General features: G+C 64.6%; 106 protein-coding genes and 1 pseudogene (2 of these 107 only partly in view). 56 read left to right on the top strand and 51 right to left on the bottom strand.

Annotated elements, in window-relative coordinates; genetic code table 11:
• Both LB572_RS14785 and LB572_RS14780 read left to right on the top strand, forming a co-directional pair.
• Window positions 1–2,649, top strand: the 3' portion of a protein-coding gene (locus LB572_RS14785; protein WP_224668218.1) for a sensor histidine kinase. 75 nt of this gene lie to the left of the window's left edge; the window shows 2,649 of its 2,724 coding nt (coding positions 76–2,724); its start codon lies beyond the left edge, outside the window; its stop codon occupies window positions 2,647–2,649.
• Window positions 2,646–3,338: a response regulator transcription factor gene (locus LB572_RS14780; RefSeq protein WP_140802946.1), complete on the top strand. Its 693-nt coding sequence runs from the start codon at window positions 2,646–2,648 to the stop codon at window positions 3,336–3,338. Before LB572_RS14785 ends, LB572_RS14780 begins: the two co-directional genes overlap by 4 nt.
• 295 nt (window positions 3,339–3,633) lie before the next feature.
• Here the strand turns inward: LB572_RS14780 and LB572_RS14775 are convergent, their stop codons facing one another.
• Complete coding sequence (locus LB572_RS14775) at window positions 3,634–4,233, bottom strand: invasion associated locus B family protein (protein WP_224668217.1); 600 nt, start codon at window positions 4,231–4,233, stop codon at window positions 3,634–3,636.
• Window positions 4,234–4,265: 32 nt separating this feature from the next.
• The gene (locus LB572_RS14770) at window positions 4,266–12,281 is read right to left on the bottom strand and encodes an autotransporter outer membrane beta-barrel domain-containing protein (RefSeq protein ID WP_224668216.1); all 8,016 of its coding nucleotides are present in this window, start codon (window positions 12,279–12,281) and stop codon (window positions 4,266–4,268) included.
• A 493-nt stretch (window positions 12,282–12,774) separates the two neighbouring features.
• On the opposite strand from LB572_RS14770, the gene LB572_RS14765 reads away from it, so the two are divergent.
• Complete coding sequence (locus LB572_RS14765) at window positions 12,775–13,107, top strand: hypothetical protein (RefSeq protein WP_224668215.1); 333 nt, start codon at window positions 12,775–12,777, stop codon at window positions 13,105–13,107.
• Between the two features lie 247 nt (window positions 13,108–13,354).
• Window positions 13,355–13,822, top strand: a complete 468-nt coding sequence (locus LB572_RS14760) for an NUDIX hydrolase (protein WP_224668240.1) — start codon at window positions 13,355–13,357, stop codon at window positions 13,820–13,822.
• A gap of 81 nt (window positions 13,823–13,903) precedes the next feature.
• On the opposite strand, the gene LB572_RS14755 is transcribed toward LB572_RS14760, so the two are convergent.
• Window positions 13,904–14,785: an NmrA family NAD(P)-binding protein gene (locus LB572_RS14755; protein ID WP_224668214.1), complete on the bottom strand. Its 882-nt coding sequence runs from the start codon at window positions 14,783–14,785 to the stop codon at window positions 13,904–13,906.
• Between the two features lie 81 nt (window positions 14,786–14,866).
• Between LB572_RS14755 and LB572_RS14750 the strand changes: the two genes are divergently transcribed.
• The 7 genes from LB572_RS14750 to LB572_RS14720 all read left to right on the top strand — a co-directional run bounded on the left by LB572_RS14750 (window position 14,867) and on the right by LB572_RS14720 (window position 20,035).
• On the top strand, window positions 14,867–15,190 hold the full coding sequence (locus tag LB572_RS14750) for an ArsR/SmtB family transcription factor (protein ID WP_040990288.1): 324 nt from the start codon (window positions 14,867–14,869) through the stop codon (window positions 15,188–15,190).
• A complete protein-coding gene (locus LB572_RS14745; RefSeq protein WP_140802949.1) occupies window positions 15,187–15,591 on the top strand; it encodes an SRPBCC family protein in 405 nt (134 codons plus the stop codon). Before LB572_RS14750 ends, LB572_RS14745 begins: the two co-directional genes overlap by 4 nt.
• A gap of 78 nt (window positions 15,592–15,669) precedes the next feature.
• Entirely contained in the window at window positions 15,670–16,068 is a 399-nt protein-coding gene (locus LB572_RS14740) for a VOC family protein (RefSeq protein WP_224668213.1), read from the top strand.
• Window positions 16,069–16,098: 30 nt separating this feature from the next.
• Entirely contained in the window at window positions 16,099–16,332 is a 234-nt protein-coding gene (locus LB572_RS14735; RefSeq protein WP_140802951.1) for a hypothetical protein, read from the top strand.
• Window positions 16,332–16,781 carry a DUF1801 domain-containing protein gene (locus LB572_RS14730; protein ID WP_224668212.1) on the top strand — a complete coding sequence of 150 codons (450 nt, stop codon included), beginning with the start codon at window positions 16,332–16,334 and terminating at the stop codon, window positions 16,779–16,781. Before LB572_RS14735 ends, LB572_RS14730 begins: the two co-directional genes overlap by 1 nt.
• Window positions 16,782–16,852: 71 nt before the next feature.
• The gene (locus LB572_RS14725) at window positions 16,853–17,257 is read left to right on the top strand and encodes a DUF1801 domain-containing protein (RefSeq protein ID WP_412033562.1); all 405 of its coding nucleotides are present in this window, start codon (window positions 16,853–16,855) and stop codon (window positions 17,255–17,257) included.
• Between the two features lie 300 nt (window positions 17,258–17,557).
• Window positions 17,558–20,035, top strand: coding sequence for an EAL domain-containing protein (locus tag LB572_RS14720; RefSeq protein ID WP_224668211.1), 2,478 nt, complete (start codon window positions 17,558–17,560; stop codon window positions 20,033–20,035).
• Here LB572_RS14720 and LB572_RS14715 read toward each other — a convergent pair.
• A complete protein-coding gene (locus LB572_RS14715; protein ID WP_224668210.1) occupies window positions 20,032–20,592 on the bottom strand; it encodes a GNAT family N-acetyltransferase in 561 nt (186 codons plus the stop codon). The two genes, LB572_RS14720 and LB572_RS14715, sit on opposite strands and share 4 nt — an antisense overlap.
• Window positions 20,593–20,878: 286 nt before the next feature.
• Here LB572_RS14715 and LB572_RS14710 point away from each other — a divergent pair, with 286 nt between their 5' ends.
• Window positions 20,879–21,334: a DUF2214 family protein gene (locus LB572_RS14710; RefSeq protein ID WP_224668209.1), complete on the top strand. Its 456-nt coding sequence runs from the start codon at window positions 20,879–20,881 to the stop codon at window positions 21,332–21,334.
• Between the two features lie 11 nt (window positions 21,335–21,345).
• On the opposite strand, the gene nth is transcribed toward LB572_RS14710, so the two are convergent.
• Entirely contained in the window at window positions 21,346–22,152 is an 807-nt protein-coding gene (gene nth, locus LB572_RS14705; protein WP_224668208.1) for an endonuclease III, read from the bottom strand.
• Between the two features lie 23 nt (window positions 22,153–22,175).
• Here nth and LB572_RS14700 point away from each other — a divergent pair, with 23 nt between their 5' ends.
• Window positions 22,176–22,670 carry a DUF2244 domain-containing protein gene (locus LB572_RS14700; protein ID WP_140546266.1) on the top strand — a complete coding sequence of 165 codons (495 nt, stop codon included), beginning with the start codon at window positions 22,176–22,178 and terminating at the stop codon, window positions 22,668–22,670.
• An 85-nt stretch (window positions 22,671–22,755) separates the two neighbouring features.
• On the opposite strand, the gene LB572_RS14695 is transcribed toward LB572_RS14700, so the two are convergent.
• On the bottom strand, window positions 22,756–23,571 hold the full coding sequence (locus tag LB572_RS14695) for a class I SAM-dependent methyltransferase (RefSeq protein WP_224668207.1): 816 nt from the start codon (window positions 23,569–23,571) through the stop codon (window positions 22,756–22,758).
• A gap of 115 nt (window positions 23,572–23,686) precedes the next feature.
• Here LB572_RS14695 and LB572_RS14690 point away from each other — a divergent pair, with 115 nt between their 5' ends.
• The 5 genes from LB572_RS14690 (at window position 23,687) to LB572_RS14665 (ending at window position 29,260) form a co-directional block, all read left to right on the top strand.
• Window positions 23,687–24,589, top strand: a complete 903-nt coding sequence (locus tag LB572_RS14690) for a methylated-DNA--[protein]-cysteine S-methyltransferase (RefSeq protein ID WP_181179289.1) — start codon at window positions 23,687–23,689, stop codon at window positions 24,587–24,589.
• Between the two features lie 954 nt (window positions 24,590–25,543).
• Complete coding sequence (locus tag LB572_RS14680) at window positions 25,544–25,990, top strand: hypothetical protein (protein WP_181179293.1); 447 nt, start codon at window positions 25,544–25,546, stop codon at window positions 25,988–25,990.
• A gap of 188 nt (window positions 25,991–26,178) precedes the next feature.
• A complete protein-coding gene (locus tag LB572_RS14675; protein WP_140802959.1) occupies window positions 26,179–27,084 on the top strand; it encodes a ribokinase in 906 nt (301 codons plus the stop codon).
• Window positions 27,085–27,089: 5 nt separating this feature from the next.
• Window positions 27,090–28,541, top strand: a complete 1,452-nt coding sequence (locus LB572_RS14670) for an amidase (RefSeq protein WP_224668206.1) — start codon at window positions 27,090–27,092, stop codon at window positions 28,539–28,541.
• A gap of 104 nt (window positions 28,542–28,645) precedes the next feature.
• Entirely contained in the window at window positions 28,646–29,260 is a 615-nt protein-coding gene (locus LB572_RS14665; protein ID WP_140802961.1) for a LysE family translocator, read from the top strand.
• A 166-nt stretch (window positions 29,261–29,426) separates the two neighbouring features.
• Here LB572_RS14665 and LB572_RS14660 read toward each other — a convergent pair whose 3' ends face one another.
• Window positions 29,427–30,368: a nucleoside hydrolase gene (locus tag LB572_RS14660; protein ID WP_224668205.1), complete on the bottom strand. Its 942-nt coding sequence runs from the start codon at window positions 30,366–30,368 to the stop codon at window positions 29,427–29,429.
• Window positions 30,369–30,630: 262 nt separating this feature from the next.
• Here LB572_RS14660 and LB572_RS14655 point away from each other — a divergent pair, with 262 nt between their 5' ends.
• Together LB572_RS14655 and LB572_RS14650 are read left to right on the top strand one after the other, a co-directional pair.
• Window positions 30,631–31,056, top strand: a complete 426-nt coding sequence (locus tag LB572_RS14655; protein ID WP_224668204.1) for an Hsp20 family protein — start codon at window positions 30,631–30,633, stop codon at window positions 31,054–31,056.
• Window positions 31,057–31,119: 63 nt separating this feature from the next.
• Complete coding sequence (locus LB572_RS14650) at window positions 31,120–31,377, top strand: DUF1150 family protein (protein WP_140809791.1); 258 nt, start codon at window positions 31,120–31,122, stop codon at window positions 31,375–31,377.
• Between the two features lie 83 nt (window positions 31,378–31,460).
• On the opposite strand, the gene ptsN is transcribed toward LB572_RS14650, so the two are convergent.
• Window positions 31,461–31,925 (bottom strand): PTS IIA-like nitrogen regulatory protein PtsN, encoded by a 465-nt coding sequence (ptsN, locus tag LB572_RS14645; protein WP_042641064.1) that lies wholly within the window; start codon window positions 31,923–31,925, stop codon window positions 31,461–31,463.
• Window positions 31,926–31,986: 61 nt separating this feature from the next.
• Window positions 31,987–32,574: a ribosome hibernation-promoting factor, HPF/YfiA family gene (hpf, locus tag LB572_RS14640; protein WP_040997480.1), complete on the bottom strand. Its 588-nt coding sequence runs from the start codon at window positions 32,572–32,574 to the stop codon at window positions 31,987–31,989.
• 633 nt (window positions 32,575–33,207) lie between these two features.
• Between hpf and LB572_RS14635 the strand changes: the two genes are divergently transcribed.
• Both LB572_RS14635 and LB572_RS14630 read left to right on the top strand, forming a co-directional pair.
• Window positions 33,208–34,560: a glycosyltransferase family 39 protein gene (locus tag LB572_RS14635; RefSeq protein WP_224668203.1), complete on the top strand. Its 1,353-nt coding sequence runs from the start codon at window positions 33,208–33,210 to the stop codon at window positions 34,558–34,560.
• Window positions 34,561–34,688: 128 nt separating this feature from the next.
• On the top strand, window positions 34,689–35,864 hold the full coding sequence (locus LB572_RS14630) for a glycosyltransferase (protein ID WP_224668202.1): 1,176 nt from the start codon (window positions 34,689–34,691) through the stop codon (window positions 35,862–35,864).
• Between the two features lie 59 nt (window positions 35,865–35,923).
• Here LB572_RS14630 and rpoN read toward each other — a convergent pair whose 3' ends face one another.
• The 4 genes from rpoN to lptC form a co-directional block, all read right to left on the bottom strand.
• Window positions 35,924–37,453, bottom strand: a complete 1,530-nt coding sequence (gene rpoN / locus LB572_RS14625) for an RNA polymerase factor sigma-54 (RefSeq protein ID WP_224668201.1) — start codon at window positions 37,451–37,453, stop codon at window positions 35,924–35,926.
• A gap of 178 nt (window positions 37,454–37,631) precedes the next feature.
• Window positions 37,632–38,450: an LPS export ABC transporter ATP-binding protein gene (gene lptB / locus LB572_RS14620; protein WP_140644562.1), complete on the bottom strand. Its 819-nt coding sequence runs from the start codon at window positions 38,448–38,450 to the stop codon at window positions 37,632–37,634.
• Window positions 38,450–39,037: an LptA/OstA family protein gene (locus tag LB572_RS14615; protein WP_140809799.1), complete on the bottom strand. Its 588-nt coding sequence runs from the start codon at window positions 39,035–39,037 to the stop codon at window positions 38,450–38,452. The genes lptB and LB572_RS14615 overlap by 1 nt, the downstream gene beginning before the upstream one ends.
• The gene (gene lptC, locus LB572_RS14610) at window positions 39,024–39,737 is read right to left on the bottom strand and encodes an LPS export ABC transporter periplasmic protein LptC (RefSeq protein WP_140809801.1); all 714 of its coding nucleotides are present in this window, start codon (window positions 39,735–39,737) and stop codon (window positions 39,024–39,026) included. Before lptC ends, LB572_RS14615 begins: the two co-directional genes overlap by 14 nt.
• 293 nt (window positions 39,738–40,030) lie before the next feature.
• Here lptC and sppA point away from each other — a divergent pair, with 293 nt between their 5' ends.
• From sppA to LB572_RS14590, 4 genes are all read left to right on the top strand, one after another.
• Window positions 40,031–40,987, top strand: a complete 957-nt coding sequence (gene sppA, locus LB572_RS14605) for a signal peptide peptidase SppA (protein WP_140809803.1) — start codon at window positions 40,031–40,033, stop codon at window positions 40,985–40,987.
• Between the two features lie 77 nt (window positions 40,988–41,064).
• Complete coding sequence (locus LB572_RS14600) at window positions 41,065–41,349, top strand: integration host factor subunit beta (RefSeq protein ID WP_027165368.1); 285 nt, start codon at window positions 41,065–41,067, stop codon at window positions 41,347–41,349.
• Window positions 41,350–41,569: 220 nt separating this feature from the next.
• On the top strand, window positions 41,570–41,899 hold the full coding sequence (locus LB572_RS14595; RefSeq protein ID WP_224668200.1) for a DUF1049 domain-containing protein: 330 nt from the start codon (window positions 41,570–41,572) through the stop codon (window positions 41,897–41,899).
• Window positions 41,900–41,921: 22 nt separating this feature from the next.
• Window positions 41,922–42,884 (top strand): ornithine cyclodeaminase family protein, encoded by a 963-nt coding sequence (locus LB572_RS14590; RefSeq protein WP_224668199.1) that lies wholly within the window; start codon window positions 41,922–41,924, stop codon window positions 42,882–42,884.
• A 3-nt stretch (window positions 42,885–42,887) separates the two neighbouring features.
• On the opposite strand, the gene LB572_RS14585 is transcribed toward LB572_RS14590, so the two are convergent.
• The 3 genes from LB572_RS14585 to LB572_RS14575 all read right to left on the bottom strand — a co-directional run bounded on the left by LB572_RS14585 (window position 42,888) and on the right by LB572_RS14575 (window position 44,471).
• Complete coding sequence (locus LB572_RS14585; protein ID WP_224668198.1) at window positions 42,888–43,313, bottom strand: EVE domain-containing protein; 426 nt, start codon at window positions 43,311–43,313, stop codon at window positions 42,888–42,890.
• Window positions 43,310–43,690, bottom strand: coding sequence for a VOC family protein (locus tag LB572_RS14580; RefSeq protein ID WP_224668197.1), 381 nt, complete (start codon window positions 43,688–43,690; stop codon window positions 43,310–43,312). Before LB572_RS14580 ends, LB572_RS14585 begins: the two co-directional genes overlap by 4 nt.
• A gap of 70 nt (window positions 43,691–43,760) precedes the next feature.
• A complete protein-coding gene (locus LB572_RS14575) occupies window positions 43,761–44,471 on the bottom strand; it encodes a helix-turn-helix transcriptional regulator (protein ID WP_224668196.1) in 711 nt (236 codons plus the stop codon).
• A gap of 107 nt (window positions 44,472–44,578) precedes the next feature.
• Here LB572_RS14575 and LB572_RS14570 point away from each other — a divergent pair, with 107 nt between their 5' ends.
• The 6 genes from LB572_RS14570 (at window position 44,579) to LB572_RS14545 (ending at window position 51,578) form a co-directional block, all read left to right on the top strand.
• A complete protein-coding gene (locus LB572_RS14570) occupies window positions 44,579–45,622 on the top strand; it encodes a class I SAM-dependent rRNA methyltransferase (protein ID WP_224668195.1) in 1,044 nt (347 codons plus the stop codon).
• Window positions 45,623–46,483 (top strand): TrmH family RNA methyltransferase, encoded by an 861-nt coding sequence (locus tag LB572_RS14565; protein WP_224668194.1) that lies wholly within the window; start codon window positions 45,623–45,625, stop codon window positions 46,481–46,483.
• Window positions 46,484–46,506: 23 nt separating this feature from the next.
• Complete coding sequence (lspA, locus tag LB572_RS14560) at window positions 46,507–46,989, top strand: signal peptidase II (protein ID WP_224668193.1); 483 nt, start codon at window positions 46,507–46,509, stop codon at window positions 46,987–46,989.
• Between the two features lie 54 nt (window positions 46,990–47,043).
• On the top strand, window positions 47,044–48,033 hold the full coding sequence (locus LB572_RS14555; protein WP_224668192.1) for an MDR family oxidoreductase: 990 nt from the start codon (window positions 47,044–47,046) through the stop codon (window positions 48,031–48,033).
• Between the two features lie 193 nt (window positions 48,034–48,226).
• Window positions 48,227–50,506: a PAS domain-containing sensor histidine kinase gene (locus tag LB572_RS14550; protein WP_140803318.1), complete on the top strand. Its 2,280-nt coding sequence runs from the start codon at window positions 48,227–48,229 to the stop codon at window positions 50,504–50,506.
• A gap of 184 nt (window positions 50,507–50,690) precedes the next feature.
• Window positions 50,691–51,578, top strand: coding sequence for a GNAT family N-acetyltransferase (locus LB572_RS14545; RefSeq protein WP_140803319.1), 888 nt, complete (start codon window positions 50,691–50,693; stop codon window positions 51,576–51,578).
• 85 nt (window positions 51,579–51,663) lie between these two features.
• Here the strand turns inward: LB572_RS14545 and LB572_RS14540 are convergent, their stop codons facing one another.
• Entirely contained in the window at window positions 51,664–52,296 is a 633-nt protein-coding gene (locus LB572_RS14540) for a trimeric intracellular cation channel family protein (RefSeq protein WP_140803320.1), read from the bottom strand.
• A gap of 103 nt (window positions 52,297–52,399) precedes the next feature.
• A complete protein-coding gene (gene grpE / locus LB572_RS14535; RefSeq protein WP_140803321.1) occupies window positions 52,400–53,032 on the bottom strand; it encodes a nucleotide exchange factor GrpE in 633 nt (210 codons plus the stop codon).
• Between the two features lie 217 nt (window positions 53,033–53,249).
• Between grpE and LB572_RS14530 the strand changes: the two genes are divergently transcribed.
• Window positions 53,250–53,450, top strand: coding sequence for a hypothetical protein (locus LB572_RS14530; RefSeq protein ID WP_140803322.1), 201 nt, complete (start codon window positions 53,250–53,252; stop codon window positions 53,448–53,450).
• A gap of 100 nt (window positions 53,451–53,550) precedes the next feature.
• Here LB572_RS14530 and LB572_RS14525 read toward each other — a convergent pair whose 3' ends face one another.
• From LB572_RS14525 to cysG, 7 genes and pseudogenes are all read right to left on the bottom strand, one after another.
• Complete coding sequence (locus LB572_RS14525) at window positions 53,551–54,171, bottom strand: DJ-1/PfpI family protein (RefSeq protein ID WP_224668191.1); 621 nt, start codon at window positions 54,169–54,171, stop codon at window positions 53,551–53,553.
• 195 nt (window positions 54,172–54,366) lie between these two features.
• Window positions 54,367–55,962 (bottom strand): annotated as a pseudogene (locus LB572_RS34400) (GMC family oxidoreductase).
• A 78-nt stretch (window positions 55,963–56,040) separates the two neighbouring features.
• Complete coding sequence (locus LB572_RS14505; protein WP_224668190.1) at window positions 56,041–56,574, bottom strand: DUF934 domain-containing protein; 534 nt, start codon at window positions 56,572–56,574, stop codon at window positions 56,041–56,043.
• 100 nt (window positions 56,575–56,674) lie between these two features.
• Complete coding sequence (locus LB572_RS14500; RefSeq protein WP_224668189.1) at window positions 56,675–57,439, bottom strand: phosphoadenylyl-sulfate reductase; 765 nt, start codon at window positions 57,437–57,439, stop codon at window positions 56,675–56,677.
• On the bottom strand, window positions 57,414–59,084 hold the full coding sequence (locus LB572_RS14495) for a nitrite/sulfite reductase (RefSeq protein WP_224668188.1): 1,671 nt from the start codon (window positions 59,082–59,084) through the stop codon (window positions 57,414–57,416). Before LB572_RS14495 ends, LB572_RS14500 begins: the two co-directional genes overlap by 26 nt.
• Window positions 59,085–59,127: 43 nt before the next feature.
• A complete protein-coding gene (locus LB572_RS14490; RefSeq protein ID WP_224668187.1) occupies window positions 59,128–59,421 on the bottom strand; it encodes a DUF2849 domain-containing protein in 294 nt (97 codons plus the stop codon).
• Complete coding sequence (cysG, locus tag LB572_RS14485) at window positions 59,418–60,881, bottom strand: siroheme synthase CysG (protein ID WP_224668186.1); 1,464 nt, start codon at window positions 60,879–60,881, stop codon at window positions 59,418–59,420. Before cysG ends, LB572_RS14490 begins: the two co-directional genes overlap by 4 nt.
• 417 nt (window positions 60,882–61,298) lie before the next feature.
• On the opposite strand from cysG, the gene LB572_RS14480 reads away from it, so the two are divergent.
• Both LB572_RS14480 and LB572_RS14475 read left to right on the top strand, forming a co-directional pair.
• Window positions 61,299–61,739 carry a host attachment protein gene (locus tag LB572_RS14480; protein WP_224668185.1) on the top strand — a complete coding sequence of 147 codons (441 nt, stop codon included), beginning with the start codon at window positions 61,299–61,301 and terminating at the stop codon, window positions 61,737–61,739.
• A 217-nt stretch (window positions 61,740–61,956) separates the two neighbouring features.
• Window positions 61,957–63,756, top strand: coding sequence for a cation:proton antiporter (locus LB572_RS14475; protein ID WP_224668184.1), 1,800 nt, complete (start codon window positions 61,957–61,959; stop codon window positions 63,754–63,756).
• 6 nt (window positions 63,757–63,762) lie between these two features.
• Here the strand turns inward: LB572_RS14475 and LB572_RS14470 are convergent, their stop codons facing one another.
• A complete protein-coding gene (locus LB572_RS14470; RefSeq protein WP_224668183.1) occupies window positions 63,763–64,569 on the bottom strand; it encodes an AraC family transcriptional regulator in 807 nt (268 codons plus the stop codon).
• A 123-nt stretch (window positions 64,570–64,692) separates the two neighbouring features.
• Between LB572_RS14470 and LB572_RS14465 the strand changes: the two genes are divergently transcribed.
• Window positions 64,693–65,610, top strand: coding sequence for a zinc-binding dehydrogenase (locus LB572_RS14465; protein ID WP_224668182.1), 918 nt, complete (start codon window positions 64,693–64,695; stop codon window positions 65,608–65,610).
• 2 nt (window positions 65,611–65,612) lie between these two features.
• Here LB572_RS14465 and LB572_RS14460 read toward each other — a convergent pair whose 3' ends face one another.
• The 7 genes from LB572_RS14460 to LB572_RS14430 all read right to left on the bottom strand — a co-directional run bounded on the left by LB572_RS14460 (window position 65,613) and on the right by LB572_RS14430 (window position 73,507).
• Complete coding sequence (locus LB572_RS14460) at window positions 65,613–66,365, bottom strand: SDR family NAD(P)-dependent oxidoreductase (protein WP_140803332.1); 753 nt, start codon at window positions 66,363–66,365, stop codon at window positions 65,613–65,615.
• Between the two features lie 66 nt (window positions 66,366–66,431).
• A complete protein-coding gene (locus LB572_RS14455; protein WP_224668181.1) occupies window positions 66,432–68,696 on the bottom strand; it encodes a transglycosylase domain-containing protein in 2,265 nt (754 codons plus the stop codon).
• A gap of 191 nt (window positions 68,697–68,887) precedes the next feature.
• Complete coding sequence (locus LB572_RS14450; RefSeq protein ID WP_224668180.1) at window positions 68,888–70,855, bottom strand: acyltransferase family protein; 1,968 nt, start codon at window positions 70,853–70,855, stop codon at window positions 68,888–68,890.
• Window positions 70,856–70,905: 50 nt separating this feature from the next.
• Window positions 70,906–71,052, bottom strand: coding sequence for a hypothetical protein (locus LB572_RS14445; protein WP_224668179.1), 147 nt, complete (start codon window positions 71,050–71,052; stop codon window positions 70,906–70,908).
• A 54-nt stretch (window positions 71,053–71,106) separates the two neighbouring features.
• A complete protein-coding gene (locus LB572_RS14440; protein ID WP_140803336.1) occupies window positions 71,107–71,307 on the bottom strand; it encodes a hypothetical protein in 201 nt (66 codons plus the stop codon).
• A gap of 66 nt (window positions 71,308–71,373) precedes the next feature.
• Entirely contained in the window at window positions 71,374–71,997 is a 624-nt protein-coding gene (locus tag LB572_RS14435) for a ribonuclease D (RefSeq protein WP_140803337.1), read from the bottom strand.
• Between the two features lie 124 nt (window positions 71,998–72,121).
• Window positions 72,122–73,507: a M20/M25/M40 family metallo-hydrolase gene (locus LB572_RS14430; RefSeq protein ID WP_224668178.1), complete on the bottom strand. Its 1,386-nt coding sequence runs from the start codon at window positions 73,505–73,507 to the stop codon at window positions 72,122–72,124.
• Window positions 73,508–74,035: 528 nt separating this feature from the next.
• Between LB572_RS14430 and polA the strand changes: the two genes are divergently transcribed.
• A complete protein-coding gene (gene polA / locus LB572_RS14425) occupies window positions 74,036–76,990 on the top strand; it encodes a DNA polymerase I (protein ID WP_181179342.1) in 2,955 nt (984 codons plus the stop codon).
• Window positions 76,991–77,000: 10 nt separating this feature from the next.
• Window positions 77,001–77,621 (top strand): LysE family translocator, encoded by a 621-nt coding sequence (locus tag LB572_RS14420; RefSeq protein WP_224668236.1) that lies wholly within the window; start codon window positions 77,001–77,003, stop codon window positions 77,619–77,621.
• A 97-nt stretch (window positions 77,622–77,718) separates the two neighbouring features.
• Here the strand turns inward: LB572_RS14420 and LB572_RS14415 are convergent, their stop codons facing one another.
• The 8 genes from LB572_RS14415 to LB572_RS14380 form a co-directional block, all read right to left on the bottom strand.
• On the bottom strand, window positions 77,719–78,123 hold the full coding sequence (locus LB572_RS14415) for a Fur family transcriptional regulator (protein ID WP_041003614.1): 405 nt from the start codon (window positions 78,121–78,123) through the stop codon (window positions 77,719–77,721).
• Window positions 78,124–78,271: 148 nt separating this feature from the next.
• On the bottom strand, window positions 78,272–79,318 hold the full coding sequence (mgrA, locus tag LB572_RS14410; RefSeq protein WP_224668177.1) for an L-glyceraldehyde 3-phosphate reductase: 1,047 nt from the start codon (window positions 79,316–79,318) through the stop codon (window positions 78,272–78,274).
• Between the two features lie 112 nt (window positions 79,319–79,430).
• Complete coding sequence (locus LB572_RS14405) at window positions 79,431–80,573, bottom strand: Gfo/Idh/MocA family protein (RefSeq protein WP_224668176.1); 1,143 nt, start codon at window positions 80,571–80,573, stop codon at window positions 79,431–79,433.
• Between the two features lie 5 nt (window positions 80,574–80,578).
• Window positions 80,579–81,331: a sugar phosphate isomerase/epimerase family protein gene (locus LB572_RS14400; RefSeq protein WP_140803342.1), complete on the bottom strand. Its 753-nt coding sequence runs from the start codon at window positions 81,329–81,331 to the stop codon at window positions 80,579–80,581.
• Between the two features lie 31 nt (window positions 81,332–81,362).
• Window positions 81,363–82,463: an ABC transporter ATP-binding protein gene (locus LB572_RS14395; RefSeq protein ID WP_224668235.1), complete on the bottom strand. Its 1,101-nt coding sequence runs from the start codon at window positions 82,461–82,463 to the stop codon at window positions 81,363–81,365.
• 2 nt (window positions 82,464–82,465) lie between these two features.
• Window positions 82,466–83,398, bottom strand: a complete 933-nt coding sequence (locus LB572_RS14390) for a carbohydrate ABC transporter permease (RefSeq protein WP_140803343.1) — start codon at window positions 83,396–83,398, stop codon at window positions 82,466–82,468.
• Window positions 83,391–84,284, bottom strand: coding sequence for a carbohydrate ABC transporter permease (locus LB572_RS14385; RefSeq protein WP_224668175.1), 894 nt, complete (start codon window positions 84,282–84,284; stop codon window positions 83,391–83,393). Before LB572_RS14385 ends, LB572_RS14390 begins: the two co-directional genes overlap by 8 nt.
• A gap of 85 nt (window positions 84,285–84,369) precedes the next feature.
• Complete coding sequence (locus LB572_RS14380) at window positions 84,370–85,608, bottom strand: ABC transporter substrate-binding protein (RefSeq protein WP_140803345.1); 1,239 nt, start codon at window positions 85,606–85,608, stop codon at window positions 84,370–84,372.
• Window positions 85,609–85,994: 386 nt separating this feature from the next.
• Between LB572_RS14380 and LB572_RS14375 the strand changes: the two genes are divergently transcribed.
• Window positions 85,995–87,041, top strand: a complete 1,047-nt coding sequence (locus LB572_RS14375; protein ID WP_224668174.1) for a LacI family transcriptional regulator — start codon at window positions 85,995–85,997, stop codon at window positions 87,039–87,041.
• A gap of 240 nt (window positions 87,042–87,281) precedes the next feature.
• On the opposite strand, the gene gndA is transcribed toward LB572_RS14375, so the two are convergent.
• The 6 genes from gndA to LB572_RS14345 form a co-directional block, all read right to left on the bottom strand.
• Window positions 87,282–88,706 (bottom strand): NADP-dependent phosphogluconate dehydrogenase, encoded by a 1,425-nt coding sequence (gene gndA, locus LB572_RS14370; protein WP_224668173.1) that lies wholly within the window; start codon window positions 88,704–88,706, stop codon window positions 87,282–87,284.
• Between the two features lie 152 nt (window positions 88,707–88,858).
• On the bottom strand, window positions 88,859–90,487 hold the full coding sequence (locus LB572_RS14365) for a copper resistance CopC/CopD family protein (RefSeq protein ID WP_224668172.1): 1,629 nt from the start codon (window positions 90,485–90,487) through the stop codon (window positions 88,859–88,861).
• Window positions 90,488–90,539: 52 nt separating this feature from the next.
• A complete protein-coding gene (locus LB572_RS14360) occupies window positions 90,540–91,058 on the bottom strand; it encodes a YcnI family protein (protein WP_224668171.1) in 519 nt (172 codons plus the stop codon).
• A gap of 30 nt (window positions 91,059–91,088) precedes the next feature.
• Window positions 91,089–91,640 (bottom strand): copper chaperone PCu(A)C, encoded by a 552-nt coding sequence (locus LB572_RS14355; RefSeq protein ID WP_224668170.1) that lies wholly within the window; start codon window positions 91,638–91,640, stop codon window positions 91,089–91,091.
• Between the two features lie 89 nt (window positions 91,641–91,729).
• Complete coding sequence (locus LB572_RS14350; protein WP_140803351.1) at window positions 91,730–92,077, bottom strand: hypothetical protein; 348 nt, start codon at window positions 92,075–92,077, stop codon at window positions 91,730–91,732.
• Between the two features lie 144 nt (window positions 92,078–92,221).
• Window positions 92,222–93,124, bottom strand: coding sequence for a GntR family transcriptional regulator (locus LB572_RS14345; protein WP_140803352.1), 903 nt, complete (start codon window positions 93,122–93,124; stop codon window positions 92,222–92,224).
• 255 nt (window positions 93,125–93,379) lie between these two features.
• On the opposite strand from LB572_RS14345, the gene LB572_RS14340 reads away from it, so the two are divergent.
• The 5 genes from LB572_RS14340 to LB572_RS14320 all read left to right on the top strand — a co-directional run bounded on the left by LB572_RS14340 (window position 93,380) and on the right by LB572_RS14320 (window position 99,982).
• Window positions 93,380–94,885, top strand: a complete 1,506-nt coding sequence (locus LB572_RS14340; RefSeq protein ID WP_224668169.1) for a UxaA family hydrolase — start codon at window positions 93,380–93,382, stop codon at window positions 94,883–94,885.
• Between the two features lie 342 nt (window positions 94,886–95,227).
• Window positions 95,228–96,223, top strand: a complete 996-nt coding sequence (locus tag LB572_RS14335; protein ID WP_224668168.1) for an ABC transporter substrate-binding protein — start codon at window positions 95,228–95,230, stop codon at window positions 96,221–96,223.
• A 156-nt stretch (window positions 96,224–96,379) separates the two neighbouring features.
• A complete protein-coding gene (locus LB572_RS14330) occupies window positions 96,380–97,933 on the top strand; it encodes a sugar ABC transporter ATP-binding protein (protein WP_224668167.1) in 1,554 nt (517 codons plus the stop codon).
• Window positions 97,930–98,895 carry an ABC transporter permease gene (locus tag LB572_RS14325; protein ID WP_140803356.1) on the top strand — a complete coding sequence of 322 codons (966 nt, stop codon included), beginning with the start codon at window positions 97,930–97,932 and terminating at the stop codon, window positions 98,893–98,895. Before LB572_RS14330 ends, LB572_RS14325 begins: the two co-directional genes overlap by 4 nt.
• Before the next feature lie 70 nt (window positions 98,896–98,965).
• Window positions 98,966–99,982 (top strand): zinc-binding alcohol dehydrogenase family protein, encoded by a 1,017-nt coding sequence (locus tag LB572_RS14320; protein ID WP_224668166.1) that lies wholly within the window; start codon window positions 98,966–98,968, stop codon window positions 99,980–99,982.
• A gap of 185 nt (window positions 99,983–100,167) precedes the next feature.
• Here the strand turns inward: LB572_RS14320 and phnF are convergent, their stop codons facing one another.
• Window positions 100,168–100,914, bottom strand: coding sequence for a phosphonate metabolism transcriptional regulator PhnF (gene phnF / locus LB572_RS14315; protein ID WP_224668165.1), 747 nt, complete (start codon window positions 100,912–100,914; stop codon window positions 100,168–100,170).
• Window positions 100,915–101,054: 140 nt separating this feature from the next.
• On the opposite strand from phnF, the gene phnG reads away from it, so the two are divergent.
• The 3 genes from phnG to LB572_RS14300 are packed head-to-tail and all read left to right on the top strand — an operon-like array spanning window position 101,055 to window position 103,244.
• Window positions 101,055–101,516, top strand: a complete 462-nt coding sequence (gene phnG, locus LB572_RS14310) for a phosphonate C-P lyase system protein PhnG (RefSeq protein WP_140803359.1) — start codon at window positions 101,055–101,057, stop codon at window positions 101,514–101,516.
• On the top strand, window positions 101,516–102,127 hold the full coding sequence (phnH, locus tag LB572_RS14305; RefSeq protein WP_224668164.1) for a phosphonate C-P lyase system protein PhnH: 612 nt from the start codon (window positions 101,516–101,518) through the stop codon (window positions 102,125–102,127). Before phnG ends, phnH begins: the two co-directional genes overlap by 1 nt.
• Window position 102,128: 1 nt before the next feature.
• Window positions 102,129–103,244, top strand: a complete 1,116-nt coding sequence (locus LB572_RS14300; protein WP_224668163.1) for a carbon-phosphorus lyase complex subunit PhnI — start codon at window positions 102,129–102,131, stop codon at window positions 103,242–103,244.
• Between the two features lie 2 nt (window positions 103,245–103,246).
• Here the strand turns inward: LB572_RS14300 and LB572_RS14295 are convergent, their stop codons facing one another.
• A complete protein-coding gene (locus LB572_RS14295) occupies window positions 103,247–103,444 on the bottom strand; it encodes a hypothetical protein (RefSeq protein ID WP_140803362.1) in 198 nt (65 codons plus the stop codon).
• Between the two features lie 59 nt (window positions 103,445–103,503).
• On the opposite strand from LB572_RS14295, the gene LB572_RS14290 reads away from it, so the two are divergent.
• The 9 genes from LB572_RS14290 to phnE (LB572_RS14250) all read left to right on the top strand — a co-directional run bounded on the left by LB572_RS14290 (window position 103,504) and on the right by phnE (LB572_RS14250) (window position 111,834).
• The gene (locus tag LB572_RS14290) at window positions 103,504–104,403 is read left to right on the top strand and encodes an alpha-D-ribose 1-methylphosphonate 5-phosphate C-P-lyase PhnJ (RefSeq protein ID WP_224668162.1); all 900 of its coding nucleotides are present in this window, start codon (window positions 103,504–103,506) and stop codon (window positions 104,401–104,403) included.
• On the top strand, window positions 104,400–105,176 hold the full coding sequence (gene phnK, locus LB572_RS14285; RefSeq protein ID WP_224668161.1) for a phosphonate C-P lyase system protein PhnK: 777 nt from the start codon (window positions 104,400–104,402) through the stop codon (window positions 105,174–105,176). Before LB572_RS14290 ends, phnK begins: the two co-directional genes overlap by 4 nt.
• A gap of 2 nt (window positions 105,177–105,178) precedes the next feature.
• Window positions 105,179–105,886 (top strand): phosphonate C-P lyase system protein PhnL, encoded by a 708-nt coding sequence (gene phnL, locus LB572_RS14280; RefSeq protein ID WP_224668160.1) that lies wholly within the window; start codon window positions 105,179–105,181, stop codon window positions 105,884–105,886.
• The gene (locus tag LB572_RS14275) at window positions 105,883–106,494 is read left to right on the top strand and encodes a DapH/DapD/GlmU-related protein (protein WP_224668159.1); all 612 of its coding nucleotides are present in this window, start codon (window positions 105,883–105,885) and stop codon (window positions 106,492–106,494) included. Before phnL ends, LB572_RS14275 begins: the two co-directional genes overlap by 4 nt.
• Before the next feature lie 65 nt (window positions 106,495–106,559).
• Window positions 106,560–107,270, top strand: coding sequence for a DUF1868 domain-containing protein (locus LB572_RS14270; RefSeq protein WP_224668158.1), 711 nt, complete (start codon window positions 106,560–106,562; stop codon window positions 107,268–107,270).
• 174 nt (window positions 107,271–107,444) lie between these two features.
• Window positions 107,445–108,302 (top strand): phosphonate ABC transporter ATP-binding protein, encoded by an 858-nt coding sequence (gene phnC / locus LB572_RS14265; RefSeq protein ID WP_140803367.1) that lies wholly within the window; start codon window positions 107,445–107,447, stop codon window positions 108,300–108,302.
• A 140-nt stretch (window positions 108,303–108,442) separates the two neighbouring features.
• Window positions 108,443–109,351: a phosphonate ABC transporter substrate-binding protein gene (phnD, locus tag LB572_RS14260; RefSeq protein WP_140803368.1), complete on the top strand. Its 909-nt coding sequence runs from the start codon at window positions 108,443–108,445 to the stop codon at window positions 109,349–109,351.
• Between the two features lie 160 nt (window positions 109,352–109,511).
• On the top strand, window positions 109,512–110,465 hold the full coding sequence (gene phnE / locus LB572_RS14255) for a phosphonate ABC transporter, permease protein PhnE (RefSeq protein ID WP_140803369.1): 954 nt from the start codon (window positions 109,512–109,514) through the stop codon (window positions 110,463–110,465).
• Window position 110,466: 1 nt separating this feature from the next.
• Window positions 110,467–111,834, top strand: coding sequence for a phosphonate ABC transporter, permease protein PhnE (gene phnE / locus LB572_RS14250; RefSeq protein ID WP_224668157.1), 1,368 nt, complete (start codon window positions 110,467–110,469; stop codon window positions 111,832–111,834).
• Between the two features lie 103 nt (window positions 111,835–111,937).
• On the opposite strand, the gene LB572_RS14245 is transcribed toward phnE (LB572_RS14250), so the two are convergent.
• Window positions 111,938–112,789, bottom strand: coding sequence for a sugar phosphate isomerase/epimerase family protein (locus LB572_RS14245; protein WP_140803371.1), 852 nt, complete (start codon window positions 112,787–112,789; stop codon window positions 111,938–111,940).
• A 220-nt stretch (window positions 112,790–113,009) separates the two neighbouring features.
• Window positions 113,010–113,842 carry the 3' portion of a Gfo/Idh/MocA family protein gene (locus tag LB572_RS14240; RefSeq protein ID WP_224668156.1) on the bottom strand. The gene runs 355 nt beyond the window's last position, so only the last 833 of its 1,188 coding nucleotides appear in the window; the start codon falls outside the window, past its right edge; the stop codon is at window positions 113,010–113,012.

Here is a 113,842-nt window from a genome sequence, read left to right as displayed (position 1 = left end):
CGCGGCCGGCTGCGCATATTTCTTGGCGCCGCGCCCGGCGTCGGCAAGACCTACGAGATGCTGATGGCGGGCCGTGCCCGCCGCGCCGACGGCATCGATGTGGTGATCGGCATCGTCGAGACGCACGGCCGCAAGGAGACCCAGGCCCTGGTCGACGGCTATGAGCTGATCCCGCGCCGCCTGGTCGACTATCGCGGCCAGACTCTCGAAGAGATGGACATCGACGCCATCCTCAAGCGGCGCCCCGCCCTCGTCCTGGTCGACGAGCTCGCCCACACCAACGCGCCCGGCAGCCGGCATCCCAAACGCTATCTCGACGTGCAGGAGATCCTGGCGCAAGGCATCGACGTCTACACCACGCTCAACATCCAGCATGTCGAAAGCCTGAACGACGTCGTCGCCCAGATCACGCGCGTCAGGGTGCGCGAGACGGTTCCCGATTCTATCATCGACGAGGCCGACGACATCGAGGTCATCGACCTCACCCCCAACGACCTGATCAAACGCCTGCAGGACGGCAAGGTCTATTTCCCCAACACCGCGCAGCGCGCCATCGAGAACTATTTTTCGCCGGGCAATCTGACGGCGCTGCGCGAGCTGGCGCTGCGCCGCACCGCGCAGCGCGTCGACGAGCAGCTGCTCAACCACATGCAGTCGCACGCCATTCCCGGGCCGTGGGCGGCGGGCGAGCGGGTTCTCGTCTGCGTCGACTCGCAACCTGGCGGAGCGGCCCGCATCCGCTATGCGCGCCGGCTGGCCGACCGGTTGCGCGCGCGCTGGACGGCGCTGCATGTCGACACGCCGCGCCTCGCCGGCCTGTCCGAGGAGGATAAGGACCGCCTGGCCAGGAACCTGCGTCTCGCCGAGCAGCTCGGCGCCGAGATCGCCACCATTCCCGGCCAGAATGTCGCCCAGGACATCGTGCGCCACGCGACGGCGAACAACTTCACCCATATCGTCATCGGCAGGCCGACCCGTTCGCGCTGGCGCGAGCTGATCGAGGGCTCGCTCACCTATGATCTGATCCGCAACGCGGGCGACATCAGCGTCCATGTCATTTCGGGCGCCGAGCGCGATGGCGACGCGCCGTCGGCGCGGGTGAAAGCCGCGCCCGAGCAGAAACCTTTCCAGATCTGGCCCTATCTGTTCTCGACGGCCTATGTCGCCGGCGCGCTGGCCGTAAGCTCGATCCTCGACCAGTTCCTCGACGTGCGCAACCTCGCCAGCGTCCTGCTTCTGGCGGTGCTGACCGCGGCCGTGACCTTCGGGCTCTGGCCGGCGCTCTATGCCTGTTTCCTCAGCGCCCTTGCCTTCAACTTCTTCTTCCTCGAGCCGCGCTACACGCTGACGATCAGGGATCCGGAAAGCATCGTGGCCTTCACCGTCTTCCTCGTCGTCGCCGTGATCGCCAGCAATCTGACGGCGCGCGTGCAGCGCCAGGCGGTCGCGGCGCGCTCGCGGGCGCGCGCCACCGAGGACATCTATTCCTTCTCCAAGAAGCTCGCCGGCGCCGGCACGCTCGACGACGTGCTGTGGGCCACCGCCTTCCAGATCGCTTCGATGCTGAAAGTCCGCGTCGTGCTGCTTTTGCCGGAAAACGGCACCATCACCGTCAAGGCCGGCTATCCGCCGGACGACACCCTGGCCGAGGCCGATATCGCGGCCGCCCGCTGGGCCTGGGAGCATAACCGCGCCGCCGGCCGCGGCGCCGACACCTTGCCTGGCGCAAAACGTCTCTATCTGCCCTTGCGAACGGGGCGGACCGCGATCGGCGTGGTCGGCCTCGACAACGACAAGCAAGGGCCGCTGCTGACGCCCGAGCAGCAGCGCCTGCTCGACGCTTTGGCCGACCAGGCTGCGGTCGCCATAGAACGCGTCCAGCTCGTCGCCGATGTCGACCGCGCCAGGCTCGCCGCCGAAGCCGACCGGCTGCGCTCGGCGCTGCTCACCTCCATCTCGCATGACCTCAAGACGCCGCTTGCCGCGATCATGGGCGCGGCCGGCACGCTGAAGGAATTCGCGCCGGCGCTGCCGGAGAAGGATCGCGCCGAGCTCCTGTCGACAGTTGTGAGCGAGTCCGAGCGGCTGAACCGCTTCATCGCCAACCTGCTCGACATGACCAGGATCGAGTCGGGCGCGATGGAGCCGAATTACGCGCTGCATTATGTCGGCGACGTCGTCGGCTCGGCGCTGAACCGGGCGCAGAAGATCACCGCCGAGCACAAGATAGAGACCGACATTCCGGCCGACCTGCCGATGCTGCGGCTCGACCCTGTTTTGTTCGAGCAGGCGCTGTTCAACCTCCTCGACAACGCCGCCAAATACGCCTCGCCCGGCTCGGCCATCCGGCTGCAGGCCTGGGTCGACAACAGCGCCGTCATCCTGCAGGTGATGGATGAGGGACCGGGCATCCCGCCCGACGACCTGGAGCGGATATTCGACACCTTCTACCGCGTGCGCAAGCGCGACCAGGTGCGCGCCGGCACCGGTCTCGGCCTGTCGATCAGCCGCGGCTTCATCGAGGCGATGGGCGGCACGATCGCGGCGGCCAACCGCACCGACCGTCCGGGCGCGATCTTCACCATCCGCATGCCGGTGCCGGCCGACTTGCCGGCGCTCGGCGCACCCCTTACGGACGACGCGGCATGACAAACCAGACCGTCTCCATATTGGTCGTCGACGACGAGCCGCCGATCCGCAAATTGCTGCGCGTCGGCCTCGGCAGCCAGGGCTATGCGGTCTCCGAGGCGCCGAACGCCAAGGCGGCGCTCGAACTCATGCAGACCGAGCGGCCAGATCTCATCCTGCTCGATCTCGGCCTGCCCGGCATCACCGGCCTCGAGCTGCTCGGCAAATGGCGCGGCGACGGCCTCGACATTCCCGTCGTCATCCTGTCCAGCCGCACCGACGAGGCCGGCATCGTTTCGGCACTCGAGCTCGGCGCCGACGACTACGTGACCAAGCCCTTCGGCATGAACGAGCTGGTCGCGCGCATCCGCGTGGCGCTGCGTCACAAATTCCAGCAGCAGGGCGAGAAGCCGGTATTCCATACCGGCGACCTCTCCGTCGATCTGGTGAAGCGCATCGTCAAGGTCGAGGGCAAGGAAGTGAAATTGTCGCCCAAGGAATACGACATCCTGCGCATGCTGGTGCAGTATGCCGGCAAGGTGCTGACGCATCAGTTCCTGATGAAGCAGATCTGGAACGACTCGACGGACGTCCAGTATCTGAGAGTCTACGTGCGCCAGCTGCGGCAGAAGATCGAAAAGACGCCGGACCAGCCGCGCTACATCATCACCGAGACGGGAGTGGGGTACCGTTTGCGCGAGGTTGAGTAGCTGACGCAAACCGCTGTGGTTGGCCGAAGCATCTCAAGGTCGTCATCCCCAGGCGAAGCAGGAGCGAAGCTCCGTCGCGGAGACCCTGGGATCCATTCCGTGACTTTTGCCGTGGAGTGCAGCGGAACAGAATTCTGCACCGTCGCGGCGCATCGAGGTCACGGAATGGATCCTCGGGTCTGCGCCGCGTCGCTTCGCTCCTTGCTTCGCCCGTGGATGACGAAGCGTTCAGCGTTTCGGCAAATCGGCAGGGGTAGAGCCGCCAAGAGACATCAGCCGGCTGGTCTCCAGCGAACTAATCCGCCGACAAATCCGCCGTCCGCGCCAGCGCGCTTCCAAAACCGTTGAGCGAGATGGTGAAGGAGATCGGCTGCGTCGTGTCCGCCGCGATGGCGTTGATCTTCAACGTGGTGCCGTTCTGCAGGAGCGGCGTGGTGTCGGCATCGAATGTCACCGGCACAAGGCAACCGACCGCCTGGCAGGTGTTGAACTGCAGCGTGCCGTCCAGCTTCTTGTCGTCGATCTCGAGCGAAATGCCGTTGGCGAGCGCAAGCCCGAAGGGCAGCGCCAGCGTGCCGGCGGCGTCCTGGCCGGTCTTGGTCGTCAATTCGATCGCCAGCAGCCGCTGGCCGCTCTGCTTGTTGAACTGCTGATGCGACAGGCTGCAGACCTTGTTGGTGCCGGTGACCTGGCAGTTGACCGTCCAGTCGCCATGCGTTTCCGACAGCGCCGAGGCGCCACCCGGCAGTTGCGGCTTGGCCGCCGCGTCGGCGGGCTGAGCGGCCGCGGGCGCCACCTTGTCGCCCTTGTTCTGCGCGGCAAATCCCGCCGCCGGCACACCGGCAATGCAGGCGGCTGCCAGCATCGCCGCGAGATACGCGTACTTCGTCTTCATGACATCCCTTCTTGGCCGCCGCCCCGCGTCAGCTAGAAGCTGACTTTCAGAGACGCGCTGACCGCGTTCTGCTTGACCGTTTCCCCGAAGGCGCCGTTGTACCTGACCGCCAACCCGACGCCGTTGACGCCATTGAGCTCCAGCCCGGCGCCGACCCGATAGAGCGGCGAATCGATAGCTTCCGTCAAGTGCAATGCCGGGTTGCCGGGCAGATTCTCGGCGGCGGCAAAACGCCCCTCGATCTCCCACTGCTTGGTGGAGAACTCGACGCCGGCCTTTCCGTAGATGCGGAAGCTGGCGATATCGCTGACCGGGATGTCGGCCCCGACTTCCAGCGCCGGTGTCACGGCATAGAACATGTTGTCGCTGCCGTCGAAGCTGAAGGCAGCGACCGAGCCCTCCTCCTTGCCGGAGACGTCGAGCCAGCGCGCGTCGAACTGGATTGTCGGCTGCAGGTAGAAAGCGCCCATCTGACGCGTCATGCCGACCCGCGCCGAACCGCTGAACTGGGAGGTATCCTGCTTGTAGGTGACGCTGTTGCCGATGCCGTCGAGCAGTTCCTCGGGCAAATAGACACCGTCCAGCGTCTCGCCGGGAATGAAGCCGACCTGATCGATATGGGTGTCGCGCTCGCCCCTGAAGGAGCCGGTGCCGCCGCCGACCGCGACGTCGACGAAGTAGTTGTTGTTCTCGTACTTCGCCAGAGCATAGGCCTGCCAGGATTCGCCTTTTGTGTCCGACAGCTCGTCGCCGTTGAAGCCGATCTTGGAATCGTACTCGGTGCGGCCGATTGTGGCGCCCAGCGACCAATTGTGCCCGACCTCGGCGATGCCGCCCAGCGACATGGTCTTCAACGTATCGTTCCGGCTGGTGGTGCCGGCCCCGGCATCCCGGCTGTATTCGGCCTGCGGGGTGATCGTGCCCCAGATGCAGCGGCCGTCGATATTCTTGTAGGCCGCGACGCCAGTGCATTCATGCGCCTGGTCGAGCATGGTGTCGGTGGCGCGGTTGATCATGTCGAAGGTGTGCACGGCATAGTGCGGCGTCAGTCGCGTCAGCGCCGCGCCCAGCTCCGCGTCGGTCTGCGAGAACCGCAGCATGTTGATCAGCCGCGCCATCGGATTGTCCGGGCTCGAGGCGGCCTCGACGTCGTCGAGATACTGCGCCATCTGGAACACACCCGGATCCGTCGTGCCGGAGCCCGGATCCTGCGCCAGTTCGAGGAATGTCGGGTTGTCGGCGTAGAGCACCAGGTCGGTGCCGTTGTCGACTCGGGTCAGGAAGTTGAAGCCGACCGCCGGATGCAGCGTCTGCGCCGTGATGCCGGAATCGGTCATCGCCGAGCCCGACGCCAGGGTATACTGGGTGAACAGCTTGTCGATCGACAGGAAGTTGAGCGGCGCTGTCCCGTCGAAGTCGCCGGTTTCGGTCAGGACGAGCTTGTCGGTGATCTGGTTGTTGAGGTCGATATCGGTGACGAAGGAGCCGGTATCGTCCTGGGTCCAGCCGCCGGTGACGTCGATCGTCGCCACCACGCCGATGCCCTGATTGGTCATCAGGCCCTGGTTCTTGAACAATCCGCCGGCGCCGAGATTGATCGATTTCAGACCGACAAACGAGGAATCGGCGAAATTGTCGAACTCGTTGAGGCCGCCGCCGAGATCGACATTGCCGATCACCCGGCCAAGGCCGACGGTGCTCTTCTTGTTCTTGAAAGTCTCGTTGCCCGACGTGCCGGTGACCGCGAGCGGGCTGAACTGGTCGAGCAGCGATTCCAGGATCGCATCGTCCGGCACGACCGGACCGGGTGCCAGTAGCGAGGCGCTGAAGGCTGTCAGTTTCGATTGCTGGATCGAGAAGGTGGGCGTCGCGCCCATCGCGTAAAGCAGGCTGTTGTTGTTGACGGTGTTGTCCTGTCCGCCCACCACCATGACGGCGACGCCGGTGTTGGCACCGCCGATCGTGTACTGGCCCTGCAGGTCCATGGTGATGTTGCCCTTGGTGCCCTGCGCCGTGCTCTCGCCATAGGCCGCCACCGAATCGGCGCCCTGCGCGAACAGGCTGCCGCCGGCGGTCAGATGGACAAGGTTGGAGTTGCCCTGGCCGGTCGCGCTCTGGCCGAACATCGCATAGGAGCTCGCGCCCTTCACCCAGACCTGGCTGTCGGTGCTGGCCGTCGCCGCCGCCGCGTCGCCGATGCCGCCTTGCGAGCCGGCGGCCGACTGGTTCATGTCGAGCGAGGAATTGCCGCCCGCGCCGCCACCGCCGCCGACTGCCTGGGCGACGATGCCGTGCGCGCGGTCGCCATCGGTCTCGATCGCCCCCGACTGGATGATGGTGACCGTGCCGCCGGTGCCCTTGGTGCCGCCCGGCGTGTTGAAGCCGATGGCGTTCGGCCCGCCGCCATCGTCATCGGCGCCGAAGCGGCCGAACCCCGCGCCGCCGAAACCGCCGCCGCCGCCGACCGACTGAGCGATGATGGCGATGGAATCCTTGCCGTGGGTTATGATCTCGCCGGTGCGCTTGACCGTGACATTGCCGCCGTCCCCGCCGTCCCCGCCGAGACCGCCGATGGCCAACGCATTGGATGTCTTGCCGCTGGCATCGCCGCCATAACCGCCGCCGCCGCCGATCGACTGCGCGACAACGCCATGCGCGCGCTCACCAAACGTCTCGATCAAGCCTGATACGGTAACTTCAACCTGGCCGCCATTGCCGCCGCGGCCGCCGAAGCCGCCGATCTGCAGGGCGAAGGCACTGTCTCCCGCCGCATCGCTCGAAACCGTGCCGCCATAGCCGCCACCGCCGCCGATCGACTGCGCGAAGATACCGATCGCGCCGTCCTTGTTGGTCGTGATCACGCCGTCATTAGTGACGATCACGTGGCCACCATCCGCGCCCACGCCGGCAGGCAAGGAAACGCCTAAGGCAAGCACCTGGCCGCCGACCTTGGTGTCGCCATCGGTCGCATTGGCGGCCGCACCGGAAGCGCCGCCGCCGCCGCCGACCGACTGCGCGAAGATGCCGTGCGAAAGATAGCCGTACGTGGTGATCTCGCCATGGTTCTCGACCGTGACGTCGCCGCCCTTGCTGCCTGCGCCGCCGATGCCGCCGATGGAGAGGCTCACCGACACGTCCTCGGCGGCACCTGTCGTCGTCGAGCCGCTGCCGGCCGCGCCGCCGCCGCCGCCGATCGACTGGGCGAAGATGCCGTAGGAATTGTCGCCGTTGGTTTGGATGACGCCGCTCGAGTTGTTGATCACATGGACGAACTTGCCGACGCCGCCATGGCCGCCGAGCCCGCCGAGCGATGCCGCGATCGAAACCTTGGCGTCCGCGGATGTCGAGGCCGCCGCACCGCCGACGCCGCCGCTACCGCCGATCGACTGCGCCATGATGCCGTGCGAGTTGGCCATGTCGGTTTCGATGATGCCGCTGTTGGTGACATGCACCTCGCCGCCGTCGCCGCCGCCGGCGCCCAGCCCGCCCATCGAGAACTTGACGTCGACCGTGCCGCCGTCGCTGCCGGTGCTTTTTCCCGCGCCGCCTGAACCGCCGCCGCCGCCGATCGACTGCGCGAAGACGCCGATCGAGTTCTCCTGCTTGGTCCAGATGACGCCGTTCGAATTGTTGGTGACTTCGACCAGGGCGCCGTTGCCTGCGCTGCCGCCGCCACCGGCGATGGCGCCGCCGATGGCGTATTCGGCCGTGGCGCCGGCCGAAGCCGAGCCGCCGACACCGCCGCCGCCGCCGATCGAGCTGGCGCTGATGCCGTAGGAGAAAGCGCCGTCGGTGATGATCCAGTTGTTGTTGGTGACGGAGACCTGGCCGCCATCGCCGGCAGTGCCGCCGGGAAGGGCGAGAGCCACGCCGATCGAAACCGAGGTCGAGCCTTCATCGCCGGAGCCGATATCCCCGCCTACGGTTTCGTCCGAAGCCGACGCGGCGCCCGCGGCGCCGCCGCCGCCGCCGACCGACATCGCCATGATGCCGGTGGAGCCGAAGCCCGAGGTGAGGATGATGCCGGTGTTGTTGACCGTGACCTTCATCGCGTTGGCCGCGCCGCCGCCGGAGCCAGCAAGACCCATGTTGACGCTGACGCTGGTCTGGCTGGTGCCGCCGATATTGTAGGACTTGGCCGTGCTGGAACCGCCGATACCGCCGCCGCCGCCGATCGACTGCGCCATGATGCCCGACGAGAAAGCGCCGGTCGTGGTCAGATTGCCCGAATTGATGACATCGACCGTGTTGCCGAAGCCGCCTGTGCCGCCACCGCCGCCCATGGCGAAATTGGCGGTCACATTGACGCCCTCACCACCGCCGAGGGTGGCCGAACCGCCGGTGCTGGTGCCACCATTGCCGCCGCCGCCGCCGATCGACTGCGCCACGATCGCGCTGGAGGAATCGCCCTCGGTGGAGACGGTCATCGCATTGTTGACATGGACGTCGCCGGCGCTGTTGCATTTGGTCGGGTCGTTGTCGATGCAGCCGCCGCCCTTGCCGCCGATGTTGACGGTCGCCGCCACCGTCACGCTGTTGCCGTAGCCGCCGGCGCCGCCAAACGTGTCACCGCCATTGCCGCCGCCGCCGCCGATCGACTGCGCCAGTATGCCGACCGCCTGGAAGCCTTTGGTCACGATCTGGCCGCCGCCGACCAGGCCGGTTTCCACGGTGACCTTGTTGCCCTGGCCGCCATTGCCGCCGCTGCCGCCGATGGCGACGCCGACATTGATCGTGACCTCGTCGCTGACCGCGCCGGCAATCGACGTGGCGCGGCCGCCATTGCCGCCACCGCCGCCGATCGACTGCGCCACGATGCCGCCGGAACCGTCCGCGTCTGTCAGCGATACGATCTTGCCGTTGGCCTTGACGAACACCTCGCCGCCCGAACCGCCATTGCCGCCGCTGCCGCCGACGGTCACCGCCACGGCCGCGGACGCATAGAGCCCGGCGCTGAAGGCGCCGGCGACGGCCTTGCCGCCATTGCCGCCGCCGCCGCCGATGGCCTGCGCTATGATGCCCTTGGCGCCCATGCCGCTGACGGTGATGTCGCCGGTATGGTCGACCGTGACCTTCATGGCGTCGCGGCCGACGCCGCCATCGCCGCCAACAGCGACGCCGACGCCGACAAAGGCGCCGACCGACACCGCGCCGGCATTGCCGCCATTGCCGCCACCGCCGCCGACCGATTGCGCCATGATGCCGTGGGCAAGATCGCCCTTGGTGGTGATGTTGGCGGTATTGGTGACCTCGACCTCGGCGCCATTGCCGCCGCCGCCGCCCTTGCCGCCGACGCCGACCGCGGTGAACAGGCCGCCGGCCCCCGCCAGGCCACCGTCGCCGCCGCCACCGCCGATGGCCTGGGCCAGGATGCCGACCGACAGGTCGTCATTGGTCTTGATCACGCCCGAATTGATCACCGTGACCTTCATGGCGCTGCCGCCGTCTTTCGCCGCGCCGCCGACCGCGAGTGAAGGCCCGCCGACCGCGATCGAGAAGCCGCCCGAGCCGCCGCCGCCGCCGATCGACTGCGCCTGGATGCCGTGCGACTGGACGCCGTCCGTGGTGATGTCGGCGCCGTTGGTGACGTCGACGGTGTTGCCATTGCCGCCGCCGGCGCCGTTGCCGGCGATGCCGACATTGAGCGAGAGGCTGCCGGCTATGCTGCCGCCGCCCGTGCCGCCGCCGCCGCCCACCGACTGGGCGAGGATGCCGGTCGAATGGTCCTTCATCGTGTGGATGGTGCCGTCGTCGATATCGACCGTCACGGTGTTCGATGCACCCGCCGCTCCGCCCTTGCCGCCGACACCGACCGAAGCGCCGGCGGCCAGGTTGAACGAGAAGCCGCCATTGCCGCCGCCGCCGCCGATCGACTGCACGACGAGGCCGGCCGAATTCACTTCATGCGTGGTGATGGTGGTGCTTGCGGAGTGGTATTCGACGGCGCCCGCGCCGCCGCCGCCGGCCCCGCTCCCGCCGACGCCGACGGTGATGCCGGCGCTGAGACCGATGACGCCGCCGCCATTGCCGCCGCCGCCGCCGATCGACTGCACGATGATGCCGGCCGAGCGCTCGCCGAAGGTCTCGACCGAGCCGTTATAGGTGGTGTGCACGTCGACGCCCGCGCCCGCGGCGCCGGCGCCGCCGCCGATACCTACCGTCGCAGCAACCGCAAACGTTCCAGCGAACCCTCCATTACCGCCGCCGCCGCCGATCGACTGAACGATCAGGCCCGTCGAGTCCGCGCCATGCGTGATGATGGTTTGATTGCCGCCGTCGGGCGTCCGGAAAAACACCTGGCCGCCATCGCCGCCTTTGCTGCCGGAGCCGCCGACCCCGACGCTGGCGCCCAAACTGCCTGCTGCCGAGAACCCGCCATTGCCGCCGCCACCGCCGATCGATTGCGCGATGATGCCGGCCGAACGCTGCTGCTGGGTTTCGACCTTGCCGCCGCTGGTGACATCGATTTTCTTGCCGACGCCGCCGGCCGAACCTTGTCCGCCGACCCCGACCGCGGCCAGGCCCGCACCGCTGAGCGCGAAACCGCCGTTGCCGCCGCCGCCACCCACGGATTGAGCCAGGATACCGGTGGAATCGCTGCCGTTCGTGTTCACCGTCGCATTGGCGATCTTGTAGGTGACTTCGCCACCGTCGCCGCCCGCCGCGCCGCTGCCGCCGACGGCCACGGAAACGAAAGCCCCGGCTGCTATGCTTCCTCCGCCGTTGCCGCCGCCGCCGCCGACCGACTGGGCCAGGATGCCGACAGCCGAACTGCCGTGAGTGGAGACGCTTGCGCCGGCGCCCGCCTGATTGACGTTCACGGCACCGCCATTGCCGCCCGTGCCGCCACCGCCGCCGATGGCGACCGCTATGTTCGAAAGCGCCGCGGCCCCATAGCCGCCATTGCCGCCGCCGCCGCCGACCGATTGCGCGAGCACGCCATGGGCGCCATCGCCGCTGCCGTCGGCGCCCGTCGTGATCGTGCCGCCGACATTGGCTGTGACCGTGCCGCCGATGCCGCCACCGCCGGCCGTGCCACCGATCGAAACGATGCCGGCCGCACCGCCTCCGTCACCACCGCCGCCGCCGACCGATTCCACCAGCATGCCGATGGCGCCGGTGCCGTTGGTCTCGATCTTGCCGTCGTTCGTTCCCGTCGCCGAGCCGCCATCGTTGCCGGCTGCGCCGGCACCGCCGCCGCCGAACAGGCCGAACGCGCCGCCGCCACCACCACCGCCGCCGCCGACCGACTGGACGACCAGGCCGCTGGCGAAATCACCCCGGGTGGTGATGCTGCCGGTGCTGGTATTGGTGCCCTCGACCGTCCCTCCGATCGTCGCGGCGCCGCCATTGCCGCCTTCGGATATGATGCCGAGACCGCCTTTGCCATTGCCGCCATTGCCGCCGGCGGAACGAACCAGCATGCCGTAGGAGAACGTCCCCGACGTGTCGATCAAACCGGCGTTGCTGGCGGAAGCGCTGCCGCCCGAGGCGCCGTTGCCGCCATTGCCACCAGCGCCGATCACTGCTGCGTCGAAATCGCCACCCTGCCCGCCATTGCCGCCGCTCGCATCGACATAGATACCGTAGGACGAGTTGCCCGTGGTGGTGACCGAGCTGGTGGCCGACGCGGTGGCGCTGGCCGTGCCGCCGGCACCGCCATTGCCCGCGTCTCCGGATTCCGCGGTTGTTGACGGCGCTGCGCCGCCACCGTCGCCACCCCGGCCTCCGATGGCCGTCGCAACTATTCCGCTGTGACTGTCGCCGGTCGTGGAAAGGTCCGCATTGTTGGTGATGTCGACAGTGCCGCCATGGCCGCCATTTCCGCCCTCGCCGCCGTTCGTATGAATAGGAGTGCCGAAACCGCCATATCCGCCATTGCCGCCTTTGCCGCCATTGGCGGTTCCGACATAGGCCGACGCACCCACATTGAGCTGGTCTGCATTGTTGGTGTCGTTGACGGCGCCGCCATCGCCGCCATTGACGCCGTCCTCGTCATAACCGCCAGGGCCGCGATTGGGCGCGTCGGCTCCATTCTGATTGATCACGACTTGAGCCTGAGCGGAATGCAGGCCGGGAAGCCCGGCCAGGGCCGTCGCGCCGAGCAAAAAACCGAGACGGCCCGCCAGGACTGCGGTCCGGCCGATACTCAGGTTGAAATCGCCGGCTTCTGTAGCCCCCCTAGCCCGAGGCTGATGATCCGCAACGCACAACGCGCATTGCGCACCCTGCTTTGAAAACAAAGCCATGCCACCCCATCCCCGTCGTGATCGCGCTCACCACCCTTAAGTCAGCGCCACGTCCCCTTTGCGGCTTGCAGGCCGCGTCATGCCCGTCCAAGTGGATACACCCCCCGGTTGCTGAGTGGTGCCTTTTTTAGGATATCCTAACTTTTCGGTTGTGGAACCCAAAAACTTACGTAAGGGACACTGACCAAATCGCACGGCGTTTGCCAGTCGTCATATGACGGCAATCGCGCGGCTTCCGTGAACCGCATCACGTTTGGCGGTCACCCATGGCGTTATGGCCCGCGCGCACTATATGAAAAGCATGGTTTTTCGTATGGGAGCCGCGTGGATGCTTCGTCACACTCTGGCTGTTCTGGCAGGCGCCGTGCTGGCGGCCGCGGTTTCTCCGATTGCGCCGTCTTATGCGCAGATCGTCATCCCGACAAATCGCAACGCATTGGTGCAGCAGAACGAGCTGCAGCAGTTGCAGAACCGGTTGCAGCGGCAGCAATACCAGCAGCAGCAGCAAATCTATCGCGAGCTCGATCGCCCGACCGTGCCCAGGGGTCAGCCCGACGTGCCGGTATATGACAAGACATGTCGGATGGAAGCGGTCGGCAACACGATTTCCAGGGTTTGCCGCTGACATTTTGTTTTTTTCAGTTTATTAGCCGACTTACTTGCTGGCAAAATGCCTGATTGCAAGGGTGGGGATTTTAGAGCAATTCCAGGAAAAGTGTGACACGGTTTTCCGTCAGGAATTGCGTCAAGACAGAAAGATAGAGCGGTTCGCCGTTTCCACGAAACGGTGAGACGCTCTAGGGTTTGCAGGGGGACAGGTTTTTGCCGCGCTAAGTGCGTGTGGCAGGATGCTGCTCTCACCGGAATTTGGGATGGCAACAACCAAAAAGAAAGCAGTTCGCAGAGCCAGGAAAGGCCAACGGATCCGCCAGGTAGCGGCCATTCCGTATCGGTTGCGAGAAGACGGCAGCCTCGAAGTGTTGCTGGTTACCTCACGCACCACGCGGCGCTTTATTGTGCCCAAAGGTTGGCCGATGAAGGGCAAGTCCGGCCGCAAAGCGGCAACGATCGAAGCCCAGGAGGAAGCCGGCGTTCTCGGCAAGGCGCTGAAGCAGCCTGCCGGCACCTATTCCTATTGGAAACGCATGACCAACGGCTTCATTCGCGTCGACGTTGCGGCCTACCTGCTCCAGGTCACCGAGGAGCTTGCCGACTGGCAGGAAGCTGCGAACCGGCAGCGCGCATGGCTGCCGGCGGCCGACGCCGCCCTGCTCATCGACGAGCCGGAGCTCTCGACGCTGCTGAGGGATTTGACCGTTCCGGCAGCCGACCCGGCTTAGAGAAATTCCAGGAGAACTGCGTAGCGCGCCACCCTTCGGCGAGAAGGCATCCATGCTGGACCATGCGAATGTCGGCGCAAGCTAGAGCTTAGCAATGCCGCCCCGCGAATTCGCCGGGATTGTTCGCAGCAGGAAACCCCGGAAACTTTCCGGTTTTCGGCGGGTAACTGCCGCAAAGTCGGCTGTCGTAAAGTTGTAGCAGCCCTCGCCGATAGAGGCGCACAGGCTTGCAAAGGCATGGGGCCAAGGCTCTTCGATCTGGGTGGACGCAGCGGCCACATATTCCTCGATGGAACACGGGCGGTAGCGCAGCGGCTTGCTGCTCGCCTCGCTGTAGATGCTGCAGACATCATCAAAATCGAGCAGGCGATCGCCGGTGAAGATGTGCGTTTCTGCAAATCCGCCGGGTCGGGCGGCGACTGTCGCCACGGCGGCCGCGAATTCGTTGCGCGAGATCGGCGCAAATTTACCATGGCTGGCGGGAAGCGCGAGCTCCCCCGAAGCAGCGCAAGGCAAAAGCCAGCTATCAAGAATGAACTCTGAGTAAAGGCCGCATGCCAAAACGGTCGAGGGCACGCCGCAATGCGCCAGCTGGCGCTCCGTGTCGCGGTAGACAGACGAGAAATAGAACGGCGACAGTTCGCCCGTGTCGAGGATACTCGTGAAGACGATATGCCCGACCGCAACGGCGGCCGCTGCCTCGATGACATTGGCGTGGTGCCGCCTCACGGCATTTGCCGCGCCGTCGCTCGAAATCAGGACCAGAACATCGACACCCTCGAACGCCGTTCGAAGAGCGCGGATGTCTTCATAATCGGCGACGCGAAGCGGCATCGAAGCTGGCAATCGGCGGCGCGCGGTACTGGCGTCTCGGACCATCGCGACCACGTTCCGACCGCGCTTGGCCAATGTGCGGGCAACTTCGCTGCCAACATGGCCTGTCGCTCCCGTGACAAGGATCATCGCCGCTCCCAGCTTTGCGCTTGACTCACATATATCCCGGCGGTTATACGAAAATCAATAGCCAACGGGTTATCGATTAAAATGACGACCGCGCACGATATGCTGTTCAGGACGCTTGCCGATCCGACGCGACGCGCCATCTTCGAACGTCTCTGCCGCCAGGGCGAGCAGACGGTCGGAGCCCTGACCGCGCAGGCCGGCGTGTCGCAGCCGGCGGTGTCGAAGCATCTGGGCGTGCTCAAGGAGGCAGGACTGGTGCGCGACCGCCATGAAGGGCGCCAGACCCATTACAGCGCCCAGCTCAAGGCGCTGGCGCCATTGATGGACTGGACGCGCGACATGGCGGGGTTTTGGGAAAGCCGGTTCGACGACCTGGAAGACCTGCTCAAAAGGATGGATCAATGAATGAAGCAGCAACGCGCTCCGTCATCGTCGAGCGCGAGATCCCTTTTCCGCCTGAAAAGATCTGGCGCGCGCTCACCCAACCGCATCTCATCGAGGAGTGGCTGATGAAGAACAACTTCAAGCCGGTCATGGACCACCGCTTCAATCTGAACGCGGAATGGGGAGGCGTCGACTGCCAGGTGCGGGCGGTCGAGCCCAACCGGACCCTGTCCTACAGCTGGGACACCAAGGATCTCGAGAGCGTCGTCACCTGGACGCTCACCCCGACAGGCACAGGCACGCATCTGCGCATGGAGCAGGTCGGCTTCCGCACCGACCAGAAGCCGTATTACCGCGGCGCCACGGTGGGCTGGAAGCGCAACATCGCCGCCCTGGAGGAACTGCTTTCGCGGATCGATTGAGTCCGCCGAAGCGTCAGAAGACAGACACAGGTCCTGGCGGGGCGGCAAACCGCAGGCGTAAGCAATGGAGACACGAAAATGAAGATCAAGCTGACCAGCATCTATGTAGACGACCAGGAAAAGGCCCTCGGCTTCTACATGGACGTTCTGGGCTTCACCAAGAAGGCCGACTTCACCAACGGGCCGTTTCGCTGGCTGACCGTCACCTCGCCCGACGATCCGGACGGCACCGAGCTGCAGCTGGCGCTCAACGACAATCCGGCGGCAAAGACCTATCAGCAGGCCATCTTCAAGCAGGGCCAGCCGGCGCTGATGCTTTTCACCGACGACATCAAGAGCGACCATGAGCGCATCAAGGCCAATGGCGGCACCTTCGCCATGGCGCCGACCGCGGTGACCGGCGCGACCATCGCGCAGCTCAACGACACCTGCGGCAACCTCATCCAGCTTTCGCAGCTGGCGCGCTGGCAAGGCTGACGTTTTAATCGTTCGACAGAGGAGGTAGCATTGGACTGGAGCAAGTGGATCAGGCAGCTTCACCGCTGGCTGTCGATTATTTTTACTATGACCGTCATCGCCAATTTCGCCGCGATGGCCATGGGCCCGCCGCCCGCCTGGATCGTCTATTCGCCGTTGATCCCGCTTTTCCTGCTGCTGTTCAGCGGACTCTATATGTTCGTGCTGCCCTATGTCGCCAAATCACGTGGTGAGCCGGCGCGCGAGCGCATCGGATCAGCCTGATGGCGAAAGCGAAATCGCCGAAAACTGCCGCCGGATCCGCGGACAAGAAGCCGGTCCTGCTTTCGGGCGGCAACCCGCAGATCGCCAAGGGCTATGGCGACGCGCCCGTGCAGGCCTATATCGCGGCGATGCCGGGCTGGAAGAGCGAGGTCGGGCGCCGGCTCGACCAGCTCATCGTTGAGGCCGTCCCCGATGCGCGGAAAGCCGTCAAATGGAACTCTCCATTCTATGGCATGGAGGGCGACGGCTGGTTTCTTGGCATCCATTGCTTCGCCAAATACATCAAGGTGGCATTCTTCCGCGGCCTGTCGCTGAAGCCCGTGCCTCCCGTCGAATCCAGGAGCAAGGACACGCGCTATTTCCACATCCATGAGGACGGCCGGCTCGACGAGGAGCAATTCGTTTCCTGGGTGAAGCAGGCGAGCCAGCTGCCTGGCGAACGGATGTAAGCGCACGAAGATCAAGCGCCGTCTCCCTAAAAGGGCCATGGTGGCGATCACTATCCAGCATCGAGGGAGAAATGGACATGCAACAAGGCGGCGCGCAGGACGGCAAGTCTCCGTCAGAGCTGATCGACGGACGGATCAAGGAGCTCGGCGACTGGCGCGGCGAGACGCTTGCCCAGCTCCGCGCCTTGATCAGGCAAGCCGCGCCCGAAGCGGTCGAGACATGGAAATGGCGCGGCGTCCCGGTCTGGGAGGACGCCGGCATGATCTGCACCGGCGAGACCTACAAGGCCGTCGTCAAGCTGACCTTCGCCAGGGGCGCGGCACTGGCCGATCCCAAGAAGCTCTTCAACTCCAGCCTCGAAGGCAACACCAGGCGCGCCATCGATTTCAAGCAAGGCGACAAGATCGACGCCGACGCCTTGAAGGCGCTCGTTCGCGAGGCCGTGGCCCTCAACAGATCCAAGGTCAAACGCTGAGAGACGGCTGGGGCGCGCTATCAGGTTGATGTTGCCGGCTTTTTCATCCGCGCCTCGGCAACGCGGGTCGATAACTATGCGCCAAATATCGGCATCACGCAGCGTAAGCGTCCTTCTGTTGCTGAGCAATAACTCATGAAACAAATACTGGACAAATTTATCGGCTGTTAAGCCAGACCCGTTATCTGGATTGATGTCGCCAGTAACTGGGCGACATGCGGGGAAGAACATCGTCTCAACCGACGGATGAGCCAGTCGGACAGACACCGAGGGAGCCAGCACAAGCTCCATGGGAATGGGATGAAGCTCTCATCGACCGACGCCGCCCCGCGTCTTATCGGACTGGTCTGGCCTTTCGTCGCGGTCGTCCTGATCCAGGCACTGGTTGCGACGCTCAGCCTCCACACGCTGTCTGCCGTCCGCGCCTATGTCGGCGGCGAAAGCCAATGGTCGAAGGGGCAGAAGCACGCCATCTATTTCCTCAGCCTATATGCCGACACCGGCCAGGAAGAGTATTTCAAGGAATATCGCCAGGCCATCGCCGTGCCGCTCGCCGATCGCGCCGCGCGGCTGGCGCTCGAGCAGGCCGAGCCCGACACGAATACGGCCCGGCTTGGCTTTCTTGGCGGCAACAACCATCCCGACGATGTCGACGGCCTGATCTGGCTGTTCCGGAATTTCCGCGGCGTGAGCTATCTCGATACCGCGATCCGCCACTGGACGGCTGCCGACGAGATGATCCTCGCCATCGAAGGACTTGGCGACGACATGCATCGACGGCTCGAGAACGGGCCGGCGTCGGCGGCCGAGACCGGTCTCTGGAAGGCGCAAATCCACCAGCTTGACCGCCGGATCGGGCCTCTGTCCAGGGCATTCTCCGACAGCCTCGGCGAGGGATCGCGCTTCATTAAGATGGCGCTGACGGCGGCCAATCTCGCGACCGCCGCCCTGCTTATCCTCCTCGCCGTCTGGCGCACGCGCAAGCTGATGAAACAGCGCCAGGCATTCCAGAACGCCCTCAACGCCGAGCGCGAGCGTGCCCAGATCACATTGGCCTCGATCGGCCAGGCCGTCATCAGCACCGATGCCGAGGGCCGGCTGGACTATATGAATGCCGGAGCCGAAAGGCTGCTTGCCTGTTCGCTGGCCGCCGCCAAGGGCAGGCCGGTCGCTTCGTTGTTCCGGCTCGTCGACAAGGACAGCGGCGTCGAGGAGACCGATCTGGTTCCGCGCCTGCTGGCGGGCGAGCCGCGCCGCTCCAATGTGCGCCCGCAGCTTCTGGAGCGTTCCGACGGTTCCGTCGTGCCGGTGGCGCTGAACGGCGCGCCGCTGATCGTTTCCGGCACGATCCTCGGCTGCGTCCTGGCCCTGCACGACATGACGCGCGAGCAGGACTATATCGAGCGCCTGTCATGGCAGGCATCACACGATGCGCTGACCGGTCTCGTCAACCGCCGCGACTTCGAGAACCGGCTGGCTGGCGCGATCTCCGAAGCGCTGGAGAGGCCGCGCCGGCACGCGCTGATGTATCTCGATCTCGACCAGTTCAAGCTGGTCAACGATACGTGCGGGCACGCCGCCGGCGACCAGCTGCTGCGCCAGATCTCGGTGCTGCTCGCCAACGAGCTGCCGCCCGGCGACATCCTGGCCAGACTGGGCGGCGACGAGTTCGGCGTGCTGCTCTTCGATTGCGATATCGACTGTGCCGCCGCCACGGCCGAGCGGTTGCGCGCCACGGTCCAGGATCTGCATTTCTCCTGGGAAGGGCGTCCCTTCAACATCAGCGTCAGCATCGGCATGGTCGAAGTCGCCAATGCCGGCATGACGCTGGAGGAGGTGCTGCGCGCCGCCGACGTCGCCTGCTACATGGCCAAGGAAAAGGGCCGCAACCGCGTCCAGCTCCACAGCGACGGCGACTCAGCACTTCGCGAGCGCTTCGGCGAGATGGCCTGGGTGCAGCGCCTGCATGCGGCGCTCGATGAGAACCGCTTCAGGCTGCATGCGCAGGAGATCGCGCCGCTGCGCGACGATATTGCCGAGCCCGGCGCGCATATCGAGATCCTGCTCAGGCTGACCGACGAGGACGGCAGCTTCGTCACCCCGCAGAGCTTCATCCCGGCGGCGGAGCGCTACGGATTGATGCCGGCGATCGACCGCTGGGTGGTGCGCAACACCTTCGCCACATTGGCGGCGAGACGCACCGATCCGCGCGCGACGCCGATATCCACCTGCGCGATCAATCTCTCGGGCGCCACGTTCGGCGACGAGACGTTTCTCGGCTTCATGCGCGAGCAGTTCGCCGCGCACGCCATTGCGCCCGAAACGATCTGCCTGGAGATCACCGAGACCAGCGCCATCGCCAATCTGACCGAGGCCATGCGTTTCATCGCCGACCTGCGCGGGCTGGGCTGCCGCTTCGCGCTCGACGATTTCGGCTCCGGCATGTCGTCCTTCGCCTATCTGAAGCATTTGCCGGTCGATTACCTCAAGATCGACGGCGGCTTCGTCAAGGACATGCTCGACGACCGCATCGACCGCGCGATGGTCGAGATGATCCATCATATCGGCAAGGTGACGGGAAAGCGCACCATCGCCGAATTCGTCGAAAGCGACGGCATCGTCGAAGCCTTGAAGGCGATCGGCGTCGATTATGCGCAGGGTTATGCGATAGCCAGGCCGCAGCCATTCGACGCGATGACCGCTCTCGGAAATCGGCCGGGTGCGAAGGAGGACGTTTGGGAAGGCGTGGCGCAGGCCTCGCGCCGCAAGGCTGGTTAAACGCTTCCCTTCCCGGATCCGGCCTGCCGTTCCAACAGGATCGTCGGCTTATCGTGGTAGACGGTGCGCAAAATCTCGCGATAACCGTTCTTCTCGGCCACTCTCTGCGAAGCGCCGTTTTCCGGATCGATGATGCAGACGGTTCTCGCCTGTCCGAACGCCTCGTCGCTCCAGGCGACGATCCGCCCGACGACTTCGCTCGCAAGCCCCTGGCCATGCGCCTCCGAAGCCAAGGCCCAACCTGCCTCCGGCACGCCCTCGATCGACGGCTCGATCTCACGCTTCAGATCGTGGAACCCGGCTTCGCCGATGAAGCGTCTCGTCTTCTTGTCCTCGATCGCCCAGAAGCCGTAGCCGATCAGCGACCACAGGCCGGCATGGCGCAGGAAGCGCATCCAGCTTTCCTCCCGCGTGCGCGGCTTGCCGCCGATGAAACGGGTGACGGCAGGCTCCGCCCACATGGCGGCATAGGTCTCGAAATCGTCCAGCCTGTGCGGCCGCAGGACGGTGCGCGCCGTCTCGAGGATCGGCACGCCGGCTTCCGTTTTCACGCTCATCGCATTCCCCTTCATTCAGGTGGCAGCGCTTAGAGCAATTCCAGGAAAAGTGTGAGCGGTTTTCCGTCCGGAATTGCGTCAAAACAAAGAGATAGAGCGGTTCGCCGTTTCTCTGAAACGGTGAAACGCTCTAGCAAACCAGCGCGCTCGATCAAGGGCCAGGACAATGCGGTGGCTCTTCCAGCCATAACGGCCATGGCACGGCTGCATCGCTATGGGCTTTTCGCCTGGCGATGCTAGTTTGCGCGAAGCCGACCCGGAAACGCAATTCGACCGGAGAAGAATCATGGACACCACCGACCTTCTGCTGGCCATCATCCATCACCTGCTGGTATTCTCGCTGGCCGGCATCATCGGTGCCGAATTCGTGCTGGTGCGCGGCGATCTGGGCGCGGCGACGCTGAAGCGCCTTGCCGGCATCGACCGCCACTACGGCATCATCGCCGCGCTGATCGTCATCGTCGGCGTCTGCCGGGTGTTCTTCGGTCTGAAAGGCTGGGAATTCTACGTCTACAATTGGGTGTTCTGGGCAAAGCTGGTGGCCTTCGCCATCGTCGGCCTGCTGTCGATCGTGCCCACCATGCGCTTTCTCTCCTGGAACAGGCAGGCGGGCGGCGACCCGTCTTTCGCGGTGCCGGCGGCTGAATTGGCTGCGGTGAAGAACTATGTTCGCGCCGAGGGCTTTGTCTTCCTGCTGATCCCCGTCTTCGCCGCGGCCATGGCGCGCGGCTACGGTTATTAGAACAAAAAACTCTAGGCCTCGACCGGAAACCTCTCGTCCAGCGGCGCGATCGGCACCAGCGGCGCCGGTATGTCGGTGGTCTTTTCCTTCGACTTGCAGATGTCGGCGATGACGCAGGCCGGGCAGTCGGGCTTGCGCGCCTTGCAGACGTAGCGGCCATGCAGGATCAGCCAGTGATGCGCATGGCGTATGAATTCGGCGGGGATGACCTTGAGCAGCCCTTGTTCGACCTGTTCGGGCGTCTTGCCCGGCGCCAGCCCGATCCGGTTGCCGATGCGGAAGATATGCGTGTCGACCGCCATCGTGTGCTGGCCGAAGGCGACGTTGAGCACGACATTGGCGGTCTTGCGCCCGACCCCCGGCAGCTTCACCAGCTCGTCGCGATCCTGCGGCACCTGGCCCGCATGGTCGTCGATCAGCGCCTTCGACAGCGCGATCACGTTCTTGGCCTTGTTTCGCCACAGACCGATGGTGCGGATATGATCGCCGACCTTGGCCTCGCCCAATGCCAGCATCTTTTGTGGCGTGTCGGCCGCCGCGAACAGCGCCTTGGTCGCCTTGTTGACGCCGGCATCGGTCGCCTGGGCAGACAGCACCACCGCGACCAGCAGGGTGAAGGCGTTGACATAGTCGAGCTCACCTTTCGGCTCCGGCCGCTGCACGCAAAAGCGTCGGAAGATCTCATGCACCTCGGCCGAGGTGTAGAGCGAGCGCGAGGCAGCTTTTCGCGGCCGTCGACCAGGCGCCCGGCCGCCGCCCGCGACGGCCGATTGAGACTTTTTGACAGCTACGGATTTTTTCGACTTGGGAGGCGCCATATCCCTTCCTATAATATCCCCTCATGAGCGACACAAACGCCTCGTTCCAGGCCGACGAGCCATTTTTCCAGGCCTTGCTGACGCCGCACCGCTCGCTCGGCCGCACCGGCTTCCTGATCCTGATGGGAGCGCTTCTGTTCGGCTGGGCGGTGACCGGCGCGTTCTTCCTGGCGCATGGCGCCTGGCCGGTGTTCGGCTTCTTCGGCCTCGACGTGATCGCCGTCTACATTGCTTTCCGCGCCAATTACCGCGCCGCCCGCGCCCGCGAGGAAATCTCGGTCTCGCGCACCAGCCTCGACATCCGCAAGACGGCGCCGTCCGGCCGCTCGGAAAACCATCGCTTCAACCCGTTCTGGACGCGGTTTTCGATCGCCCGCCACAGTGAGATCGGCATCACCAAAATGGCGGTGGAAGCCCAGGGCAAGAGCGTGGCGATCGGCGGCTTCCTCAATCCCGACGACCGCGAAAGCTTCGCCACCGCCTTTTCGCGCGCGCTGGCGACCGCCAAGACGCGCTGAGCATGATCCCGAACCGAAGGTCCGCGTCAGCGAAAAGTGGACGCCGGTTTTCGGACAAGATCATGCTCACAGCAAAATAGCCGTTTCAGAACCGATACCGCAGCAGCCTGCCGACCTTGCGCATGGCGGGGATAAGCTTCCACAAACCAATGAACAACCGCGCGGACCAGCCCAGGCGCGCGCCTTGCTCCGGCTTGTAGGACGGGATCTCGCCGATGAAGCGAAGTTTGGGCACCGCTCGCTCCAATTCGCGCGGATCCTCGATGGCCCAATGGACCTCGGCGCCCGTCGCCTTGATGGCCGGATTGAGGCGCATCAGCTTCAGGCCGAAACGGCTGTAGGCATCGAACATCAGCTCGCCCCCGGCAAGATGCGAGACAAGCCGCGCAAGCAGCAGCGGTCCCTCGTCGGCGGCGAGATACGGCGTCAGCCCCTCGGCCACCACGATCGCAGGGCGATTGCGGGGCACCTCGGCCAGCCAATCCGGTTCGGTGACCGACGAAGCGACCAGATGGTAACGCTCCCTTGACGGATAGAGCCTGTGCCTGAGCTCGATGACATCAGGATAATCGACATCGAACCAGTCGACGCCTGGCAGCGGGTCGACGCGGAATATCCGCGTGTCCAGCCCGCATCCCAGATGCAGCACGATCGCGTCCGGATATCTTGCAAGGAAATCCGCGACGCAGACGTCCAGCGTCTTCGCCCTGATTGCGAACCCCAGCCCGAGATTGCCGTCGACCTTGAGCCTTGCGAAATCATAGTCGATCTCGCGCACCGCCTCGTCGGCGAAGCGATCCTGCAGCAGCGAATTGGGCAACCGGCTCTCCAGCGCCTTGCCGTAGAGCGTCATCAGCAAGGTTTCCCTTGCCCCGGTCAGATCAACCTTTTCGCCGGCCATCATTGTCCTCTTCGGCCCGAAGCTGACTCTATCTGGGTGTGGATGGCGGGAAGGCAAGTTTCGGGTGGTGGCAAAGCTTTGGAAGACCGATATTCGCGGTCAAGGAGATATTGCCATGAACGCCCAGATGATCATGAATACCCGCATGAAACCGACCGCGATCCTCCAGAACGACATCACGCCGGAAGGCAGCGACTATGACGTCGTGCGCCGCGCCATCGAGAAGATCAGCCTCGACTATCGCGACCAGCCCTCGCTCGAGGTCCTGGCCGAGGAGGTCGGCGAGACGCCGACCGGCCTGCAGAAACTTTTCACCCGCTGGGCCGGCCTGTCACCCAAGGCCTTCCTGCAGGCGGTGACGCTCGACCATGCGCGCAGGCTGCTCGATTCCGGCATGCCGCTCTTGGAGACCTCGTTCGAGCTCGGCATGTCCGGTCCCGGCCGGCTGCACGACCTCTTCGTCACCCATGAAGCGATGTCGCCCGGCGACTACAAGACCCGGGGCGCGGGTCTCACCATCCGCTACGGCTATCACATCTCGCCTTTCGGCATTGCGCTCATCATGGTCACCGACCGGGGTCTCGCGGGCCTCGCCTTCTGTGACGCCGGCGGCGAGCGGGCTGCCTTAGCCGACATGTCCGGCCGCTGGCCGAACGCCACTTACGTCGAGGACATGTCGGCGACCCAGTCTTACGCCGCGCGAGTCTTCGACCCGACGCAATGGCGCGCCGACCAGCCGCTGCGCGTGGTGATGATCGGCACCGATTTCCAGCTTCGCGTCTGGGAAGCCTTGCTGCGCATCCCGATGGGCAGGGCCTGCACCTATTCCTCGATCGCGGCAAGCATCGGCCATCCCAGCGCCAGCCGGGCCGTGGGCGCGGCGGTGGGCGCCAACCCGATGTCCTTCGTGGTGCCCTGCCATCGTGCTCTCGGCAAGTCCGGTGCGCTCACCGGCTACCACTGGGGTCTGACGCGCAAACGCGCCATCCTCGGCTGGGAAGCGGGGCAAGCGTCCTGAAACATCGATTTTTTGGCATCTCATTGCGGACAACCGTGTATTGAAATATAAATCGGTACAGTTCAAATAAACATATTGTCTTGCCCACGAAATGCAACCGGCGACAACCTCAGGTTATCGCCGGTTTTCTTTGAAGTTGCTTTCCATCGTTATTTTACTTAACGCTAAATTAACCACGATAAAGGGAAGATGACCCCTATGTTGGGCCGTACCGTCCGGCTCGAAAGAGGGGTCTCAATAAAGTTCTTCCGCGCCGCCTTGGCTGCAAGCTTGCTGGCCGCCTGCGCCGGCCAGACAGCGACGGCGCAAACGAGCGTAAGGTGCGTATCTGTACCGAGAGTATCCCCTTTCCAAGCGAACAGACCCAGATAAGGGCACAGATATGGGGAAAGTTCTTCGGGCATCGCAGGTTCTGACCTTGTCCCTGCTGCCCGTCCTGGCTGTCGTAAGCCAGGGGCTTGCCGAGGATATCCTGAACCTGAACCTGAACCAGACGGGTTTCAGCCTGCCCGGCGTCAGCCTGCCCCGGGCCAGGATGAGGTTCATGCCAGCGACGGCACGACCTGCCGCTCGGCCGTTTCCGGCAGCGGCGCCTATCTCGACCTTGGTGTCATCCGCGGCAACAAGTCGAGCAGCCAGGCCAACAGCGACATCGCCACATACGGCCGCGTCGTGATCCCGATCGGGCGGACGCCGAAACGCGTCGATTGCAGCCGCCTCTACGAGCTGGAGGTCGAGCGCCTGCAGCTGGAATTGAAGCTCCTCAAAATGTGCCTCGGCACCGATGGCCAGACGACGGGGAGCACGACGAACATCCCTGCCACGGGAGCCACTGCTTCCGCAGCGGCTCCCGCAGCTCGCTCGGTGACGTCGGCGGGATGGGCCAATGAAGGCTGGAGCATCGGAGGCACGACCGGCAGTGAAAGAAAAAGAAGCGGAAATAGTCGAGCGCCGTTGGCGATAGCAGCGCTTGCCTGCCTCTGCCTCCCGGCACAGGCGGCGATCATCGGCACCTGCACGGTCATCATCGGTGCCTCGGGGACGATGAAATTGAATCCCTCCATCAACATCTTCGGCTCCAAGCAGGCCGACGGGTCGAGCGCCGGCGCCACCATCACCGCGAACTCGACGCTGTGTTCGATCCTAAACCTGCTGGACTGCTACACCGTCTCCGCGCCGGCGCCGGTCGCCTTCACGTCCGCGCCGAGCGGCGGCGACACCAATGTCACCTTCGCCTCCGTCTTCCGCCTCGATGGCTCGGGGCTGGATGTTTCCGGTAGCTCGCCGCAAAAGCTGAACAACGGCACCCACACCATGCAGGTCGATCTGACCGCCACGAAGTCTCCAGGCATCTTCCCGGCCGGCAATTACCAGGCCCAGGTCACCGTCCGCTGCGAATGATGCTGTGGGCCAGACGGCGCGGACAGCGACATGATCTGGCAACCGGCGGGCTTTGCGGCTAGCTTCGCGCCCAGCCCGCAATTACAGGATAAAGCGCTTCGCGTATTTCGCTGGAATTGCGCAAAAGCAGATCTTGGAGCAGGTTCGCCTTTCAGCGCAGGCTGACCGCTTCAGCGGGAGGCAGTTTTTTGATTATCGTTGTCGGCTCGATCAACCTCGACCTCATCGCCAATGTCGACCGCTTGCCGGAACCCGGCGAGACGGTGCGCGGCTCCGGCTTCGCCACCGCGCCCGGCGGCAAGGGCGCCAACCAGGCACTGGCCGCGACGCGCGCCGGCGCGCCGGTGCGCATGGTGGGTGCCGTCGGCAAGGATAGTTTTGCCGCCGAAGCGCTCGCCCTTCTCAAGGCCGGCAATGTCGATCTCTCCGGTGTCGGTCAGAGCTTTGCCTCCACCGGCACGGCCTTGATCCTGGTCGGCGCTGATGGAGAAAACGTCATCGCCGTCGTGCCGGGCGCCAATGATTCGGTGGTGCCGGGCGATGTCGCCAAGGCCTTCCTCAAAAAGGGCGATGTGGTGCTCTTGCAGCATGAGATCCCGCTGCAGACCGTCGAGGCGACGCTCGACGCGGCGCGCGCGGCGGGCGCCGTCAGCGTGCTCAACACCGCCCCCTTCCGTACCGAGGCCGCCGGCTTCGTCGGCAAGGCCGACTATGCCGTCGCCAACGAAACCGAGTTCGATCTCTATGGCGAGGCGGTGGCGCTTTCGGGGCGCGACCGCCCTGCTCGCATGCGCGACTACGCCCAAAAGACAGGCCGCGCCATCGTCGTCACGCTGGGTGGCGACGGCGTGCTTGCCGCCACGCCGGACGATTTCCTCACCGTTCCCGCGCTGAAGATCACGCCGGTCGACACGGTCGGCGCCGGCGACACCTTCTGCGGCTATTTCGGCGCCGGCCTGTCGTCCGGCCTGTCGCTTCGCGATGCGCTCACCCGCGCCGCCGCGGCCGGGTCGCTTGCCTGCCTGAAGCCCGGCGCGCAGCCGGCCATTCCGGTGGCAAAGGATGTCGACGCAGCCCTGGCGGCGGCACGGTAGCGGCCATGCGCCCCGTCACCAAACATGCCGTGCCGCAGGCCGGCGACATCTGCCGCCTCTCCGCCGTCGAGCTCGCCGACAGGATCAGACGTCGACAGCTGTCGGTGCATGAAGTCGTCAGCGCTTTCCTCGACCGCATCGAAGCGGTGAACCCGCTGGTCAATGCCATCGTTTCGCTGCGCGAGCGCGCCGATATCCTGGCCGAGGCCGAGAGCGCCGATGCGCATCTGGCGCAAGGCGGCGAGGCCGGATCGCTGTTCGGGCTGCCGATCGCCATCAAGGACCTTGCCCTGACCAAGGGGCTCAGAACCACCTTCGGCTCACCGATCTTCGCCGATTTCATTCCCGACGAGGACGAATTCTTCGTCGAGCGCATCCGCAAGGCCGGCGCCATCATCATCGGCAAGACCAATGTCCCGGAATTCGGCCTGGGCTCCAACACCTACAATCCGGTCTTCGGGCCGACCCTCAACGCCTTCGATCCGGCGCTGACCGCCGGCGGCTCGAGCGGCGGCGCGGCCGTGGCGCTGGCGCTCGACATGATGCCGGTCGCCGACGGCAGCGACTTCGGCGGCTCGCTGCGCAATCCGGCCGCCTACAACAACGTCTTCGGCTTCCGTCCCTCGCAGGGGCTTGTGCCTGCCGGCCCGGCTTTCGAGGTCTTCCATTCCCAGATGGGCGTCGAGGGACCGATGGGCCGCAATGTGCGCGATGTCGCGCTGCTGCTCGACGAACAGGCCGGCTATCACCCGCGCGCGCCGCTGTCGCATGCCAGCGAGGGGTCGTTCCTCGACGGCTTGGGGACGAAAGCGTCCGGCGGCCGCATCGCCTGGCTGGGCGATCTCGGCGGCCACCTGCCGACGGAACCGGGCGTGCTCGACCTTTGCGAGGCTGCCCTCGCCAGCTTCGCGGACGCCTCGTTCCACAGCGAGAAGCTGGCGCCGGATGTCGATTTCGAGGCGCTGTGGCAGGCTTTCGTCACCTTGCGCCAAGCGAGCAGCGGCTGCGGGTTGAAGGCGCATTACGACGATCCGGCAAAACGCAAGCTTCTGAAACCCGAGGCGATCTGGGAAGTGGAGCAGGCGATGCGCCTGACCGCGCCGCAGATCCATGCCGCCAGCGTCCGGCGCACCTCGTGGCACCGAACGCTGCTTTCGTTGTTCGAGCGCTTCGACCTCATCGCCCTGCCCACCGCCCAAGTCTTTCCCTTCGACGTGACCACCCACTGGCCGCGCGAGGTCGCGGGGCGGACCATGGACAGTTATCACCGCTGGATGCAGGTCTCCGCCTTTGCCACGCTCGGCGGCTGCCCGGCACTCAACGTGCCGGCCGGCTTCGACGACAAGGGCCGGCCCATGGGCATGCAGCTGATCGGCCGCCCGCGCGGCGATCTCGCCGTTCTCAAAGCCGGCGCCGCCTATGAGGCGACGCTGCCATGGCCGGCCGGCGCATGCTGAGCAGCTTCTGAACCGGGCGAGCGGCACCGCTTGCGCCGGCGGCGAAGCCGTGCATTGATCCGGCAGCCATCGCCGCATCACCTCTGTCCGTCCGAGGAAAGACCATGTCGCTGGAACTTTACGCAACCTATGTCGTCGCCTGCATCGTCATCATCCTGGTGCCTGGTCCGACGGTGACGCTGATCATCGCCAACAGCATCCGCCACGGCTCGCGCGCCGGCCTGGCCAACGTCGCCGGCACCCAGGCCGGGCTCGCCATCATGATCGCCATCGTCGGCATCGGCCTCAACACGCTGATCGCCGGCATGGGCCACTGGTTCGAATGGGTGCGGCTGCTCGGCGCCGCCTACCTGATCTGGATGGGCGTGCAGATGTTCCGCGCGAAAGGCGCGCTGAACCCCGACGGGTCGGCGAAGAAGCCGCGCGGCGGCTTCTTCCTGCAGGGTTTCCTGGTGGCGATCAGCAATCCGAAGACGCTGGTTTTCTTCGGCGCCTTCTTCCCGCAGTTCATCGCGCCGCAGGGCAATTACACGCTGCAGATCGTCGTCATGGGCCTGACCGCGATGATCTTCGCCGCCATGTCGGACTCGACCTACGCCCTCGCCGCCGGCCGCGCCGGCCGGCTGCTGTCGGCCAGCCGCGTCAGGCTGATGTCGCGCATCAGCGGCACTTTCCTGGTCGGCGGCGGGTTGTGGCTGGCGTTCTCCAAGGCGAAGTGAGCGCCTCTCCTTCTCCCCTTGCGGGAGAAGGTGGCCGAGCGAAGCTCGGTCGGATGAGGGGTGCTGGACGGAGTGAGGCGTTGAGTTTCTTCCAACACCCCCTCATCCGTCTCGGCGCTGCGCGCCGATCCACCTTCCCCCACAAGGGGGGAAGGAAGAAGCGGCCCTATAGCCGCCCCAACCGCTCCACCAGCAGCGCGAAGAAGCCGTCATGGTCGATGTCGCGCATCACCGTGGCGTTCTTTTTCCGCTTGGTGACGCCCCACCAATCGATCACCGTCATGCCCATGGTGAGCTCCGACGCGGTCTCGACGCTGACATTGCAGTGGCGCCCCTTGAACAGCTCCGGCTTGATAAGATAGGCGATCACGCATGGATCGTGCAGCGGCCCGCCATCGGTGCCGTATTTCTCCTCATCGTAGCGCTCGAAGAATTCCAGCATCTCGGCGGTAGCGGTGCCGACCTTGGTGCCGAGCTGACGGAAAGCCTGCGTGCGCTTGGACGTGGTCAATGCCTTGTGGGTGACGTCGAGCGGCATCATCACGATCGGAATACCCGATTTGAACACCAGATCGGCGGCCTGCGGGTCGACATAGATGTTGAATTCGGCGGCCGGCGTGACGTTGCCGCCCTCGAAGAAGCCGCCGCCCATCAAGACGATTTCCTTGATGCGCGGCGCGATCCTGGGCTCGCGGATCAGCGCCAGCCCGATGTTGGTGAGCGGTCCGAGCGGGCAGAGCGTGATCGTGCCGCTTTCCTCGCGCATCAGCGTCTCGACGATGAAATCGACGGCGTATTGTTCCTGCAACGGCATGGTCGGCTCAGGCAGTTGCGGCCCGTTCAGGCCGGTCTTGCCATGCACTTCCTCGGCGGTGACGAGCTCGCGCGCCAGCGGGCGGATGGCGCCGGCATAGACCTTGATGTCCGGCCTGCCGGCCAGCTCGCAGATCTTGCGGGCATTGTTCTGGGTCAGCTTCAGCGGCACGTTGCCTGCAACCGCGGTGATACCGACGATCTCCAGCTCGGAGCTGCCGAGCGCCAGCAATATGGCGACGGCATCGTCCTGGCCGGGATCGGTGTCGATGATGATCTTTCTGGACTTGGGCATTTCAATTCCTTTGGGGAGTCTTTTTGGGCGGGATTTAGAGCATGATCCCGAACCGAAGGACCGCGTCAGCGAAAAGTGGGAACCGGTTTTCGGACAAGATCATGCTCCAACGAAGAACTGAACCAGGATGGCGTTTCAACGAAGCGTCATCCTGATTTCAGTGGCTTGAACTTGATCGCGCGGCGGACCATATCAAGACCATCGGGAAAAATGCCATCCGGGTTTTTCCAGTTTGTGTCGCTCTTCAGAGGACAGTGTAACAATGAGTCGAATGACGCCCTTCTCCAGCCCGCTTCTTTTGGGTTTCGATGCCATGGAAAAGACGCTTGAGCGTCTGGCGAAGTCGGGCGACAGCTATCCTCCCTACAACATCGAGCGCCTGAACGCTGCCGACGGCGACGCCGAGAGGCTGCGCATCACGCTTGCCGTGGCGGGTTTCGCTGAAAGCGACCTCGATGTCACCACGGAGGAAAACCAGCTGATCGTGCGCGGCCGCCAGACCGACGATACCGAGCGCGAATTCCTCCACCGCGGCATCGCCGCGCGCCAGTTCCAGCGCTGTTTCGTGCTGGCCGACGGCATGCGGGTGGTCGCGGCGGAACTGAAGAACGGCCTGCTGTCGATCGATCTCGACCGGCCGGAGGCCGAGCGGCTGGTACGGAAAATAAACATATCGGTGAAAGACTGACCTTCGCCGATGGCTCTATGCGAGGCGGCCAATCCTGGCGTCCTCGCGCCAAGGAGGCTTGAAATGACCAGAACTGACGAAGTGAGCACCATGACCAGCGGCGAACTCGCCCATCTCGGCGAAGGTTCGGTCGCTTACCTCAGGAAAGTGTCGAGCGACGACCTGCGCGGCCGCTTCCCCGGCCTCGAGGAAATCGCGCCCGGCATGGAGCTGTGGGCGCTGTTTGCCGCCAACGGCCAGCCGATCCTGCTTTCCGATGCCCGTGACCGGGCGCTGGCGGGTGCGTTGGAGAACGACCTGACCACGGTCGCCATTCACTAAGGCGACGTGACGTCTGGAAAGGGCCGCCCGCGGCGGCCCTTGGAAGGTTTAATCCAAAAAAATCTTAGCTTAAGCCGAGAACGTCAGGCCGCGTGCGAGGCCTGTGTGTCCGACAGCAACGCGTGGATTGCCACCGCATCGCGCGTGCCCCTGATCTTGGCGACCGTATCGGCATCGCGCAGCACGCGCGCGATGCGCGACAGCGCCTTGAGATGGTCGGCGCCGGCGCCTTCGGGCGCAAGCAGCAGAAACACCAGGTCGACCGGCTGGTCGTCCAGCGCCTCGAAATCGACCGGCGTTTCCAGCCGGGCGAAGACGCCCGCGATCCGCTTCACGCCGGCGAGCTTGCCGTGCGGAATGGCGATGCCGTTGCCGACGCCGGTCGAGCCCAGCCGCTCGCGCTGCAGGATGGTGTCGAACACCTCCCGTTCCGGAATCCCCGAAATCGCCGCGGCCCTCTCCGACAGCAATTGCAGAAGCTGCTTTTTGGAATTTGCCTTCAACGCCGGCATGATCGCCGGGACGCTGATGAGATCACTGAGATCCATGCTTGAAAAATCCCTTGCTCGCCTGCCGCGCCAGTCGTCGCCCCCTCGCGCGGCTGGCTTTTTATCCCTGCGCGACTTTGGTCGTCGACGGATCGATCCAGCCGATATTGCCATCCGGCCGGCGGTAGACGATGTTGAGATGGTCGTTTCCGGCATTGCGGAAGACAAAAACCGGGCTGTCGCTGGTATCGAGCTCAATGACGGCCGACGCCACCGACATGGTCCGCAGCGTCATGCTTGATTCGGCGACGATGACCGGAGCGAAGTCCTCCGGAATATCTTCCTCGTCGTCGGTGAGAGGGGCCATCACGGTATAGGCGATGTCGGTCGGCTCTTCGCCGTTGCCGTTGCCCGTGTTGCGCGACTTCAGCCGGCGCTTGTAGCGCCGCAGCCTTGTTTCCAGGCGGTCGGCGGCCGCCTCGAAGGCGAGCGTCGGGTCCTGGGCGTCGCCGGTCGCCTGCAGCGAAGCGCCGGAATCGAGCCGGACCATACAGTCGGCGGAGAAACGCGACCCCGATTTGATGACCGTGACATGTCCTGAAAAACCCCGATCGAAATATTTCTCGATCGCCTCGCCGACCCGGTCGTTGATGCGTGTGCGAAACGCATCGCCGATGTCCATGTGTTTTCCCGAAATGCGTAGATTCATCTGAAAACTGACCTTCCTTGCCCAGGCTTCAAACTGTTCGCGAGTTTATACCCGTGGTGCGCGCGCACAAGCTTCGCAGCGGCATGCGCGCCGATTTTAGACCCGAACTTTCCGGTTGATCACAAGTCGCCTTCTTGGCCATCCGCGGCCGTGTCTGACGGACCCTTTCGCAAGCCGGCATTACTGCCTCGCTCATGCGGGCGGGCTTCTAGACACTTCATTGCGACTTGTCAATGAAGCTTGGGAATTGTGGAAAATCAGCCCGTCTCGCGCCGGCCAAGGCTTGTCGAGATCCGGGTCGGGCCGTGTCGAAAATGGCGGTTTTCAAGAACCGGCCTATGCCGAACCTAGCCTTCATAGGGCGGAGTACCTATGAGGGCTTCGGCCGTCGGCCGGGCAGCCCAGAAACCACTATGCCCAGTTCGCCGCCGGTAAGAAACAACGCGTCCTCAGCGCTTGCATTGCCGGGAAAGATATTACAGTTGCATAATGAACTCGGGGGGGTCGATTTCCTCTGTCGTCCCGTACTTTTAACGCAGGCGGACCCTGTCCGCCAAAGCGCGAAGGCGACGGCGGATTCACTCGATCCATCCACAAAATCGGATTCAGACCTGGTGTCGAATGAATTCAACCTTGAGCCAGGCCGGCGGGAATTCCTCGACTCGCCGCGTGTCCATCATGATCGGTTGCCTCGCCCTGCTGACCGCCCTGGCGGCCCTGTGGCCGGTCTATCGGGTGTTTTTGAACATCGAGATCGATACCAATGAGGGATGGAATGCCTACTATGCCGACGCGGCGATGGGGCGGATGCCGCTCTATCCCTCTGACCATCAGTTGATCGCCAATAACTACCCCCCGCTTTCCTTCTATATCGTCGGCGGTCTCGGACGATTGATCGGTGACGCCGTTCTGGCCGGGCGGCTGCTGTCGCTCGCGGCCGTGCTGGTGATCGCCGGGGGCGTTTTCCGCGCGGTCCGCCTGCTGGGCGGCGACGCGACCTCCGCAGGCATCGGCGCGCTGTTTTTTGGCGCCACCATGTGCCGCTTCTTTACCAGCTATGTCGGGATGAATGACCCGCATTTGCTGGCGCAAGCGGTCATGACGATTGGCTTTGTCGCCTTCCTGCAGGCCAGGTCTCAGGATCGCGGCTATGCCCTGCCCATCCTTCTGATGGTGGGCGCGGGTTTCATCAAGCACAACCTCGTGGTGATGCCGCTGACGGCGATGATCTGGCTGGGCATCAACCGGCCCCGACAGATGGTGAAATCGGCGCTGCTGGCGACGTTCGCCATCCTATTGGGGTTTGCCCTTTGCTATCTCGCCTTCGGCCCTGACTTTTTCACAAATTTGAGGTCGCCGCGCGCCTATATGTTGAAACACGCCATCGGCGCCATCGGACATCTGCAATGGATCGCCGTCGGCCTGGCCGCCTGGGTTTACGTCGGCATTACGCGCAGGGCCGATCCCAATATCCGGCTCTGCAATCTGCTGAACACGCTTGGCCTCGTGATGTTCTTCGTCCAAAAAACCGGCGATGGCGTAGCCTACAACGCGCAATTCGAACTGGTCTTCGGCGTGTCCATTGCCACCGGCCTCGCCTTCGCGCACGCGCCGGCTTTGCCGCTGGCCCGCCGCTGGTCTCCGGAAAAGCTCCAATTCATCCTTCTGCTCGCCATCTGTATCCGCCTGCTGGCGTCCGCTCGCCTGGAACCGGTGCAATTGTTGATGGATCCCGGCTTTCACGCCGAAATAACCGCGCGCGAAGCCGCCATGTCCGCCACGGTCGCCCGCCTCCAAGACACGCCCGGCGACGCGACCTGTTCCTCTACGCTTGCCAGCTACCGTTCGGGAAAACCCTTCATCGTCGATCCCTTCTATACCCGCGAGCAGATTCTCACCGGCCATCTTCCTCCCGATGTCGTCACCAAACGCATCGACGCCGGGAAGTTGACGGTCGTGAAAGCAGATCCCCTGCTGCATTGGTGAACTTTAGTTCATGCTATTGAAGCTTGGCCTGCTCCAGCTTAATCCAGCCATCGGCGGCTTCACGGCCAATTGCGACAAAGTGCCCGTCAGACGCCGCGGCACCAAACTCAAATGACCAGGGGTCGACTTTGAACATCGATGTCAGAGACAGTCAAAATGCGAAGTCGCATTTTGCCCCGTTGGTTTCAGTCATCATTCCGACATTCAATGAAGTTGCGAATGTTTCCAAGATCGCGGCGGCCATCGGGATAGCGCTCAAAGGCAGAGACCATGAGATCGTCTTTGTCGACGACGATTCCTTCGATGGGACGAGAACTGAAATTGCAAAACTGGCTGCCGCCGTCCCCGGAATTCGGCTCATTCATCGCATCGGCCGGCGTGGGCTGTCTACGGCCGTCACCGAAGGCATGCTCAGCACGACCGCTCCGCTCATGGTCGTGATAGATGCCGATCTCCAGCATGACGAGAGCATCATACCGGAAATGCTTTCCGTCCTCGAAACCAACGCCGCCGACCTTGTGGTCGGCTCAAGGTATATCGAAGGTGGCGGACTGGGTTCTTGGGACCAACGCCGGGCGCAAATCAGCGCCTTTGCGACGTGGTTGGCCAAGATGGTGACCAAAAGCGATCTCAGTGACCCGATGAGCGGCTTCTTCGCCATTACGAGGTCGGCTTTCGATAATTCGGTCAGGGATTTATCGGGGCAAGGCTACAAGATCCTGTTGGACATCTGCGCTTCCTCGAAATCTCCATTGAGAATCCAGGAGGTCGCTTACCAGTTTCGGACGCGGCAGGCCGGCGAGAGCAAGCTCGATGCCTTGGTCACATGGGAATACCTGATGTTGCTGGCCGACAAACTGGTCGGTCACGTCATTCCAGCGCGCTTCATATCTTTCTCCCTGATAGGCGGCCTTGGCGTCTTCGTTCATATGGTCGTGTTGTCGGCGCTTCTCGCCGCAGGCCTTCTCGGTTTTGTCGCCGCTCAGGGCGTCGCGACATTCACCGCGATGGTGTTCAATTTCTTTGTCAACAACACGCTGACCTATCGCGACAGACGCCTGCGGGGTGTCAGGGAAGTGATTTTCGGCCTGTTCAGTTTCATGCTCGTATGCTCGGTGGGTGCCTTCGCAAACGTGGGCATTGCAAACTACCTGTTCGCGAACAGTCACTATAGATGGTGGTCGGCAGGCCTGGCCGGCATTCTCGTTGGCGCCGTTTGGAATTATGCGACGACGTCGGTCTTCACTTGGAGAGTAAGAAAACGCAGGAGCGGCGCCGCAAACGCCCCCAGCGTAGGCCGGTAGTTGCGGCTGCCGACGCAAGTGCCCGACGGAAGACCGCTCACGCTTTTCCCTGAATTGCTCTAGCGGCCGGCGTTCGCGAGCGCCCGCTTCTCCCGCCGCCGCTGCACCGACGATGGGATGTTCATGCCTTCGCGGTATTTCGCGACGGTGCGGCGCGCGATATCGACCCCGTTTTCCTTGAGCATGTCGACGATGGCGTCGTCGGAAAGCACGTCGGCGGACTTTTCCTCGTCGATCATCTGCTTGATGCGGTCGCGCACGGCCTCGGACGAATGCGCTTCGCCACCTTCCGCCGAGGCGATCGATGCGGTGAAGAAATAGCGCAGCTCGAAGACGCCGCGCGGCGTCAGCATGTATTTGTTGGCGGTGACGCGGCTGACGGTCGATTCATGCATGCCGATGGCGTCGGCCACCGTGCGCAGGTTGAGCGGCTTGAGGTGGCGCACGCCATGGACGAGGAAGGCATCCTGCTGCCGCACGATCTCGGACGCCACCTTGAGGATGGTCTTGGCCCGCTGGTCGAGACTGCGCGTCAGCCAGTTGGCGTTCTGCAGGCATTCGGCGAGAAAGTCCTTTTCCGCCTGATCCTTGGCGTGGCTTGAAACGCGCGCGAAGTAGACGTTGTCCACCAGCACGCGCGGCAGCGTGTCGGCGTTGAGCTCCACCGCCCAGCTGCCGTCATTGGCGGCGCGGACCTCGACATCGGCGACGATCGCATCGCTCGCGCCGCCCGAAAACGCCAGGCCGGGCCGCGGATCGAGCGCGCGGATCTCGGCCAGCATGTCGAGCAGGTCCTCCTCGTCGACGCCGCAGATGCGCTTCAGCGTCTGGAAATCCCGCCGCGCCAGAAGCTCGAGATTGGCGACCAGCGCCTTCATCGCCGGATCGAGCCGGTCGCGCACCGCAAGCTGCAGCGACAGGCATTCGGCAAGGTCGCGCGCGAAAAGTCCGGCCGGCTCGAAGGTCTGGCAGACGCCGAGCACGCGCGCCACCGCCGCGTCGTCCGCGCCGAGCCGGACCATGATCTCATCGAGGTCGGTGCGCAGATAACCGGCTTCGTCGAGCCCGTCGGCGAGCTCACCCGCGATCAGGCGCTCGCCGGGGCTGAGCGAAGCAAGCGCGATCTGCTCGCCGACATGTTCGCGCAGCGTGACGGCGGCCGCGGCCATGTCGCCGACGTCGAATCCTTCCGACGACGCCGCGCCGGCACCGCCGCCGGCGGCCGACTTCCACTGCGCCGTAAGATCGGGCCCCAGCCTCTCGTGGGTGCCGGGATCGTCGGGAAACAGGTTCTCCAGGGAAGAATCGAGCTTTTGCGAGATCGCTTCGGCGCTCCATTCCGTCTCGCCCTCGAACCAGTCGCCCTCGGCATCCTTGTCCGGCGCCGCCTCGCCTTTCTGGGCCTGGTCGCCGGCAGCGTCGTCATGCGGTTCGGCCCGCTCCAGCAGCGGGTTGCGCTCGATCTCCTCGTCGATGAAACGCTCGAGCTCGACATGGGTGAGCTGCAGCAGCCGGATCGACTGCATCAGCTGCGGCGTCATCACCAGCGACTGGGATTGTCTGAGCTGCAGTTTGGCTGCCAGCGCCATGGTGGGATTCAAACGCCTCGTCTACGCGTCGCACAGTTGTTTTTCGGTCGGGCATACAAACTGGCCCGGCTTTTGCTTGTCAAGGAAAACGCTAGCAGCCGCGGCTTACCGGGGCGTTATCGAGCGCTAAAATAACCGAAAGTCGTGACGCGATCATCGAAAACCGCGAAATCGCGGATCAGAGCGTGAAGCCCTCGCCGAGATAGAGACGCCGCACGTCGGCGTTGGCGACGATCTCGTCGGCCCGGCCATGCGTCAGCACCTGGCCGGCATGGATGATGTAGGCGCGGTCGATCAGGCCGAGCGTCTCGCGCACATTGTGATCCGTGATCAAGACGCCGATGCCGCGCGCCGTGAGGTGGCGGACGAGCTGCTGGATGTCGGCGACGGCGATCGGGTCGATACCGGCGAAGGGCTCGTCGAGCAGCATATAGGCTGGCCGTGTCGCCAGCGCGCGCGCGATTTCGAGGCGGCGCCGTTCGCCGCCCGACAGCGACATCGACGGCGCCTTGCGCAGATGGCTGATGTGGAACTCCTCGAGCAGCTCGTCGAGCGTACGTTCTCGTTCCTTGCGGCTCTTTTCGACCACCTCCAGCACGGCGCGGATGTTCTGCTCGACATTCAGGCCGCGGAAGATCGACGCTTCCTGCGGCAGATAGCCGATGCCGAGGCGGGCACGTCGGTACATCGGCATCGAGGTGACGTCGAAGCCGTCGATCTCGATCGAACCTTCGTCGACAGGGACAAGGCCGGTGACCATATAGAAGCAGGTGGTCTTGCCTGCGCCGTTGGGGCCGAGCAGGCCGACGGCCTCGCCGGCGCGCACGCCAAGCGTCACTCCGCTCACCACCTTGCGGCCCTTGTAGCTCTTGGTCAGCCCCTTGGCGATCAGGGTGCCCTTGAACTTCGCCTTGTCGGTGCCAACCGTCGCCGGCGCAGCGGGTTGTGCGGCTGCCCGTCCCGGAAGACGGGCCAGCAGCGAAGTCACGCCGGCCATTACTTGCTCGACGCTCCCTGCGCGTCCTGTTTCTGCGGCTTGAACATCATGATGACGCGAGGGCAGCCTTCGACATTGCCGAGGCCGCTCTTCATCTGCACGGTGAGCTTGCAGCCCTTGAGCACATTGTCGCCCTGCGACAGCACCACTTCCTTGCCCGAAAGCACCAGCACCTGCGTCTTCATATCGAATTTGCCGGTGTCGCCGGTGGCGATCTGGTCGTTCGATTTGATGTAGACTTTGTTCTCGACCTCGAGGTGGTCGATATTGGCCGCGCCCGTCATCGCCGATGCGCCGGCCGCGGCGCTTTTGTCGGCATTGGCATCCTTGACATAGTAGACCGTCATCTTGCCGGCCTTGAGCAGGGTCGGCCCCTGGTTGACGGTCACGTTGCCGCTGAACACGGCCATGCTGTCGGCCTGGCGAACCTCCAGCTTGTCGCTTTCGATCTGGATCGGCTGGTCACCCGACAGCTTGAGCCCCGGAATCTGGCTGGTGGCGCTCGATTGCGCGAACGAATGCGCCGTCGCCAAAAGCAGCAATGCGGAAGCAGCGCCCGAAAGCCATGCGGATTTACTGCGACGCATTCTGTTCTCCACCTTTTACCCCGGCTGCCTTAAGCGCAGTTGGATCTATGTTGACGCGAACCCGGTTTTCGAAGACCACGATCCTGCCATTGTCCTCGACCGACATCGAGTCCGCGGTGATGCGCGATCCGCCACGGCTGACGTCGACCGGATTGCTCGTCTTCATAGAGCCTTTGCCCATGTCTAGGAAGATCGATTTGAACTTGGCCACCAGGCCGTCCGTCGTCGTCACGCTGACATCGCTGGTCAGGTCCATCGTATTGGCGTCGCGATTGTAGATGCCGTGGGCGGCATCGACCGACACGATATTGTCGGTGGCGACGGGCAGCTTGGCGTTGATGCCGTCCAGGTCGATGACGGCCTGCTGGCCGACATCCTGCGTCGCCCTGGTCGCCGTCAGCGAATAGGGCAGCTTCTGCTTGGTGAAGCCGTTGAGCTTCGGATTGGCCATCACCAGCTTGCCGTCGGAAAACGCCGTGCCGTCGGCCTGCACCGAGACGGACAGGGGCGCCTTCAGGTAGGAATAGACCGGAAAGGCGACGGCGATCGCGACCGCGAGCAACGGCACGGCGAATTTCAGCACGCGCACGCGGCGCGAGTGCCGCTGCGCGCGGTTGAAAGCATCGCCACGCGTGCCGCCTTGGGTCGCGGGAGCCGATACCTCACCGGCATCGCTCGTTTCGTCAGATCGCGCCAACATGACTTTTCTAATGGACCTTTGCCCGCCCCAACACCGCCTATAGGTGGTATGCCGACACCTACAAGCAAGCACAAGCGGAGGAAAACTGCAAAAATGTGACAACTGCCGCCCGCAAATCGAGAACAATTCGGCGGCACCCCTGTACTTCATAGCAGAGATACAGGCCGCTTGCGTTAATTTTTCGTGAGGCCGACGTCAACGCCGACGCTCGGCGCCGAGTCTTCAGGAAACGGTAGCCGTGTGCCGAAGCTTGCTTTAAAAGCGTGCTTTCCCACCCACCCATGAGGCTGACGATGGCAATGAGAGCCGACGACCTGATCGACCGCCGCCGCTTGCGCCGCAAGCTGACCTTCTGGCGCGTGGTGGCGTTTCTGGTTCTGGCGGCAGCCATCATCGCCTTCTCGACCTGGGTCTATGACGACAATTTTACCGGCCAGGCAGTCCCGCATATCGCCAAGGTCAAGATCGAAGGCACCATCACCGAGGACGAGGAGCTGCTCAAAAGGCTGGAGGCGATCCGCAAGTCGCCGGAGGTGAAGGGCGTCATCCTGTCGATCGATTCGCCTGGAGGCACGACGGTCGGCGGCGAGTCGACATTCGAAGCCGTGCGCAAGCTTGCCGGCGACAAGCCGGTGGTGGCCGAAGTCGGCACGCTGGCGGCATCGGCCGGCTACATGATCGCAAGCGCTGCCGACCACATCGTCGCCCGCAAGACCTCGATCGTCGGCTCGATCGGCGTGCTGATCCAGTATCCCGACGTCAGCGGTCTCATGGACAAGCTCGGCATCAAGCTGGAGGAAGTGAAATCGTCGCCGCTCAAGGCTTCGCCCTCGCCTTTCAAGCCGACCAATGATGACGAGCGCGCCATGGTGCGCAAGCTGATCCTCGACAGTTACGACTGGTTCGTCGGCATCGTCGCCGACCGCCGCAAAATGACGCATGAGCAGGCGCTGGCGCTGGCCGACGGTTCGATCTTCACCGGCCGCCAGGCTTTGGCCAATCACCTGGTCGACGCCGTCGGCGGCGAGCAGGAGGCGATCGACTGGCTGACGACGAAGGGCGTGGACGGCAAGCTCAAGGTCGTCGAGTGGAAGGACAAGGACAGGCGCGGCGGTTTCCTGTTTTCCCAGTCGATGGCAAAAATGGCGGCCAAAGCGCTTGGCCTGCCGGATGCCGGCGGCGATATCATTCACGAGCTTGGCGCCGACCGCTTGTTTCTTGACGGTCTCGTTTCGGTCTGGCACCCTTGACATCTCGCCGGGACGAGCCAAAAAAGCAATAAAATCATCCTGATAATCGATTGCAGTGGTTTTACGGGGAACGTTCTATGATCAAATCCGAGCTTGTGCAGATCATTGCTGCGCGCAACCCGCACCTTTTCCTGCGCGATGTCGAAAACATCGTCGGCGCGATCTTTGACGAGATCACCGATGCGCTTGCCGAGGGCAACCGGGTCGAATTGCGCGGTTTCGGCGCCTTTTCGGTGAAAAACCGTCCCGCCCGCACCGGCCGCAACCCGCGCACCGGCGAGTCCGTCGAGGTCGAGGAAAAGTGGGTGCCGTTCTTCAAGACCGGCAAGGAGTTGCGCGAAAGGCTGAACGGCGGCAAATAAGCGCCGCGTCAGTGGGCTGAAACGGCATCTTGGCGCTTAAAGCATGTCTCCCGAAAGTGGAGACCGGTTTCGGGACAAAGACATGCGCGCTTTAATGCATGTCGCCCAAAAGTGCGCAGCGGTTTTGGGGGACGACATGCATCAAAACAAAGACTTAAAGCGCGTCGACTGAATCCGTTTCAGCGCGACGCGCTTTAAGAAGCCTCTCCATGGAGATCTGATGTTCAATCGCGTCATCCTCGTCGTGGTCTTCGTGCCTCTGGCCATCATCCTGATCGCGCTCGCCGTCGCCAACCGCGGCGCCGTCGCCTTCACGCTCGATCCATTCCATCCCGGCAATCCCGCGCTGACGCTGAACCTGCCGCTTTTCATCTTCCTGTTCCTGGCCTTGGCCGTCGGCATGGTCGTCGGCAGCATGGCAACCTGGGTGAAGCAGGGGCGCTACCGCAAGCTCGCGCGCCAGCGCGGCCTGGAAGCCGAAAACCTGCGTCAGGCGGTGAGCCGCCTGCCCGCTGCGTCCAACGGACCGGCGCTGCCCAAGCCGAACTAGCTAACGCTTCACGGAGCCTTCGATGCTGACCATTTCGGCCGCCGAGGTCGACCGCGCGCTGACCTTTCCCGGCCTTGTCGAGACGTTGCGCACCGCTTTCCGCGATGGCGCCGTGCAGCCGGTTCGCCACCATCATGGCGTCGAGCGGCCGGACGGCGCCGCCTCGACACTGCTTTTGATGCCGGCCTGGACCGACTTCAACGCCGCCGGCACCTCGGCGGGAGGCCATATCGGCGTCAAGATCGTCACCGTGTCGCCGGATAACAACACAAAAGGCAAGCCGGCGGTGATGGGCCTCTACCTCTTGCTCGACGGCGTCACCGGCGAGCCGCAAGCGCTCATCGACGGCCAGCGGCTGACGCAGTGGCGCACGACCTGCGCCTCGGCGCTCGCCGCCTCCTATCTCGCCCGCAAGGACGCCTCGCGGCTTCTGGTGATCGGCGCCGGCGCGCTGTCGCCCTTCCTTGCCAAGGCGCATTCGGCGGTCCGGCCGATCACATCCATCCGCATCTGGAACCGCACGCCGGCCAACGCCGAAAAGGTCGCCGCCGCCTTGCGCGCCGAAGGCCTTCCGGCGAGCGCCGCCGTCGATCTCGACGCCGAGCTCGCCGAGGCCGACATCGTCGCCTCGGCGACGATCTCGAACACGCCCCTGGTCAAGGGCGCGCTGCTGAAACCGGGCGCCCATGTCGACCTCGTCGGCGGCTTCACGCCCGACATGCGCGAGGCCGATGACGACGCCATTTCCCGCGCCCGCGTCTATGTCGACACCCGCGCCGGCGCCACCAAGGAAGCCGGCGACATCGTCCAGCCGCTGGCCTCGGGCGTGCTGAAGCCGGAAGCGATCGTCGCCGATCTGCACGAATTGGCGCGCGGAGAAAAGCAGGGCCGGCAGAGCGACAGCGAAATCACGCTGTTCAAGTCGGTCGGCGCCGCCCTCGAGGACCTCGCCGCCGGCATCGCGGTCTACAAGGCGCTCAAATAGCCGCTAGGCCAGCTTGGTCCCCATCGCCTCGCCGATCAGCCGGAAATCATGCTCGCTGATTTCGAACAGGCCGAAACGAAGCTGATAGCCCCAGTTCGGCTTGCCTGCGGTAAAGTCGAGCCGGTCGAGCAGGGACTTGATCGGCGCCTCCTTGGCGTCGACCCAGTCGACGTCGCGCCTGGCGGGCGTGAAACCGCCGCCCATGACGCCCTCATACACCTCGCCTTGCCGCACCGTGCCGAGGGCCGTGAAGGATTGCAGCCCGTCCTTCTCGCCGAGCACCGTGCTCGGCGAGTAGTAGACGATGCCGTCGCCCGGCTTGATACGACGCAACGGCGCCGCCTTGCCGTGATTGACCTGCATGAAGCCATCCTTGCGGCCGATCCGCACATGCTCGGCCGATGCGACGGCTACCCAGAAAGCGCTCATCCTTGCGCTCCCTCGAACGGCCAGTAGACGCGCAGGCGATGATTGTCCGGATCGAGCGCCACGAAAGTGCGGCCGAAATCGAGATCGGTTGGAGCCTGCAGTACGTTGATCCCCCTGCCAGTCCAATCCGCATGGGTGGCGTCGACCGCTGCCGCGTTCTCGACGGCAAGCACGAGCTCGCCGCCACCGCCTGCCGCCGCCGCGGCCGGTTCGACCGCATGGCGCGACCAGAGGCCGAGCTTGAAGCCCTTGTCGAGCACGAACATCGCGAAGGTCGGCGAGGTTTCGACCGGCTCGCGCCCAAGCAACGAGGCGTAGAACGCGCCGCTCTTTTCCGGGCTGTCGACATAGAGGATGACGAAATTCGGCGTGGTCATATCTGATCTCCAAAGTGTCTGAACCTTGGAGACCATATGCGGGCCTGCTGTCAGATTCTGGCAGCAACGATCAGCGGGAAGCGTCTTTCGCGCCATTCGCGCCCGGCGCATCGAGCGTCGCCCGCCACTCCTTCAGCATGGCCTGGCGGCGGCGCGGATAGCGGATGTCGGTCGCTGTCAGGCCGGACATCCGGTCGGCGCGGAAATGCCGGAAATCCTGGCGCGTTTCGCACCACGCCACCATCACCCGCACCTTGTCGAAGAAGGCGAGCGCGAATGGCCAGACCAGGCGCTTCGATGCCGCTCCCCCAGCGTCACGATAGAGAAAGCCGAGCTTGCGCTCGTCGCGGATCGCCTGCCGCACGACACCGAGGTCGATCGCTTCGGCATTTTCCGAGCCCGGCCCAACGAGCAGCGTCGTTGCATCGAGGTCTTCGCGCAAATCATCCGGCAGCACCGCCGCGATCTTGGCCAGCGCATCCGTCGCGGCAGCCGCCAACCTTTTGTCCGGCTGCTTCGCCACCCAGCGCGATCCAAGCACGATCGCCTCGATCTCCTCGTCGCTGAACATCAGCGGCGGCAGCATGAAGCCGGGCTTCAGCACATAGCCAAGCCCCGCCTCGCCTTCGATCGGCGCGCCCTGCCCCTGCAGCGTCGCGATATCGCGATAGAGCGTGCGGATCGACACGCCCATCTCGTCCGCAAGCGTGCGGCCGCTCACCGGCCGGCGGTGGCGGCGCAGGATCTGGACGAGGTCGAGCAGGCGGGCTGAACGGGACATAGTCGGTTTCGCGTCTCAAAAACTGGGTGCATCGCAGATGCGGGACCATTTTGTTGCGCGGCCCGAAGCCCTATGTCAAAAGCGGCCTGCCGTTCCGGAGACCGTTCTTGAAATCCTTTCGCGATCGAAACCGCGACAACCGCCCGCGCCAGCCTGCGAAAGCCAGCAGCGTCCAAGCACGTCCAGGTGAAGCGAGGCCGGAGCACCGGCAGGAAGCCAAACCGGCGCCGCGCGTGCTTGCGCGCCGCGAGGGCTCCTTGCCCGCCGAGCGCCTGCCATTGATCCTCGAAGTCGCGCCCAACGCCAATTACGCGCTGCTCGACAGCGGCGCCGGCGAGAAGCTCGAGCAATACGGTCCCTACCGCATCGTGCGCCCCGAAGGCCAGGCAATCTGGCAGCGGGCCCTCCCGGCCAAGGAATGGGAACGCGTCGACGCCATCTTCACCGGCGACACCGACGAGGAAGGCATCGGCCGCTGGCGCTTTCCAAAGGTGCCGCTCGGCGAGACCTGGCCGATGAAGCATGACGGCATCGACTATCTCGGCCGCTTTACCTCGTTTCGCCATGTCGGCGTCTTTCCGGAACAGGCTTCGCATTGGGACCATATGGCAGGGCTGATCGCGTCGGCGAAGCGCCCGGTCAAGGTGCTGAACCTCTTCGGCTATACCGGGCTTGCCTCACTGGTGGCGGCCCGCGCCGGCGCCGAGGTCACCCATGTCGATGCCTCGAAGAAGGCGATCGGTTGGGCGCGCGAGAACCAGGAGATGGCCGGCCTTGCCGAAAAGCCGATCCGCTGGATCGTCGAGGACGCCATGAAATTCGCCGAGCGCGAGGAGCGTCGCGGCAGCCGCTACGACATCGTGCTGTTCGATCCGCCGGCCTATGGCCGCGGCCCCAAGGGCGAGGTCTGGCAATTGTTCGAAGACCTGCCGGGCCTTACCGACCTCTGCCGCTCGATCCTGACGCCTAAACCATTGGCTGTCGTCCTCACCGCCTATTCGATCCGCGCCTCCTTCTTCGCCATCCATGCGCTGATGCGCGATACTTTCGCCGGCATGGGCGGCACGGTCGAGTCCGGCGAACTGATCATTCGCGAGAAATCCGCCGGCCGCGCGCTGTCGACCTCGCTGTTCTCGCGCTGGGTGGCCTGAATGACTGCACATGACGGCGCACGCCCTGTCGGGCAGGTCAAGGAAGTCACCAGCCTCGCCAATCCGCTGGTCAAGGACATCAAGGCGCTGGCGCTGAAGAAATTCCGCGACCAGCAGAACGCCTTCATGGCCGAAGGCCTGAAGCTGGTCATCGACGCCCTCGACCTCGGCTGGTCGATCAGAACCTTGGTCTTCGCCAAGGCCGGACGCGGCAATGCGGCCGTCGAGAAGGTCGCAGCGCGCACCGTCGCCGCCGGCGGCACGGTGCTCGAAGTCTCGGAAAAAGTGCTCGCCGCCATCACCCGCCGTGAAAACCCGCAAATGGTGGTGGGCGTCTTCGCGCAGCAGACCGTGCCGCTGAAAGACATCCGCGCCAGGGACGGCGACGTCTGGGTGGCGCTCGACCGGGTACGCGACCCGGGCAATCTCGGCACCGTGATCCGCACCGTCGACGCCGTCGGCGCCAAGGGCATCATCTTGGTCGGCGACACCACCGATCCGTTCTCGCTTGAGACGGTGCGCGCCACCATGGGCTCGATCTTCGCCGTGCCCATCGCCAGGGCGACCGAGCAGGCCTTCCTCGCCTGGCGGCGCGATTTCTCCGGCCTGGTCGCAGGAACGCACCTCAAGGGCGCGGTCGACTATCGCTCCGTCGACTTCTCAAGGGGGCCGGTCTTGCTGTTGATGGGCAACGAGCAGCAGGGGCTGCCCGAGAGCCTCGCCGAAAGCTGCGACCGGCTGCTCAGAATCCCCCAGGCAGGCCGCGCCGATTCGCTCAATCTGGCGGTCGCCACTGGCGTGATGCTGTTCGAGATCCGGCGCGGCGCATTGAAGCTCGATCCCGCCAACGACATCCGATGAAGGCTGGCGATGAGGACTGCTAAGTGAAATCCTGGTCCCCTTATGTCGTGCTGGTCGTCATCGCCATTGCGCTCGACCAGTGGATCAAGCAGCTGGTCGAGAACGGCCTCGCCTTTCAGGAGAAGGTCGATCTGCTGCCGTTCCTGGCGCTGTTTCGCACCTACAACACCGGCATTGCCTTCTCGATGTTCCAGTCCTTCGGCGATACCGGCCTGGTGGTTATCGCCGTGCTGGTCGTCGCCTTCGTGCTCTATCTCGCCACGCGCACGCCTGCTGGCCATGTCGTCGCCCGCATCGGCTTTGCGCTGATCATCGGCGGCGCGCTCGGCAACCTCATCGACCGCGCCGCCTACGGCCACGTCATCGACTACATCCTATTCCACACGCCGGTCTGGTCCTTCGCGGTGTTCAACCTCGCCGACACCTTCATTTCGGTCGGCGCGGCTCTGGTCGTCTTCGACGAGCTGATCGGCTGGCGTCGCCAGCCGAAGCCGTCGCAAGATTGACCTCGAGCGGCGGTCGCCGCACAGTTGGTTCAGAGTTAAAACGAGGAGAAAAAAGTGTCAGATACCTTCAAAGCCATCCTCGTTTCGCGCGATGCGGACAAGAAGCAGTCCGTCGATATCGTCGACCTCACCGAGGCCGACCTGATGGAAGGCGATGTCACCGTCGCCGTCGAGGCCACCACGGTGAACTACAAGGACGGGCTCGCCATCACCGGCAAGGCGCCGGTCGTGCGCCGATGGCCGCTGGTTCCAGGCATCGATTTCGCCGGCACCGTGATCTCCTCCTCGCATGCCGACTGGCGCAAGGGCGATAAGGTGATCCTCAACGGCTGGGGCGTCGGCGAGACGCATTACGGCGCCTATGCCGGCCGCGCCCGCGTCAAGGGTGACTGGCTGGTGCCACTGCCCGAGGGCATGAGCGCGCATGATGCGATGGCCGTCGGCACGGCAGGCTACACGGCCATGCTCTGCGTCATGGCGCTGGAGCGGCACGGCATCGTGCCCGACCGCGGCCCGGTGGTGGTCACGGGCGCCGCCGGCGGCGTCGGCTCGGTCGCCATCTCGATCCTGTCGAGCCTCGGCTACCATGTCATCGCCTCCACCGGCCGCAACGCCGAAAGCCCCTATCTGATCGACCTCGGCGCGGCCGAGGTGATCTCGCGCGAAGAGCTCAGCCAGCCCGCGAAGCCGCTCGCCAAGGAGCGCTGGGCAGGCGGCGTCGATTCGGTCGGCAGCCACACCTTGGCCAACGCGCTGTCGATGACCTCCTATGGCGGCGCGATCGCCGCTTGCGGCCTGGCCGGCGGCATGGACCTGCCGGGAAGCGTCGCGCCCTTCATCCTGCGCGGAGTCTCGCTGCTCGGCATCGATTCGGTGATGGCGCCGAAAGCGGTCCGCCTGGAGGCATGGCGCCGCATCGGCACCGATCTCGACTTGAAGAAGCTGTCGACATTGTCGCACACGGTCGGTTTCGACGGCATCGTCGCCGCCGCGCGAGACATCGTCGAAGGCAAGGTCAGGGGCCGCGTCGTCGTCGATATGTAGCTGGAGCAATTCCAGGAAAAGTACGCGGCGGTTAGGCCCGTAGCCTTCCGTCCGCAATTGCTTGGAAACAACGGCCAGACCCCGCAAAGTCCCGGTTTTGCCCGCGCATGCGGGCGGCCGGAATCCGCGCGATCGCTAAAATTCGAACGATCCCTCCCAGTGTTCCATAATTTCTGTCTGGCATGGTCTGCGCATGGTCGCGGACTCCGACATCAGACAGGACAGCAAAGCCGCGGGCGCTGACAGGCTCATCCCCGATGCGCCGAAGCGGCAGGTGCTCGTCGCGCCGCCGCTGGCTCCCGAATTGCCCGCGGCCAGCCACGAAGGTCTGCCGTTCCTGACAATCGTCGCCATCGCCGTCCTGGCTGGCCTGGCGCATCTCACCGGAGCGCCGATCATCGTCACCATCGGCCTCGCCGCCGCGGCGCTTGCCGGCCTGGCCATGCATCTGCGCAACCGTCGCGACGAGCGGCGCACCGCAGCGCTTCTCGACGAGACCGCCGCCCGCAGCCGCGCCGAGATCGAGACTCTCGCCGACCGCATGTGGGAGATGCAGGAGAGCGAGGAGCGCTTCCGCGGCCTGATCGACGCGCTTGGCGACCTCGTCGTCCATCGCGATCGCGACGGCCATATCGTTTATGCCAACACCGTCTTTGCCTCGCTTGTCGAGGTCGACGCGCGCGATCTTGCCGGCAAGACCTTGTCCGAGCTCGGCATCGATGTCGGCGTCGTTCCCGACGCCGCCTTCTCCGATCATGAATGTCTGAGTTCCACCGATGTCGCGATCCGCACCCCGAACGGGCCGCGCTGGTTCTCCTGGATCGAATTGTCGGTGCGCGACAAGGACACGGGCGCGGTCTCGCACCGGGCGATTGCCCGCGACATCACCGCCCGCAAGCGCGCCGAATCCTCGCTGATCACCGCGCGCGAGCGCGCCGAATACGCCAGCCAGGCCAAGTCGCGCTTCCTCGCCACCGTCAGCCATGAGATCCGCACGCCGATGAACGGCATCATGGGCATGGCGAAGCTGCTTGCCGACACCGACCTCTCGCCCGAACAGCGCACCTATGTCGGCGCCGTTTCCACCTCGGCCAGCGCGCTGCTCGCGCTCATCGAGGACCTGCTCGACTATTCCAAGATCGAGGCCGGCCGCTTCGAGCCCGAGCCGCAGCCGACCTCGCTGCGCGAAATCGCCGACAACATCATCGAGCTCCTGGCCGCAAAGGCCTTCGCCAAGAACATCGGCCTTGGCTGCCATGTCGAGCCCGACGTGCCGCAGATGATCACCGCCGATCCCGGCCGCGTGCGCCAGGTGCTGATCAACCTCATCGGCAATGCGGTGAAGTTCACCGACACGGGCGGCGTACTGCTCACCGTGGCGCGCGCCCGCACCGAGACCACCGACCGCATCTGCTTCACCGTCGCCGACACCGGCCCGGGCCTACGCGAAGAGGACATGGAGCGCATCTTCGAGGAGTTCGAACAGTCCGACGGCACCTCGACCAGGGTGCATGGCGGCGCGGGTCTCGGTCTTGCCATCTCGAAGCGGCTGGCCACCGCGATGGGCGGCACGATCTCGGTTTCGAGCCGGCTCGGCGAAGGGTCCGAATTCGTCCTCGAGCTTCCGGCGGTCGCGGCGACCGAGCCGCCGCCGCATCGCCACAACATCCTTGCCGACCGGCGGGCGGTGATCGTGTCGAAAAACGCCGTCGAGGCCGATGCCATCGCCCGCGCGATCAGGGCCCATGGCGGCATCGTCGAGATCGCGGCGACACCAAGCCAGGCCGCTCCCTTCGCTGCCGGCTGCAACGTGCTCCTGATCGACGCCGCGCTCGAAAACAGCGACGGCAGGCTGCTCAAGCGGCTGCGCGACTCAGGCTTCGCCGACTGCGAGGCCATCACCCTGATCGCGCCGACGGATCGCGGCATGCTCGGCGAATTCCGCGCCAGCGGCTACGCCACTTTCCTCGCCAGGCCGGTGCGCGGCGAAACCCTGCTGCGGGTGCTGTTGACCAGCCATGGCTCCGCGCTTGCCCAGCCGCAGCCACAGCCGCGCGAGGCTTCCTCGGCGCGCAAGCGGGACCAGGGCTTGTCGGTGCTGATCGCGGAAGACAACGACATCAACGCCATGCTCGCCCGCGCCACGCTGCTCAAGGCCGGGCATCGCGTCAAGATCGTCGGCAACGGCAAGGCCGCGGTCGATGCCGTTACCGATGCCGGCCTGAAGTTCCGCTTCGACGTGGTGCTGATGGACCTGCATATGCCCGTCATGGACGGGCTGGACGCGATCGCCGCCATCCGTCGCCATGAAGAGTCGCTCGCCATGCCGCCGATCCCGATCATGGTGCTCTCTGCCGACAGCCAGGAAAAGACCCGGCATGCCGTGCTCGCCCACGGCGCCAGCGGTTTCGTCACCAAGCCGCTCGACCCGGACGCGCTCGTCCAGGCGGTCGAGGGCCAGGTTGCCGCCTGAGGAAATTTTTAACGCTTGAAACGCCTTGGCACGCTTGGCTTTCGCGGCCACAAGATAGCCGGTTGATGGTATTGCCCAGCCGACAAAGTATTGCCCGCCACGTCGTATCACGGTACTGTCACAATCCTGTTGCACCTACACCGTATCCCCGTGCCAAGAGGGATGGCTCGAAGGAGAATCACTCGTGCATACAGTCGTGCCTGAATGTGACACTCGGCCGAACGCCGGCGGCGCCCTGCTCGCTGCCCGTAGCGCCGACGCCGTCGCAAGCGGTGCTCCGCTGGGCCGCATCGGCAATCTCGAGGTGCGGCTCGCCCGCAACGAGGCCGAGATCGCCGCCGCGCAGGAAGTCCGCTATCGGGTATTCTACGACGAGCTTGGCGCGAGGAAGGACCTTTTCCAGGCGCAGGACCGGCGCGACGCCGACCGTTTCGACCCGCTCTGCGATCACCTTCTTGTGTTGGACACCTCCCTTCCCGGTCCCGAGCATCGCCGCATCGTCGGCACCTATCGCTTGCTGCGGCAGGAGATCGCCGCGACCGCCGGCGGCTTCTATTCCGAGGGCGAGTTCGAGCTCACCAAGCTGATCGCCAGGCACCCCGGCCAGCGCTTCCTCGAGCTCGGCCGTTCCTGCGTTCTGCCGGAATACCGCTCCAAGCGCACCATCGAGGCGCTCTGGCAGGGCATCTGGGCCTATATCAACCACTACGACATCGGCGTGATGACCGGCTGCGCCTCCTTCCATGGCATCGTGCCGGCGGCGCATGCCGAGGCGCTGACCTATCTCGCCCATCATTGCCGCACCAACTCCGCCTGGGACGTTCGCGCGGTTCCGGGACGCTACTGCTCCATGGACCTGATGCCGATCGAGGCGGTGAACACCAAGGCGGCGATCGCCGCCATGCCGCCGCTGGTCAAGGGCTACCTACGCGTCGGCGCTCGCATCGGCGACGGCTGCGTCATCGACCACGAATTCTCGACCGTCGACGTCTTCGTCGTCATGCCGGTCAAGGAGATCGGCGCCCGCTACGTCAATTACTATGGCGGCGAAGGGCAGCGCTTCGCGGCATAGCGAATAGCGAATAGCGAATAGCGAATGGAAACGCTATCTCGGGTAATCTCTACTCTCTACTCGCTACTCCCTATTCGCTACTCGCTTAGGGGATGTCTTCCGGCCTCCGTCCCGGCCGGCTCTTATAGGCCGGAAACGACCAGCCGAATTTAAGCGCCCCGCCGCGCACCATGAACGCGCCCGCGAAGCCGAGCAGGCTGGAGGCCAGCGCCGGCAGGCCGGCAAGATCGCCAAGCGTGAAGATGGTGGCGCCGGCAAGGGCGGCCGTCACATAGATTTCTGGCCTGAGCAGCACCGAAGGCTCGCCGGCAAGCAGGTCGCGCAAGATGCCGCCGAAGGTCGCCGTCAGCACGCCCATGACGACCGACACGACCGGCGAGCCGGTGATCGCCAGCCCCTTGGCCGCGCCCATCACGGAGAACGCGGCAAGTCCGATGGCGTCGAGCCAGAGCAGCAATTTGTAGCGCGATTCGAACCGGTGCGCGCTGAAGAAGACCAGCACCGCGACGACGGCGCAGATCAGCACATAGCCGCTGTTGGCGACCCAGAACACCGGCAGGTTGAGGATGGCGTCGCGCAACGTCCCGCCGCCGATGCCGGTGACGCTGGCCAGGAACAGAAAGCCGATGATGTCGAGCTCTTTGCGCGATGCGGCAAGCGCGCCCGTCGCCGCGAAGACGGCGACGCCGGCATAGTCGAGCAACGCGATGGGGTTCATTGGGTGAGCGAGTAGTGAGTAGCGAAAAGTGAGTAGAGGAATAGCACGAAGCCGCAGAGAAATATCAGTCCCCTACTCACTACTCCCTATTCGCTACTCACTATCAAGCATCCTTCTCGGCCTGCTCGTTCACCGGGCCCGGCTCGACCTTCGCCTCGCCGGTTGCCTTCGGGCCGCCCTTGGCGACGCCGACCATCGCCGGCCGCAGCACGCGCTCGCCGATCGAATAGCCAGGCTGCACCACCTGGACAACGGTACCGGCCGGAACTTCCGGATTCGGCACCTCGAACATCGCCTGGTGGAAGTTCGGATCGAACTTCTCGCCTTCGGGCGCGAGTTTCTTCACGCCATGGCGCTCCAGCGCCGAAAGCATGGCGCGCTCGGTGAGGTCGACGCCTTCGATCAGCGACTTGAAGCCGGCGTCGCCGCCAGCCTTCGCCTCGGCGGGGATCGCGTCCAGCGCGCGGCGCAGATTGTCGGACACCGACAACATGTCGCGCGCGAAATTGGCGACGGCGTAGGCGCGGGCGTCCTGAACGTCGCGCGCGGTGCGCCGCCGCAAATTCTCCATCTCGGCCGCGGTGCGCAGCGCGCGGTCCTTCAGTTCCTCGTTTTCCTTCAGCAGCCGCACCAGCGCTTCGTAGTCGCCGTCGACGCCACCTTCCGCACGCTCGCCGGAAGCCTGGGTGGCTTCCATATCTTCGGGCGTGCGTTCGTCTTTTGCCTGGTCGCTCATCGCGTTTCCCGTCATTCGGATTGGTCTGGATTTGCGCCCGATATCGAGGTTTGGGCGTCAAAAATCAAGGGGTAAGCGCTGGCCGCGGATGTCGGGCCATCGTTTCAAATTAATTCAAATTTTACCGTATCACACAGCTTTGCTTGCCCTCAAATGCCGTTGCGGGAACCATAAGCGGGCTGGAGGAGTTTCGAAGCCGACACAGGATTTTGGGACGATGAACGGCAACAACGGCAACAGGCGCGCCGAATTGGCCAACGATATCAGGCGGCAAGCGGGCAGCGAAGCGACGAAGCGCTTCATGCGCACCTTGCCGGCATTTCGCTTGGAAAAGAAGGTGCCCCAGCGGCTGAGCGACCTGCTTGACCGCCTCGACAACGCCGAGGCGAAGACTGCGGGCGGCGGAAGGCGTCAATAGCCGTACGCCGCAATTAGAGCAATTCCAGGAAACGTGTGTAGCGGTTGGGCTCGGCGACTTCGCCGTAGCCTTCCGTCCGGAATTGCGCAAAAAACAAGTTTCAGGCCGCCTTGCGGTCGTCACGCATCAGCGCTTCGCCGTGGCGGATCTCGGTGCCGAGCACTTTCAGGCATTCCCGCATGAAGGCGGCAAGGCCCGGCCAGCCCTTGGCTGAAACCAGATTGCCGTCGACATGCGCGCCGGTCGGCGCGACATCGATATAGATGCCGCCGGCAAGCGTCACTTCCGGCTCGCAGTAATGCAGCGCCGCGACTTCCTTGCCGCGCACCACGCCATCGACCGCGATCAGGATCTGAGCGCCATGGCAGATGGTGAAGATCGGCTTGCCTGTTTCATGGAAATGCCTGACCAGCGCCTGCACGCGCTTGTCGATGCGGATATATTCCGGCCCGCGCCCGCCCGCCGCGTACACCGCGTCGTAGTCGGCAGGGTTCACCTCGGTGAAGGTCTTGTTGAGGATGTAGTCATGGCCGAGTTTTTCGGTATAGGTCTGGTGGCCCTCGAAGTCGTGCAATGAGGTCTTGAGCACATCGCCGGCCTTCTTGTCGGGACACACGACATGGACGGTGTGGCCGACCGCGTGCATGGCCTGTTCAAAGACGAAAATCTCGTACTCCTCGCTGAACTCGCCAACGAGCATCAATATTTTCTTGCCTGCCATGCTGCTTCCTCCCTTAGCTGGTTATTTATTTCGGATCGCGAAATAATAACTCTATCCTAAGGGCAAGACGATCAAAGGGGAAGCACGAATCGTATGGCTGGTCTGACCAGATGGATTTCGCACTATCGATTGGCGCGTAAAGAGAACGCTATGGAGGGAAAACCGAAGAGACTGGTCCGACCAAGACCGGCAGGATCAGGTCGCTGCCTGGATCATGTCCGCGGCCTTCTCCGCGATCATGATCGTGGGCGCATTGGTGTTGCCGCCGATCAAGGTAGGCATCACCGAGGCATCGACCACACGCAGCCCTTCCAGCCCGCGAACCTTGAGCTTCGGATCGACCACGGCCATGTCGTCGATGCCCATCTTGCAGGTGCCGGCAGGGTGGTAGATCGTGTCGGCGCGCGCCCTGATATGCGCCATCAGGTCGGCATCGCTTGAAGTGCCGGCGGTGTAGATTTCCCTGGCGCGATATTTCGCCAGCGCCGGCGCTTCCAATATGGCGCGCATCATCCGCACGCCCCTGAGTAGAAGGTCGGCGTCGCGCTCGTCCTCTAGGAAGCGCGGGTCGATGCGCGGCGGCGCTAGCGGATCCGCGCTCATCAGCCCCACCTCGCCGCGGGAATGCGGCCTCAGCACACAGACATGGCAGGAAAAGCCGTAGCCCATATGCAGCTTGCGGCCATGGTCGTCGACGATGGCGATGCAGAAATGCAATTGCAGGTCGGGACGCTCGATCGCCGGGTCGGATTTGAGGAAAGCGCCGCCTTCGGCATAGGGGTGGCGATCATGCCGGTGCCGTCCTTGCGCCAGCGCAGCATGTGCCTGATCAGGCCCGGCATGCCGCGCAGGCCGATGCCCATCAGATCCGTCTCCCGCGACTTCCAGGCGAGGATGAAATCGAGATGGTCCTGCAGATTCCGGCCGACGCCGGGCAATTCGTGGACGAGCGGAATACCATGCGCCGCGAGCTCGACCGCCGGACCGATGCCCGAGAGCAGAAGCATCTGCGGCGAACCGAACGCCCCGCCGCACAGGATGACCTCGCGTCTGACTTCCGCGACCGCTTCGCTCTTGCCGATACGATAGCGCACGCCTGTGGCGCGCTTGCCGTCGAGGACGACGCGCGTCGCATGCGCGCCGGTGACCACGGTGAGGTTCGGCCGGCCGATCGCTGGATGCAGATAGGCGGCCGCCGCCGAGCAGCGCTCGCCGTTTCGGCCCTCGCCCCAGAACTGCGTCACCTGATAGAGGCCAGCCCCTTCCTGCTCCGGCCCGTTGAAGTCGTCGTTGCGCCTGATCTGGTTTTCGCCGCAAGCCTCGACGAAAGCGCTGGAGATCGCGCGCGGTTCCTGCTGCTCGGCGACCCTCAGGGGCCCGTCGCCGCCATGCAGGGCATCGGTGCCGCGCTGGTTGCCCCTCGGCGCGCCGGAAATAGGGTAGCACCTCGTCCCACAACCAGCCATTGCAGCCGAGACCGGCCCATTCGTCATAGTCGCGGCGGTAGAGCATGGCGTTGATGGCGCTGGAGCCGCCCAGGGCCTTGCCGCGCGGCTGCTAGCCCCTGCGGCCGTTGAGGCCCTCTTGCGGCACTGTGGCGAAAGCCCAGTTGTTGATCTTCGGCCGCCCCGGCAGCAGGGCGATGATGCCGGCCGGCGCGCGGATCAGCAGATCCTTGCCGACGCCGCCCGCCTCGAGCAGGCAGACCGTCTTCGATGGGTCATCGGAAAGCCTGGCGGCAAGCGCCGAGCCGGCGGAGCCGCCGCCGGCGATGACATAGTCGTAGCGCATCTTCTCCCCCCGGCGGATGTTTCCGTCCGTTTACCCGAGAGAATGCCTGCCGGCGCGATTTGTAAAGATGCCGCCGCGTTAGCTCGGTCGCTTGCGCCGCCAGGAATATTTCGGCCCCTTGGGCTCCTGCTCCACGGCTGGCTGATAGTACACCGGCAGACCACCGGTCCGGCCTTCCTCAAGACGCTTCAACAGCACCGGATTGGAGACCTCGAACTCGTCGAAGCCGAGCCGCAGCATATGCGGCAGCTGGTCGACCAGCACCTGGCCGGTGGCGCGCACCGCGCCCTTGAAATGATGCCGGGCCCGCAGCAATTCGCCCTTGGAAAAGGAGCGGCCGTCATTGAAGGCCGGGAAGGCGAGCGCCACCAGCGACAGCTGGTCCAGCAGGCCGGTTATCTTGTCGAGCTCGTCGCCCGGCTGCAGCAGAACGCCGAGGCGCTCGCGGGCCGACTTGCGGACCTCCTCATCAAGCCCGAGAAACGCCTGCAGCGGCAGGATGAAGCGGCCATTGCCGGCGAGCGCCTCGGCGCCTTCGGCGTGGGTCCACTCGTCCTCGCGAAAACCGTCCGTGGTCCAGAGGCGGGTCCCCGCTGTCGTCGATCCAATCATCAAAAATCCTAAAGTTCAAAATTGTCCCAGCGAGCCGGCAGGCCGCCAGCAACCGGAAGCCGCCGCTTGCGAACCGGCATCACGTGGATAGCGATATACCCTAAAGTGAGGCGTCGGTCAGCGACTTCTCCAGGCCCGACAAATGGATGCCGCACTCTGTCTTGGCGTGGCCAGCCCAGCGGCCGCTGCGCGCATCCTCGCCCGGCTGCACCGGCTGCGTGCAGGGAAAGCAGCCGATCGAAAGATAGCCATAGGCGACCAGAGGATTTTCGCGCAGCGCGTGCGCACGCATATAGTCGGCCTGGTCCGACGTCGTCCAACGCGCCAGCGGGTTGATGCGGATGCGCGAGCCGACCGCCTCGAAGACCGGAAGTGCCGCCCGCGTCGACGCCTGGAAGCGCTTGCGCCCGGTGAACCAGGCGCGGAACGGCTCGACGCCGCGCGCCAGCGGCTCGACCTTGCGCACGTTGCAGCAGGAATCGGTGTCGGTCTCATGTAGCCTGCCGGTCGGGTCGACACGTTCTAACGCCGCCTCCTCCGGCTTGATCACCCTGATATCGGTCAGGCCGAAATCGGCGACCAGCGCGTCGCGATAGCCGAGCGTCTCGTCGAAATGCTTGCCGGTGTCGAGGAAGATCACGGGCAGGGTACGGTCGATCTCCGAAATCATGTGCAGCAGCACGGCGGAGTCCGCGCCGAAGGACGACACGGCGGCGACCTCGCCGCGGAAGGCTTCGCGCACCGAGCGCTCGATGATCTCGATCGGCTTCAGATGGCCGTGCAGCGCGTCAAGCCCCGCCGCTTCCGCGGCAATGCCGGCCTCGACGCCGCCCACCCGGTCAAGCGGCCTTAGTTTCGCCAGCATAGAGCGCCTCCTTGAACGGCGCGGGACCGACACGGCGGTAGGCGTCGATAAAACGTTCGTCGGGATTGAGCCGAAGGCCGAGATAGGTATCGACGATCTGCTCGATGGCATCGGTGATCTCTTCCGAGGAGAAGCCGCGGCCGATGATCTCGCCGACCGAGGTGTTCTCGTCGGCCGAGCCGCCAAGCGTCACCTGGTAGAGCTCGGAACCCTTCTTCTCCACACCCAGGATACCGATATGGCCGACATGGTGGTGGCCGCAGGCGTTGATGCAGCCGGAGATCTTCAGCTTCAATTCGCCGATCTCACGCTGCCGCTCGAGCGAAGCGAAGCGGCGCGAGATTTCCTGCGCCACCGGAATGGAGCGTGCCGTGGCGAGCGCGCAATAATCGAGGCCCGGGCAGGAAATGATGTCGCTGATCAGGTTGGAATTGGCCGTCGCCAGGCCGATCTCGACAAGCGCGTCATAGACCGCCTTGAGATCGGCGCGCGCCACATGCGGCAGGATCAGGTTCTGCTCGTGGCTGACCCGCAATTCGTCGAAGGCGTACTTCTCGGCGATGTCGGCGACGGCTTCCATCTGGCTGTCGGTGACGTCGCCGGGCACCTCGCCGATGCCCTTGAGCGAAATCGTCACCGCCGCGTAGTCGGGGTGACGATGCGTCACGACATTCTGGTCGAGCCATTCCGAAAAGCCTTTGGAGTCGAGACGTGCCTGCTTGACGAGAGCATCGCCTTCCGGCCGTGCCGACAGCGCCGGCGGCGCGAAATAGGCGTTGATGGCCGCGATGTCGGCCTCCGGCAACTTCAGCTCGGTGTCCTTGAGCTCCTGCCATTCGGCCTCGATCTGCCGTACGATCTCCTCGACGCCGGTCTCGTGCACCAGGATCTTGATGCGCGCCTTGTACTTGTTGTCGCGGCGGCCGTAGAGGTTGTACACGCGCAGGATCGCCGTGCAGTAGGACAGCAACTCGGCTTCCGGCAGGAAGTCGCGGATCTTCTTGGCGACCATCGGCGTGCGGCCCAAGCCGCCGCCGACATAGACGGCAAAACCCAGCTCGCCGGCCGCGTTCTTCTTCAGGTGCAGGCCGATGTCATGCGCCTGGATGGCAGCCCGGTCGCGCTCGGCCCCAGTCACCGCGATCTTGAACTTGCGCGGCAGGAACGAGAATTCCGGATGAACCGAGGACCATTGCCGCAGGATTTCGGCGTAGGGACGCGGATCGGCGACCTCGTCCGCGGCCGCCCCGGCGAAGTGGTCGGCGGTGACGTTGCGGATGCAATTGCCGCTGGTCTGGATGCAATGCATCTCGACGCTGGCGAGATCGGCCAGGATCGCCGGAACGTCGGCGAGCGCCGGCCAGTGGAACTGCAGGTTCTGGCGCGTGGTGAAATGGCCGTAGCCCTTGTCGTATTTGCGCGCGATATGGCCGAGCATGCGCAATTGCCCACTGTTCAGCGTGCCGTAGGGCACCGCGATGCGCAGCATATAGGCATGCAGCTGCAGATAGACGCCGTTCATCAGCCGGAGCGGCCGGAACTGGTCCTCGCTGATCTCGCCGGCGAGCCGGCGCTTTACCTGGTCGCTGAACTCGGCGACGCGGGCCTGAACGAAATCGTGGTCGAACTCGTCGTAACGGTACATGCTTCGTCTTTCCAGGCGCGTCCGCCCGTTGCCTTCCTTGGATTTAAGCGGCTCGTTCGGCTTGCTTGCCGAGATCGGGGTGGATGGTCGGGCCCGCGGCGCGGATCTTCTCGCGCAGCCGCACCGGCTCGACCAAACCATCGACAACCGTGACGTCGATCACGTTGACGTCCAGGACTTCATTGTTGGCGGCGGCCGCGGCGCCGATCGCTTCCAGCCGGTCTTCCGCCGCCTTGTCATGGGCGATATCGGCATGACCGACCGTCTCCGCCCAGCCGCCATCGGCGTACCAGACGGCAATGCCGTCGGAGAGCCTGTTCGCGGTCAGTACCTTCATTGCTCAACTCCTTCGGCGACGGCTGACGCCGCGCCCTCATGCCCCGTATCTTCACGTCTATGTGCCGCAAGCGGCTCGGATTGTTCAAAATTGGCGCCGGCAACGGCGTCGCCGATGATCGTCATCACCGGGCCGGTGAGGTCGGCGCGCTCTTCCAGCGACGGCAGGTCGGCCAGCGTGCCGTGGAAACGGCGGCGGGTGCCGAGGCTGGCGTTCTCGACGACGGCGACGGCGGTGTCCGGCGACAGTCCCGCTTCGATCAGCCGGCCGGCGACTTCGGCCGCGACCGAGCGGCCCATATAGACGGCGACGGTCGCACCCGAGATGGCAAGCTTTGCCCAGTCGGGCAGCGAATTGCCCTTGAGATCGTGGCCGGTGGTGAACACCATCGAGGACGAAACGCCGCGCAGCGTCAGCGGCAGCTCGAAATCGGCGGCGGCGGCGAAGGCGGCGGTGACGCCCGGAACCACCTCGTAGGCGATCCCGGCCTCGCGAAGCGCTGCCATTTCCTCGCCGGCGCGTCCGAACACCAGCGGATCGCCGGACTTCAGCCGCACCACGCGCTTGCCGGCGCGGCCCAGCTCGACGAGCAGCGCGTTGATCTCTTCCTGGCTCTTCGAATGGCAGCCCTTGCGCTTGCCGACCGGCAGCCGCTCGGCGTCGCGGCGGCCCATGCCGACGATCGCTTCCGGCACCAGCGCGTCGTAGACGATGGCATCGGCCTCCATCAGCAGGCGATGCGCGCGCAAGGTCAAAAGGTCCTCCGCTCCGGGACCGGCGCCGACCAGCGCGATATATCCCTCGACCGGAGCATCCTGAGCCAGGAGCTCGAGCGCCGCGCCATGCGCTTCGGCGAGCTCGCCGGCTTCGACGGCCCTGGCCGGCGCGCCGGCGAAGAAATCGCTCCAGAAGCGACGGCGGCGATTGCCCTTCGGCAGGCTCTCGGCTGAGGCGCGGAAGGACGCGGCAAGAGCCGCCAGCCGGCCGAGCGACGGCGACAGCATGCGGTCGATGCGCCCGCGCAGCATCTGCGCCAGCACCGGTCCCGCCCCTTCGGTGCCGATGGCAATGGCGACCGGCGCGCGGTTGACCAGCGCCGGGGTGAAGAAATCGCAGAGCTCCGGGCGATCCACGGCGTTGACCGCAATACCCAGCCGGCGCGCGTCCTCGACGACGCGGCGGTCGAGCGCCTCGTCGCCGCTCGCGGCGAACACCAGGGCGGCGCCTTGGAGATGCGCGGCCTCGTAGGCCGCATCGATGTGAACGGCGCCGGTCGACGCGATGAAATCCAGCAGGCCGCCGCCGGCATTGTCGGCAACGATGCGCAGCACCGCGCTCGATTGCGAAAGCAGCCGCGCCTTGGCAAGCGCTTCCTCGCCATTGCCGACGATGGCTACGGCTTCGCCGTCGACCCGCATGAAGACGGGAAAGGTATTGAGCTTGGCGTTGGTTGGCGGCATGGCGATGAGCAATACTGGAACAGTTTGGCAGTTTTACGCAGCCACGCCAAAAACCAGAAGGCAAGCACTCGCGCGCCGCCGAACGGCAGGCAATCGCTTTTTCGCAACCGCGAAAGCCAAGAGAAAAAAATTCTACTTTGAGAATAAAACAGTCAGGGCAGCATAAGAGACCGCCTTGATCCGCCGTAATTTTTAGCGCCGAACTGGGGAAGCCGCAAAACAGTTTTTTCTAAATTCTACTAAGTTAGTAGATTAAAGGCGACCTTGCCGGATCGGCATCCGGCCTCGTCGATTGAGATCATCGAAGCGCCACCGCCAGATCGGAACAATCATGCTCCGCGGCTCGTTTGCCTAGCGATCCATCCTGCCGATCCCGAACTCCATCGGTCGGCAATCACGCGCACAAGGAGGAACGCCATGAGCATCAGGCTGAAGCACGGATTATGGGTCGTCGTGGCCGACGGCGAAAAGGCGCTCTTCCTTCGCAACCAGGGCGACAACAAGTTCCCGAACCTGGAAGTGGTGCAAGAGATGGAGCAGGAGAATCCGGCCACGCGCGAGCAAGGCAGCGACAAGCCGGGCCGCCAGAGCAACGAAGGCCCCCGCGGCGCCGTCGAAGAAACCGATTGGCACCGCCTCGGCAAGGAGCGCTTCGCTGTCGAGATTGCCGACCGGCTGTACAAGCTTGCGCATCGCGGCGCGTTCGACGCGGTCGTGCTGATCGCGCCGCCGCAGGTGCTTGGCGAGATACGCCAGAAACTGCACAAGGAGGTGAGCGGGAAGGTGCAGGCCGAAATCCCCAAGACGCTCACCAACCACACGGTTTCGGATATCGAGAACCTGTTGCAGGCGGCATAAGGCGGCGAAAAGAAAGCGGCTTCGAGGCTGGATCACGTCTCGAAGCCGTCTCTTCGGCGGCGTGGCGTCGATTTTGCGCGGCACACCCCTGCTTCCGCGTCGATTTCTGCGCCGCGGTGGTTGCATCATCGCCGCTCCCTCCACCATATTGCCGAAGGCGACGGCCTTGGCGGGCGCCCATCCGACATCGCGAATCTCGAAAGGCGCTCCATAGACAATGCCGCATGACACTCCCCTTATCGCCACCATCGTCGCCGGTCTGGGGCTTGCTTTCGTCTTCGGGGCTTTAGCCAACCGTTTCCGCATCCCGCCACTTGTCGGCTATCTCGTCGCCGGCGTCCTTGTCGGTCCGAACACGCCCGGCTTCGTCGCCGACGCCAGCCTTGCCAACGAGCTCGCGGAAATCGGCGTCATCCTTTTGATGTTCGGCGTCGGCCTGCATTTTTCGCTGAAGGACCTTCTATCCGTCCGCGCCATCGCCGTGCCGGGCGCCATCGTGCAGATCGGCTTTGCCACGCTGCTCGGTGTCGGGCTTGCCTGGTTGCTCGGCTGGTCGCTGGGCGCCGGCCTGGTCTTCGGCCTGGCGCTTTCGGTAGCTTCGACCGTGGTGCTTTTGCGCGCCCTGCAGGAGCGGCGGCTGATCGAGACCGAACGCGGCCGCATCGCCGTCGGCTGGCTGATCGTCGAGGATCTTGCCATGGTGCTGGCGCTGGTGCTGTTGCCGGCGCTCGCCGGTGTGCTCGGCGGCCAGCCGCAGGTCGATGACCATGCGAGCCTGCTTTCGCTGCCCGCCAGCTACGGCATATGGGGCGTGGTCGGCATCACGCTCGCCAAGGTCGCCGCCTTCGTCGTCGTCATGCTGGTGGTTGGCCGCAGGGTCATTCCGTGGATCCTGCATTACGTCGCCCATACCGGCTCCCGCGAGCTGTTCCGGCTCTCCGTGCTGGCGATTGCGCTCGGCGTCGCCTTCGGCGCGGCGAAGCTGTTCGGCGTCTCGCTGGCGCTCGGCGCCTTCTTCGCCGGCATGATCATGAGCGAGTCCGAGCTCAGCCACCGCGCGGCGGAGGAATCGCTGCCACTGCGCGACGCCTTCTCGGTGCTGTTCTTCGTCTCGGTCGGCATGCTGTTCGACCCGTTCAGCCTGATCAGCAACGGCCTGCCGATCCTCGCCACCTTGGCCATCATCATCATCGGCAAGTCGATCGCGGCCTTCGTCATCGTGATCGCGTTTCGCTATCCGATCGCGACTGCGCTGATGATTTCGGCGAGCCTTGCCCAGATCGGCGAGTTTTCCTTCATCCTGGCCGAGCTTGGCGTCGGCCTGAAACTGTTGCCCGAACAGGGCCGCGACCTGATCCTGGCCGGCGCCATCCTGTCGATCCTGCTCAATCCGCTGATGTTCCTGGTCGTCGACTGGATGAAGCCGTGGCTCGAAAAAGGCGCCGGCAAACCTGCCGCGCCCGAGGAGGTAAGGCCTATCGGTCCGGCGACCGAGCCCGGCCAGGTCGCTTCGGTCCAGGCAGTTCCGGGAAAGGACGACGGCCCGCCGCCGAAAACGACGCTCGCCGGCCACTCCATCCTGATCGGTTATGGCCGCGTCGGCAGCCTAGTGGGGGTCGCGCTGAAGGAAGCCGCCCTGCCCTTCCTGGTCATCGAGGATGCCGACAAGACGCTGGCCAAGCTGAAGGCGGACGGCGTCGAAACCGTCCCCGGCAACGCTGCCAACGCCGATGTCTTCGCGGCCGCCAATCCGGAAGGCGCCAGGCGGCTGATCCTCGCCATCCCCAACGCCTTCGAGGCGGGGCAGGTTGTGCTCAGGGCCCGCGCGGCCAATCCGGCGATCAACGTCATTGCCCGCGCTCATTCCGACGCCGAGGTCGAGCATCTGAAAGGCCTCGGCGCCGATACCGTGATCATGGGCGAGCGCGAGATCGCGCGCGGGATCGTCGAGGCGGTGACCGGCAAGGCCACGGTCCCGGTCGCTTCCGCCATCGAGGTCGACCCGCAACCTGCCTGATCGATATCAGGCCACGAACGCGGAACCGCCATTCTGCGCGATATCGCTGAGATATTTTGCCGGTGGCTTGCCCAGTGCCTTCTTGAACATGGTGATGAAGGCGGTGACGGACTCGTATCCGAGATCGCCCGACACCTGCTGCACGCTGGCGCCGGCGGACAGTTCCCTGAGCGCCACGATCAGATGCAGCTGCTGGCGCCAGCGGCCGAAACTCAAACCCGTCTCCTTGACGACAAGGCGAGCCAGGCTGCTCTCGCTGAGCGCCACGCGATCCGCCCACTCCGCCAGCGTGCTGCGGTTGGCTGGATCGTTTGCCAGCGCTTCGGCGATCCGCCGCAGCCGCGGCTCGGCCGAGATCGGCAAATGCAATTGCTGAACCGGCATGAGCGGCAACTCGGCAAGAAGGACTTTTCCCAGAAAATCGCATCTCGGCTCGTCCGGCGCGCATTCCGACAGCTCGATGATCAGCTCGCGCAGCAGCGGCGAGATCGAAAGCGTGCAGCACTGTTCCGACAGGTCGGTGGCGCCGGGCTCGATATAGACGAAGAAAATCCGGGCGTTCGCCGTCGCGACGTTGCTGTGTTCCATGCGGCTCGGCACCCACACCCCGCAGTGCGGCGGCACCATCCAAAGCCCGCTCGGAACGCGGCAGGTGACGCCGCCGCCGAGCGCGAAGACGAGCTGCCCTTTGCGATGCCAATGTGCCGGTACCTCGGCCCTTCTCTCGGTCACGTCGACGCCGACGACGATCGCCGGCGCGGCCACGTCGTCGACGTCGAAGTTCGACCAGGGCCAGCGTAGCGGCTGCCTCATGCTTGACTGCTTTTAGCGATCATCTGGCTTTATCTCTAAATTCTTCAACCGCGAAAGTCGATAGGTTCGAGCCGTTCCGTCGCGATCGATCGCGACTCCCAGGCGTCATTTCAAAGGTGGTCCATGCTTGCTCTTGCTATCTCTTCAGACAGCTCCAACAGGCTGAAGCTCACCGAGGCTGACGAGCCAAACTGCAACGCGAATGAAGCATTGGTGACTGTTCATGCAACATCGTTGAATCGTGGTGAGCTGCGCCTGCTCGGCATGCGCCCCGACGGCTGGATACCTGGCCAGGACATTGTCGGCATCGTCGAACGCGCGGCGGCCGATGGCTCAGGCCCGGCCGCGGGCGCGCGGGTTGCGGCTTTGGTCGACCAGGCCGGCTGGGCCGAGCGCGTCGCCGTTCCGACCGACCGTCTCGCCGTGCTGCCGGACGCCGTCAGCTTCGCCTCCGCCGCCACGCTCCCGGTGGCGGGCACGACAGCGCTGAGGACCTTGCGTCATGGCGGCGATCTCGCCGGCCAGCGGGTCCTGATCACCGGGGCAAGCGGGGCGGTCGGCCGCTTCCAGATCCAGATCGCCCGCGAGCAAGGCGCTTCGGTGACGGCGATCGCCTCGGCCCGGCACCATGATGATCTTCGCCATCTGGGTGCGGGACAGGTCGCCGAGTCGATCGAACTGGCCGAGGGGCCGTTTTCGCTGATCACCGAGTCGGTCGGCGGCAAAAGCCTCGCCGATGCGATCGGACGCGTGGCACCCGGCGGGACCATCGTCATGTTCGGCTCGAGCAGCGGCGAGCTCACGCCCGTTGGGTTCCGCCAGTTCGTTCCAGGCCACGAAGGCGCGAGGCTTCAGACTTTCGCCTACTACACGTCCGGTTCAGCCATCGGCGCCGACATCGCCTGGCTGTTTGGTTTGGTCGCGGCCGGCCGGCTCGAAACCCGCGTGGCCATGGCCATGCCGTGGACGGACATCGGCCAAGCCCTGGGCGCGCTCAGACAGCGCAGCTTCAGCGGCAAGGCGGTCCTCACAATGGCCTGACGTCACACGTGCTGGCCGCCATTGATGTGGATTTCCGAGCCGGTCACGTAGGACGACTGGCCGGAGCACAGGAAATAGATGATGTCTGCCACTTCCGACGTGGCGCCCAGCCTTCTCAGCGGGATCGCCTCGACTATTCTGTCGGTGCCGGGCGACAGGATCGCGGTGTCGATCTCGCCCGGCGCGATCGCGTTGACGCGGATGCCGTGCGGGCCGAAATCATGCGCCATCTCGCGCGTCAGCGAGCCGAGCGCCGCTTTGGATGTCGCATAGGCCGTGCCGGCGAACGGATGCACCCTGGTGCCGGCGATCGAGGTGACGTTGACGATCGAGCCCTTGGCGGTGGCGAGTTCCTTGAACAGTCCCCTGGCCAGCATGATCGGCGCGAAGAAATTGACCTGGAAGACGTCGCGCCAGACATGCATCGGCGTCTCGATCGAATTCATGCGGCTGTTGCCGTCCTTCAGCTTCGGCGAGATGCCGGCATTGTTGACCAGCGCGTTGAGCTGTCCGCCGTGCGCCTCCAGCCGGTGACGGATTTCCGAAACCGCGATGCCGACATCTTCCTGGTCGGCGAGATCGACCTTGATGTGGTCCTCGGGGCCGGCCGGCCACGGGCAATCCTCGGCGAAAGCCTGGCGCGAGCAGGTGATGACGCGCCAGCCCTCGCGCGAAAAGCGCTTGACCGTCGCATGGCCGATGCCCCGGCTGGCGCCGGTGAGCACGATGGTTTTTCTGCTGTCGATTTCGGCCATGGGCTTGGTCTCCGGCCGGACATGTAGCCGAAGGCGCTTGCCATTACGAGAGGCGAAGTTGCCGCTCTAGCCACCGCCGAGGATGTCGAGGATGGAAGTCTGCCGCTTCTTGGTCGGGCCGCCGACATTGCCGGGCGGCACCGGATGCTTGATCGAGGCGGTCGACCCCTTGTCGCTCGGCATGTCGAAGCCGTCCGCATCGACGGTCTGGGCCGGGCGCGCCTGACGGACCGGCGCCGGCGCCGGAGCGACCGGCTGTGACTGGCCGACGGCCGCGGGCGGTGCTGGCGGCGGCTGCGAGGCGTCCGCCGACGGGATCTCGTCCGGCACGATCGTATCGGACGGCGTCGACTTCCAGGTGCCGGGCAGCGGCCTGACTGGAACGCCCTCATGCGCGGCCACCATGAATTCGTGCCAGGCCTGCGCCGGCAAGGCGCCGCCGGTGACCTTCTTCATCGGGCTGCCGTCGTCATTGCCGAACCACACGCCCGTGGTGAGGTTGGCGGTGTAGCCGACGAACCAGGCGTCGCGCGAATTCTGGCTGGTGCCGGTCTTGCCGGCCGAAGGCCAGTTGAACGCCGCCTTCCTGGCGGTGCCGACCTCGACCGTGCCGGTCATCATCGAGTTCATCATGCCGACGATATCGGCCTTGATGACGCGCGGCGCGCTGCCGGTGCTGCCCTCGTAGAGCACCTTGCCGCTGGCGGTGGTGATGCGCTGGATGAAGTGGATGTCGGGCTTGTAGCCGCCATTGGCGAAAGGCACGTAGGCCGAGGTCAATTCCAGCGGCGTCACTTCCGACGTGCCGAGCGCGATCGAGGTGTTGGCTTGCAGGTCGGACTGGATGCCCATGCGATGCGCCGCCTCGACCACGGCGTCGGGCCCGACCTCCATGGTGAGCTGCGCCGCCACCGAATTCAGCGACTTGGCCAGCGCCGTCGCCAGCGTGACCTTGCCGTAATATTTGCCGCCATAATTGTCCGGCGTCCATTTGCCTATTTTGATCGGCGCGTCGTTGCGGATGCTGTCCGGCGTGCGGCCGGCCTCGAGCGCCGCCATGTAGACGAAGGGTTTGAAGGCCGAGCCTGGCTGCCGGCGCGCTTCCGAGGCGCGGTCGAACTGGCTGGTCGAATAATCATAGCCGCCGACCATGGCGCGCACCGCACCGGAATCGTCGATCGACACCAGCGCGCCTTGGCTGACGTTGAGCTTCTTGCCGCTCTCGTCGATCAGCCGGCGGATCGACTGTTCGGCAAGCTTCTGCAGGTTGAGGTCGACGGTGGTGTTGATGACGATGTCGCCGCGCACGTCGCCGATCAGGTCGGGAAGTTCGTCCATCACCGTGTCGGCGACGTAGTTTTCCGAGCCGGTCCAGTAGGACGGCGCGCGCGTCGCTGGCGCGCTCAGCGCGGTCTTGTATTCCTTGTCGCTGATCTTGCCGGTCTCGCGCATGGCCGCGAGCACCAGCTGCGCCCGCTCCTCGGCCGCCTTCGGATCGCGCGCCGGCGACAGCTTGGACGGCGCCTTGAGCAGGCCAGCCAGCAACGCGGCTTCCGAAAGCGTCACGTCGCGCGCGCTCTTGCCGAAATAGCGCCGCGAAGCCGCCTCGACGCCATAGGCGCCCGAGCCGAAATAGACCCGGTTGAGGTACATTTCCAGGATCTGGTCCTTGCTGTGCTTGTGCTCGAGCCAGAGCGCGAGCAGCACTTCCTGCACCTTGCGCTCCAGCGTGCGGTCCGGCGTCAGGAACAGGTTCTTCGCCAGCTGCTGCGTCAGCGTCGAGCCGCCCTGCGAGAAATGCCCGCCTAGAAGGTTGGTGACCATGGCGCGCGACAGGCCGATCGGGTCGATGCCGAAATGCGAGTAGAAGCGGCGGTCCTCGATGGCGACGACGGCCTCCGGGATATAGGGCGACATTTGGTGCAGGCCGACGGCCTCGCCGCCCGACGCGCCGCGATTGGCGATCAGGTTGCCATCGACCGAGACGATCTTGATGTTGGGCGCGCGGTCGGGAACCGACCACGTCGTCGCCGCCGGCATCTTGGCGCCGTAATAGACGACGACGCCGGCCGCCGCGATGCCGCCCCAGATGCACAGCACGAAGCACCAGTAGACCAGGCGGGTAGCGATGCCGAGCAGCCCGCGCCGGCTTTCGCTTCGACCACGGCCGCGGCCGCGCGATTTCGCCTTAGCGGATTTACCCCTGGAAGCGGATTTACGGCTGCCCGGCACGACGCGATCCTCCTCGCTGACCGAAAAGCCTTCGGAGGATTTCGCGCGCGGCGATCCCTCGAAGCTCGGTTCGATGCGACTGTCTCTGCGGTTCGCCATACGCTCTTGCTTGCTGCCCCGGTGCCGATGGCGTTCGGGTTGAAGACTAGATGCGGCGGTTTAAAGGCGGGTTAAAGCAGGGTTTATGCAGCCTTTTGAAAACCCTTACGATTTTCTAAATCACGTCTCGCGCTATCTTTCGCAGTCGGGTCGACCGCCCTGCACGACGCCGTATCATTGCGAGTGGTTGCTCAAAGCCCCGCTGCCTTGGCCAGATAGGGTGCCAGCGCCAGGGCGTAGGTTGCCGTCAGATGATGGTTGTCGCGCAAGACGACGATGTTGCCGACCACTGCCGGGCAGCTCTCCTTGCCGCATAGCGCATCGTTCATGTCGACCACGCTCACCCCCGCCACGGACCGGGCGGCGAGCGCATAGATGTTTTCCCGTTCGACCTCGCTGCGCGGGTTGACGCATTTGCCGGGATCTGTCCCCAGGCAATTGCGCGGATCGAACAGGCTGAAAGGTGTATTGCGGATCGCGACGACGCGCACGCCCTGCCCGGTGAGCTCGCTCCAGACGCTGCGCAACCCCTCGATCATCGCGTCCTGCGCAACGCTGGTATAATTGCTCTGGCTGGTGATCACGAAATCGGGCTTCAATTTTTCAATTTCGGCGACAACCTTCTCCCGCCACAGCGCGCACTCTTCATACGGCCTGCCGTCGTTAAGGATGGTGACCCGGGTTACCGGGCATGCCGCCTTGGTGAAGGTGACGAGCTTCCATTTTCTGTCTTTGGCGATTTTGTCGACCGCCGGCACCCATTGCGCCGCGTGGGAATCGCCCATCACGACAATGGTCCTCGTCCCGGTCGGGTCCCCGAGCTGGCAACCGGTCGCGTCGATGCCCTTCCGCTCCTGATGACATTTCAACCTGTAAATGACGGGCAAGTCGCTGCCGATCTTGCTCAAGGGAGGCAGCGGCTTGACGCCCTCGGGGACGACGGCGTTCGCCAGCAAGGCCGCGGGCCCTGGATAATTCGGCGTTCCGATCAGGCTGATATCGATGGGCTGCCGGTCGATCGCATAGACAAGTCCGCCCGCCACCGCCACGCACAACCCCACCGCAACCGTGCCGTCGATCAGCGGTCGCCACGCCAGTGACGAGCGCGAATGGCGATAGGGCTGTTCGACCAAGCGATAGGAGAGGCCGGAAACGGCCAGGGTGGCGATGATCAGCGCAACGCCATCGAGAAGGCCGATCGCGCCGCGCTGCGCCGCATAGAAAATGATCAGCGGCCAATGCCACAGATAAATCGAATAGGAGCGATCGCCGATATAGCGCAGCGCGGCGATGTCGAGGCCACGGAAGCGGCCGATGCGTATGCTGCCGGCGGCAATGACCAAGGCCGCGCCGAGCGTCGGCAGCAGTGCCTTGAAGCCTGGAAAATCGGTCGACCTCGTAAACAGGATCGCCGACGCAAGCATCGCCAGCATGCCGGCGACAGCCATCCCCGTCCGGGCACGCCCGCTCGGCTGGAACCTGTCGAGGGTCAGCGCCAGCAGGCCGCCAAGGGCCAGTTCCCAGACCCGCGTGTGGGTGACGAAATAGGCCCATGCCGGATCGGATCGGGTGAGAGCGACGGAAGCCGCGAGCGAGCCCGCCAGGATCGCGCCGAGCACGAAGGTGAGCATTTGCACCGGTGAATACCCGCGACGCCTGGCCCACCACAGCGCGGCGATCATCAGCACTGGCCAGACGATGTAGAACTGCTCCTCGATCGACAGCGACCAGAAATGCTGCACCGGGCTTGGCGCATCCTCGGCGCCGAGATAGTCAACGGCCTGCTCGGCAAGCCGCCAGTTCTGCACGTAGAGTGCGCTTGCGATCACCTGCCTGGCGGTTTCTTCCCACCAGGCGTCCGATACGAACAGCAGCGTTCCCGCGAGCGTGACGAAGAGCGCGACGATCGCCGCCGGCAGCAACCGCCTGACCCGGCGCGTGTAAAAGCCGACAAGCGAGATGCCGCCGTCGCTGAGCGCCATGCGCGTGAGCAGCCCGGTGATAAGGAAGCCGGAGATAACGAAGAAGATGTCGACCCCGACATAACCGCCGGGAAGCGCTGTCGGCCAGATGTGGAAGATCACCACAAAGGCCACGGCAAGCCCGCGCAGCCCCTGTATTTCCGGCCGAAATCCCCCCGGCGCAATGTCGTCTCGCAAAGTCAGTCTAGCCCCTCACGGCGCCGGCTCGTCCCGGCCGGCCACCGTGGTCAATTCTGCTGGATCGAAATACCCTTGTCGTCGATCTTGAGCTCGACGCCTTTCGGCTTGGTCTGCTCGCGATAGACATAGATGCCGAGCGCGATGATCACCGCGAGCAGCGCCCCGATGATGAGATAGAGCGTGTTCTGCCTCATTGCGCCCCCTTGTTTCGGTCGAGACCCGCCTTGAAGCTCGCAGGCGGCGGTCGCCTACTGGTCGTCGTCCTCGGATGCCGGACGCCAGCTCGTCGGGTCGACCTTCTTTTGCGTGTCGCTGTCGGTGTAGACCCACCAGCCGCCGTCGCGATACTGGCCGATGGATTCGTTGACGACGCCGTCGCCGTCCTTCCACAGGATGGTGACCTTCGAGCCGTCCTTCGGCGCGCTTTCTATCGGTTTGCGCTCTGCCATCTCACTTCCTCCACGAACCGGCCCTCCATAGGCCGGCATGAACGTATCCGGACGCGCCGGGTTCCGTCAGCTGTGCGCGAAGATGTCTTCCTCGGCCCAGCCCATCAGGTCCAGCTTGGCGCGCGTCGGCAGGAAACGGAAGCAGGCGTCCGCCTCCTTGGTGCGGTTTTCGCGCGCCAGGCGCGCCGCCAGCACCTCGCGCAGGCGATGCAGGTAGAGCACGTCGGAAGCGGCATATTCGAGCTGTTCGGGCGAGAGCGTTTCCGTCGCCCAGTCCGAGGATTGCTGCGCCTTGGACAGGCCGATGCCGAGCAGCTCGTTGCACAGATCCTTCAGCCCGTGGCGGTCGGTATAGGTACGGGTCAGCCGCGAGGCGATCTTGGTGCAGAACACCGGCTCCGCCATGACGCCGAAGGCATTGTAGAGCACTGCGATGTCGAAGCGGCCGTAATGGAACAGCTTGGTGATCGCGCGGTTCCTGAGCAGGCTGACGAGGTTCGGCGCCTTCTTCTGGCCAGGCGCGATCTGGATGACGTCGGCGCTGCCGTCGCCCGGCGAGATCTGCACCACGCAGAGTCGGTCGCGATGCGGGTTGAGCCCCAGCGTTTCCGTGTCGATGGCGACCGCCCCGACATTGTAGCGGGTGAGGTCGGGCAAATCGTTTTTATGGAAACGGATGTCTGCGGTCATTCTCTTCTCCGGATCGCGATCTGCAGCGCCGCGCATCTCTTGGGATGCGGCAAAGGACGCTGTATAAAAACTAGAAAGCCCGTCCTTGCCGCGATCCGGTGAAAAATCAACCAAAACTTGTCGTTTAGCGTGTCAGCGCATCGAGGATTCGCGCCCAGGACCGCTGCCCCTTGTGGAAGGAGGTCAGCTCGTATTTCTCGTTCGGCGAGTGGATGCGGTCGTCGTCGAGGCCGAAGCCGACCAGCAGCGATTCCATGCCGAGATAGGTCTGGAAATCGCCGACCACGGGAATCGAGCCGCCGCCGCCGGTGGTGATCGCCTGCTTTTCCCATTCGTCGGACAGGGCGTCCTTGGCCTTGGCCAGGAACGGCGAGTCGTAGGAAAGCTGGATCGCCGGCGAGCCGCCATGCGGGTGGAATTCGACCGAGCAGTCGCCGGGGATGCGTTCGCGCACGAAGGCCTGGAAGGCGGCGCGGATTTTCTTCGGATCCTGCTTGTGGACGAGCCGGAACGATACTTTGGCCGACGCTTCCGCCGCGATCACCGTCTTGAAACCCTTGCCGGTGTAGCCGCCGATGATACCGTTGAATTCCGCCGTCGGCCGCGCCCAGGTGAGCTCGAGCACCGGGCGGCCCTTTTCGCCGGCCGGAATGGAGAGACCGACCGGTCGGAGGAAGGTCTCGGCCGTCTCGCCGAGCCCTTCCCAGGACTTCAGCACCTGCGAAGGCGTCTCCTCGACCCCGTCATAGAAGCCTGGAATCGTGACGTGGCCGTCCTTATCGTGAACATCGGCCAGCACCTTGGCCAGGATGCGGATCGGATTGGCGGCGGGACCGCCATACAGGCCCGAATGCAGGTCGCGGTTGGCCGCCTTGACGGTGACCTCCTCGCCCACCATGCCGCGCAGCGACACGCAGATCGACGGCGTCTCGCGGTTCCACATGCTGGTGTCGCAGACCAGCGCGAAATCCGCCTTCAGCTCGGCGGCGTTGGCTTCCAGGAACGGCTTCAGCGACGGCGAGCCGGATTCCTCCTCGCCCTCGAACAGGATGGTGACGCGGCACGGCAGGTTGCCATGCACCTGCTTCCAGGCGCGGCATGCCTCGACGAAGGTCATCAGCTGTCCCTTGTCGTCGGCCGAGCCGCGGCCGGTGATCACCTTGCGTCCAGGCTCGGTCTCCTTGATCGAGGGCGCGAACGGATCGGTTTCCCACAATTCGATCGGATCGACCGGCTGGACGTCGTAGTGGCCGTAGAACAGCACATGCGGGGAGCCTGCCGGTCCCTCGTGATGCGCCACCACCATCGGATGTCCGGGCGTGTCGCGGATACTGGCATCGAAGCCGATCAACTTCAGCTCGGCGACCAGCCATTCCGCGCCCTTGCGGCAGTCGGCGGCAAAGGCCGGGTCGGTGGAAATCGACTTGATGCCGAGCAGGCCGAACAGCCGCTCCAGGCTCTGGTCGAGATTCTGGTCGAGACGGTCGAGGACAGGGGCGATTCTGGACATTGGCGGGCCTTTCGATTTTTCGGGCCGACCCTAAAGGTCCGCGCCGGAAACGAAAAGCCGCGATCGTTGGACCAAGCGCGGGAATGCCTGCCGGAACATAAAAGAAGACCGCCGTGGTGGAGGGGGAACCACGGCGGTCTCTACTCGAAACGATGCGGCAGCCCGGAGAGGGGGGATAGGCTGCCGCAGTTTGCCCGGGATAGGCGGGGGACGGGCCTTACTCCGGACTTCGGCGAAAACTGCCGATGACGTGTATTTGGGTCTTTGAACATGGCGATTCAAGGGCATGAAAATTACACTTTTGTAACATGCCCGTGAGCGGCGGATTCCGTGCATGTCGCCCAAAAGTGTGAAGCGGTTTTGGGAAAGCGACATGCACGAAGAAAAATGACCCAAAGCGCGTCGCCTGAATCCGTTTCCGCGCGACGCGTCTTGCCGGACAGGATCTGTCAGGGGTGTTGCCCGAACCGGTGGGTTCCTCCGCCTTTGGCATGGACCGCGAGGCCCTGCCGCGCTATCCCTGCCGGCATGAAAAAAGGCGATCACCTCTTCCTCGTCGACGGCTCCGGCTACATTTTTCGCGCCTATCACGCGCTGCCGCCGCTCAACCGCAAATCCGACGGCCTGCCGACCAACGCCGTGCTCGGCTTCTGCAACATGGTTTGGAAGCTGGTGCAGGACGCCCGCAATACCAATGTGGGTGTGGTGCCGACGCATTTCGCCGTCATCTTCGACTATTCCTCGAAAACCTTCCGCAGCGAGCTCTATCCCGAGTACAAGGCGAACCGTTCGGCGCCGCCGGAAGACCTGATCCCGCAATTCGGCTTGATCCGCCAGGCGACCGTGGCCTTCAACCTGCCCTGCATCGAGATGGAAGGCTTCGAGGCCGACGACATCATCGCCACCTATTCTCGGCTCGCTCGTGAAGCCGGCGCCGACGCTACCATCATCTCGTCGGACAAGGATTTGATGCAACTGGTTGGTCCGACGGTCGGCATGTACGACCCGATGAAGGACCGCCAGATCGGCATTCCCGAGGTGATCGAGAAATGGGGCGTGCCGCCCGAGAAGATGATCGACCTGCAGGCCCTGACCGGCGACTCGGTCGACAATGTGCCGGGCGTGCCCGGCATCGGCCCGAAGACCGCGGCGCAATTGCTGGAACAGTTCGGAGACCTCGACGGGCTGCTGGCGCGTGCCGGCGAGATCAAGCAGGACAAGCGGCGCGAGACCATCATCGCCAATGCCGACAAGGCGCGCATCTCGCGCGAGCTGGTGACGCTGAAGAACGACGTGCCGATGAAGGAAGGGCTTGACGACCTGGTCCTGCATGATCCGGACGGGCCTAGGCTGATCGGCTTCCTGAAGACGATGGAATTCACCACCCTGACGCGACGCGTCGCCGAGGCGACCGCGACCGAGATCGGCGATGTCCAGGCTTCCGCCGTCACCGTCGAGCGCGCCGATACCGCGCATGGTCCCGATGTCGGCGCCGGCGCACCGCCGAGACAGCCGGCACCTGAATCGAACGGCGCCGCGAAACCTGCCATAAGGGGCGAGGACGCGCCGCCGCAGGGCGATACCCCATCGCTCCTCTCGGCGCTGCGGCTGGAACAGGCGACCTCGCGCAAGATCGACCCCTCGGCCTATGGCGCCATCCGCGATGCGGCGGCGCTCAAGGCCTGGATTGCCGAAGCCCGCGACGCCGGCGTCGTTGCTTTGGACGCCGAGACCTCCTCGTCCGACCCGATGCAGGCCGACCTCATCGGCCTTTCGATCGCGATCGCGCCGGGCCGCGCAGCCTATGTGCCGCTCGCCCACAAGAGCGGCAACGGCGACCTGCTCGGCGGCGGCATGCTGGAGAACCAGATCCCGGTCCGCGAGGCGCTGGCGCTGCTCAAGCCGCTGCTCGAGGACCGTTCGGTCCTGAAAATCGTGCAGGATATGAAATACGACATCGTCGTGATGAGCCGGCACGGCATCGAGGTCGGGCCGTTCGACGACACGATGCTGATCTCCTACGTGCTCGACGCCGGCACCTCCGGCGGCCACGATCTCGCCTCGCTTTCGGAAAAGTGGCTCGGCCACGCGCCGGCGGTGAAAAAGGAACTCGCCGGTTCGGGCAAGAACGCCATCGGCTTCGACCAGGTCGATATCGAGCGTGCGACGAAATATGCTGCCGAGCAAGCCGACCTGGCGCTGCAGCTGTGGCAGGTGCTGAAGCCGAGGCTCGCGGCCAAGGGGCTGGTTTCCGTCTACGAACGGCTGGAACGGCCGCTGGTGCCCGTGCTGGCCCGCATGGAGCAGCGCGGCATTTCGGTCGATCGCCAGATCCTGTCGCGACTTTCGGGCGAATTGGCGCAGGGCGCTGCCCGCGCCGAGGAAGAGATCTACGGGCTCGTCGGCGAGCGCATCAACATCGGCTCGCCGAAGCAGCTCGGCGACATATTGTTCGGCAAGATGGGCCTGCCGGGCGGCTCGAAGACCAAGACCGGCCAATGGTCGACCTCGGCGCAGCTGTTGGAAGACCTCGCCGCCGAAGGCCACGAGCTGCCGCGCAAGATCGTCGACTGGCGCCAGCTGACCAAGCTGAAATCGACCTATACCGACGCGCTGCCGGGCTTCATCAATCCAAGCACCAAACGCGTCCACACCTCATACGCGCTCGCCGCGACCACGACCGGGCGGCTGTCGTCCTCCGATCCCAATCTGCAGAACATTCCGGTGCGCACGGCCGAAGGCCGCAAGATCAGGACCGCCTTCATCGCCGAAAAGGGCCACAAGCTGGTCTCGGCCGATTACAGCCAGATCGAGTTGCGCGTGCTCGCCCATGTCGCCGAGATCCCGCAGCTCAAGCAGGCTTTCGCCGACGGCGCCGACATCCATGCCATCACCGCGTCGGAGATGTTCAACGTGCCGGTCGAGGGCATGCCGTCGGAAGTGCGCCGCCGCGCCAAGGCGATCAATTTCGGCATCATCTACGGCATCTCGGCCTTCGGCCTCGCCAACCAGCTGTCGATCCCGCGCGACGAGGCGAGCGCCTACATCAAGCGCTATTTCGAGCGTTTCCCGGGCATCCGCGACTATATCGAGGAAACCAAGGCCTATGCGCGCGAGCACGGCTTCGTCGAAACCATCTTCGGCCGCCGCATCCACTATCCGGAGATAAGGTCGTCCAACCCGTCGATCCGCGCCTTCAACGAGCGCGCCTCGATCAACGCCAGGCTGCAGGGCACCGCCGCCGACATCATCCGCCGCGCCATGGTGCATATGGAAGAAGCGCTGGACAAGGCGAAGCTGTCGGCCCGCATGCTGTTGCAGGTGCATGACGAACTGATCTTCGAGACGGTGGAAGCGGAGGTCGAAGCGACGATTCCCGTGGTGCGCAAGGTTATGGAGAACGCGCCGATGCCGGCGGTCTCGATGTCGGTGCCGCTGCATGTCGATGCGCGCGCGGCGAACAACTGGGACGAGGCGCACTGATGTGAGCGAGATGCTGCCGCTCTCGACGGCCACATTGCTCTCCTTTGCGCTGGCAGCCCTGCTGATCGAGCTGACGCCCGGGCCGAACATGACCTATCTGGCGCTGGTTTCGGCCAATGACGGCCGTCGCGCCGGCTTCGCCACGGTCGCCGGCATTGCGCTGGGGCTCGCCGTCATCGGTGGCATCGCCGCCTTCGGTGTCGCCGAGCTGATCCAGGCTTCCAGGCTGCTCTACGAAGGTCTTCGCTGGGCGGGCACGCTGTTTCTTCTCTATCTGGCCTGGGAAGGCTGGACGGCCGGCACGGATGTGGTATCGGCCAAGAGCGTGCCGGACGGCAAGTATTTCAGGCGCGGACTTGTCACCAACCTGCTTAACCCGAAAGCAGCGATCTTCTACATCGCGGTGCTTCCGACATTCATCGAGGCCGACCGGCCGGCACTGGCCCAGACCGCATTGCTGACGACCATCTATGTCGCCATTGCGACCGCCATCCATGCGATCATCGTGATTTTGGCGGGCACCTTGGAACCATTCCTCAACGATCCGCGCCGCGAGAGCATCGCCCGCAAGGTTCTCTCCGCCATGCTGGCGCTGGTGGCGATCTGGTTCGCCTGGTCGACGGCGCGCTAGAGCAATTCCAGGAAAAGTGCGCAGCGGTTTTCCGTCCGGAATCGCGCAAGAACAAAGAGTTGGAGCAGGGCAGCGATTCTTTAGCCGCCCAGATATTTCAGGCAGCCTCGGCCCTACACTTGGCGCAAACACCGCGAAACTCGATCACGGCCTTCTTGGCGGCAAAGCCCGTCGAGCGCACCCATTCGTCCAGCCGATGGTCGACGTCGTGGTCGGACATCTCGGTCACCTGGCCGCAATTGTCGCAGATGGCGAAGGCGGTCATCGAATGGCTGTGGTCATGCGGCTCGGCGCAGGCGACGAAGGAGTTGAGGCTTTCCAGCCGGTGCACGAAACCGGACTTCACCAGCGTGTCGAGCGCGCGATAGACCTGCAACGGGGCGCGGAAACCGCGCTCGCGCAGCTGGTCGAGCAGCGTATAGGCGCTGAGCGGCCCGCTCGACGCCTCGAGCTTCTCGAGCACGCAGAGCTGGTTCTTGGTCAGCGCATCTCTTGCCGTCATCTTGTTCGCCCAACCGACGCTCGCGCGAAATCTCGCATGCGAACGACTTCAATTCCCCTGAGATAGCGACGAACGAGTGATTTTGCCACTGTTTCCGCAGCGCGCCCCTTCCGAGCTGCGCGGACGGAGATAGTTCGCCGGCTAATCGCTACTTGCGCGGCGGCCCCTTGCGCTCGGCCGAGGCGGCCCAGAGGTTGATGTCGGACTCGCGCGCATAGGTGTCGATCTCGGCGAGCTCGGCATCGGAGAACTCCAGCGCCTTGAGCGCCCCGACGCAATCCTCGACCTGTTCCGGCCGGCTGGCGCCGATCAGCGCCGTGGTCACGCGGCCCTTGCGCAGCACCCAGGCCAGCGCCATCTGCGCCAGCGTCTGGCCGCGGCGGCCGGCAATGGCGTTGAGCGCATTGATATTGGCGATCGACTTGTCGTTGATGAAGGCTGGCTTGAGCGACTTGCCCTGGCTGGCGCGGCTGCCTTCGGGAATGCCGCCGAGATATTTGTCGGTCAGCATGCCCTGCGCCAGCGGCGAGAACACGATCGAGCCGATGCCGAGCCCCTCCAGCGTGTCGAGCAGCCCGTCCTCCTCGACCCAGCGGTTGAGCATGGAATAGCTCGGCTGGTGGATCAGGCAGGGCGTGCCGAGCTGCCGTAATATGTCGGCCGCCTCGCGCGTGCGCTGCGAATTGTAGGACGAGATGCCGGCATAGAGCGCCTTGCCCGAGCGCACCGCGTGGTCGAGCGCGCCCATCGTTTCTTCGAGCGGCGTCTCGGGATCGAAACGGTGCGAATAGAAGATGTCGACATAGTCGAGCCCCATGCGCTTGAGGCTCTGGTCGAGGCTCGCCAGCACATATTTGCGGCTGCCCCATTCGCCGTACGGACCGGCCCACATCTCGTAGCCGGCCTTGGTCGAGATGATCAGCTCGTCGCGGTAAGGGGCAAAATCGGTGCGCAGGATTTCGCCGAAGGCGGTTTCCGCCGAACCGGGCGGCGGGCCGTAATTGTTGGCGAGGTCGAAATGCGTGATGCCGAGGTCGAACGCCTTGCGCACGAGCGCCTGTTTGGTCCGGTGCGGCGTGTCGTTGCCGAAATTGTGCCACAGCCCGAGCGAGATCGCCGGCAGCTTCAGGCCGGAGCGCCCGCAGCGGTTATAGATCATTGTCTCGTAGCGGTTTTCGGCGGCGACATAGGGCATGGGAAAATCCTCGGGCTCGACACGGCGCCCGCGGGCGCCGTCAATGCGGATTGAAGCGATGCTTGTCCAACCCTTACCCTCTCCCCGCCGAAACGGGGAGAGGGGTTGCCATCTAGTTTTTCTTCGCCAGCAGCGCCTTCGCGTTCTTGACGCCGAGCGCGGCCGGCCGTTCGCAGGTCGTCTGCATGGCGACATATTTGCCGCTTTCGCCCGAACGCAGGATACCGGTCATCACATCGACGGCGTGCAGCGCCAGCTCCATCGAGCAGCGATGCGGCCGCCCCTCGGCGATCGCGATCGCCATGTCGGCAAGGCCGGCGGTGCGGTAATTGGCCATCATGCCATGGCCATGCGTCTCGTTCGGCACGCCGAACGGGTGGTTCCATTTCGGCAGTTTCTTCACCGGCTTGGCCGAGTCCGTGAAGCGCACTTCGCCGCCGAAGAAATTGGGATCCGGCACGAAGACGGTGCCCAATTCGCCATAGAGCTCCATCGGCGCGTGGCCGTGGTTCCAGACGTCCCAGGAGGTGTTGAGCGTGATCACCGCGCCGTTGGCGAATTCGAGCAGCGCATGGATGGTGGTCGGCGTGTTGACCGGGATCTTTTCGCCCGCGCGCGGCTTCGACGAGATCGTCCGCTCCTTGGCCGGCGTCGTGGCGAAGGCCGCGACCTGCTTCACCGGCCCGATCAGCTGGATCAGGTTGGTGACGTAATACGGCCCGATGTCCAGCACCGGACCAGCGCCCGGCTGGAAAAAGAAATCCGGGTTGGGGTGCCAGTGCTCCATGCCGTGGCCCATCACATGGCAGGTGCCGCTGGTGATGGCGCCGAGCTTGCCGCTGTCGATCAGCTCGCGCACCAGCTGGTGCGCGCCACCGAGGAACGTGTCCGGCGCCGAGCCGATGCGCAGGCCTTTCTTCTCGGCTCGGTTTTTGAGATCGAGCCCTTCCTTAATCGACAGCACGAAGGGTTTTTCCGAATAGACGTGCTTGCCGGCGTCGAGCACCGCTTTCGACACTTCATAATGCACGGCCGGGATCGTCAGGTTGACGATGATGTCGATCTCGTCGTCCTTGAGGAGGTCGTCGACCGTCTCGGCGCGCAGCTTGAACTCCTTTGCCCGCGCCTTCGCCGCGTCCATGTTGATATCCGCGCAGGCGCGCATCTTGATGCCGCGGAACAGCGGCGCCAACGAGAAATACGCCTTCGAGATGTTGCCGCAGCCGATGACGCCGACGCCAAGTTTGTCTGCCATTTCGATTACTCCTGCCAGCTCTTGGCTGCCGCGATCGAGCGACGGGCATAACGCTCGATGTCGTTGGGATTGTCCTGTTCCATGATGAAATACTGCGCCGCGCTCTTGGCGCGCAATGTCTTGAACAAGCCCGCCCAGTCGATCGTGCCGTGGCCGACGTCGGACCAGCCGTCCTCGTCCAGCCCCTCGCCCGGCTTGGCCATATCCTTGACATGCACGGCGCTGATGCGCTTGCCGTGCTTTTCGATCCAGGGCAGCGGATCGGCGCCGCCGCGGATCACCCAGGCGACATCCATTTCCCAGCCGATGTCGGGCGCGGCGGACAGGATATGATCCTGCGGCAGCGAGCCGTCGGCGAGCGCCTTGAACTCGAAATCGTGGTTGTGCCAGGCAAAGCCGTAGCCGAGCTTCTTCGCGGTCTCGCCGACCTTGGCGAGACGTTCGCCGAAGCCGCGCCAGCCGGCGGCGTCGGACGGGCGCTGGTCGGGCATCAGATAGGGGCAGACCAGCAGCGTGATGCCGAGCGCGTCGGCGATCTTGCGCACGCCGTCGAAATCGTTTTCCAGCGCGTCGATCGAGAAATGCCCGGTCGGCATCGCAAGCCCGTTCTTGTCGAGCTCGGCGCGGAAGGCCTTCGGGTCGTCATAGACGCCGCCAAAGCCTTCGACTTGGCTGTAGCCGAGCTCGCCAAGCATTTTCACCACGCCGTTCCATGGCTGGAAATTGCGGGCGCTGTAGAGTTGGAATGACCAGTTCATCTGTCCTGTCCGTTCTGTTGGTCCTGGGAGGTTAAATTCGGTTGCCGGTTTGAGCGTCGAACAGCGAGGCGCGCAGCGGATCGAAGCCGATGCTGACCGTATCCCCGTTTTTCGGCGTGCGTTCGGAGGTGACGCGCACGGTGAAGTTCTGTTGACCGAGCTTCAGCCACACCAGCGTGTCGGAACCCATCGGCTCGACGACCTCGACATTGGCCGTCGCGGTGAAGGGCCAGCCCGTGCCGCTGTTGAAGGCGACATGCTCGGGCCGGATGCCGAACACGGCTGGACCCGGCGTCGGCTCCTTCTCGAAGCCATAGGTTGCCAGCGGGATGCGCAAACCATCGACGGCAAAGTGCCAGTCGCCGCTGTCTTTCTCTAGCCTGCCGTCGATGAAATTCATCGCCGGCGAGCCGAGGAAACCGGCGACGAAGCGGTTGACGGGGCGGTTGTAGATCGTCTGTGGCGCGTCGAGTTGCTGGATCACCCCGCCCTTCATCACCGCGATACGGTCGGCCAGCGTCATCGCCTCGATCTGATCGTGGGTGACGTAGATCATGGTGTTCTCGAGCTTGCGATGCAGAAGCTTGATCTCGACGCGCAGCTCCGAGCGCAGCTTGGCGTCGAGGTTGGAGAGCGGCTCGTCGAACAGGAAGACATCGACGTCGCGCACCAATGCGCGCCCGATCGCCACGCGCTGGCGCTGGCCGCCGGACAGCGCCGAGGGCTTCCTTTGCAGCAGCGGCTCGATCTGCAGGATCTCCGCGGCGCGCGCGATGCGTTTGGCGATCTCGTCCTTCGCCACGCCGGCGACGCGCAGGCCGAAGGAAAGGTTCCTCTCCACCGTCATCTGCGGATAGAGCGCGTAGGACTGGAACACCATGCCGATGCCGCGGTCCTTCGGTTCCTCCCAGGTGACATTCTTGCCCTTGATGAAGATGCGCCCGTCCGAAATGTCGAGCAGCCCGGCGATGCAGTTGAGCAAGGTCGACTTGCCGCAGCCGGACGGACCGAGCAGCACGATGAACTCGCCGTCGGCGACATCCAGGTTGAGCGTCTGCAGCACCGAGACGGCGCCGAAATTGAGCGACAGGTCCTGGATCGAAACGCTGGGGCTAGCGATTTCAGCTTCCATCATCATCCTTTCACCGCGCCGGCGGCAATGCCGCGCACGAAGAGCTTGCCGGAAATGAAGTAGACGATGAGCGGAACCAGCCCGGTCAGGATGGTTGCGGCCATGTTGACGTTGTATTCCTTCACCCCCTGGACCGAGTTGACGATGTTGTTGAGCTGCACCGTCATCGGGTAGGTGTCGGGGCGCGTGTAGACGACGCCGAACAGGAAGTCGTTCCAGATGCCGGTCACCTGCAGGATGATGGCGACGACGAAGATCGGCAGCGACATCGGCAGCATGATGCGCAGATAGATGCCCCAGAAGCCGGCGCCGTCGACGCGCGCGGCGCGGAACAGCTCCTCCGGCATCGAGGTGAAGTAGTTGCGGAACAAGAGCGTCAGGATCGGCATGCCGAAGATCGAATGCACGATCACCAGCCCGGTCAACGTGCCGTAGATGCCGATCTCGCGCAGGATGATGACGATCGGATAGATCATCACCTGATAGGGGATGAAGGCGCCGACGATCAGGATGATGAAGAAGGTGTCGGCGCCCTTGAAGCGCCAGTTGGCCAGGGCATAGCCGTTCACCGAGGCGATCGCGATCGAGAGCAACACCGACGGCACTGTGATGCGCACCGAATTCCAGAAGCCGCGCGAGAGCCCGTCGCAGTTGAGTCCGGTGCAGGCGGTGGCCCAGGCTTTGACCCAGGGTTCGAAGGTGATCTCCATCGGCGGCGAGAAGATGTTGCCGAGGCGGATTTCCGGCATGCCCTTCAACGACGTGACGACCATGACGTAGAGCGGCAGCAGGTAATAGAGCGCCACGACGATCAGCGTGCCGTAGAGGAAGATGTTGCGGCGCGACAGCACGTGCCGCGGCTTCGGCCCGCTCGGGCCGGAGGCATCGCGCCTGAGCGCCTCGGCGCCGCTGGACAGGGAGGCGACGTCAACCACGCTTGCGGCCTCCGAATTCGAGATAGGCCCATGGCACGATGACGATCATCACCGACAGCAGCATCATGGTCGAGGCGGCGAAACCCTGGCCGAGATTCTGGGCAAAGAACATGTAGTCGTAGACATATTTCGCCGGCACTTCCGAGGCGATGCCGGGGCCGCCGCTGGTCTGCGCCACGACCAGGTCGTAGACCTTGACGATACCGGCCGCGATGATCACCAGCGTGGTGATGAAGACCGGCCGCATCATCGGGATGACGACGAAGAGATAGGTCTTCCACGTCGGGATGCCGTCCACCCTCGCCGCCTTCCAGATGTCCTCGTCGATGCCGCGCAGGCCGGCGAGCATCAGGCACATGATGAGCCCCGTGCCTTGCCAGAGCGCGGCGATCGAGATGCCGTAGATGACGATGCTGGAATTGTAGAGCGGGTCGAAGCTGAAGCTCGTCCAGCCCAGGTCGCGCACGACGCGCTGGACGCCGAAATCCGGGTTGAGCAGCCATTGCCACACCAGCCCGGTGACGATGAAGGACAGCGCGAAGGGATAGAGGAAGATGGTGCGGAACGTGTCCTCGAAGCGGATCTTCTGGTCGAGAAGGGCTGCGAGCAGGAAACCGATGACCAGCGAGAACACCAGCGAGATGACGCCGTAGATCAAAAGGTTCTCGATCGATACCAGCCAGCGCGATGTCGACCAGAGCCGGTGATACTGGTCGAGCCCGACGAAGTTGAGCCGCGGCAACAGCTTCGAATTGGTGAAGGAATAGAGCACCGTCCACGCCGTGCCGCCGACGAACACCACCAGCGCGGTGAGAACCATCGGAATCGATGCGACCTTGGCGTTCAGGTTGCGGAAAAGCTTACTCGGGCGTTCGCTGTTGCTCATCTCGGCAGCCGGGCTGGGACAATGAGGGCGTCACGCTCCCGACGCCCGATAGGCTGGGGCCGGGAGCCGGCGGGGGCGCCGTTCGTCAGTCCGCCGAACCGATGATCTCGGCGAAGCGCTTCTGCGCCTCTTCCACGGTCATGTCGGGCTTGGCGAAGAACTCGGAGAACAGGTCTTCCTTCTGTTTCTGGGTGTCCTGCGAAAGCAGCTGGTCCGTCCACGGAATGACGGCGCCCTTGGCAAGGATGGCGAGACCCTTCTTCATGCAGTCATTGGCCGTGTCGAGGTCGACGTCGCCACGTACCGGCAGAGAACCCTTCTTGAGATTGAAGGCGACCTGGGTCTTCGGATCGAGCAGTGTCTCGGCCAGGACTTCCTGCGCCTTGGCCTTGTCGGCATCCTTGAGCAGCGGGAAGTAGAAGGCGTCGCCGCCGGTGGCGATGACTTCGTTCAAGCCAAGGCCGGGCAGGCAGGTATAGTCCTTGCCGGCGGTCTTGCCGGCGACCTGGAATTCGCCCTGCGCCCAGTCGCCCATTATCTGGCCGCCGGCCTTTCCGGTGATGACCAGATTGGTCGCCTGGTTCCAGTCCTGCACATTGGTGTTCTTGGCCATCTTGCGGGCATCGTCCGCCGCCTTGAACACCTTGGCGATCTCAGGGCCGGCCGCGAAGGTGGCGTCCTTGTCCTTGTAGACCTTGAGGAACGTGTCCGTGCCGCCGACAGCGGCCATCAGCACGTCGAAGGCACCCGAGGCCTGCCAGGCTTGTCCGCCGACGGCAAGCGGAATGATGCCGGCCTTCTCCAGCGCCGGAGCGGCGGCCACGAATTCGTTCCAGTCCTTCGGCAGCGGCACGCCGGCCTTCTGGAAGGCTTCGTTCGACAGCCACAGCCACTGCCAGGAGTGGATATTGACGGGCACGCAGTAGATCTTGCCGTCGATGGTGCAGCTATCGAGTAGGCTCTTCGGCCGCACGACTTCCGTCCACTTGCCCTTGGTGGCGATGTCGGTGAGGTCGCGCATCAGCCCGGCCTGCACCAGTTCCTCGGCCTGGCGGCCGTGGTTGAACTGGGTGGCGCCCATCGGATCGCCACCGGTGATGCGGCTGATCATGATCGGCCGCGCCGTGCCGCCGGAGCCGGCGATGGCGCCGTCGACCCAGTGATTGCCCGTCGCGTCGAATGCCTTGGCAAGCTCGGCCACCGCCGCCGCCTCGCCGCCGGAAGTCCACCAATGGGTGACTTCCAGGTCGGTCGCGGCCGCCGGACCGGCGAAGTTGAGCGCAACCGTCGCGGCAAATGCAGCGGTCAGAAATTTGTATCGCATTTCGGCTTCCTACCAGAATCTGAAACGTTACAGATTTTCGATACGGCAAATGATCCGCATAGGCAACCCCTCGCTTTGAAGCCGGTCGAGATTTTTTCGAGACATGGACAAAATCTTTCTCTCAAAGGGGCAATGTCAATGTCAAAGCGGCTGATCTCCGTCGAAACTGGCCCAAAATCGATATTTCCTTGTGATTCCAGGGGTTTTCGGTCCACCTCCACGCCCGGACCGCAAAGGTCGCGACCGTGCCGGTTAATCACGAAGATTGGCAATCTGTAACGTTTCAGTATATTGAACCAGGCCGCAGGCCAAGGGTCGCGCAATTGTCAACGCCGCACGATTGCCGGCCGACCCTGCGGCTGCTATGCGGCTGACGGGCGGGACGAATGGATAGACGGGTACCGAAGAAGGGCGACGATGATGCGTCGGGCAAGGAGCGGCCGACGCTGAAGACGCTTGCCTTCATGACCGGGCTTGGCGTCACGACGGTCTCGCGCGCGCTGAAGGATGCGCCCGAGATCGGCGCCGAGACCAGGCGCCGCGTCCAGCTCGTCGCCAAGCAGATCGGCTATCGTCCGAACCGCGCCGGCGTACGCTTGAGGACCGGCAAGACCAACGTCATCTCGCTCGTCCTGAACACCGAGCACGAGCTGATGAGCTTCGTCTCGGACATCATCTACGGCGTCACCGAGGTGATCGCCGACACGCCTTACCACTTGATCGTCACGCCCTATTCGCGCTCGCAGGATCCGCTCGACCCGGTGCGCTATCTGGTCGAGACGGGTTCGGCCGACGGCGTCATCATCTCGCGCACCCAGCCCAACGATCCGCGGGCGCGCTACATGCTGGAGCGCGGCATTCCCTTCGCCACGCACGGCCGCACCGACATGGGCCTGGTGCATCCCTATCACGACTTCGACAATTACGCCTTCGCCGGCGAAGCCGTGCGCTATCTCGCCGGCAGGGGCCGTAGCCGGCTGGCGCTTGTCACCCCGCCGGTCGGCCTCACCTATTACGGCCATACGGTGAACGGCTTTGCCGATGCGCTGAGCGAAGTGGGCGCCAGCGAAGTGCCGTTCAACACCGTCTCCATCGACCAGTCGATCGAGCAGATCAGGACGCGGACCGCGCAGTTGATGCGGCGCAAGGACCGGCCGGACGGTTTCGTCAGCAGCGCCGCCGCCGCGACGCTCGCCATCGTCGCCGGCATCGAGGACGCCGGGCTGAAGCTCGGCCGCGACGTCGACGTTGTGTCGAAACAGTCCTCGGAACTGCTGCATCTGTTCCGGCGCGAGCTGCTCGTCGTCAACGAGAACTTCCGGCTGGCAGGCTCCGAGCTTGCCCGGGCCGTGCTCGGCTGGATCGGCGGCGCCGACCCAGGTTCGTTGCAGTCGCTCAGCACGCCGAGCGAGGTTCTGCCCTATCGGGGTTAGCTCTGGTTCTCAGCTTCGTCATCCACGGGCGGAGCGGGAGCGAAGCGGACGCGCAGACCCGAGGATCCATTCCGTGAATTCCGAGAGCTGCAGCGATGCAGACAAGGCGCTATCGGAGCGCTTTTCTGGACCGCTGCATTCCATGGCGGACGTCACGGCATGGATCCTCAGGTCTGCGCCGCGTCGCTTCGCTCCTTGCTTCGCCCGTGGATGACGACGGGAGAGCCGTCTGAGCCGAACCTAAGCGGCGCCACTCCCCCAGGGTCCGTGAAACGCCCCCTCTTCCCCGATGCGCTCAAAACCATGCGCGCCGAAGAAATCGCGCTGCGCCTGGATGAGGTTCGAGGTGCCGCGTCCCTGGCGGTAGCTGTCGAAATAGGCGAGCGCCGAGGACAGCGCCGGCACCGGCGAGCCGGCCTCGGAGGCGCGCGCCACGATGCGCCTCAGCGACGGATGCGCTTCCTTCATCATGGCGATGAAGGCCGGCGCCATCAGGAGGTTGGTGGAAGCGCTCCCCGAGCCGAAGGCTTCGGCCATCGTGTCCAGCATCTGCGAGCGGATGATGCAGCCGGCGCGCCAGATCTTGGCGATGGTCGGCATCGGCAGGTTCCAGTTGAACTCCTTGGATGCGCCACTCATCACGGCAAAACCCTGCGCATAAGCCGCGATCTTGCCGGCGAACAAGGCCAGCTCCAGGTCCTTGAGCAGCGCGGCCTTGTCGCCGGCGATCTTCTCGACACCGATATTGCCGTAGGCCTTTTCCGCCGCCTGCCGCTCGTCCTTGATCGAGGAAAGCACGCGCGCCGCGACCGCCGCCTCGATCGCCGTCGCCGGAATGCCGAGCCGCTGCGCCTCGATCACCGACCATTTACCGGTGCCCTTCTGCCCGGCACGGTCGAGGATGATGTCGACCACCGGCTTGCCGGTCTTCGGGTCGTCGGCGGCCAGCACTTTGGCGGTGATCTCGATCAGGTAGGAGTTGAGCCGGCCCTTGTTCCATTCCTCGAAGACCTTGCCGATCTCCTGGGGCGCCATGCCGAGCCCGTCGCGCAATATGCCGTAGATCTCGGCGATCATCTGCATGTCGGCATATTCGATGCCGTTGTGGATGGTCTTGACGAAATGGCCGGCGCCGTCAGTGCCGAGCCAGGCGGCGCAAGGCTCGTCCTTGAACTTGGCCGAGATGGCCGTCAGCACCTTCTCGACCCGCTTCCAGGACTCTTCGGTGCCGCCGACCATGATCGACGGGCCATGGCGCGCGCCTTCCTCGCCGCCCGAAACGCCCATGCCGATGAAGGTCAGGCCCGAGCCGGACAGTTCCGAGAAGCGGCGCATCGTGTCGCGGAAATTGGCGTTGCCGGCATCGATGACGATGTCGTTGTTGGAGAGCACGCCGCGCAGCGCCGCGATCTGCTCGTCGACCGGCTTGCCGGCCAGCACCATGATGATGATCGGACGCGGCGGACGGATGGCGGCTGCGAGTTCCTCCAGGCTGTAGCAGGGAACGACCATGTCCCTCAGCGGACCGGCGCTCTCGACGAACGCGTCGGTGCGCGCCCTGGTGCGGTTGAAGACGGCGATGCGGTGGCCGTGCTCGGCGATGTTGAGCGTGAGGTTGGAACCCATCGTGCCAAGGCCGATCAGGCCGATTTCGGCTTTTTCCATCGTTTCTTCCCTGCTTCGGATCTTTTGTTGAAGGCGGCATTCTGGAGAACGCCTTTCCCAGATGAATGACGGGCCGAGGCGACGGCGTCAACCGTCTCGCCGAATTGTGTCAGGCGGCGGCAGATCGGATTGGGGCCGGCATCGCCGGAATCTCATTCGCCACGGATTTCGATCGGAGCCTCGACCTTCACCAAATCAAAATCCGAAACGAGGATGTCGAGCCGGGCGTTCCAGCGCCCAGGAATTGGAATGAGGAGATTGTCGACGCGCCAGGTGCCGTCGCCCGGCTTGGTCGCCCGCCGCTTGATCGGCTCGATGCCGGAATCCGGCTTCGACAGCACCAGCGTCACCTCCTTGGCGTCGAGCGGGCCGAAATCGCCGGTCATGATCACCATCGAAGCCGCGACCTCGCCGGCATGTCCGGGCGTGATGCTCAAATCGGCCATCGCCTTCAGCGTGTGGATGTGGATCGACACCGGCTGCGCGGCGGCGATCGCCAGCGCGCGCGGCGGCGGGGTAAAGCGCCAGCCGGCAGCGACGCCGAAGATGGCGAGCACGATGGCCACCTCGATACCGATCGAACGAACCAGCCGTCGCTGCACTTCCGTGTCGCCTGCCTCGGCGGGCGCGGTCAACGTCCAGCGATTGACCGCGGCAAGCGTGAACAGGAAAAGCAGCAGAGCCAGCTTCAAGAGCAGCAGCCGGCCATAGGACGTGTCGATCAATGCGGCCGGCCACTCAACCTGGATGATCGCCAGGACGATGCCGCTTGCGGCAAGCACGATGACGACCGGCAGGATCGCGCGGGAGAAGCGGCGCAGAAAGACTTTTGCTTCCGCCGGCTCCCGCCGCAATGCCAGACCGAGCGGCGCCAGCGAACCGGCCCAGAAGGCGATTGCGGCCCCGTGCAGGAACACAAGCGGCCGCGTCAGCCATTGCGGTTCGGCGGCGCTGGCGTGACCGCTGGCGGCAAGCGCGCCGCCGACACCGAGCAGTGCTGCGCTTGCCGACAGCTTGCGAAGACCTGACGGCCCGGCAAGCGACAGCAGCGCGAGACCAAGCGCGATCAGGCCGATCAGCACCGTCCAGACGTAGCTCGTCTCCAGCGCGGTCTTCCAGACCGTCGGCGCCGCAAACCGGGCAAGCGGCGCGCCAAGCCCATCCAGCCCCTGCAGGCCGAGCGACAACGGCGCGCCGACGAGACCGAGAAGCAGTGCCGCGGCGACAAAGCGCTGGCCGCAGCGCCGGTCCTCGGCCAGCCAGGCGAGCGCGAATGCGCCGCCGACGCCGAGAAAGAGGCCGGCATAAAGAAGCAGCCTGGCCGCCCAGATCGCCGCGCGCAGCGTCCAGTCGACGGCTTCGCCCGCCACCGGCGCGGCGCTTGGCGCGCCAATGGAAAACAGCGCCGAACCGGCGACCGGATGGCCATCGACCGACACCACCCGCCAACTCAGCACATGCGTGCCGGATTTGAGCGTTTCGGGATTGTCGATCTCGACCGTCTGGTCCTTGAGACGGAAGGATGTCAGCGCAAGTTGCGAGCCGTCCGGCCGCACAAGCCTCAGAACCAGCGGCGAGACGGGCTCGCTGAAGGTGAGCGAAAATTGCGCCGGACTTTGCGTGAGCACCGTGCCGTCGGCCGGATCGGTCGCGACCAGCGCCGCATGCGCGAAAGCGCGGCCGGGCATGGCCAAGACCGCCATCGCCACGAGCACTGCCGCCAGCCAGGCAAGCGGGCCGGTATGCGGGCGGATCGTCGAGGAAGACTGTGCTGCGTTCATGCCGTCGTAACAGGAGATGGTGGCGCGCCCCGATGGAGCGCGCCAACAAAGATCATTTCTTCGGCAGCAATTTGATGCCGGGCGCCGGAGTTTCCACGGCGTCCTCATCCTGGCCTGCCGCCGGGATCTCGATCCAGCGATCGGTGGCGTCGCCGCACTCCTGCACCACCGGGAAATAGAGCATTTGGCCGGCCGGCAGATCGGCCGCCAGCGAGGCGCGGAAGACGAACTCGTCGTAGAACTCGTCGGGCAGGTTGCCGCCGCTCCAGTCGACTTCCTTGACGCCGGTGGTCAGCGTCTCGCCGTAGAGCTGGTAGGATTTCTCATACTTGCCCTTCTTGGTCTGCAGCGTCCAGCCGGGCTTGGGCATCGGCTTCACCGCGATGACGCCTTCGGGGATCTGCACGCGCACGGCGGTCGTCGCCTTGCCCTCGCAGCCATGCGGCACGCGCAACACGGCCTTGTAGGTGGAGCCGACAGCCGCTTCCTGCGTTTCGAGCGTGATGTGGGCGAACGCGGCATTGGTTCCGAGCGCGCAAACCACGCCGGCCGCCAAAAGATACTTCTTCATGAATTGTCCCTCTGATTTTGAATTGGCGGATTACTCGGCGTGATCCATGTCCATATCGTCGCTGCCGGTCTCGCCCATGCCTTCGACGACAAACTCGACCTTGACGCTGCCTGCCTTCTCGAAGGTTAGTGTCGCCGGGAATTTCTCGCCCTGCTTCGGCTGCCGCTTCAGGCCGGTGAACATCAAATGATAGGCGCCCGGCTTCAGAGCGACCTTGCCGCCGGCCGGGATCTCCAGCCCGCCCTCGACCGGCCGCATGGTCATGACGCCGTCCTTGACGCCCATCTCATGCAACTCGGCCTTGTCGGAGATGTCGGAGGAAATCGACAGCAGCCGGTCCGGCGCGCTGCCCTTGTTGATCACGGTGAAGTAGCCGCCGGCCACCTTGGCGCCGGGCGGCGTCGCCCGCGACCAGGGGTGCTCGATCTCGATATCGCCGACCTTGAATTCGTGCGCGATGGCCGCTGGAATGCAGGCAAGCAGGAGAAGAAGAACGCACAATGCAAGGCTGAGACGTTGCAGGCTGGGTAGCGGCGCGCCGCGAAGCGCGAAGGCTTGCGGCTTGGGAAGAAGATTGGACATGGTTGCTCCATGGATATGAGGATCGCGCCGCTTTGCGGCCGCGAGCGGTCTGATCTTTGGATGAATGCGCCCGCGAAAAGTTCCGCGGATCAGGCCGTTGCCGGCGGCGCGCGCGGATTGGCCGGAGAGCGGTCGCGGGCGAAATCCTGGTGCTGGAAGGCCGGAAGCTGGAAGGCGACCGCCTCGAAAAGCTGGGTTCCGGCCAGCGCGCCTGCTTCCGGCGGCGGCAGATGCGCCGGCGAAACCATGTTGCAGCCGAGCGAGCAGCAGGCCGGCATGTGTTGCTGGTGTTGATCGCCGCCGGGGAGCTTTACAGCGCCTTCATGCGTGCAGATGACGTTGCCGAAGGCGTCGAGCTGCGAAGGCGCGCCGAAGGCGAACGCACCGAGGGAGGACTGAAGCAATAGAAGCAGCGCCGCGACGAACGCGGCCGGCATGCTCCATCGTTTCAGCCTTATATCCAACGCAAAGCCTCTCCCGGAAACTTGATCGACCCTAACATGGACGATGCGGCCGGAAAATCGGCAAAACCGCGCTGCGGCAACGCGGCGCGATATCGGTCAAACGCGCAAATCCGCCTGTCAGGCAAGTTGCGCCTGCCGTCCTTCGGGAATCGAGCTCAGCAGCGTCAGGCGCGCCGACTTCAGGTGCTTGCGGCAGGCGGCGTCCACCTTGCCGGGATCGCGCGATTTGAGCGCCGCGATATAGGCGAGGTGCTCCTGCACCGCGACCTCGTTGCGCTGGCGTTCCTCGGCCTTGTTCCACTGATAGTGGTAGTGGAAGATCATCGCGATGACGTCGTAGAAGTCGACGATGAAGCGGTTGTGCGAGGCGCGGTGGATGAGCCGGTGGAAGCGCTCGTCGAGCTCGGAGAATTCGTTGAAACGGGTGGCGATTTCGCTGGCGAGCTGGCGGTGTTGGACCTCCAGCATGTCGAGGTCGACCCAGACCGCGCTGTCTTCCGGCAGCGCGGCGAAAGCCGCCGCCGAGCGCAATTCGAACATCTCGCGGATCTCGGTCAGCTCCAGCGCGAACGCTCGCGTGAAACCCTTCAGCACCCAGTGGCTGTTGCGCCGCTTCTCGATCAGCCCGAAGCGCGAGAAACGGATCAGGAATTCCCGCACGCTGGTGGTGCCGACGCCGATCTCGCGCGCCAGCTCGAGCTCGTTGATCTGCATGCCGGCCTCAGCGCCCTCGGCAAGCAGACGCCGCATGAAGGAGCGCTCGATGATCTCGGCCAGCGAGTCAGTCTCCTCCTCGGGAAAGAAATCCTCCGGCCGCGGCGCCCTGAGCACCGTCTTGTTGCGCTTGTTCCAGGCGATCAGCCCGGTTTCTTCCATGCGGGCAAGAATGCTGCGCACGGTGGTGCGGCTGACGCCGAGCAGCGTGCCGAGCTCCGGTTCCGAAGGCAGGCTCTTGGTTTCGTCGAGCAGCCGCAGGCAGCGGTTGAAAGCGTCCTTGTAGACGTTGTTGCTCTTCGACATGCCCCGTATCCCCCAACGCTTGCGGCGGCTGGCCGGAAACGCGATATGATCGGTCTTCCTAGCGCAAGCCTCCGAAAAGCGGAACGTTTTTCGCCGGCTTGCCAAACGGGCAGGCGCGGGCGTCTATAAGGCGCGCGCTACCCGCAGCGAAAAAACAATTGACGCAAAAATGTTTTTTCCCGATAAAAGACATTACCTTTAAACGGGCGCAAGTCAATCCGCCCGCCTCCCAGGAATCACCCAGGACAGCCGCCCGTGACCAGTGCAAACATCATCCTCCTCTCCCCCTCCGACAACGTCGCCGTTGCCAATGGCCGCATCGAGATCGGCACCGCATTGCCAGGCGGTGCCGAGGCGGTCGCGGCGATCGAGCCCGGCCACAAGGTGGCGATCAAGCCGATCGCCGCGGGCGAAGCGGTGGTGAAATACGCGCAGGCGATCGGCCGCGCCAGGCAAGCCATCGCGGCCGGCGAGCACGTCCATTCACACAATCTGGTCTTTGAGAGCGGCCGCCTGCCGGTGGTGCCGCCAAGCGAGGCCGAGCACGCCACCGAGGCAGACCGCAAGCGCACCTTCATGGGCTACCGCCGCGCCGACGGCCGCGCAGGCACGCGCAACTTCATCGGCATCGTCGCCAGCGTCAATTGTTCGGCCACCGTCTGCCACGCCATTGCCGACGAGGCCAACCGCACGATTCTGCCGAAATATCCCGGCATCGACGGCTTCGTGCCGATCGTCCATGGCCAAGGCTGCGGCATGAGCGGCACCGGTGACGGGATGATGGTTCTGCACCGCACGCTCGCCGGCTATGCGCGCCATCCGAATTTCGGCGGCGTGATGATGGTGGGGCTCGGCTGCGAGGTCAACCAGCTCACCCTTTACGGCCAGAAGGGCGTGGCGGCGGGAAAACGTCATTTCAACATCCAGGAGGCCGGTGGCTCGCGCAAATCGGTCGAGAAGGCGATGGGCGTGCTGACCGAGATCGCCGAGGAAGTCGGCCACCTCAAGCGCGAGCCCATCCCGGTCAGCGAGATCGTCGTCGGCCTGCAATGCGGCGGCTCGGACGGCATGTCGGGCATCACCGCTAACCCGGCGTTGGGCGCCGCTGTCGACATCCTGGCCGGCTGCGGCGGCATCGGCATCCTGTCGGAAACGACCGAGATCTACGGCGCCGAGCATCTGCTTGCCTATCGCGCCGCCTCGCCCGAGATCGCCGCCAAGCTCGACGGCTTCGTGAAATGGTGGGAGGAGCACACCGCCAAGCACGGCGCCTCGATCGACAACAATCCCTCGCCCGGCAACAAGCGCGGCGGCCTGACCACGATCCTCGAGAAGTCGCTGGGCGCGGTCGCCAAGGGCGGCCAGACGCCGCTCAACGGCGTCTTCGGCTATGCCGAGAAGGTTTCGGGCCACGGCCTGGTGTTCATGGACACGCCCGGCTACGACCCGGTCTCGGCCACCGGCCAGGTCGCCGGCGGCGCCAATGTCATCGTCTTCACCACAGGCCGCGGTTCCTGCTTCGGCTGCCGCCCGACGCCATCGATCAAGGTCGCCACCAACTCGACCATGTACCACCAGATGGAGGAGGACATGGACGTCAATTGCGGCGTCATCGCCTCGGGCGAGAAGACCATTGCCGGCATGGGCCGCGAGATCTTCGAACTGATCATCGATACGGCGTCCGGCCACAAGACCAAGAGCGAAGCGTTCGGCTACGGCGACAACGAATTCGTGCCCTGGCATCTCGGCGCGACGCTTTAGCCCGACGACCTTTATCGCCGCGGAAGCGCTGCCAACTGCAAGGACGCCGGCCTTCACGACCGCGCAACCTCATGATGGAATGAATATTCCATATTGACAGTTTGGTGAAATTATCGTTCCATATCGCCAAGGAGGAACGGAAGCGCCCATGTGCTGCCGGGGAGGAGCCGGCCAAAGCTCATCCCGCATCACACAAACGGCAACAGACACCGCTTGCATCGGCCATGGCGATGCTCTATCAAAAAATGGCATCTGTTTTTTATTGATAAAGTTCTGTTTGGGCCGCGCCTATCCAGATGGAGCTTCCGAAACCTTCACCAGGCGACTTTAGGGAGGAACCTAATGAAATTCGTGACCAGCCTTCTCAACCGCCGTGCTTTCGTGGCCCTGGCCGCCGCATCGATGCTTGCCGGCCTGATGCATTCCGCGCCCGCTTCGGCGGCGGATGTGACCATTCCGATCATCGTCAAGGATACGACCTCCTTCTACTGGCAGATCGTTCTGGCCGGTGCCCGCAAGGCCGGCAAGGATCTCGGCATCAACGTGCCGGAGCTCGGCGCCCAGGCCGAAACCGACGTCAACGGCCAGATCTCGATCCTCGAAAACGCCGTCGCCAGCAACCCGGCGGCCATCGTCATCTCGCCGACCGAGTTCAAGGCGCTCGGCAAGCCGATCGACGAGGCGGCTTCCAAGGTCAAGGTCATCGGCATTGACTCCGGCGCCGACTCCAAGGCTTTCACCTCCTTCCTCACTACAGACAACGTCCAGGGCGGCCGCGTCGCCGCTGACGGTCTGGCCGCCGCGATCGGCGCCGCCAATGGCGGCAAGGTCGAAGGCAAGGTCGCGCTGATCACGGCCCTTCCCGGCGCCGGTTCGCTCGAGCAGCGCAAGCAAGGCTTCATCGAACAGATCAAGGCCAAGTATCCGGGCCTCCAGCTCGTCGCCGACAAATACGCCGACGGCCAGGCCACCACCGGCCTCAACATCGCGACCGACCTGATCACCGCCAATCCGGACCTCAAGGGCATCTTCGCCTCCAACCTGATCATGGCGCAGGGCGTCGGCCAGGCGATCGCCGAGAACAATCTTGGCGGCAAGGTGGCACTGATCGGCTTCGACAGCGACGAGAAGCTGATCAAGTTCCTGAATGACGGCGTCATCTCCGGCCTCGTGGTCCAGGACCCGTACCGTATGGGCTATGACGGCATCAAGACCGCCTTGGCCGCCTCGAAGGGCGAGAAGGTCGAGGCCAATGTCGACACCGGCGCCAACCTCGTCACCAAGGACAACATGAAGGATCCCAAGATCGACGCGCTGCTCAACCCGAAGCTCAACTGAGCGGCGTCGCGACAATCGTTTCCGGGGCCTCGCGCCCCGGAAACATCCATCAGGCGATTTCGAAATTCGCCGGGCTGATTTAGGCTCCGACTTCAAGATGCGCGCCAGACGCATCGCTGCGTACCCAATGGTTGAGACCAATCTGGGAGGATTGTCATGACGTCGACGGCGCAGGACCTGCACCCCGCCCCAACGCTGCAGCCAGGCAGGACGATCCTCGAGCTCAACGGGCTGGAAAAGCGCTATCCCGGCACGCATGCGCTGAAGCCCGTGCACCTTGCCTTCAAGGCGGGCGAGATCCACGCCATCGTCGGCGAGAACGGCGCCGGCAAGTCGACCCTCATCAAGCTTCTGACCGGCGTCATGCCGCGCACCTCAGGTGAGGTCATCTGGGAAGGCAAGCCGGCGGCTTTGGCCACCCCGTACGAGGCGATGGCGCTGGGCATCAACGCCGTCCACCAGGAGGTGGTGCTGTGCCGCCACCTCACCGTGGCCGCCAACATGTTCCTCGGCGAGGAAGAGTCCCGCTTCGGCCTGCTGCAGCAGCGCGCCATGGTCAAGGAAGCGCAGAAGATCATCGACGGGCTGGGCTTCGACCTGCCGGCGCATGTCGTGCTCGGCGACCTCACCATCGGCCAGCAGCAGCTGATCGCCGCCGCCCGCGCCACCGTGCGCGGCACGAAATTCCTGATCTTCGACGAACCGACCGCCTACCTCACCCGCAAGGAAGCCGACCAGCTCTTCAAGCTGGTCCGCCGGCTGAAGGGCGAAGGCGTCACCATCATCTATATCAGCCACCGCATGGAGGAGGTGTTCGAGCTCGCCGACCGTGTCTCCGTGCTGCGCGACGGCACTTTGGTCGGCACCCGCAACATCGCCGAGACCAACGAGCCCGAGCTGGTCAAGCTGATGATCAACCGCTCGATCGAGCAGATCTACCACAAGGAGCATTTCACCCCCGGCGCCACGATCGTCGAGACGAAGAAGCTCTCGGGCAAAGGCTTCGAGAACGTCTCGGTGACCGTTCGCGCCGGCGAGATCATCGGCCTCTACGGCCTGATCGGCGCCGGCCGCAGCGAGTTCGTCACCACGCTCTACGGCCGCCACAAAAAGTCTGCCGGCCAGATTTTTTGGCAAGGCAAGGAGGTCCAGGTCAATTCCGAGCACGATGCTATAAGGCTCGGCATGGCGCTGGCGCCGGAAAGCCGCCGCGACCAGGGCCTGTGCCTCAACCTGCCGGTCGGCATGAACCTCAACCTGCCGATCTACAAGCGCATCTCGAGCAACCTGCTGATCTCCGGTGCCAAGGAGAAGGTGGAAGCCGATCGGCAGATCGCCGACCTGCGCATCAAGACGCCGACGCGCAATGCGCTCGCCTCCAGCCTGTCGGGCGGCAACCAGCAGAAGATCGTCATCGGCAAATGGCTGGCGCATGGCGCCAAACTGTTCATCTTCGACGAGCCCACGGTGGGCGTCGATGTCGGCACCAAGGCCGAGATCTACCGCCTTTTCTCGACGTTGTTGTCCAAGGGCGCCGGCATCATCCTGATCTCGTCCTATCTGCCGGAAGTCTACGAGCTTGCCGACACGCTGCACGTGTTCCGGCGCGGCAAGCTGGTCGCCACGCATGGGTTCCGCACCGCGAGCCACGAGGACATTTTGGGTCAGGCTCTGGCCGAGAAACAAGAAAAGTCGGGAGGACAAAAATGAGCACCGAGGCGATCCCCGCCGAAAAACCCAAGCGCAATTTCAACGCGCTCTTCGGCCTGACCCTGCTTGGCCTTCTGCTCCTGATGTGGATCGTGCTGGCTTTCGCCACGCCGTCCTTCGCCACGGCGCTCAACATCACCAATCTTTTGCGCCAGGGCTCGCTGATCGCCATCCTGGCCGTCGGCCAGACCTTCGTCATCATCACCGGCGGCATCGACCTTTCGGTCGGCGCCATCGTCGGCTTCACCACGGTCATCGTCGCCCTGCTCATCAATGCAGGCTGGCCGATCTGGGCCGCCGTGTTCGTTACCTTGCTCGTCGGCGTCGCCATCGGCCTGTTCCATGGCTTCGGCATCGTCAAGATGGGCCTGCCGCCTTTCATCATCACGCTTGCCACGATGACGTCGCTGCGCGGCATCGGCTTGCTCATGACCAACGGCAACTCGATCTCGATCAACAGCGATCCGTTCCAGGCGTTCTCGCGCGGCTCGCTGGCCGGCATCCCCTACCTGTTCTGGATGGTGATCCTGGTCGCTGTGCCGTCCTATATCTTCCTGCATCACACGCGTTGGGGCCGCTATCTTTTCTCGGTAGGCTCCAATGCGGAGGCGGCGCGCCTGTCGGGCGTCAACGTGCCGCGCACCATTTACATGGCCTATGTCCTGTCCGGCCTGCTGGCTGCCTTCGTCGGCGTGTTGCTCGCTTCGCGCATCGGCATCGGCAACCCGACACAGGGCGACACATACGAGCTTCAGGCCATCGCCTCGTCGGTCATCGGCGGCACCTCGCTGTTCGGCGCCATCGGTTCCGTGCATGGGCCGCTGATCGGCTCCTTCATCCTTTCGACGATCAACAACGGCGCCAACCTGCTCAACGTCAACACCTTCTGGCAGCGCGTCATCACCGGAGCACTGATCATCGTCATCGTCTACTTCGACGGCCTGCGCCGCCGGGGCAAATGACTTCTCCCTGAAACTAACGCGCCGGCCCGGCCAGACCGAGGCCGGCGCCCTTTTTTGCTGGATCTGTTCAATGAAAGCCGTCGTTTGCCGCTCGCCCGGCGACCTTGTCCTTGAAGACCGCGCCGCGCCTGGCGCGCCGCCGCCCGGCTGGGCGCGCGTCGCGGTCAGCCATGTCGGCATCTGCGGCACCGACTACCACATCTTCGAAGGTAAGCATCCTTTCCTCGCCTATCCGCGCGTCATGGGCCACGAGGTTTCCGGCATTATCGTCGAGAAGGGCGAAGGCGTCGATCTCGCCGTCGGCGAACCGGTCGTCATCAACCCCTATCTTTCATGCGGCAAATGCATCGCCTGCCGGCACGGCAAGCCGAATTGCTGCATGAAGATCGAGGTGCTGGGCGTCCACCGCGACGGCGCCATGTGCGAGGAAGTCCTGGTTCCGGCGCAGAACCTTTATCCGGCAAACGGCCTGTCGCTGGCCGACGCCGCGGCGGTGGAATTCCTTGCCATCGGCGCGCATGCGGTGCGCCGCTCGCTTGGCGCGCCCGGTGCGCGAACGCTGGTCATCGGCGCCGGACCGATCGGCCTCGGCACGGCGATCTTCGCGCGCATCGCCGGACTGGATGTCAGCCTGCTCGACATGAGCGCCGAGCGTCTCGGCTTCGCCGAAAAGGAACTCGGCTTCGCCCCGCTGGACAGCTCGAAGGCGACAGCCGCCGACCTGGTGAGCCGGGCGACCGGCGGCGAAGGGTTCGACCTCGTGTTCGACGCGACCGGCAACACGGCGTCGGTTCAATCGGCCTTCGCCCACGTCGCGCATGGCGGCACGCTGGTGCTTGTCAGCGTCGTCAAGGACGACATCACCTTCTCAGACCCCGAATTCCACAAGCGCGAGATGACGCTGGTCGGCAGCCGCAACGCGCTGAAGGCCGATTTCGAGCATGTCGCGGCCTCGATCCGCAACGGCGCCGTGCCATTGGGCAAGCTCGTCACCCATCGCACCACGCTCGCCGCAACGCCGCGCGATCTCGCCAGATGGACGCATGAGAAGTCGGGGCTGATCAAGGCTGTCATCGAGGTGGGGTAGGACACGGCTCTTCTGACGCAAACATTCGGTAGTGACGGTGCGGGGATTTGGCAGAGCGCATGCCTTTGCGGTTAGCCGAAACCTTTGTCGTCTCGTCATCCTCGGGTCTGCGCTCCGCTTCGCGTCGCTCCGCCCGTGGATGACGACCTCTGGGGTTATCGTCCGAAGATGACGATGCCGAAGACCTAATCGCCAGCTGAGAGCCTCAGCTCCACCCGCTCCGCCGGAAAACGCGACTCCGCGAACTGGATCGGCTCACCATCGAGCGTGACGTTGACGGCGACGGTGACCAGCACGATGGCGCCAGGCTGCAACTCCATCGCCACAAGGTCGTCGGCATCGGCATGGCGTGCCGACAGCACTGTCGATTGCCGCAGATAATCGTTGATGCCGAAACGCTTGAGCGAGGCGGTGATCGATCCCGTTTCGGCCATTGCCGCCTCGATGCCGGCGAAACGCTTGGCGTCGAACCAGGTCGTCGCGCGCGATACCGGGTGTCCGTCGGCCTCGCCGCGCGTCTCCAGGCGGATGACGGCTGCTCCCTTGGCAAGGCCCAGCGCCTCGGCGATGCGCCGGCTGGCCGGTTCCGTCGCGGATGACAGCAGCGCGATGTGCCGTTCGCTCGTCTGCCCCTGCAGCCCCGTCGAGAAGCGCGTGCGCGCGCCGATGGGATAGGAGAGCCGTTTGCGCGACAAGACGAAGGTGCCGCGCCCCTGCTCGGCCCTCAGCACGCCATCCTGCACAAGCGCGGCAATGGCGCTGCGCACCGTATGGCGGTTGACGCCGTAGCGCTCGGCCAGCGCCATTTCCGGCGGCAGCGCTGCATTCTCGGCGAAATCGCCGCCCGCGATCCCCTGCAATATCTTGTCGGCGATCTGCCGCCACAGCGACACGCCGTTGCGCCTTTCGATGCTGCTCGCCAATCCAGCCATCGATCCCCCCATTTCTTCGCCAGCCCGGGCAATTTCCGCGCCTGTCATCCACCCGTCATGGACTCTGGGTAGGAGGTAAGTATAATTTGTATAGTTGTCTATATCAATAGACAAATTTTATGGATGCAGGGAGCGATGCCATGCGAGGACAGGAAGCGCGCGAGCAGGCCGGGCGAAAGGCCTTGATGGCGACGCTGGCGCATGCCGCGGCCGATGAGATCGCCCGTCTCTGGAACGAGTCGGGCCTGCCTTCCGAGGCCGAGCTTCTGCGCGGCCCGGAGACCGGATTGGTGACGGTGCGCGGGCGGATCGGCGGCGGCGGCGCGCCCTTCAATGTCGGCGAGGCGACCGTCACCCGCGCCACGGTGCGGCTGCCGTCCGGACAGGTCGGCCATTCCTATGCGCTCGGCCGCGACAAGGGCAAGGCCAGGCTCGCGGCGATCGCCGACGCGCTCTGGCAGGACCCGGCGCATCGCGAAGCGGTCGAGACGAAGCTGGCCGCACCCTTGCGTGCGGCGCTCGATGCGGCGCGCGAGACCCGGCGTGTCGAGACGGCGGCCACGAAAGTGGATTTCTTCACCATGGTGCGCGGAGAGGACTGATGAACATCGCCACGCAATCGATCGATGGCGGCTTCACCGAGCCGGTCTTCAACGCGCAAGTCGTGTTCCGCGCCATCATGGACGCGATGGCGCGCCCTGGCTCCGTCCAGGCCCTGCCGCAGCTCGCGCGCCCGCCGGCGCCGCTGTCGGCGACGGCCGGCGCCGTGGCGCTGGCGCTCTGCGACAACGACACGCCGGTCTGGCTCGATCAGGCACTGCAGGCGGAAGCTTCGGTCAAGGCCTGGCTCGGCTTCCACACCGGCGCGCCTTTGGCCAACACGCCCACGGACGCGCATTTCGCCCTGATCGCCAATCCGAAGGAGATGCCGGCGCTCGACGGTTTTGCGCAAGGCACGCAGGAATATCCCGACCGCTCGACGACGCTGATCCTGCTCACCGGCGATCTCGGCTCCGGCCCGACGCTGCTGCTCGAAGGCCCCGGCATCGAGAAGACGGCGATGATCGCGCCGACCGGCATGCCGCGCCATTTCGTCGAGCAGTGGAAGCAGAACAACCAGCGTTTCCCGCGTGGCGTCGACATCATCCTGGCGGCGCCCGGCAGCCTCGCCTGCCTGCCGCGCACCACCCGCATCAAGTCGATGGAGGCATGACATGTATGTCGCGGTAAAGGGCGGCGAGGCCGCCATTGCCAATGCGCATCGCCTGCTTGCCGATCGCCGCCGCGGCGATCGCTCGGTGCCGGCGCTGCGCCTCGACCAGATCGTCGAGCAGCTGGCGCTCGGCGTCGACCGCGTGATGAGCGAAGGTTCGCTCTATGACCGCGAGCTGGCGGCACTGGCCGTCGTCCAGGCGCGCGGCGACATGATCGAGGCGATCTTCCTGGTGCGAGCCTACCGCACCACGCTGCCGCGCTTCGGCTACACCAATCCGGTCGATACCGGCGCCATGCAAATCGAGCGGCGCGTGTCGGCCACCTACAAGGACCTGCCCGGCGGACAGGTGCTGGGTCCAACCTTCGACTATACCCACCGCCTGCTCGATCCCGAGCTTGCCGCCGGCGCCGAGGTCGACACACCGGCGCAGCGTCCGGCCGAAGCCGAAGCCATGCCGCGCGTCTCCGCGATCCTTGCCCATGAAGGCCTGATCGAGGCCGACGGCGAGATGCCGCTTGACCATGTGCCCGGCGACATAACGCGCGAGCCGCTGCAATTCCCGATGGCGCGCGACATCCGCCTGCAGGCGCTGTCGCGCGGTGACGAAGGCTTCCTGCTGGCGCTCGGCTATTCGACGCAGCGCGGCTACGCCCGCAACCACCCCTTCGTCGGCGAGGTGCGCATCGGCGAGGTCGAGCTGGAGCTGGACGTGCCGGAGCTGCCTTTCGCCGTGCCGCTCGGCTCCATCCGCGCCACCGAATGCCAGATGGTCAACCAGTTCAAGGGCTCGGCCAAGGCGCCGCCGCAGTTCACCCGCGGCTACGGCCTGGTCTTCGGCCAGAGCGAGCGCAAGGCGATGGCCATGGCGCTGTGCGACCGGGCGCTGCGCGCCGGCGAGCTCGGCGAGGATATCGTCGCCGCCGCGCAGGACGAGGAGTTCGTCATCTCGCATTCCGACAATGTCCAGGCGACCGGCTTCGTCGAGCATCTGAAGCTGCCGCATTATGTCGACTTCCAGGCCGAACTCGGCCTGGTTCGCCGCATGCGCGCCGAATATGAAGCTCGCGAAAACGAGGACAAGGCCGCCGAGGAAAAGCGGGAGGCGGCGGAATGAGCTTAATGACCGCTACCGGAATGTCCGCCGCCGCCATCGAAGGAACCGCCGCCGGAGCCGGAGCCACTGACGCCGGCAACGGTCTCGCCGTGCGGAGGATCCTTTGGCGCCGGGAGAAACATCTTCCGCAGCGCGAAAGCCGCAACGCCGGCGAAGACCAGCAACAGCACGCCAAGATGCATCCAACCGGTAGAATCCATGTGGATCTGCTCCCGCGTCTTGAGCGTCAAATCCTTACCACAGAGCGGACGTGATCGCCATGACCGACATCGCCACCTACAACTTCGCCTATCTCGACGAGCAGACCAAAAGGATGATCCGCCGCGCCATCCTGAAGGGCATCGCCATTCCCGGCTACCAGGTGCCTTTCGCCTCGCGCGAGATGCCGATGCCCTATGGCTGGGGCACCGGCGGCGTCCAGGTCACCGCCTCGATCATCGGCCCGGATGACGTGCTGAAAGTCATCGACCAGGGCGCCGACGACACCACAAACGCCGTCTCGATCCGCGCCTTCTTCAAGAAGGTCGCCAACGTCGCCGTGACCACCGAAACCGCGACGGCGACCATCATCCAGACCAGGCACCGCATCCCCGAGCATCCGCTCAACGCGGGCCAGGTGCTGGTCTTCCAGGTGCCGATCCCCGAGCCGCTGCGCTTCCTCGAGCCGCGCGAGACCGAGACACGAAAGATGCATGCGCTGGAGGAATACGGCCTCATGCATGTGAAGCTCTACGAGGACATCGCCAGGCACGGCCGCATCGCCACCACCTATGCCTATCCGGTCAAGGTCGAGGGCCGCTATGTGATGGACCCCTCGCCGACGCCGAAATTCGATAATCCAAAGATGCATCGCTCGCCGGCTTTGCAGCTGTTCGGCGCCGGCCGTGAGAAGCGCATCTACGCGGTACCGCCCTTCACCGACGTCGTCAGCCTCGACTTCGAGGATCATCCCTTCGAGGTCCAGACCTTCGACCAGCCCTGCGCGCTCTGCGGCGCCGAGAATGTCTATCTCGACGAGGTCATCCTCGACGACCATGGCGGCCACATGTTCGTCTGCTCGGACACCGACCATTGCGAGAAGCGGCGCGAAGATGGCCATCACGGCCACCTCGCCGCCGAAACCAATCTTGCCTCTGGGAAAACGGAGCCGGCAGAATGACCGACGAACCGCTGCTGCGCGTCTCCGCGCTGTCCAAATTCTACGGCTCGCGCGTCGGCTGCGAGAACGTCACTTTCGACCTTTGGCCAGGCGAGGTCCTGGCGGTGGTCGGCGAGTCCGGCTCCGGCAAGACGACGCTGCTCAACTGCCTGTCGACCAGGCTGCTGCCCTCCTCCGGCACCGCGAGCTACCGCATGCGCGACGGCCAGTGGCGCGAGCTCTACCGGATGAGCGAGACCGAGCGCCGCTTCCTGATGCGCACCGACTGGGGTTTCGTCCATCAGAACCCGGCCGACGGGCTGCGCATGACGGTGTCGGCCGGCGCCAATGTCGGCGAAAGGCTGATGGCGGTCGGCGATCGCCACTATGGCAAGATCCGCGCCACCGCCGTCGATTGGCTGTCGCGCGTCGAGATCGACGAGGACCGCATCGACGACGAGCCGCGCGCCTTTTCCGGCGGCATGCGCCAGCGCCTGCAGATCGCCCGCAACCTGGTGACCGGCCCGCGGCTCGTCTTCATGGACGAGCCGACCGGCGGCCTCGACGTATCGGTGCAGGCGCGACTGCTCGATCTGTTGCGCGGGCTGGTCACCGACCTCGGGCTGGCCGCGATCGTCGTCACCCACGACCTCGCCGTGGCGCGGCTCCTGTCGCAGCGCATGATGGTGATGAAGGACGGCCGCGTGGTCGAAAGCGGCCTCACCGACCGCGTGCTCGACGATCCGCGCGCGCCTTATACCCAGTTGCTCGTTTCTTCGATCCTGCAGGTGTGATGATGGCTACGCCTCTCGTCGTTTCCGATGTCGCCAAGAGCTTCACCATGCATCTGCGCGACGGCGTCACGCTGCCGGTGGTGGCGGGCGTCTCCTTCTCGATCCGCGCCGGCGAATGCGCCGTGCTCGGCGGCCCTTCCGGTGCGGGAAAAAGCTCGATCCTGAAGATGCTCTACGGCAACTACGCCGTCGATGAAGGCCAGATCATCGTCCAGCATGGCGGCGGCTTGATCGACCTCGCCTCCGCCAGCCCGCGCACCGTGCTTTCCGTGCGCCGCCACACCATAGGTTATGTCAGCCAGTTCCTGCGCACCGTGCCGCGCGTCTCGGCGCTCGATGTGGTCGCCGAACCACTGGTCGAGCGCGGCGAGGATCGGGATAGCGCGCGGGCGAAGGCCCGTTCCCTTCTCCAGCAGCTCAACCTGCCGGAAAAGCTCTGGGCCCTGCCGCCCGCGACCTTTTCGGGCGGCGAGCAGCAGCGCGTCAACATCGCGCGCGGCTTCATCACCGAGCATCCGATCCTTTTGCTCGACGAGCCGACCGCCTCGCTCGACGCGAAGAATCGCGATGTCGTGGTCGAGCTCATCGCCGCCAAGAAGGTGGCGGGCGTTGCCTTGCTCGGCATCTTCCACGACCTCGACGTGCGCGACGCGGTGGCCGATCGCGTCATCGACGTCACCGCGTTCGCCGCCGGAAAGATCGCCGCATGAAGCTTTCGGAGACGCCGCTGATCCATCCGACGGCGCAGGTCGAAAACTCGACGCTCGGCCGTTGGACCGAGATCGCCGAGCGCAGCCGCGTCGCCGAATGCGAGCTCGGCGATTACTCCTACATGATGCAGGATTGCGCCGTGTGGTGCGCGACCATCGGCAAGTTCTCCAACATCGCGGCAAGCGTCCGCCTCAACGCCACCAATCATCCGACATGGCGGCCGACGCTGCATCACTTCACCTACCGCGCGTCCGACTATTGGGACGATGCCGAGCATGAAAGCGCGTTTTTCGCGCAGCGCCGCGCCAGCCGCGTCACCATCGGCCACGATACCTGGCTCGGCCACGGCTCGACCATCCTGCCCGGCGTCACCGTCGGCGACGGCGCGGCGGTCGGCGCGGGCGCCGTGGTGTCGAAGGACGTCGCGCCCTACACCATCGTTGGCGGCGTGCCGGCAAAGCCGATCCGCGAGCGTTTCGACCGCCGCACCGCCGAGCGCTACCAGGCTTTAGCCTGGTGGGATTGGGACCACGCGAAGCTGCGCGCCGCGCTGGACGATTTCCGGGAGCTGGAGGCCGAGGCATTTCTCGAGAAACATGGCGGTTGAGCGACCTCCTTTCACACATCTGACACAGGACTCGGACAGGAGGTCTTCTTCCCCGGGAGATCGCCATGCTCGACACAATCAGACCTTCGCTCGCCGGATTTTTCGAAGGCACGAACCCGACGCCGCCCACACATCTCGGCACTCGTTATGACGCGTCGGGCAACTTCCTCCTCGAACCCGGCAACACGGTTGTCAGCCATCTGGTCAAAGGCTCACCTTCCGAAGCCGCTGTCATCGAGGTGCGCGAGCGCATGCTGGCCATGCCCGATGCGGATCGCCTCGCCTTCACGCCGATCTCCAGCCTGCACATGACGCTGTTCCAGGGCATCATCGAATACCGGCGCCGCCTCCCCTACTGGCCATCGGACGTGCCGCTCGACACCGGCATCGACGACATGACCCGCCTCTATCTCGAACGCCTGCAAGGCTTCGAAGGCCACGGCCGCTTCAAGGTGAAAATTGTCGAAGTCGTGCCGACCGGTCTGACCGTTGCCGGCGCCACCGCGGAAGACAGCCAGATCCTGAAAGCCTGGCGCGATGCGCTATCCGTGCCGTTCGGCTATAGCCATCCGGACCACGAGACTTATGCCTTCCACATCACCTTCGCCTACCAGATCCGCCGCCTTGCCGACGAGCGTGCCGCGGCATGGCAGGACCTGTTCGATGACTGTCTGTCGTTCCTCGAGCGCGAGGCCCCGGTGATCGAGCTCAGGCCGCCGGCATTCTGCAGTTTCAGCGACATGAAGCATTTCGAGGAATTGCTGGTGGTTGGTTGAATCTCTGATGCATGTCTCCCGAAAATGGGCCCGGTTTCGGGATAACGACATGCATGAACAAGGATGGCCTGTGACTCGTAACAAAACTGACATCAATCCGACACCCCAGCTTCATCGGCCTGCGCTAGCGAAGGTTAACAGACCTGCAAAAGCGCGACGGACTGGAGTTTTGGTATGTCAGCATCATCGGCCACGCTTGAGATCCGCGGCGTAACCCGACGATTTGGCAAGAACACCGCTGTCAGCGACATCAACATTTCGATCCCGCGCGGCCAGATGGTCGGTGTCATCGGCCGTTCCGGCGCCGGCAAGTCGACGCTTTTGCGCATGATCAACCGTCTCATCGATCCCAGCCAGGGGTCGATTTTTTTTGACGGCGCCGAGGTCTCCAGACTGCAGGGCTCGCCGCTGCGCCGCTGGCAGCGCGACTGCGCCATGATCTTCCAGCAATTCAACCTCGTGCCGCGCCTCGACGTCTTGACCAACGTCCTGCTCGGCCGCCTCAACCATCGTTCGACGGTTTCCAACCTGCTCGGCATGTTCACGCGCACCGAATGCGCCGAGGCGGTCGCCGCGCTCGAGCGCCTCGACATCGCCCGCACCGCGCTGCAGCCGGCCGGCACCCTGTCCGGCGGCCAGCAGCAGCGCGTCGCGATCGCCCGCGCCATGATGCAGCAGCCGAAAGTGCTTCTGGCCGACGAGCCGATCGCCTCGCTCGACCCGCTCAACGCCAAGGTGGTGATGGACTCGCTGCGCGACATCAATTTGCGCGAAGGCATCACCGTCGTCACCAACCTGCACACGCTCGACACCGCGCGCGCCTATTGCAACCGCATCATCGGCATGGCTGCCGGCAAGGTCGTCTTCGACGGCGCCCCGGAAGACCTCGACCGCGACGCCGTGCGCACGGTCTACGGCGCCGATGCCAGCGGTGCCGAAATCTCCGAGGCCATCACGTCGACCAGCGTGACCATCAAGCCGAAGATCACCGCATCCGCCGGACCGCTCGAACCAGCCTTTCCTGGCTACTGACTCCACCGCCCGGCCGCAGCCGGCCCGGGCATCGTGGACTTCAGCAGAGCAACCCGGATCGCCCGCCAGCGTCAACGGCAAGACTTGAAAAAATCAGAACGCCGCCGGCGCGCAGCCGGAACAACAGGAGAGAGATCGAAATGTTCAGGAAGATGGTTTTTGGGGCGGTTTCGCTGCTCGCCATGGCGGCAAGCGCCGCGCACGCAGCTGACGTCAAGGAATTCCGCGTCGGCATCCTCGGTGGCGAGAACGAGACCGACCGCCTGCGCAACTACCAGTGCCTCGCCGACCACCTGAAGACGGAATTCGGCTTCGAGAAGGTGTCGCTGTTCCCGGCCGCCGACTATGACGGCGTCATCCAGGGCCTGCTCGGCGGCACGCTCGACTTCGCCGAACTCGGCGCGTCCGGCTACGCCAGTGTCTATATCAAGGACCCGAAGGCCGTCACCCCGATCCTCACCACCCAGCAGACCGACGGCTCGACCGGTTATTATTCGATCGGCCTGGCGCTGAAGTCCTCCGGCATCACCGACATCAAGTCGGCCAAGGGCAAGAAGCTCGGCTATGCCGATCCGGACTCGACCTCCGGCTACCTGATCCCGCTGACCCAGATTCCGAAGGACACCGGCGCTTCCAACGAGACCTACTTTGCCTCGACCCAGTTCAACGGCGGCCACGAGAACAACGTGCTGGCCGTGCGCGACGGCAAGGTCGACGTGGCGGTGGACGATTCCTCCGGCATCGGCGACTTCAAGAACGGCTACACCTCCGGCACCTTCCACAAGGAAGTCTCCAAGGGCGCCGTCGACCCGAACGACTTCGTCGAAGTGTGGCGCTCGGGCCTGATCCCGAACGGCCCGCTGGTCGTGCGCACCGCGCTGGGCGACGACATGACCGCCAAGCTTACCGCTTTCTTCACCGCCCTGCCGGCCAAGGACAAGGCCTGCTTCGAAGGCGTCGAGGGTGGCGACTTCACCGGCTATGTTCCGGTGAAGCCGGAATTCTACAACGTCATCGTCGAAGCCCGCAAAGCCGCTATCGGCGGCTGAAGGCATCAGGAAAAAGGGCGGCGCCACCAAAGCGACGTGCGTCCACTTGGACGCACAAAGTACGCTTTGGCACTTTGGGTTGCCGTATCGGACTTTCCGAAAATCGAATTTCGATTTTCGGGCCGATGCGGCGGCGCCGCCCTTTTTGCATGTCCCGATCATGACATCAGCGACACTCCATTCCGACGCCACCCGCCAGCAGGCCGACGCCTGGCGGCGCCAGACCTCGCTGCGCCGCTTCTACACCGCGCTTGGCGTCGGCCTGCTGCTTGTCGCCATGTTCGCGACCATGTGGTTCGCCGACGAGGCCAATGCCGGCCACTTCTTCGACCGGCTGCCGCATATCCTCGACTTCCTGAGCTGGCTGGTCCCGAAGGACTGGAACGACGTCTGGCGGGCGCTGTTCGACATCGCCTCGCCCAACGACAAGGGCACGCAGGAATTCAACTTCCCGCTCGGCCGCGTCTATGTCTGGGGCGGCTTCTACATCCCCGAATATTTCGAACTGATGCTGACCACGGTGAACGTGGCGCTGGTCTCGACCTTCATCGGCTTCGTCTTCGCCGTTCCCTTCTCCTTCATCGCCGCGCGCAACCTGACGCCGAACCCGATCCTGCGGCTCGTCGTCAAGCGCTTCATGGAACTGCTGCGCGCCTTCCCCGAGATCGTCATTGCCGGCCTGTTCGCGGCCATCGTCTCGATCGGCCCGGTCGCCGCCATCATCGCCATCGGCCTGCATTCGATCGGCGCGCTGGGCAAGCTGTTCTACGAGATCAACGAGAACATCGACATGCGCCCGGAGGAGGGCCTGCGCGCCGTCGGCGCCAACTGGTTCGAGCGCGTGCGCTTCGCCGACCTGCCGCAGGTTCTGCCCAACTTCATGTCCTATACGCTGCTCAGGATCGAGATTAACGTGCGCATCTCGACCATCATGGGCGCGGTCGGCGGCGGCGGCATCGGCGAAGAGCTGAAGCTCTCCATCTCGCGCGGCTTCGGCGCCAAAACGCTGGCGCTGGTGCTCCTGCTCTTCATCACCATCTTCCTCGTCGACCAGTTCTCCGCCTGGCTGCGCCGCAAGCTGGTTGGTGAACAAGCCTTCCTGATGAGCGCCTGATATGGCTGCGATGACCGTCGATGAAATCAAGGCCATCGAGGACCGCCACCCGCAAGTGTTTCTGAGGCCGGCCTATAAGCGCTTCTGGCCGCTGCTGCTGATCGCCGGCACGGTACTCTATCTCGCCTATGCCTTGTGGTTCTTCAGCCTGCCGCAGGTGCTGCGCGAGTCGCATTGGGAGCGCCTGCCGCTCTTCCTGTCGCAGTGGATCAGCTATGACCTGCAGCCGGAATTCCGGCTCGACCAGCCTGAGATCACGCCGAAATATCCGCGCTTCTCGGCGCTCGGCGAAAATCCAAATCCCGACTGGGTGATCAAGAACCCCGACGGCACCTTCACGGTCCGGATCGACGGCGACGCGAAATCCGTCACCTTCGACAAGACCAGGGCGGCGATCACGGCCAATGGCGTGACCATGCCGATATCGCTGACAAGCGGCAAGCCGGTGGTCGCAGGTCCGGTGCCCGACTGGGTGACCGTCCATGACGACGAGATTGTCGCCAAGATGGGCTTTGCCGGCGAGGTGCGCGTCACCGTCGACCGCGTCAAGGTGCGCAAGCGCTTCCTCGGCTGGGCGAATTTCGTCTTCGACACGCGCTCGCCCTTCTTCGGCAAACCGGCCGGTGAGGTCATCTCGCTGATCCTCTCCGGCCCGGAGCTTCAGCCGGGTACGTCGAACCTCGCTCTGGCCGCCGACAACGTCTGGAACAATGCGCAGTGGCAGCATGGCGATGTTTGGACGAAACTCCTGCAGACCATCGTCATGGCGTTCCTCGGCACGCTGCTCGGCGGCATCGTCGCCTTCCCGCTCGCCTTCTTCGCCGCCCGCAACATCACGCCGAGCGGCGTGCTGAGCCAGGTGCTGAAACGCTTCTTCGATTTCATGCGCTCGGTCGACATGCTGATCTGGGCGCTGTTCTTCACCCGCGCCTTCGGCCCCGGCCCGCTGGCCGGAAGTGCGGCGATCTTTTTCACCGAGATCGGCACATTGGGCAAAACCTATTCCGAGGCGCTCGAGAACATCGACGACAAGCCGCGCGAAGGCGTGCTCTCGACCGGCGCCAACGGCATTTTGGTGCAGCGCTACGGCGTGCTGCCGGAAGTGGTGCCGGTCTTCATCAGCCAGACGCTCTACCAGTGGGAATCCAACACCCGCGGCGCCACCATCATCGGCGCCGTCGGCGCCGGCGGCATCGGCCTGAAACTATGGGAAGCGATGCGCACCAATTCGAACTGGGCCAACGTCTTCTACATGGTGCTGTTGACGCTGCTCGTCGTCTTCATCTTCGACAACATCTCGAACTTCCTGCGCCGAAGGCTGAGCCGCACGCTGCATGATTACAACAGGCTGCAGGCCGAGCGGGGGTAACGGACGCCATCACTGCCGGTGGCCACCCGCGCGCTTCGTCGTCCACGGGCGGAGCAAGGAGCGAAGCGACGCGGCGCAGACCCGAGGATGACGAGGGAGGAGCTTAAGCCGCCTTCCTCCACCCATCCCTGATATGCTTGTATCCCTCGCGATAAACCGCCTCCGGGCTCTCGGCAAAGTCGCGCCACACCTTCGTCGCAGCAGCCAGATCCTTCAGCGAGCGTCCAAACGCCTCGATGGTCAGCCAGTCGTCATAGCCGCTTTTGCGGATGGCCGAAAAAGTCTCCTTCCACGGGATGTTGCCGCGCCCCGGCACGCCACGGTCGTTCTCCGAAATATGAATGTGGACGACATTGCGGCGATGCTTCGTATAGGCGCCGATCGGGTCGGCCTCCTCGATATTGGCATGAAAGGTGTCGTACATCGCCTTGATATGCGGCCGGTCGATCGCGTCAATGTGTTCCGACAGGTCGGCCATAGTGTTGACGAGGTAGCATTCAAAGCGGTTGAGCGCTTCGAGCCCGACGGTCACGCCCTTCTTGCCGGCATGGTCGCCGATGGCGCGCTGCGAGGCGACCGAGCGCTTCTTCTCGGCCGCTGTCGGCCCGCTGCCGGAGAAGGCGCCGAGCGTCGAATGCAGCGGCCCGCTGAGGGTGTCGGCACCGAGGGCTGCGCTGCAGTCGATAGCCCATTTCATGTAGTCGATGCCGGCCTTGCGCGTCGCGGCGTCCGGCGAGATCAGGTTCATCGCCGGATCGCCCATGGCCGAGACCGCGGTGCGCTCCAGGCCGATGCGGTCGAGCATCTCGCCGAGCCTCCTGTAGTCGTCGGGTGCCCCGACGAAGACCGGTATCTCGACGCCGTCGAAGCCGGTCGCCTTGATGTCCTTCAGCAGCGCCTCGTGCTTCTTCGAGACGCTGGTCGTCCACAAGAACATGCACATGCCGATCTTCATCGACACCCCCTCCCTCTGACGGCCGGCCAACTCCGGGCTACGCCGCACACTCCCCCTCATCCGGCCGCTTCGCGGCCACCTTCTCCCCGAGGGGAGAAGAGACTTAGCGCTGACGCCAGCGCCTCCTCTCCCCTCGGGGAGAGGTCGGATTGCCCCGAATTGCTCTTGCAATTCGGGGCAATCCGGGTGAGGGGGATCTCCCGCTCGCCGACCGACGCGACTACAATTTCGTCCACGCCCCGTTCTTCTTCGACGACTTCACGCAGGCCTCGATGAACGCCATGCCTTCGACGCCGTCGGCGATCGTCGGGAAGACCACATCCTTGGCCGGCTTGCCGCCCTTCCTGCGCGCCGCGCGGATAGCGCGGGCTGCCTCCTGGTAGATGTTGGCGAAACCTTCGAGATAGCCCTCCGGATGGCCGGACGGCACGCGGCTGACGCGCGCCGCGACCGGCATCGCGCCGGCGCCGGCCCGGGTGAGCAGTTGCTTGGGCTGCCCGAACGGCGTGTACCAGAGATAGTTGGGGTCGGCCTGCACCCATTCCAGCCCACCCTTGGAGCCATAGATGCGCAGCTTCAGCCCGTTCTCATGACCCGGCGCCACCTGGCTCGCCCAGATCATGCCCTTGGCCGGATGCGTCTTGCCGACCGGCTTGAAGCGCAGCATGACGTTGACATTGTCGTCGAGCTGGCGGCCCGGCACGAAGGCGTCGAGATCGGCCGAGAGCGTATCCAGCTCCAGCCCGGAGACGAAGCGTGCAAGATTATAGGCATGGGTGCCGATGTCGCCGAGCGCGCCGCCGGCGCCCGCCTGCTTGGGATCGGAGCGCCATGAGGCCTGCTTCTGGCCGGTGGCGGCGAGGTCCTCGGTCAGCCAGTCCTGCGGATATTCCGACTGCACGATGCGGATGTCGCCGAGCTGGCCCTTGGCCACCATCTCGCGCGCCTGCCGGATCATCGGATAGGCGGTGTAGTTGTGCGTGAGCACGAACACCTTGCCGGTCTTCTCGACAAGGGCGGCCAGCTTCTTCGCCTCGGCCAACGAGGTTGCCA

The sequence above is a fragment of the Mesorhizobium sp. BH1-1-5 genome, assembly GCF_020165615.1.
Taxonomy (GTDB): domain Bacteria; phylum Pseudomonadota; class Alphaproteobacteria; order Rhizobiales; family Rhizobiaceae; genus Mesorhizobium.
Note: the sequence above shows the minus strand (reverse complement) of the source record. Positions and strands in the feature narration are given on the sequence as shown.

Bases quoted from the DNA above. Each gene is read 5' to 3' on its own strand.
- LB572_RS14755 (WP_224668214.1), bottom strand. From the start codon at position 14,785: ATGATCCTTGTCACGGGAGCGACAGGCCATGTTGGCAGCGAAGTTGCC.
- LB572_RS14320 (WP_224668166.1), top strand. From the start codon at position 98,966: ATGAAAGCCGTCGTTTGCCGCTCGCCCGGCGACCTTGTCCTTGAAGAC.
- LB572_RS14460 (WP_140803332.1), bottom strand. From the start codon at position 66,365: ATGGCCGAAATCGACAGCAGAAAAACCATCGTGCTCACCGGCGCCAGC.
- phnD (WP_140803368.1), top strand. From the start codon at position 108,443: ATGTTCAGGAAGATGGTTTTTGGGGCGGTTTCGCTGCTCGCCATGGCG.
- mgrA (WP_224668177.1), bottom strand. From the start codon at position 79,318: ATGCCCTATGTCGCCGCCGAAAACCGCTACGAGACAATGATCTATAAC.
- nth (WP_224668208.1), bottom strand. From the start codon at position 22,152: ATGGCGCCTCCCAAGTCGAAAAAATCCGTAGCTGTCAAAAAGTCTCAA.
- LB572_RS14395 (WP_224668235.1), bottom strand. From the start codon at position 82,463: ATGGAAGCTGAAATCGCTAGCCCCAGCGTTTCGATCCAGGACCTGTCG.
- LB572_RS14480 (WP_224668185.1), top strand. From the start codon at position 61,299: ATGAGCATCAGGCTGAAGCACGGATTATGGGTCGTCGTGGCCGACGGC.
- LB572_RS14710 (WP_224668209.1), top strand. From the start codon at position 20,879: ATGGACACCACCGACCTTCTGCTGGCCATCATCCATCACCTGCTGGTA.
- LB572_RS14270 (WP_224668158.1), top strand. From the start codon at position 106,560: ATGCTCGACACAATCAGACCTTCGCTCGCCGGATTTTTCGAAGGCACG.
- LB572_RS14290 (WP_224668162.1), top strand. From the start codon at position 103,504: ATGACCGACATCGCCACCTACAACTTCGCCTATCTCGACGAGCAGACC.
- LB572_RS14700 (WP_140546266.1), top strand. From the start codon at position 22,176: ATGAGCGACACAAACGCCTCGTTCCAGGCCGACGAGCCATTTTTCCAG.
- LB572_RS14275 (WP_224668159.1), top strand. From the start codon at position 105,883: ATGAAGCTTTCGGAGACGCCGCTGATCCATCCGACGGCGCAGGTCGAA.
- LB572_RS14465 (WP_224668182.1), top strand. From the start codon at position 64,693: ATGCTTGCTCTTGCTATCTCTTCAGACAGCTCCAACAGGCTGAAGCTC.
- LB572_RS14455 (WP_224668181.1), bottom strand. From the start codon at position 68,696: ATGGCGAACCGCAGAGACAGTCGCATCGAACCGAGCTTCGAGGGATCG.
- LB572_RS14500 (WP_224668189.1), bottom strand. From the start codon at position 57,439: ATGCTGGCGAAACTAAGGCCGCTTGACCGGGTGGGCGGCGTCGAGGCC.
- LB572_RS14765 (WP_224668215.1), top strand. From the start codon at position 12,775: ATGAAAAGCATGGTTTTTCGTATGGGAGCCGCGTGGATGCTTCGTCAC.
- rpoN (WP_224668201.1), bottom strand. From the start codon at position 37,453: ATGGCGCTGGCAGCCAAACTGCAGCTCAGACAATCCCAGTCGCTGGTG.
- LB572_RS14300 (WP_224668163.1), top strand. From the start codon at position 102,129: ATGTATGTCGCGGTAAAGGGCGGCGAGGCCGCCATTGCCAATGCGCAT.
- phnE (WP_224668157.1), top strand. From the start codon at position 110,467: ATGGCTGCGATGACCGTCGATGAAATCAAGGCCATCGAGGACCGCCAC.
- LB572_RS14330 (WP_224668167.1), top strand. From the start codon at position 96,380: ATGACGTCGACGGCGCAGGACCTGCACCCCGCCCCAACGCTGCAGCCA.
- LB572_RS14775 (WP_224668217.1), bottom strand. From the start codon at position 4,233: ATGAAGACGAAGTACGCGTATCTCGCGGCGATGCTGGCAGCCGCCTGC.
- cysG (WP_224668186.1), bottom strand. From the start codon at position 60,881: ATGCCGCCAACCAACGCCAAGCTCAATACCTTTCCCGTCTTCATGCGG.
- LB572_RS14365 (WP_224668172.1), bottom strand. From the start codon at position 90,487: ATGAACGCAGCACAGTCTTCCTCGACGATCCGCCCGCATACCGGCCCG.
- ptsN (WP_042641064.1), bottom strand. From the start codon at position 31,925: ATGGATCTCAGTGATCTCATCAGCGTCCCGGCGATCATGCCGGCGTTG.
- phnH (WP_224668164.1), top strand. From the start codon at position 101,516: ATGAACATCGCCACGCAATCGATCGATGGCGGCTTCACCGAGCCGGTC.
- phnF (WP_224668165.1), bottom strand. From the start codon at position 100,914: ATGGCTGGATTGGCGAGCAGCATCGAAAGGCGCAACGGCGTGTCGCTG.
- LB572_RS14335 (WP_224668168.1), top strand. From the start codon at position 95,228: ATGAAATTCGTGACCAGCCTTCTCAACCGCCGTGCTTTCGTGGCCCTG.
- LB572_RS14565 (WP_224668194.1), top strand. From the start codon at position 45,623: ATGACTGCACATGACGGCGCACGCCCTGTCGGGCAGGTCAAGGAAGTC.
- polA (WP_181179342.1), top strand. From the start codon at position 74,036: ATGAAAAAAGGCGATCACCTCTTCCTCGTCGACGGCTCCGGCTACATT.
- LB572_RS14760 (WP_224668240.1), top strand. From the start codon at position 13,355: ATGGCAACAACCAAAAAGAAAGCAGTTCGCAGAGCCAGGAAAGGCCAA.
- LB572_RS14440 (WP_140803336.1), bottom strand. From the start codon at position 71,307: ATGGCAGAGCGCAAACCGATAGAAAGCGCGCCGAAGGACGGCTCGAAG.
- sppA (WP_140809803.1), top strand. From the start codon at position 40,031: ATGGCAATGAGAGCCGACGACCTGATCGACCGCCGCCGCTTGCGCCGC.
- LB572_RS14590 (WP_224668199.1), top strand. From the start codon at position 41,922: ATGCTGACCATTTCGGCCGCCGAGGTCGACCGCGCGCTGACCTTTCCC.
- LB572_RS14525 (WP_224668191.1), bottom strand. From the start codon at position 54,171: ATGGCAGGCAAGAAAATATTGATGCTCGTTGGCGAGTTCAGCGAGGAG.
- LB572_RS14780 (WP_140802946.1), top strand. From the start codon at position 2,646: ATGACAAACCAGACCGTCTCCATATTGGTCGTCGACGACGAGCCGCCG.
- LB572_RS14750 (WP_040990288.1), top strand. From the start codon at position 14,867: ATGACGACCGCGCACGATATGCTGTTCAGGACGCTTGCCGATCCGACG.
- LB572_RS14550 (WP_140803318.1), top strand. From the start codon at position 48,227: ATGGTCGCGGACTCCGACATCAGACAGGACAGCAAAGCCGCGGGCGCT.
- LB572_RS14420 (WP_224668236.1), top strand. From the start codon at position 77,001: ATGCTGCCGCTCTCGACGGCCACATTGCTCTCCTTTGCGCTGGCAGCC.
- lptB (WP_140644562.1), bottom strand. From the start codon at position 38,450: ATGGCCGGCGTGACTTCGCTGCTGGCCCGTCTTCCGGGACGGGCAGCC.
- LB572_RS14405 (WP_224668176.1), bottom strand. From the start codon at position 80,573: ATGGCAGACAAACTTGGCGTCGGCGTCATCGGCTGCGGCAACATCTCG.
- LB572_RS14325 (WP_140803356.1), top strand. From the start codon at position 97,930: ATGAGCACCGAGGCGATCCCCGCCGAAAAACCCAAGCGCAATTTCAAC.
- LB572_RS14295 (WP_140803362.1), bottom strand. From the start codon at position 103,444: ATGGATTCTACCGGTTGGATGCATCTTGGCGTGCTGTTGCTGGTCTTC.
- LB572_RS14575 (WP_224668196.1), bottom strand. From the start codon at position 44,471: ATGTCCCGTTCAGCCCGCCTGCTCGACCTCGTCCAGATCCTGCGCCGC.
- LB572_RS14585 (WP_224668198.1), bottom strand. From the start codon at position 43,313: ATGAGCGCTTTCTGGGTAGCCGTCGCATCGGCCGAGCATGTGCGGATC.
- LB572_RS14670 (WP_224668206.1), top strand. From the start codon at position 27,090: ATGCGCCCCGTCACCAAACATGCCGTGCCGCAGGCCGGCGACATCTGC.
- LB572_RS14615 (WP_140809799.1), bottom strand. From the start codon at position 39,037: ATGCGTCGCAGTAAATCCGCATGGCTTTCGGGCGCTGCTTCCGCATTG.
- phnE (WP_140803369.1), top strand. From the start codon at position 109,512: ATGACATCAGCGACACTCCATTCCGACGCCACCCGCCAGCAGGCCGAC.
- phnL (WP_224668160.1), top strand. From the start codon at position 105,179: ATGGCTACGCCTCTCGTCGTTTCCGATGTCGCCAAGAGCTTCACCATG.
- LB572_RS14540 (WP_140803320.1), bottom strand. From the start codon at position 52,296: ATGAACCCCATCGCGTTGCTCGACTATGCCGGCGTCGCCGTCTTCGCG.
- LB572_RS14360 (WP_224668171.1), bottom strand. From the start codon at position 91,058: ATGAAGAAGTATCTTTTGGCGGCCGGCGTGGTTTGCGCGCTCGGAACC.
- LB572_RS14665 (WP_140802961.1), top strand. From the start codon at position 28,646: ATGTCGCTGGAACTTTACGCAACCTATGTCGTCGCCTGCATCGTCATC.
- LB572_RS14715 (WP_224668210.1), bottom strand. From the start codon at position 20,592: ATGAGCGTGAAAACGGAAGCCGGCGTGCCGATCCTCGAGACGGCGCGC.
- LB572_RS14655 (WP_224668204.1), top strand. From the start codon at position 30,631: ATGAGTCGAATGACGCCCTTCTCCAGCCCGCTTCTTTTGGGTTTCGAT.
- grpE (WP_140803321.1), bottom strand. From the start codon at position 53,032: ATGAGCGACCAGGCAAAAGACGAACGCACGCCCGAAGATATGGAAGCC.
- LB572_RS14730 (WP_224668212.1), top strand. From the start codon at position 16,332: ATGGCGAAAGCGAAATCGCCGAAAACTGCCGCCGGATCCGCGGACAAG.
- LB572_RS14740 (WP_224668213.1), top strand. From the start codon at position 15,670: ATGAAGATCAAGCTGACCAGCATCTATGTAGACGACCAGGAAAAGGCC.
- LB572_RS14380 (WP_140803345.1), bottom strand. From the start codon at position 85,608: ATGCGATACAAATTTCTGACCGCTGCATTTGCCGCGACGGTTGCGCTC.
- LB572_RS14745 (WP_140802949.1), top strand. From the start codon at position 15,187: ATGAATGAAGCAGCAACGCGCTCCGTCATCGTCGAGCGCGAGATCCCT.
- LB572_RS14435 (WP_140803337.1), bottom strand. From the start codon at position 71,997: ATGACCGCAGACATCCGTTTCCATAAAAACGATTTGCCCGACCTCACC.
- LB572_RS14470 (WP_224668183.1), bottom strand. From the start codon at position 64,569: ATGAGGCAGCCGCTACGCTGGCCCTGGTCGAACTTCGACGTCGACGAC.
- LB572_RS14385 (WP_224668175.1), bottom strand. From the start codon at position 84,284: ATGAGCAACAGCGAACGCCCGAGTAAGCTTTTCCGCAACCTGAACGCC.
- LB572_RS14415 (WP_041003614.1), bottom strand. From the start codon at position 78,123: ATGACGGCAAGAGATGCGCTGACCAAGAACCAGCTCTGCGTGCTCGAG.
- LB572_RS14490 (WP_224668187.1), bottom strand. From the start codon at position 59,421: ATGAAGGTACTGACCGCGAACAGGCTCTCCGACGGCATTGCCGTCTGG.
- hpf (WP_040997480.1), bottom strand. From the start codon at position 32,574: ATGAATCTACGCATTTCGGGAAAACACATGGACATCGGCGATGCGTTT.
- LB572_RS14350 (WP_140803351.1), bottom strand. From the start codon at position 92,077: ATGCCGGCCGCGTTCGTCGCGGCGCTGCTTCTATTGCTTCAGTCCTCC.
- LB572_RS14345 (WP_140803352.1), bottom strand. From the start codon at position 93,124: ATGTCGAAGAGCAACAACGTCTACAAGGACGCTTTCAACCGCTGCCTG.
- LB572_RS14600 (WP_027165368.1), top strand. From the start codon at position 41,065: ATGATCAAATCCGAGCTTGTGCAGATCATTGCTGCGCGCAACCCGCAC.
- LB572_RS14695 (WP_224668207.1), bottom strand. From the start codon at position 23,571: ATGGCCGGCGAAAAGGTTGATCTGACCGGGGCAAGGGAAACCTTGCTG.
- gndA (WP_224668173.1), bottom strand. From the start codon at position 88,706: ATGGAAAAAGCCGAAATCGGCCTGATCGGCCTTGGCACGATGGGTTCC.
- LB572_RS14375 (WP_224668174.1), top strand. From the start codon at position 85,995: ATGGATAGACGGGTACCGAAGAAGGGCGACGATGATGCGTCGGGCAAG.
- LB572_RS14400 (WP_140803342.1), bottom strand. From the start codon at position 81,331: ATGAACTGGTCATTCCAACTCTACAGCGCCCGCAATTTCCAGCCATGG.
- LB572_RS14495 (WP_224668188.1), bottom strand. From the start codon at position 59,084: ATGTACCGTTACGACGAGTTCGACCACGATTTCGTTCAGGCCCGCGTC.
- phnG (WP_140803359.1), top strand. From the start codon at position 101,055: ATGCGAGGACAGGAAGCGCGCGAGCAGGCCGGGCGAAAGGCCTTGATG.
- LB572_RS14650 (WP_140809791.1), top strand. From the start codon at position 31,120: ATGACCAGAACTGACGAAGTGAGCACCATGACCAGCGGCGAACTCGCC.
- LB572_RS14660 (WP_224668205.1), bottom strand. From the start codon at position 30,368: ATGCCCAAGTCCAGAAAGATCATCATCGACACCGATCCCGGCCAGGAC.
- LB572_RS14690 (WP_181179289.1), top strand. From the start codon at position 23,687: ATGAACGCCCAGATGATCATGAATACCCGCATGAAACCGACCGCGATC.
- LB572_RS14430 (WP_224668178.1), bottom strand. From the start codon at position 73,507: ATGTCCAGAATCGCCCCTGTCCTCGACCGTCTCGACCAGAATCTCGAC.
- LB572_RS14475 (WP_224668184.1), top strand. From the start codon at position 61,957: ATGCCGCATGACACTCCCCTTATCGCCACCATCGTCGCCGGTCTGGGG.
- LB572_RS14245 (WP_140803371.1), bottom strand. From the start codon at position 112,789: ATGAAGATCGGCATGTGCATGTTCTTGTGGACGACCAGCGTCTCGAAG.
- LB572_RS14355 (WP_224668170.1), bottom strand. From the start codon at position 91,640: ATGTCCAATCTTCTTCCCAAGCCGCAAGCCTTCGCGCTTCGCGGCGCG.
- LB572_RS14595 (WP_224668200.1), top strand. From the start codon at position 41,570: ATGTTCAATCGCGTCATCCTCGTCGTGGTCTTCGTGCCTCTGGCCATC.
- LB572_RS14725 (WP_412033562.1), top strand. From the start codon at position 16,853: ATGGACATGCAACAAGGCGGCGCGCAGGACGGCAAGTCTCCGTCAGAG.
- LB572_RS14505 (WP_224668190.1), bottom strand. From the start codon at position 56,574: ATGATTGGATCGACGACAGCGGGGACCCGCCTCTGGACCACGGACGGT.
- LB572_RS14720 (WP_224668211.1), top strand. From the start codon at position 17,558: ATGAAGCTCTCATCGACCGACGCCGCCCCGCGTCTTATCGGACTGGTC.
- LB572_RS14445 (WP_224668179.1), bottom strand. From the start codon at position 71,052: ATGAGGCAGAACACGCTCTATCTCATCATCGGGGCGCTGCTCGCGGTG.
- phnC (WP_140803367.1), top strand. From the start codon at position 107,445: ATGTCAGCATCATCGGCCACGCTTGAGATCCGCGGCGTAACCCGACGA.
- LB572_RS14530 (WP_140803322.1), top strand. From the start codon at position 53,250: ATGAACGGCAACAACGGCAACAGGCGCGCCGAATTGGCCAACGATATC.
- LB572_RS14580 (WP_224668197.1), bottom strand. From the start codon at position 43,690: ATGACCACGCCGAATTTCGTCATCCTCTATGTCGACAGCCCGGAAAAG.
- phnK (WP_224668161.1), top strand. From the start codon at position 104,400: ATGACCGACGAACCGCTGCTGCGCGTCTCCGCGCTGTCCAAATTCTAC.
- lptC (WP_140809801.1), bottom strand. From the start codon at position 39,737: ATGTTGGCGCGATCTGACGAAACGAGCGATGCCGGTGAGGTATCGGCT.